This is a genomic window from Thermostichus sp. MS-CIW-38 (assembly GCF_054058415.1).
In genome coordinates this window covers 1-111345 of record NZ_JBSSAH010000004.1, presented here as the reverse complement: position 1 = coordinate 111345, position 111345 = coordinate 1, and the positions used below count along the sequence as shown (strand labels likewise).

Below are 111345 nucleotides of genomic sequence, written 5' to 3'. Positions count from 1 at the left end.
CCATTGGCTCAAAGGTGCCGGTGGTGATCACATCCACCTGCTCAAAGGCTTCCTGGATCCCCAAGGTGGCCAGCTTGGCTTTGGCTTCCAGGGCCGTCCACACCCGCACCTGGCCTTTGGCAATGCGTTGGTTAATCTGGTCTAGGGTTCTCTCCATGGGATGTAAAGATCGCAATGGTTGGTCGCGTTGGCGGTGTGGAGCACTAGGCAGTCTTGATCGCTTGATCGTCGAGGGATCCGCTCCCATCTTGAATTCTCTCGTGAGGCAGCTCTTGGGACTGGCTCAATGAATAGCTTAAATGGACGGGGATCTGGGCCGGTGGGGCTTAAGGGGATCCGGCAGTATGGGCCGCTTTTGCCGGCGTTGGGGTTGGTGGGCCTGCTCTACGGCGGGGGGCTGCTGCTGGCTCTGGCCCAGAGTGTGGGCCTCTACGGCCTGGGCGAGAGGGGGTTTACCCTGCAGGGGTATGGGGAGCTGCTGCGGGATGCGGAAGTCGGGGGATCCCTGTTGCTCAGCCTCAGAATCGCTCTGTTGGCAACGGGGTTGGCGCTGCTTTTGGGGCTGGGGCTGGCGCTGCTGTTGCGGGGGGTGGGGGGGTGGGCCATCTGGCTTGGCCAGTTGACGCTGCCGATTCCTCATTTGGTGGGGGTGGCGGGGATGCTGCTGCTGCTGGGGCCCAGCGGTTGGCTGGCGCGGCTGGCCTTCCAACTGGGCTGGATTGCCTCGGATCAGGATTTTCCCTTGTGGGTGAACGACCGCGGCTATGTGGGGGTGTTGCTCTATTGGCTTTGGAAGGAGATCCCGTTTGCCGCTCTGGTGGCGCTGACGCTGCTGCGCGGGATGGGATCCGAGCTGGAGCAACAGGCTCGTCTGTTGGGGGCTTCTGCCGCCCAGACGTTTTGGTATGTAACGCTGCCCTTGCTGAGGCCGGGGCTGCTGGCCACCGGGATTCTCATCTTCGGCTTTGTCTTCAGCGCCTTTGAGGTTCCCTTGCTCTTAGGGCCCACCTACCCGCGCACCTTGCCCGTTCTGATCTACCAGCGCTTCACCCACATCAACCTGGAGCAGCGGCAGCAGGCGGTGGCGCTGGGGATCATCCTGCTGGCTGTCTCGGCAGCGGTGGTCAGCCTAATCGGAGGGCTGTTTGCAGCCAGAGTATCCTTTCTGCAGCTGCCGTTTGGCTCAGCGGGACGGAGTCCTTGGAGAAAGCCGTGAAAGGACGCAGATGGATTGGGGGATCCCTGCTCCGCCTTGGGGTGGCCGGAGTGGCCCTCCTTTGGGCTTTGCCCTTTGGGGTGCTGGCCCTTTGGGCCTTCACGCGGGCCTGGTATTTTCCCGATGCCCTGCCCCGGGCATGGAGCATAGCCGGTTGGCAGCAACTGCTGAGCTGGGGATCCCAGTTCCGGGCAGCCTTCGGCCAGAGCTTGCAAATTGCCCTGTTCACCACCCTGCTGGCCCTGGGGGTGGGGATCCCGGCGGGACGAGTTTTGGGCACCCATCCTGTGCCCGCTTGGCTGCGCCTGCTGTTGCTGTTGCCCGTCATCACCTCTCCTCTGGCTGTGCTGATGGGGATCCAAGGGGTGCTGATTCGCCTGCGGCTAGACGGTGCCCTGCTGGGGGTGGTGCTGGTGCATCTGATCCCCACCATTCCCTACATGGCTCTGGTGATGGGCAGTGTGTTCGCCCGTTTCGACCGCGGCTACGAGGCGCAGGCCCGCTGTTTGGGGGCGGATCCCTGGCAGGTGTGGTGGCAGGTAACGTTGCCCCTCATTGCCCCTGGGGCAGCCATTGGGGCGGTATTTGCCTTTTTGATCTCCTGGAACGAATTTTTGCTCACCTTCTTTGTCGGCGGTGGGCGGGTTCTCACGCTGCCGATGCTGCTCTACAGCCTTTTGCAAGGGGGAAACAACACCTTGGTGGCCGTGGTGGCCCTCCTGTCAGTGGTGCCGGGGTGGTTGGCCTTGCTGGGGGCCAGCGTTTGCTTGGGGCAGGCCATCGGGCTACCCCCCGCAGAGGCTCAAGAGGAAGAGAGCTAATATCCCTTCAGGGCCAGGTTGGGCCGTTGCAGAGCAGCTCCCACCCGTTGAACCTGAGTTTTGAAGCTGCCATCTCGCTCCAGCCATATCTGCCTCAGGGCAGGGGGAATCACCTCCAGGCCAAACTGAGGGCTCTTGGGACGAAATTGCACACAGGTTGAGGGACAAGCCAGGTAATCAACCCCCTCCCGCCGGCGGTGCAGGTCTTGGTGAATATGGCCGAATACAACGAGGCGGATGTGGTCGAACTCGTCCAGAACCCCAAACAACCGCTCCGGCTGCTGCAGGGCACTTTGATCTAGCCAGGCAGAATCCACCGAAAAAGGGGGATGGTGCAGGGCCAACAAAACATGGTGTTGGGCAGCTTTGCTCCGCTGCAATTCCTGTCTCAGCCACAGCAGCGTGCGCTCCGTCAGGTAACCGCTATCTTTGCCGGGCACGAGGGAGTTCAACAAAATAAAGCTCCAATTTTCCCGGCTGAAGCTCTTGTCCCCAAATAGCCGCTCGGCGTGGAGCTCTTGGTTCATGGTGTGCAGGCGATCGTGGTTGCCTGCCAACCAGTAAGTATCGATGGGGAGAGCCTGCAAATGGGCTCTCAAACGGGCGTAAGATGCCGCACTGCCATCTTGAGAGAGATCTCCGGTAAGCAGCAGCAGATCCGGCAAGGGATCCAGAGCGGCAATGGCCTTTTGCACCTGCAGGAAAGAGGCTTCCGTGTCCACCCCCAGCAGCCGGTGATGGGGCTTGGCAAACAGATGCAGGTCGCTGATCTGAACCACGTATACGGTCATAGAGCAGGCCCAAGAGGGTGGGATCCCATCTCCGCAGGTTTAAAACACTACCGTTTTACGTTTTAACACCAGATGGCCCGGCTGGAACCCGTAGGTAGGGTCATTTCGATTCAAGCTAGGACACTGCACCCACACCCAAAACGTTGGTCGCGTCTTCGCGTCAGCGTTGCGGAGCAATAATCCCCAGAACCACAAGGCTTTTCTCAGTAGCCCAGGCGTCTCGCCCCCAACCTAAAATGACCATAACTCAGCCCTAAAGGGCTCAACCTTAACCTACCCAAGTCCGTCAACCCGGTTCAATCCCTTGAGAAAATCCTCTCAGGAAAAGCTTTAGGAAACATTCAGAGAGCGGCCCACGTTCCTAAAGGCAGCTTGCACCTGAGGCCAGCGGGATTCTTGGGTAGAGGCTGTCAGCGTGTAGAGGCGATGGTGCCGAACGGTTACCGTCACCACCTCATGACGAAGCTGGGATCCCATATCGGTTTGGTATTCCAGCAGGTAATAGGGGTGCTCCTGCCGCTCAAAGGCTTCGGCAGCCAACAGCTTGGCCGAGCGACCGGATCCCTCAGGAGCAATGATCTTCTCCGCCACCAACTGCCCCACCTCAGCCGGGCTGCCCAGATCGGCAATCGTCTCCCCTTTGTCAAATGGGGCGATCATCAAGCTGACGTTCTCGGTCTCGTACACCAGGTCGCGCAGGAGAACCACCGGCCCTTTCCCCGGCCCAAGATTGACCGCCACCATGCCGTTGGGGTAGGCAAAAGCAAAGGCTCCGCTGGGATCCCTGTAGGCCCGCAGGTTAGAGCCCGCGGAACAGGCACAAACCACCAAGCTGAGGCAAACACAGAGCAGCAACAACGCCCTAGACAGCCACAGGCTGGTTGCGTAAGTGGGCCACAGGCCTGATCGGGCAGAATGCGCGCCTCGTGCTGCTGACATTGCTGGGATCCTCTCCTCAGATGGGTTGCCTATTGTTCCTTTATCATCCTAGTACGAGCGCACTCCCTCTAGCCCGTTGACCGTCAATTCCCAACGGAAAACTCCCCCTGCAACTTAGCAGCGGGGTTGCCGACGTGGGTTGAAAAGCGAGGGATCCCCAAGCTTGGAAGCAACTGCCGCTATTGAGGGAGCCGCTTCTCGAAATCCAAATCCGGCATCGGCAAGTTGGCCTGGGCACCTCCTTGGCCGGTGAGCATTGCCAAGCGGCGGGAGATTTCGTCGTCCATGGCCATTTCATCCAGTTGGGCAGCAATCTGCTCGCTGCGATCTTCCGAGAGTTCGCTCATGGCTCGGGATTTGAGCTGGCGAGCCTGGATAGCATTCTTTGCCGCCTCAAATTGGGACTTGGCCGAGTCGATGTTGTAGGAGTTGTTGACGCGGGTCATCTGCTCCAGAGCTTGGTTCACCTCGTTGATGTCTTTGAGGTTGCTCAGCTCGCTCTTGTAAGCGGCCAGTCGTTCTTTCTCGCGGGCCAGCTTTTGCTTGGCGGCGTTGACGTAGCGCTCGGCAGTTTCCACGTTCTCCTTAAGGGGGCCGAGAATGGCCTCAATTTGCAGCGCTTGGGACATAGCCAGGCGGGCAGCCTCTTGATCGCCTCGTTGGGCGGCCAGGCGAGCCTTGTTCTCCAGGGCCTGGTACTCCCGCACCTTTTGCATGTACTTCTGCTCAGCCCGCTGATAGGCAGCCACTTGGGTGGCAACGGCTTCCGTGAGACGCTGAACCGTCTCCTGCATGGTGCGTAGGGATTCTTCCGCCACCATCACCGCTCCTGTGCCGCCTTTCTCCACCGGGATCCCCCACAGCCAGTTCCAAGTTCCGACGATGACGCTGCCGGCCCGTTGCCCAAAAATGCCGTAGATAATCTTGCGTGCGCCCATGGCCTGACCCTCCTGCTTGTGCGTGCCTCTACTGTATTTAATTTCTCCCCAACTGGAAAGATCTCAGGGATCCGGCAAGTGGACAAATTCAAATCCCCGCTTCTTCAAAGTTGGGATCAACTGCCGCGTCACCTCAGCCACTTGGGATCCCCCCTCTACCCCATCGTGCAGCACGATTAAGGAGCCAGGCCGCACCTGGGCCAGCACCCGCTCCACTACCACCGATACCGGTGGGATCAGCCAATCCTCAGGCACCACGCTCCACATCACCGGACAAAAGCCCCAACGGCGCAAATCCGCAAGCGTCTGCGGCCAAAACAAGCCATTGGGCGGGCGCACAGCCCGATAATCGTCAGGGATCCCGCCACAGGCAGCCACGAGGGTGGTTTGGCTGCGCTTCAGGCTCTGATAAAGCTCTCCAGGGGCAAGCTGGGTGAAGGAGCGATGCTGCCAGCCGTGAAGGCCAATGCGGTGGCCTTGTTGGCGGATCTGACGGGCCAGGTGGGGCCAGCGCTGCACCCGTTCTCCCAACACAAAAAACGTGGCCGGCACCTGAAAATCCATCAAAACCTGCAACAAAGCAGGGGTGTACTCAGGGTGAGGGCCATCGTCAAAGGTCAGAGCCACCCGCTGGGTATGGGGATCTGCCGGCAACTCCCACAGGCCGTCGGGAAAAAGGGTCTTGAGGCCCCAATGCAGGGGTGGGTAGAGAGATGGGGGCAGGATTTGCTGAGAAGAGAAGAGCATTGTGGTGGGCTGTATTTTGTCCAGAACCAGAGGGCAATGCTTTGGGTGATCAACTGGGTAACAAATTTAGGTATTGCCGATTGAGCCAACCAATTGAAAAAATGGGCATGAGCATTGTAGCCCGCAAAACGGAAATCAGGGTTGGCGGGCCCGTCGATGGGCTTTTGGATCTCGTCCTAGCCAGTTGTGATTACAGATTGTGCCTACAGATTGTGATTACAGAAGTTGCCATTGGGTGTCGGCAGCAGCCCGCCGCTCGAGTTCTTGAGACGGATGTGGGATCCCTTCTGCCCATAGCCCAGATCCGATAGGCTAGATTCACCCTCAAGGTATCAGCTGATGGCTTGGCAAACTCCAACACTGCTGCTGGTGGATGGTCACTCTCTGGCCTATCGCTCCTTCTACGCCTTTGCCTACAGCCGCGAGGGGGGGTTGCGCACTTCCACTGGGATCCCCACCAGCGTCAGCTTTGGCTTTTTGAAATCGCTGTTAGAAGTCTTGGACAAATACACCCCTACCCATGTAGCCGTTGCCTTTGATACACGGCAGCCCACTTTTCGCCACGAGGCCGACGAAACCTACAAATCAGGCCGCCCGGAAACGCCACCGGAGTTTATCGAAGATGTGGAGAACCTGAAGCAGGTGTTGACGGCACTACGCATCCCGATTTTGGTGGTGCCTGGTTTTGAAGCCGATGACATTTTGGGCACCCTCAGTAGGCTAGCCCCCCAAGATTACCGGGTGCAGATCTTAAGTGGCGATCAAGATCTGTTCCAGTTGATCGATACCGATGGAAGAGTTCGGGTTTTGCACCTCAACAGCAAAGATCGCATCAGCGAGTTTGGCCCCGAACAAGTGAAAGAAAAATTGGGCATCTGGCCTTGGCAGGTGGTGGATTATAAGGCCCTCTGTGGTGACCCTTCTGACAACATTCCCGGGGTGAAAGGGATCGGCCCCAAACGAGCTGTGGAGCTGCTGGAGCGCTACGGCAGTTTGGATGAAATTTTCGACCACCTGGACGAGATCCAAGGAAAAGTCCAGCAATACCTCAAAGAAGGGATCCCGGCGGCCCATCACTCGCAATTTATGGCTCGGATCAAATGCGACGTTCCTCTTTCTCCCGACTGGGAGAGCATGAAATTAACCGGGTTTGATCAAGCAGAATTGCTGCCGCTGCTGGAAAAATTGGAGTTTCACAGCTTCATCGCCCAAGTGCGCAAAATACAAACGGCTTTGGGGGGGATCCCAACCGAGGCAGAGGTGGTTGGCGCTTTTAATCCCACCGGGGATCCCGCAAACGCTCCTGACGAAGCCCTGTGGTTTGATTTTGCCCTCGATCCCGTCCCTTCTCTGCCGGCGGTGCGCATCATCGATACGCCGGAGCAACTGGAGCTTTTGCGGCAAGAGCTGCTGGCCTGCCCAGGGATTGTAGCTTGGGATACTGAAACCACCAGTCTAGATCCACGGGATGCCCAATTGGTGGGGATCGGCTGTTGTTGGTCAGAGGGAGATATCGCCTACTTGCCCATCGGCCACCGCCAGGGATCCAATCTGGATTGGGAGCTGGTGAAACAAAGCCTGCAGCCCCTCTGGGAAGATCCCAACCGACCCAAAAGCCTACAGAACTGTAAGTATGATCTGAGCATTTTCCGCGCCCACGGGATCCGCCTGCAAGGGATCCAGTTTGATCCCATGTTGGCCAGCTACGTTTTGGATCCAGAAGCCAGCCACAACTTGGCCGATTTGGCAGCCACCCATTTGAATTTGCCGACCACCAGCTACAAAAAGTTGCTGGGCAAGGAACAGTCCATCGCCGACATCCCAATTTCCAGAGTTGCAGAATACTGCGGAACTGATGCCTATTGTGCCTATCGTCTGGTGCCGATCCTCACCGAAAAGCTGCAGAAAACCGATCCACGCCTGTGGGATCTTTTTATTCAAGTCGAGCTGCCCTTGGCCCAAGTTTTGGAAGAGATGGAGTGGATCGGCATTCGCGTTGATACCGAGTTTCTGAGGCAATTTTCCCAAGAGCTGGAACAAGAGCTGCAAAGTTTGGAGCAGAAAGCTTATGCCCAGGCTGGAGAGACCTTCAACCTCAATTCTCCCAAGCAACTGGGATCCCTGCTTTTTGAAAAGCTGAAATTGGACATTCGCAAAACCCGCAAAACGGCTACTGGCTATTCCACTGATGCCTCAGTTTTAGAAAAGCTAGAGGGGGATCATCCTCTCATCGAAACCATTGTGCAATACCGCACCTTGGCCAAGCTAAAATCGACCTATGTGGATGCTCTGCCCGCCTTGGTGAGAAGGGATACCGGCAGAGTCCACACCGACTTTAACCAAACCGTTACTGCCACCGGCAGGCTCAGCTCCTCAAACCCCAACTTGCAAAATATTCCCATTCGCACCGAGTTCAGTCGCCGGATTCGACAGGCTTTTATTCCCCAAGAGGGATGGCTATTGGCGGCAGCAGATTACTCTCAAATTGAGCTGCGCATTTTGGCCCACCTCAGCCAAGAACCTGCCTTGCTGGAAGGCTTTCGCTCAGGGGAAGATGTGCATACCCTGACCGCCCGCCTGCTCCTGGAAAAACAGGAAATAACCAGCGAAGAACGCCGCCTGGCCAAAACGATCAACTATGGGGTGATCTATGGCATGGGAGCGCAGCGCTTTGCCCGCACTGCGGGGGTTTCTTTGTCGGAAGCCAAGCAATTTTTACAGCGATTTAACGAGCGCTACGCCGGCATTTTTGCCTATCTGCGCTCCACTGAAGCCTTTGTGGAAAAGCATGGCTATGTAGAAACGATCTTGGGTCGCCGTCGCTATTTTCCCAATTTGTCTCGTCTGACAGGCCATCGCAAACAAGCCGAATTGCGGGCGGCTGTGAATGCTCCCATCCAGGGATCCGCCTCGGACATTATCAAAGTAGCAATGGTGCGCCTGCGGCAAAAGCTGCAGAACTTTCGTTCCCGCTTGCTCCTGCAAGTGCATGATGAGCTGGTGTTTGAGGTGGATCCCTCGGAATGGCAGGCCCTAAAACCGCTGATCCAAACAGAAATGGAAGGAGCGGTGCCCCTCTCCATACCGCTGGTTGTGGATATCCAAATTGGCCACAACTGGAAGGAAGCCAACTAGACCATGGGAGGCAGAAAACCTCAGGTTTGCAAGGAAAGGGATCCCGGCTCCGTGAAAATGTTAAGCTATGTAAAAGCGTTTGTTGTTTTCTTATGACTGTTGAGATTTACACCTGGCGTTTTTGTCCCTTTTGCATCCGGGCTAAGCAACTGCTGGATCGCAAAGGCGTGAAGTATATCGAGTACGCCATCGATGGAGACGAGGCAGCACGGGCGGAAATGGCCAAGCGGGCCAACGGCCGCCGTTCGGTGCCGCAAATTTTCATCAACGACCAGCATATCGGCGGCTGCGACGATCTTTACGCGCTAGAGGCTCGCGGCCAGTTGGATCTGCTCCTACAGCAGGCCAGCTAAGCCTCAACTGTATCTCTCATCACTTTGTAGCCTGTTTAACTTGAGCGCGAGCCTGCTTCACCATGGCAATTAAGGTTTGATGGGCGTCCTCGGAGTCCCGCAGGGGGTGGTCGAAGCGGATCCGCAGCGTTTGTACGGCCCCGTCGACCTGCACCTGCAAGTCCATCCCTTCCGGGTCAATGGCCTGCATGCGGGCTTGGGTAACTCCTTCCACCTGGCCAAAGACCCTGGCGTAGAGGGCTATTGCATCGGCATGATCTTCGTTCATGTGCTTGCAGATGCGCTCGCTAACTTGGGGGGTGAGAGGATCGCCCATGGCAGTTGTTTTTAGCTTACAGCCCTCAGTTTAAAGCTCCCGCCAGTCCACAGTAAACTACCCAACCCTACCCCTGGCCAGTACAATAATGCGGCTAACCCAGCGTTAAAAGCGGCGCTCCCGGATAGGCAGCCGTTTAGGTTTCAGAATAAAAAGGCAGGGATCCCTTCCCCTCCATCCCAGAGAACACCAGGGATCCAGGGGATCAAGCTTGTCCTTGGGCCTGTAGCTCCAACAGCTCATCTGCCATATCCAAAAAAGCCTCCCGATCCAGATAGGAGACATCTCCCACCCACTCCCCCAGCTTGACCACATAGACCTCGCTCAAGGTGGGCCGGCGCTGCAAATCGCGGGAATAGGCTTTCACCAACCCGAGCACCGATTGCTTTTTGACAATTCGCCTGTAGCGGGGATCGTCCTTGGCCCGCACGCGATAGACGACTCCGGTCTCATCGCCAATTTCCATCTCAAACTGGCGCTCCCGCACCTCTTCAATGTAGAAGTTGCCATCTTCATCCAGCTTTTCTCGCTCTTCCACCACCACCTCGTAGCGGCGAGTGCGCAACACCTGCCCAAAAAACAATCCCCCGTAGGGAATCTCGCGAAAGGCTAGCTGACGGCGGGAGATGGTGTAGAGCGGCCCCCACAGGAAGGGATAGAGCAACGAGAGGATCCCGACCAGGAAGGCGATTGCCCCCAGAAAGGATCCCTCGCCGAAAGCGCGAGAGAGAACCAGCAACGCCACACCCACCAAAATGGCCGTGATGATGCGGCCCGTGCTCTTGAGGGCATCGCTCCAGTAAGCCGCATACTGAAGGCGCGTTGGCACCACCGGAATCACCGATTCGCATTCTTCTGGGGTTAGCTCCAACAACATGCTCCAAGGATCCTCACAATGCCACACTCCATCTGCAACGGGCCAGACCCTATCTTAAAATGAGGCAGGGGCGCTTTGCCGCCGGGCTTGTCTGCTGCCAGTCCTTGCGCACTTGCCACTTCCATGCCGACAGGATCCTATTGCTCCTCGACCAGCCAGGCCATCAGACAGCAGGTGGCCCAATTGGACGAGGGATCCCGTCGCGACAAGGCTTGGCTGGGGGATGCGGTGTTGAGCTTGTTTGCCCGGCAGTGGCTGCTTGGGCCACCTCAAGACTGGCAAGTGCCTTCCCCGCCCAGTTGTGACCTGAATCGCGCAGAACTCTTCACTTGGCTGACCTCCAATCAATTTTTGTCGGCCTTCAGGGATCCCACGCAGGTTGAGGCGGAAATCGGCCTGGTTTACGAAAAAGAAGGTCTACAAGCAGCGTTTGAATACATCCAGGCGCACCTGCTGCCGCTGTTTGTGAGGCAGGTGAACAACCGCGCCAAAGCTCTGCGTGGCAAACGCCGCTAGCCAGTTTCTCAGCGAAGCAAGAGCGCGGCAGGATGGCTGGGCAGGTCGCCTCTTGAGGGGGAAGCAGAGTTAATGGGAAGAAGGGGGATCCACCCAGCGCCCATCGGCTTTGATCAGATCGATCAGCGCCTGCACGCCTTCCGATTCCGGCACCCTTTTCACTTCCTCTTTGCCGCGGTAGAGAGAGATCACCCCCGGCGTCTTGCCTACGTAGCCGTAGTCGGCGTCGGCCATTTCTCCCGGCCCATTGACAATGCAGCCCATCACGGCAATGTCCAGCCCCACCAGGTGCTGGGTTGCGGCGCGCACCTTCTGCAGCACCTCCTCCAAATTGAAGAGGGTGCGGCCACAGGAAGGGCAGGCCACATACTCCACCATGGTTTTGCGCAGGTTCAGAGCTTGCAAAATGCCGTAGGCCACCGGGATCTCCTTCTCTGGGGCTTCCGTGAGAGAAACCCGAATCGTGTCGCCGATCCCTTCAGCCAAGAGGGTTCCGATCCCCACCGCCGACTTGATGCGCCCATATTCTCCATCGCCCGCCTCGGTGACACCTAAGTGGAAGGGATAGTTTAGGCCCAGGGCATCGAAGCGACGGGCTGCCAGCCGGTAGGCCGCCAACATGACCTGCGGGCGGGAGGCCTTGAAGGAAAGCACCACATTGTGAAAGTCTTGCTCGGCGCAGATTTGGGCAAATTCCAGGGCCGACTCCACCATGCCCTCAGGCGTATCCCCGTAGGTGAAGAGCATCCGCTCTGCCAGGGATCCATGATTGACCCCGATGCGCAGGGCTTTGTTCTGGGCTTTGAGGGTCTGGACAAGGGGGGTGAAAGTTTCCCGGATTTTGTTACGAATGGCCTCAAATTCGGCTTGGGTATATTCTGTGCGACCGGGCTGAGGTTTTTCAAAGACGAACAACCCTGGATTGATGCGCACCTTGTCCACGTATTTGGCTACTTCCAGGGCGATCTTGATGCCGTTGTGATGGACATCGGCTACCAAAGGCACCGGCTTGTAGGTTTGGATCAGCTTCTCCCGAATCGCCTCCATCGCCTTGGCATGGGCCATGCTGGGAACGGTAACCCGCACAATCTCTGAGCCTGCCTCGTGCAGACGGCGGATCCCGGCCACTGCCGCGTCGATGTCGAGGGTGTCCTCGTTAATCATGGACTGTACCACCACCGGGTGCTGGCTGCCGATCAACACATCAGCTACGGCCACCGTGCGGGTGGGGCGACGGGGATAGACCGGTTCTGGGTAGGGCTGCTGGGGGGGGGCGTTGGGCCGATCCAGGGTTTGCATAGCTTGGTCAAGCCAAAAGAGCTGCTCTAGCTTGATTGTAGGTCGGAAACTAACCTGGGATTCGACTCAGCTCAGGGTAGAGGCTGAGGGGTTCAACCCCGAGGATTTCGACGGGATCCCCAACCCTCAGGTGCTTGCCCGCCTCCGTTCTCGGGATCCACGTATTGATCCCAAGGCGATAGAAATGGTCAAAGCGGCTGGCTTCGGCCCAGGGTGGCAAGGTTTTCTGCCGTTGCGCCACGAAGTGCTTTTGAAAACCGGGATAGGCCTCTCCGCTCAGGGGATCCCGGGTGGGCACCACACAGCGGGTGCAGGGGTTGAGGCCCAGCAGCTCCACTTCCCCAATGCGAAAGCGCACCCCTTGATCTGCCTGGGCAAAGAGCCGATCCTCCCAAAAGGGCAGACATTCCGACAGCTCGATATTCATGCGAAAGCGTTGCCGCATCTCTTCGGGGGTGAGGCCGGGGAACCAATTGGCCACCGTCTCCAGAGTGGCTATGCTGATCAGGGTGGGGCCGTTGGCATAGGGATCATCCGGAAACCCTCTGAGAGGCTCCTCCAGCAGTTGCACCGGAAAACCGAACCAATCGCTGAGCCAAGTCTGCAAAGCATCCCGCTGCTGCTGCAGGTCAAACTGAGCCGCCTTGCCATCCCCCCACAACTGCACCCGGCACAACCGGGGATCAAACCGGGCCCGCAGGCGGTGGACTGCAGCATGGCGTTTGCCGTTTACCCGCTTCCCCTCCGCATCCACCAGGGCGTAGCACCGATCCCCCTCCAAAGTCCCCCCTGCCGTCAGCCTCACCTCAGACAGAGGGATCCCATCCAGGGACTTGATGGGATAGACCGTTAACCTGGCAACCTGGGGCATGGCCTGTCTGCCGGGATCCCTGGGGGTGGGATCCGCCTTAGCTGCTTAACTGTCGGCTTCGGTGGGATGGTCGGTCATGGGGTAGCTGCGGATAAAGTCTCTGGGGGTTACATTCTCTACAAACTTGCGAAAGGCCTCCCGCTCCGCCTCGTCGGCATCCTGGTTCATGGGGATCGAGGCTTCCGCAATGACCTCTTCCACCGTCCAGATGGGAACATGGGCCCGCAGGGCGAGGGCAATGGCGTCGCTGGGGCGGCAGTCGATCTCTTGTTTTTTGTCACCATTCACGGTGACAAGCACCGCGTAAAAGGTGTTATCTAGCAACGCGTGAATGATGACTCGCTCCAGCTTGATCCCCCACGTCTTCCAGGAATTGAGGATGAGATCATGGGTCATGGGGCGCAGTGGCTTTTGGTCGTCCAGGGCCTGCAAAATGGCGTTGGCCTCTGCTTTTCCCACCCAAATGGGCAGGGCACGACGCTCACTGCCATCGCGCAGGATGACAATGGGGTTTTGGTTGACGGCATCGACCGCAATCCCAGCCACATGCATCTCGATCATGAGCAATTGCCTCCAGCCGGTGATCTTGATCGTATCTACGGGCGTCAAAGTTTGGCAACACACCATGAGCTCAGTTGGTAGTCCAGTTGAAGTGGCTTTGATCGGGGGCACCAGCGAGAGCCGCAGCTTGGCCGACGCCCTCAGCCGGCAGGGGATCCCTTGGGTGGCAACCGTCACCACCGAAGGGGCCAGAAGGCTGTATCAGGATTTGCCCGGTCAGGTGGTGGTCACCCGATTTTCGCCGCCATCTCTGGAACAATTCCTGCAAGAACGCCGGATCCGCGTAGTGGTGGATGCCTCTCATCCTTTTGCCCAGCAAATCTCGCAACTGGCCATCCAGGTGACGGCTCAACTGAGGATCCCCTACCTGCGCTACGAACGCCCTCCTGTAGAGCTGGATCCCTGGGTCCAGGTGGTGCCGGACTGGCAGGGGGTGCTCACAGAGGCGGTGCTGGCGGGGCGGCGGGTGCTGCTGACGGTGGGAGTGAAGGCCCTGCCCCTGTTTGTACCTTGGCAAGATCGCTGCCAACTGTGGGCACGGGTGCTGCCGGAATCGGTTCCCCAAGCGGTGCAAGCCGGGATCCCTGCCGAGCGGGTGATCGGGATGCGCTTGCCCCTCAGCTTGGAGCAAGAACTGCAGCTTTGGCAGCGGTTCAGCCCTCAGGTGGTGATCAGCAAAGCTTCTGGGGAAGCAGGTGGGCTGGGGATCAAACAGGCAGTGGCCAAAACCCTGGGGATCCCTCTGTGGGTGATCCGGCGACCCCCGTTGGACTATCCCTGGTGCAGCCAGGATTTGACAGCAGTGGTGCAGGCCTGTAGGCGATGCTTGGAAGGAGCGGGACCTTGAGGTTGCCCAGCTCCAGTCCAACGGGTCAAAACGGCTCTTCGGGGGGTAGGTTGGAGTCGCGGTCTTGACGGGATCCCAGCAGTTCTAGGCGATCTACAGCGATGATGGGCCTCTGGCGCTCTTCTCCGGTGGATTTGTCTTTCCAGCGATCGAACTTGAGGCTGCCCGTTACCCCGATGAGGCTGCCTTTGCGCACATACTCTCCGGCCACCTCGGCAGTGCGGCCCCACAACTCTAGGCTGAACCAATCGGGCTTGTCTTCTCCTTTGCGGAATCGGTTGACCGCCAAGCTAAAAGTACAGACCACCTTGCCTGACTCAAAGTAGCGCACCTCCGGATCCATGCCGGCTCGCCCCACCAAGGTCACCAGGTTCAAGCTCATGGGTAGTTTCTCCAGACCGCCAGTAGATCTAGCCTTCGTTGTAGCGCTCGCAAGGGATCCCTGTCATCTTTTGGCCTGCGACCGTCGGCTTGGGCTCAGAGCCGATTCTTTAGGATATTTACAGATTCAACTGCGGGGATCCCGATTGATCTCTGGGAAAAGCCTCTGCTGTGATGGACTTGATGCTCGGGATCCGGATCCGCACTCTGTCGCAAAAGTTTACAATGGCAGAAGCAGTTGAGCAAATGCCAGCCCACCAGACACTCCCACCGGCCAATTGCAGGGCTAGCAGAGCAGGTTTGTTGCTGTGAGAGGACGCATTCGGAAGCATTTCCCATGGAATTCATCTACACATACGCCTGGTTGATCCCCGTCTATCCTTTGGTGGCAGCCTTTCTCCTCGGCTTAGGTATCCTGATGTTCAACGCCTGGACAAGGGCCAACCGCTCTTTGGCTGCCTTTTTGAGCGTGTTCGCGACCGGGACGGCGATGGTTCATGCCTTTGCCCTTTTGGTCAGCCAGGTGCAAGGGCACGAAACCGTCCTCAGAACCATCACCTGGGCCCAGGCGGGATCCTTCTCGGTGGACATGGGCTTTGTCGTGGATCACCTGAGCGCCATGATGCTGGTGGTGGTGACCACCGTGGCCTTTCTGGTGCAGATCTACTCCCATGGCTACATGGCCCACGATCCCGGCTATGTGCGTTTCTACGCCTACCTGAGCTTATTTAGCTCCTCGATGCTGGGCTTGGTGGTCAGCCCCAACCTGGTGCAGATCTATATCTTCTGGGAGCTGGTGGGGATGTGCTCCTACCTGCTCATTGGCTTTTGGCACGACCGGCAGGCAGCGGCAGAAGCAGCGCAAAAGGCGTTTGTGGTCAACCGGGTGGGAGATTTCGGCCTGCTGTTGGGCATTTTGGGCTTTTACTGGATTTCCGGCACCTTCGCGTTCAACGAGATCGGGCGCAACTTGCAGGAGATGTTGGCTGCCGGAGCGGTGAGCAGCAGCTTGATTGCCCTGTTTGCGGTGTTGGTGTTCTTGGGGCCGGTGGCCAAGTCGGCCCAGTTCCCGCTGCATGTGTGGTTGCCGGATGCCATGGAGGGCCCCACGCCCATTTCCGCTCTCATCCACGCGGCGACGATGGTGGCGGCTGGGGTATTCCTCTTGGCCCGCATGTTCCCGGTGCTGGAAGGGATCCCGGTGGCCATGGACATCATCGCCTGGACGGGGGCGGGCACAGCCTTCTTGGGGGCCACCATTGCCATCACCCAAAACGACATCAAAAAAGGCTTGGCCTACTCCACCATTTCCCAGCTGGGCTACATGGTCATGGCCATGGGGTGCGGCGCCTATGGGGCGGGCCTGTTTCACCTGATGACCCACGCCTACTTTAAGGCGATGCTCTTTTTGTGCTCTGGCTCAGTTATCCACGGCATGGAAGCGGTGGTCGGCCATGACCCGGTTTTGGACCAAGACATGCGCCTGATGGGGGGGCTGCGCAAATACATGCCGGTTACGGCCATCACGTTTTTGATCGGCACGTTGGCCATTTGTGGGATCCCGCCCTTCGCCGGCTTTTGGTCTAAGGATGAGATCTTGGGCGCTGTTTTCGAACGGAACCCAGCTTTGTGGGGGGTGGGCTTCCTCACCGCCGGCATCACTGCCTTCTACATGTTCCGCATCTACTTCCTCACCTTTGAAGGGGAGTTTCGCGGCACCAACCTGAGACTGCGGCAGGAGGTGGCTGTCAGCGCGGGTCGTCCTGTGCCGGCTTTTGCCTATGTTTTCGCGGGGAAACAGCCGGCCTTTGGCCCTGGAGCCATGAACATTCAAGAAAAACCCCAGCCCAGCAGCCATCCTGAAGCCCACGAAAACCTGCACGACGGAGATGCCCATGCCTCAGAGCCCCATGAGTCCCCTTGGTCGATGACCTTCCCGCTGTTGGCTCTGGCCGTCCCTTCTGTGCTGATTGGCCTGGTGGGTACCCCTTTTGCCAACTTCTTTGAAGCTTTCATCCACCCACCGACTGAGTCTGTGGCAGAGGCAGGCTCGATTTTACCGCTGGTGGCAGCAGAGTGGCAGGAGGTGCTGGCGGGCCATTTCGATTGGGCAGAGTTTCTGATCATGGCGGGTAGCTCCGTGGGCATTGGGCTGATCGGCATCACCTTGGCCAGCTTGATCTACTGGCAAAAGCGCATCGACCCGGGCACCTTCCCCCAAAGCCTGCAGCCGCTCTACTACTTCTCCCTCAACAAGTGGTACATTGACGACCTCTATGAGCGAGTCTTTGTGCAGGGCACCCGCTTCGTGGCACGGGAGGCGCTGGAGGTGGACAGCCGCATTGTGGATGGTGTGGTCAACCTGACGGGCTTGGTGACCATGGTGAGCGGCGAGGCGATGAAATACCTGGAGAGCGGCAAGGCCCAGCTTTACGCTTTGATTATCTTTGCAGCGGTGGTGGTGATGGTGGTGGCATCAGGGGTAGGGTTCTAGCTCGAAGGCGAGGATGGATCCGGCCCGCTTGGCCAAGGGATCCCTCAGCCTAGAACTGCTGCTATGCTACGGAGCAAGTTGAGCGGATCCCTTGTTGCAATGGCCCCGCGTCGTCTTACGTCGATTTCGGATCCCTTGTTGGCGGAAAGGCAAGGTCAGAGGGAGCGTGTCTTGGCCCTGAAAAATCAGATCGAAGCGATCCTCTACTTAAAAGGGCAGCCCCTGGAGCTATCCGCCCTGGCCCAGTTGGCCCATTGCAGTCGCGACGAAGCCTACGATGCGCTGCTGGAATTAATGGAAGACTATGCCCATCGAGATTCTGCCTTGGAGGTCTTACAGGTGGAGGAGGGGTTTGCCCTGCAGTTGCGGGAGCCGTTTTTGGAGCTGGCCAACCAGCTTTTACCCCCTGAAATTGGGGTGGGTGCTACCCGTACCCTGGCTACAATCATTCTGCGTGGCCCGCTCTCGCAGGCGGAGTTGGTGGAGTTGCGCGGCCAAGGTGCTTATCAGCACGTGGCAGAGCTGGTAGAAAAAGGCTTCGTTACCCGCTATCGCAAAGAAGGCTGCCGTTCCCCTTGGTTGCGGGTGACCGATAAGTTTCATCGCTACTTCATGGTAGATGAGCTGGCCAAAAAAGCAACAGAGGCGGCTTCTTTCCCCGAAGAATAAACTTTGAAGAATAAACTTTCCCCAACTGCAAAATGAGGGATCCCTAACTCCCCTCTCCCAAAGGGAAAGTGTCTCAATCTGGCTTGAAATAAAAAAGGATCCCCTGGTCGGGGATCCAAATCGAGGGGAGCGCAGCTTCGGCAGAGAAGGGATCAGCCGAAAGTAGGTTCGATTGCTGAGACTTCTACTTGTTGGGCTGAGGGGTGACCCGCAAATAGGGCTTAATTTCCTTGTAGCCTTTTGGGAACTTCTCTTTCAGCACTTCCGGATCTTTCAGCGAAGGCGGAATGATGACATCGTCACCGTCTTTCCAGTCGGCAGGGGTGACGACATTGTACTTATCCGTCAGCTGTAGGGCATCGATCACCCGTAGGAGCTCGTCGAAGTTGCGGCCCGTGCTGGCCGGGTAGGTGAGAATGAGGCGGATCTTCTTATTGGGATCAATAACGAACACCGAGCGCACCGTCAGGGGCAGCCCTTCTTGATTGAGGTTGGTTTGATCCAACATGCCGTAGAGCTGAGAGACCTTGCGGTCTGCATCTGCCAAAATGGGATAGGTCAAAGTGGCGTTCTGGGTTTCCTCGATGTCTTTTACCCAGCCGACGTGGGAGTCCACATCGTCCACACTGAGGGCGATCACCTTCACACCCCGCTTTTCAAATTCGGGCATCAGCTTCGCAACAGTGCCTAGCTCTGTGGTGCAGACCGGCGTGTAATCGGCGGGGTGAGAGAACAACACCACCCAGCTATCCCCGGCCCAAGAGTAGAAATCGATTTCGCCGTGGGTAGACTTTTGCGTGAAATTGGGAGCAGTATCGCCAAGTCGGAGAGACATACGCTCTTGATCCTCCGTAAAAGGGTTCAATCCGGTGAGACAGGGATCCGGATCCTTCGACCCGATCCCTCCCGATCTTGCCACATAACTCCACTTTTCCGAGCGGATTGCAGGTGATTTTAAGATTCTTGCTGGCGGGAGGGAGTGCTCCTCCTCTTCCCTGACGCCTTGCGCCCAGGCAGAACGTAAACAATTGCTGCGCGGATCTTAACGTTCCTTAAGTTCTTTGCTGCAGCGGTAGCCCCCTAGAAGTATGCTAGGTAGCACTAGATCCTCTGACGTAAGGTAGGCCATGGAAGAATTGAGGCAAGACGCAGAAACCGTTACACCTTGCAGCTTGGCCACCCTGTGGGCGCAAAAATATGTAGACAAGCTACGGGCACAGGCTGCCTTGGGCGAGCTGCCAGGCGCCCCTCTAGCTGACAAGGTGAAGGGATCTTTGCGCTTTGCCAGCTCCCAGGCCTGGGCGAAGACGGAGCGGCTCTTGGCTGCTGAAATACCGAGGCAGCGGCTGGATCCGGACTTGATTGATCCCTGGCAAATTGCCGAGGATTCCCAGGAGTTATTTGAAAAGGCAGCAGCAAGTTGTGGGGAGGGCCTCTCACCAGCCCGCTTTTCGGTAAAGATCGCGCCATCTTGTGGCCAGCTGCGGGCTCGCTACAGCAAGCCGGATCCGCGGGTACTTGGCTTTTTAAGCATGCAATTTCACTACACGGGGCAAATGGTCCTGCAGGCTCTGCTGCCCCAGGAGCGGGGTCTCTTCCACCCCTACTTGAAGGTTATGGATGACCACCTGTACATGCCTTTGCAGAGGATGTACGAGGCCGCTGCCGCCCAGGCAGGCGATCACTTTTCTGCGCCTTTGGCTGCTATTCAAGAGCTCTTGCCCCTGGTTACCAGCGTGGCAGAGTCCATTTGTGCCGAGGTAGCCCAACGTTTTCCGGACTATCACTGCGAAAGCGGTCCCTTGACAGATCTGAACGTGCGGATTTCCAGCATCCGCGATGTGGAGATGTTTCAGGTGTACTTGGGCCTCTGTGCCCTAGAAGGCAGCATGGCGGCTATCCAGCAGGAGCTGTTTCCCCTCTGTGTGATGCTCTACCCCCCTTTGAAAGTGAGCTGGGAGCTGGTACGGCAGATGCTCAAGCTCTTGGATAAGGTTCTGAGGTCTGGTCTCAGCCAGGCCAGCTATGCCATCCTGCTGCCCTACCTCCAGGCAGTGCAGGGTATGTTCTCGCTGGAGGTTTTTCCTGAAAATGACCCCATCTGGAGCCATCATCCCGATGTGATGCGCTTTATGGAGACGGCGCAGAATCTGTTGCAAGAATTGCTGGCTCAAAAAGCTTAAAGGCCAGTTAACGCCACCATTCCTATTCCCGCTCGCGACCTCCCAGTTACGCAAGGAAGGGAACATTGGCAGTTGCTGCTCAGCCTGCCTGCAGCTTGGGATCCACCAGCTCGGCCACGAATTGGTGCAGGATGGGGACATAGCGCTCTCCGGCCACTTCCAGCAAATTGTTGTGACCGGCCCCTTCGATAGGCACCAAGCGTTTGGGATCCCGTGCTGCTTGGTAAAGGGCTTCAGCGTGCCAAAAGGGGATCAAACGATCATGGGTACCGTGCAAAATTAGCAGCGGGCAATTGATCTTGGCCATGCGGCTGAGGTTGTCGAAGCGATCGAAAGGTAGCAGCGGGATGCGGGTTAAGACGCGGAAGGCTGTGACGAAGGTGGATTCCAGGATCACGCCCCCCACCGGCTTTTGGGCTGCCAAATAAACCGATGGCCCGCCCCCTACTGATCTTCCATAGACCAAGATCCGCTCCGGCGGGATCCCTTGGGCAACCAGGTGAGCGTAAGCGGCCTCGATGTCTTTGTAAGCGCCGGCCTCGGAAGGGATCCCTTCGCTGGTGCCGTAGCCGCGGTAGTCGTAGGCCAAGACGCCAAACCCGGCCTGCTGCAGGCCCACCAGGCGGGGCAGGATATCCCCCAAGTCTTCGGCGTTGCCATGGCTATAGAGGAGGGTATAAGCAGCAGCCGGATTGGGCAGATATACCGCTGAAATCTGCAGCCCATCAGAGGTCGTGAGCTTGAGAATGGCGTCCCCATCTCGATAGCTGGCGGGACGAGGCAAAAAGATCATTCGCTCCGATTGAAACCAGCCCAGCCAGAGCAGGTAGCCGTACACCACCAGCCCGACGAGCAGCAAAGATCGCCCCACGCGCAGCCACGAGAAGGATCCCAAAACTAGTTGTAGGAGATCTCGGTGGGGCATTGACAGGAAGGCATCGACAAGTAAGTTAAGCTCAATTTGCGGCACTTGCCCAAGGTTCTGCGCTGCTTACAGGCAACCCCTTTCCCATAAGTGAAGAGGGGAGCAGGAAAACTGCATCCTTCAGGGCTCCGCTTGAGAGAAAAAGCATTTCCAGGTGCAGACCCCAATCCAGTTGACAAGGGTGTGGGCGACAATGGTGACCAACAGGTTTCCCGACAGCCACAAGCCGATCCCCATGAGGATGCCGACCCCACCGGCCCAGACGGCATAAGGCCAGCCTTGCCATCCCAACCAATGCAAGACGCCAAACAAGAGGCCACTCAGGAGGATCCCGCCTGTCCACCCCAAGGGGCTGGCCACCAGCAGGGACATCAACACGCCGCGAAACAGCCATTCCTCGCTCCAGCCCGGCAGCAGGCCCACCCAAAAGACATCTCCCCACCGCAAGGGATCCGCCACCCAGTGTAAATAGGCAGTGGCTGCCCGACGATAGGCTGGCCAGAGCCGGTAAACCCCGCCGCTGAGCAGAGCCACCCCCAGTCCCAGCCCTGCCCCCCACGCCAAGGCTAGGGGATCCCAGCGAAACGGCACGGGAAAGGAGGATCCCAGCCAGATCCAGAGACCCACAATGAGAGCCGAAAACAGGGTGGTGATGCCCATTCCATTCAAGATCTGTTCGCGTGTGCAGGGCTGAATCTGGGAAGTCATGGAGGGGATCCCTAGGCTTCGAACTCCGGAGGGTTAACAGCAGCTGCTGTTTTTATCATCGTTTATCTCAGCGGTCCTAGGTTCACGGCAGGTTGACAGCAGCTACAGAGCGTCCCTCAAAACTGCCTCAGCTTGTAAGCCAGCATGGATATGAGCCTTGAGTGTGACCAAAGGGACTCAATCGCCCCCTTGCTCTGTCTTGTAAACTACCCGGCTCCGACCGCTAAGCGGTACGGAGCGGGCTTTCAGTAGCCCTGAGCCTGTTCTGCTCTACCAGAGAACAAAACAAGCCCGGACCTCTAGGCTGGTTTACGACAGCCCCCAAGAGCGCAATCACATTCGCACCATTCAAATCCGCATCCCCTTCCCATCCACAGTGTCCACACTTAAACTGCTTCCCAGTGCGATAGGATTGCGCAGGATCGGGATGGATATGCAAACACTTGTGGCAGGTCTGCGACGTGTAGGCGGGCGGCACAAGAATCAGAGAAACCCCTGCAACCCTCGCCTTGTATTCCAGAAACTGACGTAGTTGGTAGAACGCCCAACTGTTGGTCCTACGCCGCTCGGCTTTGCTGCGTGGCTGTTGATTGACCCTTTCCCGGATCCCTGTCAGGTCTTCCAGGGCGATAGCGCTGTTGGTAGCTTTTGCCCTAGAGACAATAGCTTTGGAGATGCGATGATTGACCCACACTTGAAAGCGTCTCTCCTTGCCAGCCAGCCGTTGCAACAGTTCTCTGCATCTGCGCCGCGAACTGCGTGTGCCCTTACTGGCTTTGCGTTGGAGTACCGCCCTCAACCGGGAGTAGTGGTCTCGGACTCTGTTCAACTGCTGTCCATTCCAGTTGTCCCCGTCTGACGTATGGGCAATATCTGTCCTTCCCAAGTCCACCCCGATCACCTTGTCGGTTTCTTGTTGCTTGGGTGGTTTTTTCTCTACGCAAATCTGGATGTAGTAGGAGCCATCCTTCCGCTGGACTAGGGTGGCCGATTTGGGGTTAGAGCCAGCCAGCATTCCCCTCTGGTAGTTACCAATGGCTAGCTCAAAGCGTTCTCTCCCTTCCACCGTGGTCAGCGACACCGTCCAGTCTTTCTCGCGGAATGAAAAGATACGTGCGTCGTAGGTAACGAACCTACGCTTGAACTCTTTAACCGGACGGTTGTGCTGTCTCGCCACTTTGCGAGCGCCTGCCACCCGTCTGCACACCTGTTGAGCCAAGTTACTGGACAAGCCGAACCGGGCTCGAATCTCGTAGTAGCAAAGGGATTGCAGTTTGACCGCGTTGACGATCTTCTCCGGCGTGTTCTGGTTGACCCAGTTCAAGGCTTGGCCAAAAGCCTCCATCGTCGCGTCCAATTTGGCGGCTTGCGACTGGGATGCCTTGAGCTTACAGGAGACGGTCAGGACTTGGCTCATAAGTTCATTGTACTTCATCAAAGCGCATTCCTCCCGGCACTGACCCTACGGGTACAGTGCGGGGCTCCTGCGATTTCTAGCTGAAGAAAAGCGAGCAGGAATGGCTCAGTCGCCTGGGAGCCTTGGGCAACCCAACCAACGGCGGATCTACTGCTGGCCAATTCAAATCTGCGGTGGGATTGTTTTCTGGAGAGTTGCCGCTACCATTACACTTTGAGCGTTGCCACCGGAAACTCCCCGGCGGGAAAAGAAGAGGGGGCTGCGTCCAAAGTGGGGGATTAAGGTCATGTTCCAGCGTATTGCTCTCGGCTCTGCTGCATTGGGATTGCTTCTGGCCATACCCGTCCTTCCCAGCCACGGGTTTGGAGAGCCCCGGGTCGTTCCCGATACCCCGTTCTACTTCGACAACCACCGCTTCGATCGCTACCCAGATGCGGTTGTGGTGCGGGTGGTCAACGGCGACACCCTAGTGGTGCAAATCGAAGGGGAACAGAAGATGCGCCTAATCCGGTTGGCCGGGATCGAGGGCCTCAGACCGGGAGAAAACCCCTTTTACCAGCAAGCTATTGAACTGATGCGAGAGCGCATCCTCTACCGCACCGTCAAGCTGGAAGGGGATAAGCTGCTGCGCAACGCAGATGCCACGGGCTTGGTGGAGGCTTATGTCTGGCTAGAAGGCCATCAGATGAACGCCATGTTGGTGCGCAATGGCCTGGCCCGCATCATCCCCTACAGCCACAACATCAAGTACGACAGCTACTACGGTGGCCTACAAGAAAAAGCCCAGCAGGAGCGCCTTGGCATTTGGAGCCGTCTCTGAGTTGGCTTTATACTGAACTTCAGTTCTTTAATCTTCAAGGGAGCAGAGAGGAAAGAGCTTCTCCCTTCTCTCCCGTTACTTCCTCTAGGTTATGCCTAGCCTGCCTTGACGGTTGAACCCACTCCAGCCCCCAGGGATCCCAATCGCTGGGTGAGGCGGCTGCCTCTGGTGACCGGCCTTTTGGGCAGCGTCCTTTTGGTTATTAATCGACTGGCCTTTACGCCGGAATTGCTTACCAGCCAGTCCCGTTCAGATGCCTTGGGGATCCTCCTCAGCGCCGTTTTGATCCTGACCGGCCTGCTGTGGCAGCAGATCCAGCCTCTTCCACCCCAAACGGCCCCCCTGCAGGGGATCCCCGGCTGCGATTGGCATCCCGATCTTTCCGAAAGCGAGAAACTGGAGCTGGCTTGGGCCTCCCATACCCTGCTCAGCACCACTGCCGCCCGCACTGTGGTGATCTGGGTGGGTGGGCGAACCCTCCTGCAACGGGGGATCCTGGCCAACCCCGGCCAGATGCCCTCCATTCAGCCCAAGAGCGTTTTACAGCGGGTCTTGCAGACGGGGCGGCCCGTGTATTTGGTGGATCTCAAGCTGTTCCCGGCCCGCGCCGAGTTCGATGGCCTGTTGCCCCCCGGATCCCAAGCCGTGCTGTGCCAGCCCATCGGCCAGAAAGGGTGCTTGATTTTGGGGAGCGATACCCCACGCAGCTTCAGCCGGCAGGAGCAAGCCTGGATTGCCGCCATTGCCGACAAGTTAGCGGCCCTATTTGGCTGAGGTTCGCCGCTCCCAACTTCCCTTCGCCGGGAGAGGGGCCGGGGGTGAGGGCTAGCAGCGCGGAGTGCTTGGGCTAGGCGGCGCTCTCTAGGCTCACCTGGAACACTTCGCTGAAGGCTTTTTCCACCTTGTAGCCGGAGTCGATGGTTTCCAAGGGATCCTTGCGCAGGCGGTGACGCAAACACAGGCTGATCACCCGACGGATATCGGCGACGGTGACCTCACTGCGCCCCTCTAGAGCTGCCAGGGCTTTGGCAGCCCGGTTGGTTACAATGTCTCCGCGCAGTCCATCCACCTCCAAAGCCGCACATACTCCGGAGATCTTCAAGCGCAAGTCGGGATCCACTGCCACGTTGGGCAAAAGATGTTGGGCTTTTTCGATGCGCTCCCGCAGGCGCTGCTGGGAATCGGCATACTTGGCCAAAAAAGCCTGGGGATCGGCGTCGAACTGGCTGCGCTCCTCCACGATCCGCACCCGCAGGGCAGCATCTCGCACCGTTTCGATCTGGACAAACATGCCAAAGCGATCCAGCAGTTGAGGCCGCAATTCCCCCTCTTCCGGGTTGCCGGATCCCACCAGCACAAACCGAGCCGGATGACGAATGGAAATGCCCTCCCGTTCCACGGTGTTCCAGCCTGAGGCCGCCGCATCCAGCAACACATCCACCAAGTGGTCATCCAGCAAATTGACTTCATCCACGTAAAGGATGCCTCGATTGGCCTTGGCCAACAGCCCCGGCTCAAAAGCCTTCACCCCCTGAGCCAAGGCCCGCTCAATGTCGAGAGTGCCACACACTCGGTCTTCTGTTGCCCCCAAGGGCAGATCCACCATCGGCACCTGGATCCAAGTGCTTTCCAGCGTTTCTCCCGCCTGCAGGCGCTCCCACACTTGATCGCTCATCAAGTCCCGCTGTCGCGGGTGGCTGTTGAAGGGATCCCCTTTCACCACCTCGATCTGGGGCAGCAGGTCGGCCAAAGCGCGGATGGTGGTGGATTTGCCCGTGCCGCGATCCCCCATGATCAGCACTCCGCCAATGCGCGGGTCGATCACGTTGAGGAGCAAGGCCAATTTCATCTCCTCTTGGCCGACGATGGCCGTAAACGGGAAAACCGGGCGACGTTCCAAATGCATAGGGGCAATAACCAACAATTCATCCCCATTATCCCAGAGGCCACTCCCTTCTGGGTGTCAGATAGGCTGGAAAGGGACTGGAACTGGAACCTAAAGACCAGTTTTCGGTCAAATGGAAAAGCAAGCTCAGTTGTCAGCGTGGACGACGCCCTGGGCTTTCACAGAGAGGAGCAGATAGGATCGAAGCCCGCGGGGTTCATCAGAGTGTTGAACCGGCGTGGGGCCGAAAGCTCACAAAAACCCTAGGCAACCTGAGCAACAGTTGGCGGGTGGGGAGACATCAGCGGTGTCAGGCAAAGCAAGTCGGAGATGGTGGACGGCATTTCCAATCCAAAGCGTGGTCCAAAAAGGGCTGGTGGGTTTGATCTGGGTTTGCACTTGGATCCCTGTGCTCACTGTCTCTCTGGCCGTGGCTCAAACCCCCACCACCTCTGTGGTGTTGAGCGATGAGCAGGTAACAATGTACGCCCGTATCGTCTTGGAGATGGAGCCCCACCGGCAAGAGGCCCAAAAGCGCTCCCAAGCCACGAACGACCCGGCCAGCAAAGATCAAATCCGGCGAGAATTCATCCGCACCGCGACCGAGATCATCACTCGCCACGGTATGACCGTGCCCGACTACAACCGCATTACGCTCTTGATCCGCTCCGAAGAGGGCAAAGCTTTGCAACAGCGCATTGAGGCCGAAATTCTCCGCCTACAAAGCGAGGATCCCCAACCGCCAGCCCGATAAAAGTGACTGGGGCCAGAGGATAAAGATAGGCTGGAAGCGGAAGTTGCTGTTCATCCAGGCGAGCGGGGGAAAAAGATGAACGAGCCCATGTCGCCGTCAGTGCGGGCGGCTATCGAGCGGATGAAGTCTCGCTTGCGCCTGACTCGTCGCTTCGGGTTTTGGTTCCAGGCGATCTTGGGGGCGACGGCGCTGCTGCTGTGGTTTGGCTTTTTAATCGGCCAAAATACCGTCTATCGAGATGACTCGCTGGGGGCTGTCATCGCCTTCTGGTTCACCTTGTTTACATTGCTCACCCTGGCAGCCGGTCTATTTTTCAACTGGCGCTACTTGCTCCACGCGGAGCGCCGCTCAGCTTCTGCCGATGCCCTAAGCCAATTGGATCTGCCCAAGCAGTTGCAGTTGGTCACCTATATCAGCCTCATTGGGGCCTTCCTCGCTCTGATTGGTATGGAAGCCCAAGTGGGCGAGCTGTTGGCGCGCATGTTTTCCCGCACCCAGGCCAACCAGGTGACAGGAGTGCTGCTGCTGGCCGCCAACATCAACGTGACGTTTGCCCACTTCGTCTGCTTGGCAGGGGTTCTCTGGATTACCGGTGTCCTCGACCGTGAGCCCTAGCGCCGGATCCCTGGCCCACCTTTGGGAGTCATGTGGACAGTGGCGAGACGGCTTGTTGTTTTTATAGTCGTTTACAGTCGTTCCAGTTCAGGGCAAGACACCTGAGCTACTGTTCGCGCTAGCGGGACGGAGTCTTTGAAAGGCCTTCTGGCACGGTGCATTTAACGTTTTAGGCGTGGGTGCAGTGTCCTAGTTTGAATCGAAATGACCATAAATGGGCAAAGCAAAGAGCCCCCAACTTGGGAGATAAGCTGGGGGAAGCCCTTTAGGTTTGCTTGAGTTTTCTCCAGACCACCCAGGCCTTTGAGACCTTTGCGACCTCAGTAAAAGCAATGGCTTTACTTAAAGCCCACTGCCGCTTGCCAGACAAAAGCCAGCAGGAAAAACAGAACAGGGATGATCGGCAAAATGTCGATCAGCGGGTCAAACAATTCATAGCCTTCCGGCAAACTGGCCAGGAGCACCATCGCTGACATAGCAACAAACCTCAGGGGAAAATGCGGCTGAAGAAACTGCTTCTTTCAGAATTAAAATAGAGCTTAACATCATCCAGCAGGGATCGGGACTAAGTTCAAGAAATGTAAAGGAAGTGGCGACCTAGAGAACGCCAATGTTAGAGAGGCCCAAAACGACCCCCACTCCCAACAAATGGCCAAAGCTGGCAACCCCGATGACTTCTGGCCAGGTCATTCCCAGTACCGGCCCAGTCTCTGAGGCCACTCCAGAGGAGGATTTGAAGCTCAAGTAAGCCAGCCCTGTGCAGAGCAGAATGATCACGGCGTTCAGGGGGGACCAGGGGCTGGTTTGAGCGGTCAGAGCCAACAGCGCAACAACAGGCATCATGGTTTCCATCCTCAGCTCAGGTTAACCGACCCTTAGATTACCCCTCCTGCTGGGATCCCCTCGCAATCTGCACATGAATTGCAACAAAACCTCACACTACGGCTTTTCTCTGGCTTCAGGGGCAGTTTGCCGTTGCCGGGATCCTTCAGGAATCCTTGGCCAGGAGAGGAAGGTGCCCCCATGGCTGGGGTTGTGAGGAAAATAAGGCTTGGGCTGAGAAGCTGGGCAGGTCTCTGCCGTATACTAACGAAAGTTAACAAACTTATCTCTTCGATCTCTTTTCGGTGTGATGACTGGGACGCGCTGCCTCGACCCATCCTCTCTGTCTGCACTGTGCGCACCTAAGGATGGCTGCCGATGACTGTTGCTGCTACTGCTGAACCAGCCCAAAAACCTTTCGCATTGCCTCGTGAGCTGTTGGGGCCACCCTCGGAATTTTGGAATCCCACCTTGCTGATGTTTTTGGCTGCGGTGGTGCTTTCGGCCTCTTGCTTTGGCGGGTACGCCTTTTGGCACTGGCCCAAATGGATGGTGTTCTGGCTCAATTTTGTGGCCCTCTATGTTCTGGGCACGGTGATTCACGATGCTTCCCATGGCTCGGCCCACCGCAACCGCTTTCTGAACGAGGCACTCGGACACGGCTCTGCCCTGTTGCAGGGTTTTGTCTATCCCGTCTTTAAGCGGGTACACATGCAGCACCACGCCCACGTCAACCATCCTGAAGACGATCCCGATCACTATGTCTCGACGGGAGGGCCGCTGTGGCTGATCGCGCCGCGGTTTTTCTACCATGAGGTGTTTTTCTTTAAGCGGCAGCTCTGGCGGAAAGGTCGCTGGGATCTGCTGGAGTGGGGCTTGAGTCGGCTGGTGGTTATCCTGACCTTTGGTCTGGCCAGCTACTTCGGCTACACCGACTACATCATGAACTATTGGCTACCCCCTGCCTTTATCATGGGGTTCTTGCTGGGCTTGTTTTTTGACTACCTGCCCCATCGCCCTTTTCAATCCCAAGAGCGGTGGTACAATGCCTGCGTCTATCCCGGATGGCTGACCAACATTCTGCTGTTGGGGCAAAACTATCACCTGATCCACCATCTCTGGCCTTCTGTTCCCTGGTACAAATACCAAGCAGCCTACTGGGCAGCCAAACCTGAGCTGGACGCGCGCAACTGCCAGCAAACGCTGGGGATCTGGGAGAAGGGAGAGTTTTGGGGCTTTTTGTACGATGCTCTGATCGGTCTGCACTGGCACAAGCCCACTTCAGCTCACCCCGCTGCGCCAGCCAATCCAGAATCGGAGGGATCCCCTGCGGATCCACAGCTTGGCTAGCATGGTTTGGCCAACGCTGCAAGTCCCGCAGGTGCTGCTGTTTGTGGAAGCGGCCAGCCTGTTGCAGGACTCTAGCCAGGTTTTGTTGCAGGCCGGTCGGGCAACGGCAGATTTGCCAGAGTTGATTGCAGAAGCGCAGGCGCGGGCCGAAGTCCAGGTGCAGCTCCTTGGGATCCCCGCAGACTTGCGGGCACAGGTGCGAGGGATCCTCAGGTTGACCTCGCCCCAAGAGGTGCTGGCCTACTTGCAGGACTTGCTGGACAGGGGATCCGGCCCGGATTTGGAAACCTTTTTGGAGCAGGCGGGATCTGCCTCTACGGTGCTGCGCTTTCCCCCCCTGTTGGTGGGGGCTGTGGCTCTGGAGGTGGTGCTGGAGCGGTTGGACTTTTCCCCAGAAGAGCGGGCTGTGGTGCAAGCCCAACGGGATCAATGGGAACAGGCTCTGGCGGAATTGGCCATCCACCACAGGGTTTCCCCAGAGCCGCTGCAGGCTGCTGCCGAGACGGTGCTGCGGGCGGCTTCAGCAGAGGAGCTGCTGCAACTGGGGCAGGATCTCCTTCAAGATCTCCAAGATCTCGCTGCTGCTGATTCTGAGCCAGAAGCCGAGCCCCAGGTGGAATTGGCGGGGCCTCTGCTGTTCATGATGGTGGCCGATCACCTGTTGGCCCAAACAGAGTATCCGCTGACCCCGGAGCAGCGGCTGGACTTGCAAACCAATCGCGCCGTGGCAGAAACCCGCTACTTGGCCATGCAAAAGTTGGGCCGCATTGAAAACTTGGCGGAGCAGCAGGCTTATATTCGATCCTGGATTGACCAAGCTTCCGTACCGGATTTGCTGCAGGCTTTGGATCGCTTTTTCGCGGCGTCTGAACCCAACTCGTGAGGCCCAGAGATCACCAAAGGTTTGCTATCCCCTATCCTGGAAGCAAAGGGATCCCACTTGAGGTGCGAAAGTGGACTGGGGCAGCCTGTTCTGGATTTTCCTGATCTTCAGCTCTTTGCAACCTCTGCTGAACCGTCGTGCCCAAGAGTTCCGGCGCTTGATGGCCATTCGGGAGTTGGAGCAAAAGCGGGGCAGCCGGGTGATTCTGCTCATTCACCGCCAGGAGTCGATTAGTTTTTTGGGGATCCCGGTTTCCCGCTACATCAGCATCGAGGACTCCGAACAGGTGTTGAGGGCAATTCGCCTTACCCCACCCAATACCCCGATTGATTTGATTTTGCATACCCCCGGTGGCCTGGTGCTGGCCACGGAGCAAATTGCCCGCGCCTTGATCCGCCATCCGGCCAAAGTGACAGTGTTTGTGCCCCACTACGCCATGTCGGGGGGGACAATGCTGGCCCTGGCCGCCGACGAAATCGTCATGGATGCCAATGCAGTCCTGGGGCCGGTGGATCCACAGTTGGGGGGGTATGCTGCCGCCAGTATTCTGCAGGTGGTGGCGGATAAACCCATTGCCGAAATCGATGACCAAACCTTGATCCTGGCAGATCTGGCCCGCAAAGCGATGCAACAGGTACAGAACTTCGTGCGGGATCTCCTGAAGGACGATGTGCCCAAGCGCAAAATTGCCCCCGAACGCATCGAGCCCCTCATCCAGTACCTAACCAGTGGACAAGTTACCCACGACTACCCCATCACCGCCGAAGAAGCCCAAAGGTTGGGCCTGCCCATTTCTACCGAGTTGCCACCCCAAATCTATGCCCTGATGGACTTGTACCCGCAGGCCACCATAGGCCGTCCTTCTGTACAGTACATCCCTATCCCCTATGATCCCCGCCCCGCTCTGCCCAGAGGGGGATCCCGCTCTGGCCTAGGGTGAACTCTTGGCGTAAGCTTCCATAGCTTCCAGGCGCAGCCCCCCTGCCCGGCGAAACAGCTCTTGTCCGGTGTGCAGATGGCGGTCGTCGAAGTTCAGGGGGAAATACTGCAGCTCCTCTAGAGCGTCCTCTAGGTGGTTGAGGGCGTAGTAGAGGCGAGAAGCCACTCCCCCCAGGCTGCTGGGATTGGGGAGGCGGCCAAAGATCTGCTGGGCTTGGGCCAGTTTCTGCGCACACTCTTCCAGATAGTCAGCAAAAGACTGCAACAGGTTGGGATCAAAGGGATCCGCCGCCAAAGCATGCAACTGAGGCTCTAGGGAAGACAGCAGGGGCCCCAAAACTCGGTTTAGGGGGGTGTAGACCTGTTGGATCCAGGCTGCGCGGGCGATGGCTTCGTGGCTGACGGTTTCATGGGGAGATCCCCTCGGCTGAGGGCAGGGTGAGGTGCGGCTGGAGTGCAATTGCCGGTCGTAGTCGCGGCGAGATTGCGGATCTTTGAGCACCGCGTAGGCAGCGTTGATCTGGCGGATGCGCTCAGCGGTGGCCCGATCTTTTTTGGCCAGCAGGCTATCGGGATGGTGGTACTTGACCAAACGACGGTAGGCGGACTTGATCTCCTCCGCCGTCGCCCCCACGGCAACGCCCAAAACTTCGTAATGGGATCCGCTCTCCATAACCCCTAGGCTTGCCGGAAAGAAAAGAAACTTCCACATTGTACCTGCAGCCTAGAATAAAGGTGAGTTTTCCGGTGCTGCCCCATGTCTTCTTCTCCACAGGGATCCCCCAACCCTTTCAGTGCCCTCTTGGGGGCCGCCATCGCCGTCAGTTTGGGCTACGGGTTCTTTCAACTGCTGCTCTCGATGTTGGCCAAGTTGCCGCCGATCGATGTGGAGATTGGATCGTTGGCCCGCGGAATCAGCATTCTGGTGCGCTACCTGCTGGTCGGTTCCGTTTCCCTGATTGCCTTCATGTTTGCCATGGTGGGGTTGGGGCTGGCGGCCTATTGTGTGCAATTGCTGGGAGAGCGGCTGACCTCCTCTCAGCGCTGAACCTAGGGGCACAACCTCTGGCCGACTCGTTGGGCGTTTATCATGATGAGCCAGCTTCTTCTCAGCGCAGCACCACCTTGGGGGAGAGCAACAAAGTCAGGGATCCCTGGCGGTAGTCAATCCGGCCTTCGGCAAAGCGCACTTGGGCTAGGCCCGCTTTTTTGAGGGTGATCGCGTCGGCATGGGCCGGGTTTAGACCAACAGCCGCTTGTACCCACAGGCTCAGATCCGGCTGGTGACCGACCAGAGCCAAAGACGCCAGAGGTTCCCGCTCTGCTTGCCAGCGCACCAGGTCAGCAAAACTGCCGCCCGGAGCCAGCGGTTCAAACACCTCCACAGCTTCGGCCAGGTTCTCGTCCAAAAAGATCTCAGCCGTCTGCCGAGCCCTCACCAGGGGACTGGTGAGCAGGAGATCCCACCTCCAGCCCATGTTCTTGAGCTGGCGGGCAATCTTGCGGCAGCGCTTGCGACCTTCGTCTGTAAGGGCCCGAAAGGCATCCTCGACTTCTGGCCGGGGTTCCTCGGCTATGCCATGGCGAATAAAATCCACGGCCAATTCCTGTCGGGCAGTCTGCTTTTCTGCCGCCCCCTGATGGTGCTCCGCGCTGCTAACGCGAACGCTCTCCTGTTGTTCAGACCCAGAGACCATAGAACCCCGTCCTGTCAGCGCGAACGGCACTGTCAAATCTTGACTGCCAAATCTTGGAATAACTGTAACTCTCCCAGAATACTGTGGGAAAAAAGCCCACTCCCTCTACGGCAGCACTCCCGCGACAAAACCGGAAGTCATGAAGAAGACGAGGGGTTATGCAGTCGCTGGCTGACCAGAGTGCGCCCCTCCTGGGTGTAGAGCTGCCAGTAGTTCCAGTAGTTGCCAAACACGGACTTCACATAGCCCCGGGTTTCGGGGAAGGGGATCTGCTCCACAAACACGTCCGGATCCCCGAAGCCAAAGCGGTTCAGCCATCTGGCCACGTTGCCGGGGCCACCATTGTAGCTGGCCAGGGCCAGCAAGGTGTTGTCTTGATAGGTGCGGTGGGTGTAGTCGAAGTACCAGGATCCCAGGTAGAGATTGTCGGCGGGGTTGGTGAGGCTGTACTGGGCCAGGCCGATCTGCTGGGCAATCCAGCGGCCAGTAGCGGGCATCACCTGCATCAAGCCCAAAGCCCCCGAGGCCGAGACGATCTCTGGCTCAAAGCGGGATTCCTGCCGGATCAAAGCCGCCACCATCAAAGGATTGAGGTTAAATTGCCGCGACCAGCGGGCCAAGCCGGGTTGGGCGTAGGGATCCCCGCTCCAGGAATTGTCTGGGCCCGCATAGTAGTGCAGCGGATAGATGGCCTGCCAGAAATCTTGGCGCTGCCTCAACGTCTCCAGCAAGGGATCCGGCTCTTCGCTAAAGCGCAAAGCAGCCACCTGGTTAATGCCCCGCAGGTGCTCTCCGGCGCTGTTGCGCAAAATGCCCGTGACAAAGCGCTCGGCAACGCTCATCTGGCGGGGATCCCGCTGCACGGGAGTTTCGCCCTGCCAGCGTTCCCAGGCCAGTTGGCTGGCTCCCATCAAATGCAGGGTTTGCGTAACTGCAGAGACCCCTGGCAACGGTTGGCGCACCGGCTGAAAATCCACCTCAACCCTTTTGCGCCCGCTGTAGAAATCCCCCACCGGCCAGCCCAGTTGCACTGCCGACCGCCAGCCGTAGTAGGTGTGGGGAAACTGCCGCAGCACCTGCCGATAGGTTTGCCGAGCTGCAGCCACATCCCCCTGCTGTTCCCGCCATTTGCCCGCCCAGTAGAGCAGTTGTGCCCCCATTTCCGTGTCCCGCTGGGCGGATCCAATCTGTTGAGCTAGGGCGATGGCTTGGCTGAGATTGCCTGCTTGCGCTTGGCTCCAGGCCACCGTCCAGGCGGCGTTGGCCGCAGCTTCGCTGGCTGGAAAGCGATCCCAAAGGGCTTGCCGGGTGGCTTGGGCCGATTGGGGGCTGGCGTTGCGATCATAGAGCTGGCTGAGGCTGAGCAACGCCTCTGGAGCTTCTTTATCTGAGCCGGCTCCCACCTGTCGAAGCAAGTCGATCGCCGTCGGCAGGTCGCTCAGTTCCGCCAAACGGCGGCGGGTGAGAGAAGCCTCTGGCCCATCGGGAAACTGTGCCAGCAGCGCTTGGTAAGCCGCTTTGGCCTGGGGAAACTCCCGCGAGATCTGGTGGCTGCGGCCCCAGCGGTAGAGGTTCTGAGAGGTGGCGGGGGCACGCCCATAGGCCCGGGCAGCTTTGCCGTACTCCCGTTGCTCCCAGTAGGCATCGGCGAGGATCTGCCAGTCGGAAGCCGTGAGGGATCCCTCCTGAGCCTGCCGCCAGCGATCCAGCAGCGGCGTTAGCCCAGGGGTTTGCGGGTGATGTTGGGCCAAATCCCGCAGCAGGTCATAGCGGTCGGGATCCAGCTCTAGCAAATGCTTGAGGGCACGTCCAGTCAGCGGGTGGGTGGGAAATTGCTGCCGCAGCCGATCCACCTGGCCCATCCCCCAGAGGGCGTAGGCGGCCACAGGACTGTGGGGATATTCCTGCAAAATCTGGGGCCACCAGATCCCTTGGGCTGTTTCCTTGTCCTGCAACTGTTCATAGGCTTGGGCCCTGAGCTTCCAAATCTCTTCCCTCAGAACCGGCAGGCTCTCTTCCAGCCCCTGCAAATGCTTCAAGGCAGATTGCGCTTGGCCGGCTTGCAGCGCTGCGTAGGCCCGCAGAAAGGCCGTTGTGGAAGTTTGGGGCAGTTGCGTCGGATCCCTGTCTTCTCGTGCAGAGGCCACTTCTACGGTTTCTGCCCAGGATGAGGTGTAGAAGCCCCAGACAGCTCCACCCAGAGCCGCTCCCGCTGCCAGCACACCGGCAGCCCATCTTGTCCAGCGTCGTTGGCTGCTTGTCAGGATCCCCATGCTTTACCTCCCCACCACCTCTGACCTACGATACTCAACCTGACTGCGTTGAGTCACCAGACAACTCGATACTTGCGAAACGGCTGGAAAGCTCACCTGGCAAGCGGTCACCGAGCATTGGGGCCAGGCGATAGGCAGGGAGAGATGCAACGATTTCTTCAAACTTCAAACGGCGGTGAAACGGCTCATTTCCCCAATTGCGTTGTCGGGCTTTCACTGCGGTACACCTTGGCCCCGACACTGCGCAGCTTTTCGTCAATGGCTTCATAGCCACGGTCGATGTAGTGCAATCCGTGGATCGTGGAGCAGCCTTCAGCCGCCAGACCGGCCAACACCAGGGCCGCACCCGCCCGCAGGTCGGTAGCCACCACCGGAGCGCCGGAAAGGGACGGCACCCCTCGGATCAGGGCCACTCGGTTCTTCAGGCGAATATCGGCTCCCATGCGATTCAGCTCGGGAATGTGGTGCATGCGGTTTTCAAACACCGTCTCCTCAATGGTGCAACTGCCCTCGCTCAAGGCGGCCAAGGCCATGATCGGCGCCTGCACATCGGTGGGGAAACCGGGATAGGGCAGCGTTTGAATATCGGTTGCCTGACACAGCCAGCCTGAGCTCAGTTGAGCCGGGGCAATGCGCAGCCGGTTTGGGCCTTCCTCTTCCACCCGCAGCCCCATCGCTTGCAACTTGGCGATCACCGCCCGCAGATGATCGGGAATAACAGGGCCAACCGTGAGGTGAGAGCGGGTAATGGCCCCGGCAATGAGATAGGTGCTGGCCTCGATGCGGTCGGGAATGACCGTGTACTCTGTTCCATGCAAGCGGGGCACCCCTACCACCACAACCGTATTGGTGCCGACACCGCGAATGCGGGCCCCCATGGCTTGACAAAAACGGGCTAGATCCGCCACCTCCGGCTCTTGGGCGGCGTTCTCGATCACCGTTTCTCCATCCGCCAGCGTAGCGGCCATCATCAAGGTCTCGGTGGCACCGACGCTGGGATAGTCCAGGTAAATACGGGTTCCCAACAATTTACGGGCATAGGCATGAACCACCCCATGCTCGATTTGTACCGTCGCCCCCAAGGCTTGTAGACCCCGCACATGCAGATCCACAGGACGAGACCCGATCGCACAGCCGCCGGGCAAGGGAACTCTGGCCACCCCCAGCCGCGCCAACAGAGGCCCTATGATGAAAAAGCTGGCCCGCAACTGGCTGACCAATTCATAGGGAGCTTGAGAGGTTTTCAGGGAGCTGGCATCCAGGTCGAGGGTATTGCCAACATGGGAAACCTTAACTCCCAGCGTGGCCAGGATCTGTCCCATGCGTTCAATGTCCAGCAGACGCGGCACGTTGTGAATTCGACAGGCCTCAGGAGCCAAGATGGCCCCGGCCATCAGCGCCAAGGCAGAGTTTTTTGCCCCGCCAATGGGGATGTGGCCACTCAGGGTCTGCTTGCCAATGATTTTCAGCACTGGCCCCATCATCTCTGGCGCGGTTGCCATGCCGGTCTGGGGCGGCGTCAGGCCAGGCTCTAGGGGATCCGCCCCGCTGACGCGATTGTCAAAACCTTTCAATCTCCCTCCTCACCCACAAAAAATAGGCGAACCCTTCTCAGAGAATACTCTGGGGATCACAGCAGCGGCTAAACTCGCAAGCCAAATTGGGTGTGAGGAAGAAGTTCCCATGGCTGTGCTTCTATCCTGCAGCAGCGGACAGGGGAGCGGCTAGGCCAGTTCACCAGATGCAGGTTCTCAGCGAAGGCAACTGGGGGGCAGCCCAACAGCAGGGGGCGGTATGATGGATGCTCAGGGGAAGTGCTTGCAAGGAAAACAGGAAGGAGACAGCCGATGATTGCCACTCAAGTCTCTGCCCAAGAGTTGTTTCGGGCCGCCTATGAAAACCGCTACACCTGGGATCCCGCTTTCCCAGGCTACAGCGCCGAGGTCAGCTATTGGGATGGGGAGCGCACATTCGTTGGGCAGGTGCGAGTGGGGGCAGACCTAAAGGCCACCGTTACGGGCGTAGAAGATGAGGAAGCTCGAAAAGCCATTCACAACCAACTTTGGGAGATTGCCATTCACCGAGTGCGCCGCAGCTTCGACGAGACCCATGGGAACAACACCTTCCGTTACGGCCAAACCCTGCCCGATGGCACAGTGGAGATCCTGGTGGGGGGCAAAGCCGAAGGGGATCGCTACCACGTGCGCGATAACCAGGTTACCATGGTGCATCGGCATATCCACGGAGTGGTGGTTACCATCCACACCTTCAGCAGCCACGATACCGGCGAAGGCTATCTTTCCCACCGCTACGATTCCGTCTATCACGATCCCCAAACGGGCCAGCAAAAGGGCGGGCGCAGCCAATTCGAGGATCTGTATACAAAAGTGGGCAAGTACTACATCCTCTCGGAGCGGTGTATCCAGACGGAGACGGAAACCGGCCCTGTGGAGAAGCGCTTCACCTTCAGCAACTTGACCTTGCTGGACACTGGGGCGTGAGCGACCCGGCATTGACCCCAGCAGGGTAGGGGGCCAGCTCTCCCGTTCGTCACTGTTGGGCAGCTACCGGGAGGCTGAGTTCACGCCCTTCTTGGCGGCCAAGCCTTTCTCGATAACGGGAAAGCCGATCTGTAGGCTTTCAAGCTTTGTTGCAGAACGATCCTCCCGGTTAGAAAAAGCAAGAGAGCCTGAGCTATGCTTTGAATATTCTCCCGCCTGCGATTGGCATGGACAACACCACAGCAAAACCTGACCCGGATGCCGAAGCCCCCATTGGTGCCCCTGAGCTGATCATTCGCCCCGCCCAACTGGGGGATCTGGAGGCTGTGGAAGAGATTTTGGCGCAAGCCTTTGATGAAGAGTACAGCAGCCGCTCGGTGGATATTCGTCGCCAAGTGCGGCGGTTGCGCCAGTGGTATGGGCCCCTGAAAACCCTGACCCTGTTTCCCAATCGCTTCCAGCACATGTTTACAGTGCATGTGGCGGAGCTGAAGGGCAAGATTCAGGGGGTGATTCAGGTTTCTCCCTTCAACCATTCCCGCAGCACCTGGCGGGTCGATCATATCGCAGTGGCGCCCTCTGCCCAGCGACAGGGGGTGGGATCCCGGCTGCTCAAGCACTGCATGGAGCACTTTCGGGAAGCTCGCACCTGGATCCTGGAGGTGAACATCCACAACAAAGGGGCAATGGCGCTCTACCGGCGCAACGGCTTCCAACCCTTGGCTCAGATCACCTACTGGTCGATTCCAGCCGATATTCTGGCAGCTCTCAGCCAGCACGAGCCCAAATTGCCCAACCTGGTGCCGGTGACCAACCGGGATGCCTATGCCATCTACCAACTGGATACGGGATCCATGCCGGCCACTGTGCGCCAGGTGTACGACCGTGAGGTGAACGATTTTCGCACTAGCCCACTGGATTGGCTTTTGGAGCAGGCCAAATGCGCCATTAGCCAGACGGAGCGGGTGGAAGTGTGTGTTTATGAGCCCGAACGCAAAACCGCCATCGGCTACTTCAACTTGAAGTTGGATCGCACCGGGCAGCAACCTCATGTGGCCAAGCTTACGGTTCACCCTGCCTACACTTGGCTTTACCCCGAACTCATGGCCAAGATGGCCCAGCTTACTCAGGCTCATCCGCCGCAATCTCTGGCCTTGGCCTCCACCGATTACCAGCCGGAACGGGAGGAGTTCTTGCTGAAGCTGGGAGCCCAGGATGTAGAGCGGACGTTGCTGATGTCGCGTTCGGTGTGGCACAAAATCCGCGAAAGCCGCCTCTTTACCTGGGATAGTGCTTATCTCAACGCGATGCTGCGGGGATTACAGGTGAAGCAGCCGGTGCCGGAGCGGTTTGAGGGGCCACCGGAAGGCTGGCTGGAGCACCACTTTCATCCCATCAGCCCAACTGAGCCGGATCCCAGCTCTGGTCGCGTCGGCGGTGCGGAGTCCTCACCAGGGCTCTCCAGAGACTCCCAATCTGAGGCTTCTCCACCCCCTAGCTAAGGGAGAGAGAGCCCCAATCCTGGCTTGCTTGCACCTTGCGAAAAACGGATGAAAGACCCGAAGGGCAATTCTACTGCGGATCCCTCTTGGCGGGCGCTGATTCAGGCGGCACTGCACCGGAACCGTAGCGATCCCGGTGTGCGGTATTTGCAATTGGCCACGGTGGATCCCCAGGGGCATCCGCGCAACCGCACGGTCGTTTTCCGGGGGTTTTTGGGCGATACCGACCGCATTCAATTGGCGGTGGATAGTCGCAGCGAGAAGATCCGACAAATTGCCCACTGCCCCCAAGCCCAGATCTGCTGGTATTTCTGCAAAACCCGCGAGCAATTCCGCATCGCTGGCACCCTTGAGGCCATCGCCGCCGATCATCCGGATCCCCAGGCCCAGCGCCAGCGGCAGCAGTTGTGGCAACAGATATCGGAAAAAGGACGGCTCCTCTGGTTTTGGCCGGAACCTAAGGGGCTGCTTGCCCCGCCAGAGGCTTTTATTCAAGAGTTGCCGAAAGAGAAAGATCTGCTGCCCCCGCAGACTTTTGTGGCATTACTGCTGGAGCCAACAGAGGTGGATCACTTGCAGCTTAAGGGGGATCAGATCTATCCCCAATTGCGGACAGTGTACGAACGTACCTCCCAAGGGTGGCAGCGTCGGGCCGTGAATCCCTGAAGGCGATCCAAACTGGTTTCAGCCTGGTCTGGAGTGGGGGATCCCTTATTCCTTGTTCCTCCAAAGCACAGGGAATAGAGGAATGGACGTGTTAACGTAGCTGAACGATCGTGTTCTGCACGGTGGGGGCGTTATCCTCTGATGGAACTCTGTACGCGTATGGCTGGTCTATCAGGGGTAGGGCAGCAGTTGATGCCTTTTGTCTAACTCGACACGTATCACTTTGGCTTGCAGTGGTCTCGATGTGCGTCTTGATCTGCTCATTCGCTCAGGCTGTTGCCTCTTTTTTCGCCGGCGGCCCATTGCTGAACAGAGCTTTGAGGGGCAAGGGATCCCTAGTGTTGTCTGTCGCTTTGGTTGGGGTAGGGGTTCTCGTGCAGGGATTGAGAGCACAGACTCTGGAGAAACCGACGCTGGAAGCCTTGGAAGATTCCGTTGAGGGGAATGTTGTCCCTGTTCTGCACTCAGAGCCTGCCTTGCCCCCCCAGGCTGCCCCCACCTCCGCCCGCACAGGATCCTTTCGGGTCGGCAATCGCACGCCCCATCCGGTTCGGCTGGTGATCTTGATGCGCAGCGGCGAACGGATGATCAATCCGGAAACGGCCCACTGGGACTTTGCCCCTGGAGAGGGGGGGAGCGAGGGATTGCTGCTGAGCTTGGGAGAAGAACCGCTGCAAATCGGCCCCGGAGACATTGTGGTGGCTTTCGCCTTGGATGGAACCCGCCGCTATTGGGGGCCAAATGTGGTGGGAGAGTCTCTGGCCCCGTTTTGGGATGGGGAGAGCGGCTCCTGGTCGATGATCTTGCAGCCTTAGGGTGCTCCGCGCGCAGCTTGGACATTTGCAGCGGTCACCTCAAACTCCTCTGGGGCAACTTCTCCATTCCTCACTCTTCTGGGCCGAAGGGGGAGGATCCAAGCAACAGAACATTTTGAGAACAGTCTCCAAACCATAGTCATTTCAAGCTAGATTGAGACACTCCCCAAGCGCTCTGTGCCGCTGCCGCGACCAACCCCAGCTCTTCTCCCAGAGAGAGAGGGAAGTTAGGGAACAATGCAACAGAAATGTTTCATTCCTGTTTAATAATGACTACACAAGTGGCTGCGCAGTTTATAGCTCTGTAGGGTGTTGGCCAGCAGCATCGTTACCGTCATCGGCCCTACGCCGCCCGGTACGGGCGTGATGGCAGCGGCCAACTCTTTGACCGCTTCATAGTCCACATCTCCCACCAGTTGCTCAGATCCGGCAGGGGTCTCGATGCGGTTGATGCCAACGTCGATGACCACCGCGCCGGGTTTCACCATGTCTGCCCTCAATAGGCGGGGGCGGCCCACGGCCATCACCACAATGTCGGCGGCGCGGGTCACTTCTGCCAAGTCGGGGGTGCGGGAGTGGGCTAGGGTGACCGTCGCATCGGCGGCCAACAACATCAAGCTCAAGGGCTTGCCCACCAAGATGCTGCGACCGACCACCACTGCCTTTCGGCCTGCAATCGGGATCCCTTCTGCCTGCAACAGGCGCATCACGCCCAAAGGGGTACAACTGCGTAGGCCGGGCTCGCCGCGCAACAGCCGGCCCAGGTTGAGGGGGTGAAGTCCATCCACATCTTTGTCGGGATTGATGGCCAGAAGGGGGGGGATGGGATCCCAGCCGGGGGGCAAGGGCAGTTGGACGAGGATGCCATCCACCCGCTCATCCTGATTGAGTTGGTCGATGGTGTCGAGCAAATGGGCAGGGGAGTCTTGGGCGGAAAAATGTCGGCCAAAAGAAGCAATGCCCAACCGCTCACAGGCCCGCTCTTTGCCACGCACGTAAGCCGCACTGGCGGGATCCTCTCCAACCCGCAGCACTGCCAATCCCGGTGGCCGCCCCACCTGGGGTATCCAAGCTTGCACTTGGGCGGCCATCTCCGCTTGCAAGCGGGCGGCTAAGGCTTTGCCATCGAGGATCTTTGCGGGCATGGGGGCGCAAGGATAAAGACAACCATCCAACGACCATCCATAGTGAAGCAGAATGGCGACAGCAGTGCAGGGGGAATGATCAGGTGGGATCCCTAGAACGCCTGCGAGTCTTCTTCCTCTTGGCCCAATTGCTCGATGATGATCTCCACCTGCTGCCGCTTTTGCTCTAAAAAGTCCGCGCAGGTTTTCAGGGTTTGGGCGGCCTGTTGAAAGCGCTCCACCACTTCCGCCAGATCCAGTTCCCCCGATTCAATCTGGGCAATCAAAGTTTCCACCTCGGCAATGGCCGCTTCATAGCGCCACGGCTCCTCACGTTTGCGGCGGCTCATGGCTCTCCTCTACTCGTACCCATAGGCTTCCCGAGGCCAGTTGTATCATCAGGCGGGTTTGGGGAGGCAGGCGATGGGTGCGGATCAGGGATCCCTCTTCATTTCGCACCAGGGCATAGCCCCGTTTCAGAATGGCTTCGGGATCGAGCGCTTGGAGGCGATCTTGCAGGGCCTGTTGGTGCTGTTGGCGTTGCTGGAAGCGATGGCGCACGGCTTGGAGCAGGCGATGTTGGTGTTGGGTCAAGCGATCCTGAGCCTGTTGCAACAGCCGCTCTGGATGCACGTAAGCCAGGTGGTGTTGGGCCTGCTGCAAACGCTGCTGGGCCCTTTCCAAAGCTTGGCGAGTGCGTTCGATCAACTTCTGGCGCAACTGGGATCCCTGACGCTGCAATTCCCCCAGATCCGGCACGATCCGCTCGGCAGCTGCCGTTGGGGTATGGGCGGCGTAGTCGGCAGCGTAGTCAGCCAGGGTTTCATCCCGCTGGTGGCCAATCCCGGTGACCACCGGGATCCGACATTCGGCAATGGCTCGCACCACCCGCTCATCGTTAAAACAGGCCAAATCTTCGCTGGCTCCACCGCCCCGCGCCAAAAGAAGCACTTCCGCCCGCCCATCCTGTTCCACCCGGCGAATGGCCCGCACAATTGATTCCGGGGCCGCCTCCCCTTGCACTTGAGCTGGGGAGAACAGCACCCGTAGCCCGGGGTAGCGCTGGTTGAGGGTGCGCCGAATATCTCCCCAGCCGGCAGCGTGGGGGGAACTAACGACGGCAATGCACTGGGGATGAACAGGCAGAGGTCGTTGATTATCGAACAAGCCCTCAGCACTGAGGCGGGCCTTGAGCTGTTGAAATCGCAACGCCAACAGCCCTTCCCCGGCAGGCAGCAATTGCCAGATGACGAGGCGATAATGGCTGCCGCCGCTATAGATGCCAAGTTGCCCAAGGGCAAGCACCTGTTGCCCCACTTCCGGCCAGAAGCTGAGCCGGGAAGTTTGGCCCTGCCAGACCACCCCCTTGAGAACGTCACCGGTTTCCGGATCGACTAGGGTCAAGAACAGGTGGCCATTGCGGTTGCGCTGGCAACTGGAGACTTCCCCGCTCACCCACAGCCTGACCAAGTAGGGATCCCCGGCCAGCAGCGATTTCAAATAACGGGACACTCCCCCCACTGAGAGCAGGGGAGCTTCATCCGTGAGCAAAAACTCCATCCCACTGCTGCGGGCGGCTAAAGTCACTTCTGAAGGGACAGGATCGCGCATCCAGGGTTCTCGAATAGCGATGGGACTTGTCGGGATCCCATCTAGAATAGGCGACAACCGGGCGAGAGAGGAGGTGAGCTGGCGGGTGACCTTCGCCCAGTGGCTGGGGCTAGGGGCGCTGTTGGGCCTGCTAGTTCTGCTTTGGCAGATCCGGCAGATCCTGCTGTTGGTGTTCGCGGCCATTGTGTTGGCAGTAGCATTGGATACCTTGGCCCAGATCCCACAGCGCTACGGCTTTCGGCGTGGCCCCTCAATTGTCATCACCAGTTTGACGGTTTTGGTGGCCGCGATCTTGGTGGGGCTAATCGTGGTGCCCCCCCTGGCGGAGCAGTTGCGGCGGCTGTTTACCGATGGGGTGCCCGCCGGGATCGTGCAAGCGCAGCGGCTGTTCGAGAGCTTGATTCTCTCTTTGCCGACGGATATTGAGCTGCCGACGCTGCGGGAATTGGCCAATAGCTTGGTGCCCCAGGCCACCGAGTTGGTGCGACAGGTGCGCGACTTTTTCTCCGAGTCCTTCACTGCCTTTTTTGGCACCCTGCTCAACCTATTGTTTGTAATCATCCTCACCATTTTGTTGTTGGCGGATCCCCAAGCCTACAGTCGCGCTTTTGTCTCGGTTTTCCCGGCCTTTTACCGTCCCCGCATTCGCTACATCCTCAAGCGCTGTGAGCTGGCGCTGCGAGGGTGGCTGATGGGGATCCTGTTTACCAGCACCTTGGTGATGCTGCTGAGTGGGATCGGGCTGTGGATTTTGGGGGTGCCCCTGATCTTGGCCAATGCGGTGCTGGCGGGATTGTTCAACTTCATCCCCAATATCGGCCCCACCTTAAGCGTGGTGGCCCCCATGCTGGTAGCCCTCACGGATGCCCCTTGGAAGTCCTTGGCAGTGCTGGGGCTGTATATCCTGATCCAGCAGTTGGAAAGCAGCGTCTTCACCCCCATCGTTATGTCCCGACAGGTGTCGCTCCTGCCCGCCCTAACCCTAGTAGCTCAAGTTACTTCAGCCTTTTTCTTTGGGGTGCTGGGCCTGTTCCTGGCCGTGCCTTTGGCGGCAATCCTGCAGGTGTGGATTCAGGAGGTGCTAATTCGGGATGTCCTGGATCCCTGGCAGGGATCCCGATTGCGGCCCTTGCTCAGGTTGGAAAGTGGAGAGAACGGGATCCAAAGCTCCACCCAGGCGGAAAACCAGGATCCCATTCCGCGACCGCAATCGGTGCGAGAAGGTTGAGGGGGCAATGCTCCTGACTTGGCTCAACCCCATCAGCTTAGCCACACGACCGGCCCTTCCATTGGGCAGGAATCGACGTTCTCCCCACGGCTAGAGTCGGGGGATTCTTTCCCGTCGCTCCACGCTCCTCGCGCTTGACCGGTGTGAGAACGCGACAACTGGCAACTGCGCACCCAGGCAGAGCGGCATCGGGGAAACAGTGAGGCCCACGGCCCGCTGTGCGAAGGGCATTCTGTCAACCAAGGATTCTGTCCCGCTATCGCTCACCTGGCAAGGTTGGACTGTGGAGTCCCGGCGGGAAAAGCCGCAACCCCTGCTGTCGCACCCGCCGCTCCTGGAAAGGGATAGGGGTCACGCGCGGCAAAGGCGTAGCCACAGGCTGGGGAGTTGAAGTGGGCACAGCTTGCGGAGAGGGCTCTGGGCTGGGCTCAGGCGTAAGCTCAGGTTCAGGAGTGGCCACCACGGGCGGTGGCGTTGGAACAGCCGGGATCCCCTCTGGTGTCGGACGGGGGCGGCCCAGTTGAAAGCGCGGCTGGCGACGAGGTGCAAGCGTGGGCGTCGCCTCTGGCGTTGGAGTCGGAGTGGGTGTGGGTGTGGGCGTCGGGCTGGGTGTTGGCGTCGGAGTAGGAGTGGGCGTGGGTGTCGGAGTTGGCGTTGGCGTCGGAGTAGGAGTGGGCGTGGGTGTCGGAGTTGGTGTTGGCGTCGGAGTAGGAGTGGGCGTGGGTGTCGGAGTTGGTGTTGGCGTCGGAGTAGGAGTGGGCGTGGGTGTCGGAGTTGGCGTTGGCGTCGGAGTAGGAGTGGGCGTGGGTTCCGGAGTCGGTGTAGGTGTGGGGGTCGGACTTGGTGTTGGAGTCGGGGTGGGCGTCAGCGTTGGGGTGGGCGTGGGTTCCGGAGTCGGCGTGGGTGTGGGCTGCGGCTGCACAATGGCGAGGGCCTCTTCGGCTTTTAGCTCCCCCCGAACCAGCTTGGAGAGGGTGTCTTGGCCGCCAGGGGTGTAGGTGATCTCGCGGGCGGCGCTGTTGAACACATTGCGGATGGGATCCCCTTTGCTGTCCACCAGTTCCAGCACCATCACATTGCGACCGGGCCTGAAGCCCTTCAGATAAAAAGACTCCCAGCGATCCAGCAGGCCGGATTGGCCGTTGAGGGTGTAGCGGATCCGCCAATCCCGTGGCAAGTCACTCAACAGGCTCTCCCGCACCGGGGCATTGGCCAGCCAGAAATCCACCAAGATTGGCTCGGCCCCGTAGCTGCCTGTGGGGCGGTTGTAGGTGAGCAGGGGCAGTTGCGGCTGTGGTACGTACTCAGGGGTGGGAGCTAACACGTGAAAGCTAACCTGGGCATAGGCTTCAGAGTTTTTGAAGCTCTCGTGCCAGGGTTTGCCGGCAAACACCCGCAGAGTATGGGATCCCGGCTCCAAATCCTTGAAAACGAGGGGAGCATCGGCATCGTAATGGGCGATGTAGGGCCGGTTGTCCAGCACCACGTGCAGATGAGGGCCGAGACCCAATTGCGGATCTTGGAAAAGCGGATACCCTTGCACCGCGAAGCGAACGGTTACCTGCCGCTCTGACAACACCTCACCTGGCTTGGGGCTGAGGATCTGAACTTGCGGGCGACAATACTGCAAATGGGCATCCAGCTTGGCAATCTCCGGGGGAACCGGCACGCGCTCTAGCTGGGGAAGCTGTTCCTGCGGGGGTTTAGGCGGGGATCCCCCACAAGAGGCCAAAACGAGGGCGGCCAACAGGGCCAACAGACAGATCCACCATCTCAACAACCCCCACCTTCTCAACCTGGCATTTCCGGCGTGTTCTTGCATGAGCCTTACATCCCAATGCTCTTTGTATCCTGCCGAGCCGCAGACAAGCCATCCCCACATTACCAGCATGTGTCCTTTGGGGAAGATCCCTTCCCCCGCCCTAGAATGGGATCAACTGGCCTGGCTCAAGCCGGGTCGGAGACACTTTTGAGGTCGTGTATGGCTCTGTTGGCGATAACAGCTCTTGCGGGCATGGATCTGGCCCAGTGGCAAGCTCTGCTCAACAACGTGGCGTTTGCCATTTCTCTGGGGGCCATGCTGTTTTACTGGGGTGGGGCAGCTTTTCCCCAGGTGCAGCTTTTGGCCGAATTGGGCCTAGCGGGGATGATCGGGGCAAACTTGACGATGGCCGCCCTGTTGACGGCCCGCTGGATCGATGCAGGCTACTTCCCCTTGAGTAATCTGTACGAGTCTTTGTTTTTCCTGGCCTGGGGGATCACCGCTTTGCATTTGGTGGCCCTCTACTGGAGCCGCAGCCGCTGGGTGGGGGTCATGACCGCCCCAGTTGTAACCGGGATCGTGGCCTTTGCTGCCTTGGTGCTGCCGGAAGATATGCAGGTGGCCCAGCCCCTCGTGCCGGCTTTGCAATCCAACTGGCTGATGATGCATGTGACTGTGATGTTGCTGGCCTACGCGGCGCTGTTGGTGGGATCCCTTCTCTCCATCAGCTTTCTCATCGTCACTCGCGGTCAGGAAGTGCATCTCAAGGGCAACTCCCTCGGCCTGCAATTTCGCCCTCCCCAACCCCAAACCCATCCCGAATGGGCGGAAGCCACCCTGCCTTCCCCGGCTTCAGAACTGGCCTACGCCGGCCTCCGCTCCCCCCGTCCTGCCCCCTCGTCCGCTGAACTCCCCCCCCAACCGGCCCCCGAAGGGATCCCCTGGCAACGGCTGAGCCTGGCAGAAATCTTGGACAACACCAGCTACCGGCTGATCGGGCTGGGGTTCCCCCTGCTCACCATCGGCATTATCGCCGGCGCCGTTTGGGCCAACGAAGCCTGGGGTACCTACTGGAGCTGGGATCCGAAAGAAACCTGGGCCTTGATTACCTGGTTGGTCTTTGCCGCCTATTTGCACGCCCGCATCACCAAAGGCTGGCAAGGCAGACGCCCCGCCCTCTTGGCCAGCTTGGGTTTTGGAGTGGTTTGGGTATGTTACCTGGGGGTCAACTTTCTGGGCAAAGGCTTACACAGCTATGGCTGGTTTTTCTGAGGGAATTTTTCTCAAAAACCGGCCCGAGTTTATGGGTATTCTGGTGCTGGCAAGCCGTAGTGGATCCCTTCGAGGAGAAAAACGATGCGACTGTTCAACTACCTGATCTTGTTTTCAGCCCTCCTGGCCATTGCCCTCTTTGCCATGCAAAACGCCACCCCGGTCACGGTTACTTTTGCCCCCGGCGTCAGCGTTGAAAGCCCTCTGGTGATGGAACTTCTGGCATCTGCCGGGATTGGGGCCGCCCTCGCCTGGCTGTATAGCCTCTGGATGCGCGTACAGTTCAGCATCGAAGCCCGGGAAAAAAATCGGCAACTGCAGGAGAAGGAGGTCACCATCACCGAACTCAAGGAAATGGTGGTGGAGCTGGAAGCCAAAGTGAAGCAACTGCCTCCCAGCAAGCGTGCCGAACCCCAAGAGGACATCCAGGATGTGAAAGAAGTGGCCACCGAGGGATCCCCTGCCTAAAATCCCCAGGTTGACCCACAGGCCGTTGAGGTAGAATTGAACTTCTACTTGCCCCTCTCCCTAGCTCATACTTCCTATGCAGGTTATCCAAGAAAAACGCCCTGGCAGCCGGGTTGGCCTCAAAATCGTGGTAGAAGCCGACCGGGTGAAGCGCTCCTACGAAAAAACCTTGCGTCAACTGGAGCAGAATATCCAAATTCCGGGATTCCGCAAGGGCAAGGCCCCCCGCAACCTCGTTGTGCGGCAGGTGGGCCGCGAGCGCATCCTGGCCAGTGCTGTGGATGACCTGATCAGCGAGGCCATTCAACAGGCTTTCAAGGAAGCTCAGCTCACCCCCATCAGTCGGTTCGAGCTGGATGATGAGGTGGGTCAGCTCTTGGCTCAGTTCAACCCCGAAGCAGACTTCAGCTTCTCAGGATATGTTGAGGTGTACCCCGAAGCCCGCGTTGGCCAATACAAAGGGCTGACCGTTACGGCAACCCGTGTTGACGTCAAGCCTGAGCAAATTGACCAGCTCATCGACCGATGGCGGGATCAGCGGGCCACCCTCTTGCCGGTAGAAGATCGGCCTGCTCAGTTGGGGGATGTGGTGGTGATCGATTTTGCAGCCCGCGATGCAGAAGGCAATCCCCTCGACGAGATGACCACCCAGGACTTCCAGCTGGAACTCAAGGAAGACAACTTCATCCCCGGTTTTGTGGCGGGCATCGTGGGCATGCAGCTCGACGAAACCAAGGAGATCGCAGCCACCTTCCCCGACGACTACTTCAGAAAAGAGTTGGCCGGGAAAACGGTTACCTTCACTGTCTGCCTGAGGGAGATCAAGGCCAAAGAGCTGCCCGAATTGGATGATGCCTTTGTGCAAGAGATCAGCAGCTTTCAAACAGTGGCCGAACTGCGGGAGCACTTGCAAAAGCGCCTTGAACAGGATGCCCTGACACAATCTGAGGAGAACCTCGAAACCGCCATCCTCAACGCCATCCTGGAAACCACCGAGGTGGATCTGCCCGAGACCCTAGTCGAGCAGGAAACGACGCAACTGCTATCCCAAAGCCTTCACTCGCTGCAACAGCAGCAAGGGGTCACGCCAGGCGAGATCCGCAAGCTCCTGTCCCAACTGCCGCCTGAAACCCTCAACCAGTTGATGGAGCGCCACCGACCCGAAGCCATCAACCGGCTGCGGCGCACCTTGGCCCTGAGTGCCATCGTTCGGCAAGAGCAAATTGCCGTAGGTTCCACGGAGTTGGACGTGGAGGTGGAAGAGGTGATGGCGGCCTATGCCCAGCAAGGCCAAAAGCTGGATCGGGAACGAGTACGCCGAGTACGCCAAGCCGTCTATGAAAGCTTGCTGACCAACAAGGTGATGGCTTGGCTGAAGTCTCAGACCACGGTCAACTGGGTCGATAGCGAGGGGAATCCAACCCAGGCGCCCACTTCTTTGGCAGGCTCGGAGGAGAAGGTTGAAGTGCCAGAGGCCGAGTTTGAGGCCGATGGGCCAGAAGCAGAGGTATCTGGGATCCCTGAGGCAATTGAATCCTCATCAGAGACGGCTACGGGGGCGGAAACGGATGGAGAAGCTGCAGCTGCGGAAGCCGAGCCAGCTACAGAAAAGGCTGTAGAAGCATCCCCTGCTGAAACCGTCTCAGCCTCTGCGGCAGAGGCAACGCTCCCAGTTGAGGAGAAAGCGGCAGAGACCGCTACAGAGATCCCAGCAGCAGAAAAGCCCAAGCCGAGCAAAAAGGACAAAAAAGGCAAGTGAATGCGCTGGGGATTTTCTGGCTGAGGGCATTTCCTTCAAAAGCAAGGGGGCGCAGCCCCTAGTGTTCCAAGTCGCAAAAAATAGATATCTACCACTGCTGGCAGTGGCAAAGGGGAGCGTTTAGGGTTTATCCTATTCGCAACATCTGCAAGAGGGCAGGCTGCCATGAAGGGATTTGCGCGCGTACTTGGGGCTTGGGGGATCCTCACCCTGATCGCCGGGATCTCGCCCGGCAGCGCTGTGGGCCAATCGGCCTTGCCTCCTGTGCCCATCATGCCCTCGGATCCCCAAGGTTCGTTTCCCGATCCAGGGATCCCGGCAGCCCCTTCGCCTCCCCGTGAGCCGGTCGGGCTGGATCTCCGCCATCTGGTGGGATTGTTCATCAACGAGTCCTTGGGTGCAGGCAACCAAGCTGCCGCAGTCAGTTACAACGACCTCTACACCCGCCTGTTGGCCCGAAGCTACGGGGATCCCCGCCCCCCCATTGAGGTGGAGTACGAGTTCATTCAAGAGATCCTGCGGGAGTATGGGGATCCCGCCGATCGCTTCTGGGATCCGCAAGCTTTCAAGGACTTGCTCAACCGTCCCCGTCCTCCCGTACAAGCCCGCGGGATCGGCCCGCGCCAGGTTTACTTGGCTGTGCCGGATCTCACCCCGGCCACAGCTCAGCAAATCCGCCAAACCCTCTACACCCAAGACTACAGCCAGGGCATTGTCCTCGACCTGCGCGGAGCTGTGGGCTACGACCCCCAAGTGGTGGCCGATGTGGCGCGCCTATTTCTGCCCCGCTCCGTCCAGCCGCTGCTGATTACCGAAGACCGATTTGGGCAGCCCACCCTCTGGAACAGCGAAAATCTGCCCATTGCCGCCGGGATCCCATTGGCCGTTCTGGTGGATGGCAACACCCGCCAGGGGGCCACCCTCCTGGCTGCCCAGTTGGGAGCCAGCGGCAGCACCCTCATTTTGGGGCAGCCCACCCAGGGCAGCGAACGACAAACCCGCTTCTTTGCCCTTCCCTCCGGCGCGGCGGTGGAACTGGCCGTGGCCACCTGGAAAACAGGGGATGGTCGCTCTTTGGAGCGGGGTCTGGTGCCCTTGCAGACCGTGGAAGGAGATGACAATGCTTGGCTGAATGCCGGCCTGCAAGCGCTGGCCTTGCCCCCCCGGCGACCTGCCCTGCCCCCACGGCCTACAGTGCTGGTGCAAGAGGGTCGAGTCGGTCGCTTTGAGCTGGGCATGGATACCCGCAACGTGGATACCCACCTGCTGGGCAATGTCGATCAGATCCCAGCGGCCTCTGGAGCCAATGTGTTTCAGCCCAACAGCGACTTGAAGATCTTTTACCTACAAGACTACATCCTCTTCACCTACCGTCATCCGGGCATTGTGGATAGCTTTTTCGCCAACCGCATCTACACCACCCACCCGGAAGCCATGACCGGCGAAGGGATCCGCATCGGCTCCACCTATTCGGAAGTGATCGCCGTTTACGGCGGGCCCGGCGAGAACGGCTACAACGAGGTGGTACCCTATCCCAAGGGAAGCCGAGAATATCTGCGCGACGACCGCTACTACGTCAACTACGATGCCCTGGGCCTGGCCTTTGCCTTTGAGGTGGGATCCAACCAGGTCACGGCCATTGGCCTGTTCAAGCCGGGGAGCTGAAGGCGAGGGCAACTGGGGAATCTCTGTTGGCTTGCCAGAGGGTTCGGGGATCCCGCCCATCTCCACGTTGTCCCCTGCCGGAGAAAAGTTAATCGATTGTTAATCTTTTTGTCCTGATCTCTCAACATCGCCCGGAGCGATGCGGTAGATTAGTGCAGCAACCCCCGCAAAGGGGATTTTTTGTGCCATCTACGGACTGTAGGAGAAGCTCTTGGCAAACGTCGTGGTTGTCGGTGCCCAGTGGGGCGATGAAGGAAAAGGGAAGATCACCGACCTCCTCAGTGAAAAGGCCCATGTGGTCGTCCGCTATCAAGGTGGGGTGAATGCAGGGCATACCCTGGTGGTGGGGGGCCAAACCTTCAAGCTACACTTGATCCCCTCTGGCATTCTCTACCCCGACAAACGCTGCATCATCGCCAGCGGCACGGTGATCGATCCCGAGGTTCTGCTGGCCGAGATCGACCAACTGCATCAATTGGGCATTTCCACCGACAACCTGTTCATTGCCGAAACGGCCCACGTCACCCTGCCCTACCACCGGGTCATTGACATCGCAGAAGAGGAGCGGCGTGGCATTTACCGGCTGGGCACCACCGGCCGGGGCATTGGCCCCACCTATGCCGACAAGGCCGAGCGCATGGGCATTCGCGTCGTGGACTTGATGTACACTGACCAGCTGCGGGAGCGCCTCAGTTGGGCCATTCCCTACAAAAATGTCTTGCTGGAAAAGATCTATAACTTGCCGCCCTTGGATCCCGAGCCAATTATCGAGCAATACCTGGCCTATGCCGAGCGGCTGCGCCCCTATGTTACCGACGCTGCTCTGCTTCTCACCCAAGCCATCGAAGATCGGGAGAACATCCTGTTTGAAGGGGCTCAAGGCACCCTGTTGGATCTCGACTACGGCACCTACCCCTACGTCACCTCCTCCCATCCCATTGCCGGTGGCGCTTGTATTGGCGCTGGGATCGGCCCCACCAGCATTGACCGGGTGATCGGGGTGGCCAAAGCCTACACCACCCGCGTTGGCGAAGGCCCTTTCCCCACCGAGCTCAAAGATGAGATCGGGGCGTACCTGGGGGCAACCGGTGCTGAATTTGGCACCACCACAGGGCGACAACGGCGCTGCGGCTGGTTTGACGGGGTAATTGGGCGCTACGCGGTGCGAATCAATGGCCTAGACTGCCTGGCCATCACCAAACTGGATGTGCTGGATGGCTTGGATGAGATCAAGGTGTGCGTGGCCTACGAGTACCAGGGGCGGGAAATTCGTCACTTTCCCAGCGATGCCCGGGTTTTCGCCCAGTGCAAACCCATCTACGAAACCCTGCCGGGCTGGAAATGTTCCACCAAAGATTGCCGCTCCATCCAAGACTTGCCCCCCGAAGCCCATGATTACCTGAAGTTTTTGGCGCAGTTGATGCAGGTGCCGATTGCCATTGTTTCTTTAGGGGCCAGCCGCGACCAGACGATCATTGTCGAAGATCCCATCCACGGCCCCAAGCGGGCCCTTCTCTACCCCAATGGTGGCAAGCGCGCCCACGCCCTCATGCCCGACTGAGTGGGCCTCAAGCACAATTGGGAACAAGGGCAATACTGTAGTGATCAGTAAGTTATAGTCATTTCAGTTTAGGGTGAGACGCCTGAGCCACTGAGAAAGTCTTCCGCCCGAGGGTGGTTGCAGAAGCAGCGTGGAGCATTTTGAAAGCGTCTTAATCTAACTTGAAATAACTGCAATGGGTCAGAAAATCAATGGTTTAGCTAGTCCGCTGGGAAGCCTCGCCCTCTATGCATCAGCATGAGGGTCGGGATGAAAGGCGGTCTTTGTGCTGTGGTCAACCTAGCTGTACAGAACAGCTTTGTTGGAATCTGGTGCAGCTACGCGGTGGGACATCCTGTGTCTGCTCGCTGAGGGTTCTTGCGATAGCTACCCGTTGAGGCGAGAAGCCTGCTCCGTACTACCTAGCAGTCGGAGTCGGGAGTACGTCACGGAAAACAATATTGCCGTAGCTGGGCCAGTTCTGCCTCGCTGAGATCTTGCCACTGGCCGGGAGCAAGCCCCACCAGAGAAAGAGGCCCCAGTCCAACCCGAACCAACCGCAAAGTTGGGATCCCAACGGCGGCAGTCATGCGGCGCACCTGGCGATTGCGACCCTCCCGCAGCGTCAGTTCCAGCCAGGTGGTGGGGATGGAGCGGCGAAAGCGGATGGGGGGATCCCGTGGCGGCAGGGTGGGTTCCTCAGCCAAGACTTTGACCTGGGCCGGGCGCGTTTTTCGCCCTTGGATGATCAGCCCCTGTTGCAGCTGTTGCAGGGCTTGGGGGGTGGGGATCCCTTCCACCTGAACCCAGTAGATGCGCTCATGGCCGAACTTGGGATCGATCAAGCGGGCATTGAGGCGACCATCATCGGTCAGCAGGAGCAGCCCTTCGCTGTCGCGATCCAGTCGCCCCACCGGATAAACCCTGGGCACCGGGATAAAAGACTGGAGGGTGGGCCGTCCCTCTCGGTCAGTGAATTGGGTGAGCACGCCATAGGGCTTGTAGAACTTGAGATAGCGCATGACACACAAAATGACAAAACTGGTGAACCCAATCTTTCCAATCTTTAAGATTTGGCAGAAAGATTTGGCAGAGCGGCTTCAACGGTAAGATCAAGCCTTAAGGAGCAACATCCCTCCACCGCCAGCAGCGTTTGACGGAGCTCACCCCATGACCATAGACAACAATTTACTTTGGGTTTTGGTTGGAACAGCAGGGCTCTCTCTCCTCAGCCTGGTGTACGTGCTGGTGGATGAGGGCAACAAACGTCGCCGCTACGAACAGCAAAAGGAAAAAGAAGCTGCTCAGCCACCTGCGGTTGTTCCTGCAGAAGAAGCCGGGATCCCAGCTGCACCTCCTCCTTCTGCTCCTGAACCTGTTGCTGCTCAGCCCGCTTCAGCGCCACACACTGCTGACGGGTTCCCAGAAGCGTCGCGTAGCGATGACGAGGAGCCAGAAACCTCCCCGGAAGCGGTTCGCGCCAGCAGGACAGAGTCCTTGCCCAGCCCTGAGGACTCTGCTCTCCCCAAGGAGCCGGATGCAGGGCCTGACCCCGCAGAGGAAATGCCGAAAGATACCCCATAACAGTTTTTTTCGGTTCTGGGGAAGTTCTGGGGATAGATGGGATCCCCATCCCGCAAGAGGGGAGCTTCATGCCCTCATCAGGGTTTGCTCTCCGTAGCGCAGCATCATCTCCAAAGCCGCGAGACGGTTGCCCCAAACTTGAACTCGATAGGGGTTGCGCAGAGATTCCAGCCGCATCCAAGTGGCAAGATTGGTTTTCAAGTTGCCCAGTTGCTGACGGGCTTGTTCCAGGGCTTCCGGGGTGGGATCCGCTGCCAAGGCCGCCAGGGATCCCTGCACCCGCTCTATTTGCTCCATCCATTGGCTGTGCTCCCACAACCCCAACCGTTTCTGCTCGAGCAAAAACATCCACTCCTGCCGCAGCGCCTGGAAGCGATCCCGAACAGCCCCAAAGGGATCCCGATAGGGAATGCGAGTCGAGGCAATGGCGGAGGACCTGAGGATGGCTTCCAGCTCTGGGGTAAGCTGCCGCACCGAGAATAAAGCAAACCCCCCGGTGGGCAAATCCCGCACCACCTGCAGTTGATCCAAGAACTCGACGGGCGGCAAGTTCAACAAATTAAGGCTGGGGACGAAGAGGGTGGAGAAGCGGCTGACAATTTCCAAATTGGGCTGCACCAGTTGCGCCAAACGCCGTGTATTGCCCGCATAGGTGAGGGGGATCAACAGATCCAGCTCCCCTGCCTGGATCCACTCTTCCCAGTTCTGCTGCAGCCTTTGCAGGCGCTCCTGCTTGGGCAGAGCATAGACAGCTGCCGAGAGGATCACGCGCGGGTTGAGGGAGCGGGCGGTGCGGGCAATGGCCTCCACCACCTCGTTCACCTGCTGGGTGCGGTAGCGGGTCCACAACTGCCAGAGGGAGCGATCCCTCAAGGGATCCAACTCCAGCGGATCGACGCCGGACAACTGCTGAAACCCCTGACGAGCGGCCCGACCGAAGCCAAACACCTGGCGGCTGGCAGCGTTTTGGAAGGGATAGCGGATGTAGTCCAGGTGGATTCCGTCTACCTGGTAGTCTTGCACTAGCTCGCGGGTAAGAGCCAGGAGATAGCTGCGCACCTGCGGATTGGCTGGGTCTAGCCAGGTTTCCGGCTGCCCGCGCGGGAACAGACGGCCACGATTGTCCAGATTGGCCCAATCGGGGTGAGCCGTCAGCACCGGGCCGATGTAGTCTTGGGGCAAGTTGATCTCCGGCAGCAGATTGTGGCGGGTGTTGCCCACCGCAAGAGTCCAAATCCAAGCGTGCAATTCGAGGCCCCGCTCATGAGCCAAGCGCACCGCCGCCCGCAAGGGATCCCAGCCACGGGTGAGGGGGTTCTGTTGGGGGGCGACGCGGCTGGGATGAATGGCAAAGCCAGCATTCATCGTCTCGAAAAAGACGGTGTTGAGGCCAGCCTGAGCCAGGCGATCGAAAATCTGAGCCAGCCCTGCCTCAGAGCCTGCCTCGACAATGGTGCTCCGATCCAGCCAAATGGCCCGTACCTCAGACAAAGCCGTCAACCGATCCACCGGGTAGTGGGCCCACAGATCCGCCCGTGCTTGTTCAAAAGCCTGCCGCGCCTGCTCGTATTGCCCTGCCTCCACCCAGGCCGGTAGCTGTTGCAACACGCTGCGGGCTTGCTCCAAAATGGGCTTGTACTCGGCTGCTTCTACCCCCCCTTGAGTGGCCCGAGCCAGCAACAGGGATCCCTCTACCCGACCCAGCAAGCTCCCCAGCTCTTGGCGCATGGCCAGCAACTCCAGGGTGTTGATGGTGCTCCGCACCGCTGGCAAAGGGGATGGGGTGGCAGCAGCCTGTCTGAGGGCAGCGAAACGGCCTTGGGCCCGGCGCAGAGCCGCTTGCAACCACTCCCGATCCAACTGCGCCGTCTCCTCGGGAAACTCCCCCCAACGCCAACCCAGGTACACACTCTGGCGGCTGGCAATCACCGCATAGGCATTGTCCCCCATGTCCACCTCTTCCCAGACGGCCACCAGACGACTTTCCGGGCCGGTGGGCAAGAGGGCTCCCCCGGCAACCACAAAGTGCTCCGCACCGCTGGCGCGATCGGCCGCCTGAACGCTGCGGGCCCATGCTTCAGCAAACTCTGTCAGGCGCACCGTACTGGCCAGAGGAATATCTCCGCTCCAGTAGGCGCCAATCAGGCTGCGTAAGGGATCCCGTGCCTCAGCAGGGATTTCCAGCGGGCCGCTGACGATCAACTGACCCCCTTCCTGTTGCATCCATTCGGCGAGAGCATGGGCTTGAGCAACGGTTAGGCGATTCACGTTTGGCAAAAAGACTGTGCTGCGCCCCCGCAAACCTGCTGGCTCGATCCCGTCGATCACCTGGTAGCTGAGGCCGCTCTGCTGCAGTTGCCGCTCGATATTGGCCCAGTTCTGCCCTGGCAAGCGTACCACCGTCAGAAAGTGCTCCGCAGCGGGGACAGCGCTTTGGCCGTGGGCAACCGGGGATCCCGTCCAAACCAGCAGACCCACCCAGAGGAAACCCAGACAAACTGCCAGGGGCTTGAAGGATCTTAAGATGAAGCCCCAGAAACGATCCCTCACCATCCCAGACCAGCCTGCTTGAGGACTCCGTCCCGCCAAAGGACTGGGGAACCGAACCGCCAACAGCATTGGATCTCCTTTCTTTGAAGACCATCCGTCAGGAGCGCGGATATGAACCTGCACCCGCCCAGACCATTCAACATTATTCAATTCAACAATGATGTTGGTGAGGATCCCTGCCAGTGGAAGGGGGAAATCCCCAGGCGGCGCTAGGGCAGGCGAGGGATCCCGTTGCTTGTCCAGGTTGAGAAATAGGGCTTATTTTGGAGTGTGACATACTCCCGCACTCATGCTGACGCAAAGCGCTCCGCGCCGCTAACGCGAAAAGGACGTTTCCTGCGCTTGAGGACTACGTCCCGCTGACGCGAAAAGAACGGGATGCCCCACCGCCCTGTGCTTGATGTTGATGGCCGCATGGTGGTCGCGCTCTAGTTCTAGCCCACAATGGGAACAAGAATGCCACCTGTCTTGAACCGCTTTCGGTACTCTTTGACCGCACCGAGAGCAGTTTTGACTGCTGCCGTTGGGATTCACTGCAATCGCCCTCAGCCCAGCTCTTTCAGCCTTGACTGCCAGCATTTGCAGAAATTGTCCCCACCCAGCATCATAGGTGGATTTTGCTAGCTTCGTCCTCGCAATACCTTTGATATTCAGGGCTTCGTACCCAATATGCTTGCCCTTGCTTACCAGCCAGTTCGCTGTTTTGTCATGAAAATCTTTGCGCTGAGATAGTGGTTAGTGGATAGTCACTATTCACTATCCACTGGTCACTATCTACTGGTCACTATCCACTAGTCACTAGCCATAGGCGGTTTGACCCCTTCTTCTCGCGAGACAAGGCTCGCTGCAACCTCTTGAGCCTGAGCTCTGCCTTGCGATAGTACTGGGGAACTGGAACAGACTCCCCCGCATCGGTCACCAAAAAGGAGTCCAGCCCCACGTCGATCCCCATCGTGTTCTCCAGTGTTGGCGGGTCAGGGGTAAATACGGGGACAGATGAATCTTGCAGGCTCAAGGTCACATACCACCCGTCTGCCTTGCGGCTGATGGCAGCGGTCTTAATCACAAAGCCCTCAGGCAAAGGACGGTGCTGAATTATCCGAACAGCACCGATTTTGGGCAGATGGATAAACTGCCCGCAAATGCAGTCTTGTTTCATCTGGGGGAAACTGAAGGAGCGATACCGCCCAACTCCCTTGAATCTGGGTTTCCCTGCCCGCTTGCCGCTACCGTCACCCTTCAGCCAGCGGTCGAATGCTTTGTGCACTCGCTCTATGCAGTTCTGGAGGACTTGCGAATGGACTGCTCTGTACTGCGGAAACAGGGCTTTCATCTTCACCAAATCCCGTTTCTGGGAGTAGAAATCGGGATTGTCTTTTAACTCAGGCAAGTGACAGATTAAGGGACAAGCATTGCTATCACAGCGATTGTGTTGCCACCACGCAAAGCGCTCTGCCAAGCGGTAGTTGTACTGCTTGCGTAACAAGTCTAGCCATTGGTCCATCAGAGCAACTTGGCTAGAAGTAGGGCGTAAGCGATACTGGTAAGCAGTTCTCATGATGAGGGTATAAAATCCTGCTACGCCGGTCATAGCACCAGTAAGGACGAAGCATCGTGTCCTCGCCTTTTATCCCGACCCTCACCCTGGATAGTGGTGAGTGGATAGTGACTAGCCACTAGTCACTAACAGAGGGTGGGGCTTCCCGGCGGTCTAGCTAACTGCGACCAGGGCTTGATTAGCGCTCCTCCGCCAACCGCACCTGTACCGACTGGCCGTGGGCGGGCAACCCTTCCGCTTGTGTGAGAGCCTGAATGGCGCTGGCCACCTCCCGCAAAGCCGCTGAGCTGTATTGAATCAGACTGGAATGCTTTAGGAAAGTTTCCACCCCCAAAGCCGAGGCATAGCGGGCCGCACCGGCGGTGGGCAAGGTATGGTTGGGGCCGGCCAGGTAATCTCCTACCGCCTCCGGAGTATGGTGGCCCAAGAAAATGGCCCCCGCATGGCGAATGGGATCCAGCAAAGCCCAGGGATCTGCCACCTGCAGTTCCAAATGCTCTGGCGCAAACAGGTTGGACAAAGCCACCGCCGCCGTCAGATCCGGCACCACCGCAATCAGCCCGTAATTCACCACCGACTTTTCCACCATCAGACGGTTGGGATGGGCCTCCATCTGGGTGGCCACCGCCTGCTGCACCTGCTGGGCCAGCTGGAGATCGGTGGTCAGAAGGATGGCCGCCGCCAAGGGATCGTGCTCGGCTTGGGCCAGCAAATCGGCAGCCACATAAAGGGGGTTGGCGCTCTCGTCGGCGATGATCAACACCTCCGATGGCCCGGCCAGCGAGTCGATCCCCACCGTGCCGTACACCAGCTTTTTGGCCAAAGTTACGTAGATGTTGCCGGGGCCGGTGATCACGTCCACCTTGGGGATGGTCTCGGTGCCGTAGGCCAAAGCCCCTATTGCCTGAGCCCCCCCAACGCGATAGATGGTGTGGATGCCTACTTCTTGGGCGGCCACCAAAATGGCCGGGCTAATCCCCTTGCCCCCCAACCCGTCAGATCCCGGTGGCGTCACCATCACAATCTCGGGCACCCCTGCCACCTGGGCCGGGATGGCGTTCATCAACACCGTGCTGGGATAGGCGGCTCGCCCTCCCGGAATGTAGAGGCCGGCGCGATCCACAGGGCGGTATTGCTTGCCCAAGACGATCTCAGGGCCGGGAAAGCTTACCCAACTGCTGGGCACCCGCTGCCGGTGAAAAGCTTCAATGCGCTGCTTGGCCAGCCGTAGGGCTGAAAGCAATTGCGGAGATACCGCCTGGTAAGCTGCCTCTAGCTCGGCCCCAGACACCTTCAGCTCGGCAACGCTCAGCTCCACCTGGTCGAACTCAGCCGTATAGGTCAGCAGGGCCCGATCCCCCTGACGGCGTACCGCTTGCAGGATCTCCCGCACAGTTGCTTCGCGGTGCAGGTTCTGGTCAGCCTGAGTGCGCTCCGAGATCCGTCTGAGCTCGGCTTCAGCCTCGGCTAGCTGGGTGACGATTCTCAGCATAGCGACTCCTTCGCGTAGAGTGCCGCAACCCCATAGTAACGAGGGATCCGGCGGCATCGCGGTAGCAAAGCGGATCTTTCGCTGGGTCGGCTTGCGGCGACAAGAAGGGACATCCCCAGGCAGGGATCTTGTCTGCACCTGGCGCGATCCGGGTTGATCATGGTCATAGCTTAGCCTGGATTTTCCTCGACCAAGAGCCGGGTAGAGTTCGCCGATAGCCCTACTTAGGAAAAAGCCTGCCCCTTTTTCATAGGCCCAGTTCTGTCGATTTGATCAAGTTGCGAAAATCGTGGATTACCTCTTCACAGCGACGGAAAAAAGCCAGCACCCAATCCCGTAGCACCCTTTGCTGAGATTCGTCCAGTTCCTTGAGGGATCCCCGGTAGTGGATCTGGCCACTGCGCTCGATCTCGAACTGGTTCAGCCATTCTGCTTTGGATCCCTGGCGTTCCACCACTTCCTGCCGTGCTGCCTTCCAATAGTTGACGATCACCGCCTTGCCCAAATAGCCGGTTGTAATCTGGCAGAGACGGTTCAGAGATTGCACGAAGACATCCATCTCCATGCGCGGGCCCGCCGCAGGAGCGGAACTGGGCTGGGTAGCGTTCCGGCCTGCCTCCGCCTGGCTGGTAAATAGACGAAAGGTGGCCAAGCCCTTTGGCGTATCCTGCTGCAGCTCGGCTCGCAGGCGGTTCACGGCCAAGGTGTAAACCGGCATCACCAGCTCGTCATTCACCGCCACCAGCAACGCCCATTCCGGCCCGAGGGGGTAAACGAAGACCCGCTGCTCGGCAAACTGAAAATCAAAATAGTCAAGTCCTGGGGGCATGGTCTGCAAAACTTGAAACAGCCCTTCGGTGAGGGCCTGTTGCTGTCGGCTATCCAAATCCTGAAAAGAGCGGTAGAAGAAAGGGCGACCTGCCCGACTCAAGAGCGCCACCCCCATCACCCCACGGATGGACAAAAAACTGTCGAGCGTTTCCTTCTCCATGCCCACTCAACTTGGATAACACTCTTACTCTTATCCTGACTTAGATTGCCCGACGGTGGGCGAGCACAACCAACCGAGAGCTGGATGCTCGATGTTTGGGATTGATGTTTGGGATTTAGGAAATGCACCGGGACAAAAACGCCTCGATCCGTCCCACCGCCTCCTCCAGACGGGATCCCTCGACCACCAAAGCAAAGCGGACATAGCCTTCCCCACTGGGGCCAAAGCCAGAACCCGGAGACAGGGCAACCCCTGTGGCTCTCACCAAGTCCAAACAAAACTGGGCAGAAGAGCCGCGATAAAACTCCGGCAAAGGCGCCCACAGATACATGGTGGCCTCCGGCAAAGGCACAGGCCAACCCATGCGGTGCAGAGCCGCCACGGCTATATCCCGTCGCTCGCGGTACACCTGCCGCCAGCGCTGCAAAAAGCTATCGGGAACTGTCAAAGCTGCTGCTGCCCCCCGCAGAATGCCCTGGTATTGGTGGAAGTCGATGGTGGATTTCACCCATCGCAGGGCTCGGATCAGCTCTCGGCTGCCAATGGCGTAGGCCACCCGGAACCCTCCCATGTGATAGGACTTGGAAAGAGAAAAAAACTCGATGGTGCGGGTTTTATCGGGATCCGCCTGCAGCGCGGAAGGGGCTACCTGGCCGTCGAAACGCCAGTCCACATAGGGAAAATCGTGGGCCAGAACGATGTCGTACTGCTGACAAAACTGCAGGGTTTCTTGCCAAAACTCCGGGGTGACGGTGGCAGTGGTGGGGTTGTGGGGGTAGTTCAACACCAGCAGCCGCGCCTGCCGGCAGATTGCCTCCGGGATCCGATCCCACTGGGGCAAGAAGCGGTTTTCCGCCCGCAGGGGCAGGTAGTAGGGGATCCCGCCCGCCAGATGGATCCCGCCCACGTGAGAGGGATAGGCCGGATCCGCAACCAAAGCAACATCGCCGGGGTTGAGCAGGGCCAGGGGCAAGAGGGCCGTTCCCTGCTGGGATCCGATCAACGGCAGCACCTCTGTTTCCGGATCGATCTCCAGGCCGAACTTGCCCCTGTACCACTTGGCGCAGGCAGAGCGAAAGTCCGCCGTGTCGTGAAACAGCGTGTAGCCATAGGTAGAGGGATCCGACAGAGCCGATTGGATGGCCGCCAAGGAGTCTGAAGGTGGGGGCAGATCGGAGGATCCCAGAGACAGATCGATCACATCCAGGCCAGAGCGACGAGCCTCTCGCTTGGCTTGATCCATTTGGTCAAACACATTGCCGCCGAGGGGCTGAAGTCGCTGGGCGAGGGGAATCGACATGCAACAACTCTTGCAAAGCAGGGGGGTCTATCCTAGCTTGAGGATCCCCTCAGGGATTGTCGCCAGAAGTGGGGGAAGAGAGTGAGGTTGGGCGCGTGCTGGCTGCCGGCCCCCGGTCGAAAATCTCGATGTGCCACTGCCCTTGGCCGTTGCTCTCGAAGGCGATAAACCGGCCATCGCCGCTGATGGTGGGGTTGCGCACATCTCCCGGCACCCGGCTGCTGATGTTTTCTATCCTGCGGGTTTCGCGGTCGTAGAGAAAAATCTCAGACTTGCCCAGAGCATTGGACACGTAGACGATGTAGCGACCATCGGCGCTGATGTCGGGCGAGGTGGCCGCCACGTCGCTGGAGTTGAGGCCGGGCAGATCCACCAAGCGACGTTCCACCGTGTCGTAGAGAAAAATATCCTGGCTGCCGCTGCGGGCCGAGGAAAACACCAGGTAGCGGCCATCTCCGTTGAAAGCAGGCTCCCCATCGGGGAAGATGCTGTTGAGGCCACTGTTGGTCAGGCTGGGACGCGGGGTGCGAAAACCTGCGGGGCTGCAGCCCAACAGCACCAAGCTCAATCCGGCCAGGCCCAGCTTTCTCGCCCACCGGGCCGCGCCAAACAGGATCCGGCCATTGGTCAGCATGGCATCGCCTCTCCAACCCACTCTTCCCATCATACCCGGTTGACAAACTCGGCTCCGGCTAGGGCTCCACCTTGACACCCTTCCAGAAGGCCACATAGCCCCGGATGTTGGCCGCAGCGGGTTTGGGATCCGGGTAGTACCAGGCGGCATCTTTGTTCTCCTGGCCGTTGACCACGAGGGTGTAGTAGCTGGCCTCCCCCTTCCAGGGGCAGGTGGTGTGGGTAGAGCTGGGCTGGAAGTATTCCCGGCGCAGAGATTCCGGCGGAAAATAGATGTTGCCTTCTACGGTTTCGTAGCGCTCTGTCTCCGCCACCACTACCCCATTCCAGATAGCCCTGGGCATGGAAAACCTCCTCTTGCCAAGTTTTGGATATCGGATTTTTGAGTTGCGGATCCCGGCGGCTGAGGCCGCCTTGCTTTGAGCTTAACTCTTCCCTTCCTCTTATGATCGTCTTGTATTGTCCCTTGTATTGTCCGATGAGAAGCTCTCTGTCCGGTGGGGAAGCCTGCCGATCCCGAGAGCAAAGTGGAGTCTTTTAAGGGCTGCTTCCTACCGCTATTGAGCGCTACGGCTATGGCTCGCCGCAACACCCTACAAGATGACCTCAACTACCAACAAGCCAAGCGCAGCCTGCGCCAGTGGGTGGCCCAACTGGATCTGCGCCCCCAAGAGGTCGCGGGCTTAGAAGGGGAGTTGGAGAGCTTGCAAGCGCTCTTGGACAAGCTGGAAACCGAGGTCATCCACATCGCCGCCTTTGGTCTGGTGGGGCGAGGCAAGTCTTCCCTGCTCAATGCCCTGCTGGGCGAGCCAGTCTTTGAGACGGGGCCCACCCATGGCATCACCCGTACCCAGCAAGCGGCAACTTGGAACATCAGCTGGGAAACCCGCCCCCAGTCCTCCTTCTCTGGCACATCCCTGCAGGGATCCCGCCTCCCCCCTTCCTCGGTGCAGTCGGTACAGGTCGCCCATTGGCAGGGATCCCGTCTGGAGCTGATCGACACTCCCGGCCTGGATGAAGTAGACGGCGAAGAGCGGGCGCGGCTGGCCCGAGAAGTGGCGCAGCGGGCGGATTTGATCCTGTTTGTCGTCTGCGGGGATCTGACGCGGGTGGAGTTTGAGGCTCTGGCCACCCTGCGGGAGGCGGGCAAGCCTATGCTGCTGGTGTTCAACAAGATCGACCAGTACCCAGAGGCAGATCGCCAGGCCATTTACGACAAGATCCGCAACGAACGGGTGCGGCAGCTCCTTTCTCCCAACGAGATCGTCATGGTGGCGGCCTCCCCTCGCGTACCCCGCCTGGTGCAAAGGCCGGATGGGAGCTTTGCTGCCCAGATGGAAGTGGGATCCCCGCAGGTGGACGAGCTGCGCCTGAAAATCCTGGAAGTCCTGCATCGGGAGGGGCGTTCGCTGCTGGCCTTGAATGCCCTCCTGTTTGCCGATCGGGTTAACCAGCAGGTAATTGAGCGCAAGCTGCAAACCCGTGCCCAGCAAGCCCAAGACCTCATCGCCTCAGCCGCCCGCACCAAAGCGCTGGCGGTTGCCCTCAACCCCATCACCCTGCTCGATACCTTGGGAGGGCTGGCCATCGATGTCACCCTGATCCTGCGCCTGGCCCGCCTGTACGGCTGGCCCATGAGCACTGCAGGAGCCACACAACTGCTGCAGAAGATCATCCTCAGCATGCTCAGCCTGGGCGCCGGCGAGTGGGTGGCGCTGTTGGGCCTGGGATCCCTGAAAACCTTGCTGGGGGGATTCTCTCTGGGAGCCTACGGTTCCGTGGCCCTGACGCAGGCGGTGTTGGCCGGGTTTTCCTGCTATGCCATCGGCGAGTCCGCCCGCCGCTACCTGGCCCAGGGAGCCAGTTGGGGGCCAGAGGGCCCCAAAGCCGCCATAGCCCAGATTTTGGCCGATTTGGACGAAGCCTCGATCACCGCCCGCCTGCGGGAGGAAATCCGCCACAAAATCGGATTTGCTTTCCCCTGAACCTCTACAATCGCCTCTACAATCAGAGAGCCGAGCCGCATCGTTCGCATGACCTACTGCCTTGGCGTCATCACCCGCTTTGGCTTGGTGATGGCGGCAGATTCCCGCACCAACGCCGGGGTGGACTACGTCTCCACCTATCAAAAGCTGTTCGATTTTTCCGTGCCCGAAGAGCGGGTGATCTTGATCTGCACCTCCGGCAACCTGTCCATCACCCAGGGCGTTTTGACCGAAGTGCAGCGGGATCTGCGCCAACAGGAAAGTTCCAATCTCCACACCTTCCCCCATCTCTACGACGTGGCCCGCTACCTGGGATCCAAAATTCGTTACATCCAGGAGCAAGACCGACCCTGGCTGGAAAAGGACGGTATCGACGCCCAGTGCAGCCTGTTGTTGGGGGGACAGATCCGAGGCGAGGAGCCGGCCCTCTTTTTGATCTACAGCCAGGGCAACTGCATCCAGGCCACCCCGGAAACCCCTTTTTTGCAGGTGGGGGAAACCAAATACGGCAAGCCAATCTTGGATCGCACCCTCTCCTACGAAACCTCGCTAGCAGATGCGGCCAAATGCGCTCTCCTCTCCATCGACTCCACCATGAAATCCAACATCTCCGTCGGCCCCCCCATCGATTTGGTGATGGTGCAAGCGGATCAGTTCAAGGTCACCCACCGTCTGCGCCTGCGCACCGGGGATCCCTACCTGGCCAAGATGCGCAAACTGTGGGAGAGCGCCCTCAAACAAGCCTTCGACCAAATGCCCCCCATCGAGTGGGACTACTCGGATCCAGCTGATCGGGAAGAGCTGCTCGACTGAGAGGAGGAGATTGGTAGGATAGGGGTTAATCCATCTCTGCCCAACCCCTGCCATGTCAGCCCACACCTTTCAAGACTTGATCTTTCGCCTGCAACAGTTTTGGGGGGAGCAGGGCTGCTTGATCCTACAACCCTACGACCTGGAAAAAGGCGCCGGCACCATGAGCCCCCACACGTTTTTGCGCGCCTTGGGGCCGGATCCCTGGCGAGTGGCCTATGTCGAACCCTGTCGCCGCCCCACCGATGGACGCTACGGTCAAAACCCCAATCGCCTGCAGCACTATTTTCAATACCAAGTGTTGATCAAGCCCTCCCCCGATGACATTCAAGATGTGTACCTAAATAGCCTGCAAGCTTTGGGCGTGAACCCGGCAGAACACGATGTTCGCTTTGTGGAAGATGACTGGGAATCTCCCACCTTGGGGGCTTGGGGCGTGGGCTGGGAAGTGTGGCTGGACGGCATGGAAGTAACCCAGTTCACCTACTTTCAGCAGGTGGGCGGACAAGATTGTCGCCCGGTTTCTGTAGAAATTACCTATGGGCTAGAGCGCCTGGCCATGTATCTGCAGGGGGTGGATTCGGTTTTCGATCTCTGCTGGAATGAGCATCCTTCTCTGGGACGGATTACCTATGGACAAATCTATTTCCAAAATGAGGTCGAGCAATCTTATTACAACTTCGAGTATTCCGATCCGGAGATGCTACTGGAATTGTTCCGGCTCTACGAAGCCGAGGCCAAGCGTTTGATCGAAACCACCCAACAGAAACTGCAGAAACAGGTGTTGCCGGATCGGTTGGCCGTGTCTCTGCTCCTGCCCGCCTACGACTATGTGCTCAAGTGCTCCCACACCTTTAACCTGCTCGACGCTCGTGGTGTCATTGCTGTAGCCGAGCGCACCCTCTACATTGGGCGCATCCGTAACCTGGCTCGACAATTGGCGGAGCTGTACGTTAGCCAAGCCGATCGACCGGGATCCAGCTATGCCCTGCGGCAACCGGAACCCGCTTTGGTTTACAGGGGTGCCTCTCCCCAGAGTTAATTCTTGAGAAAGGGATCCCACCTTTGGCTATGATGAGAGATTGGTGTCAGCAAGGTGCTGGCTGCCCAAATGGCTCTTGTGGAAAGTCAGTGACCTCGTTTTCATCCTCTTTTTCTGACCAGTTCACCTTACTTTTTTCGGAAAAGCTTTATGTTTTACCATCATCCCGTCACTCGGGTTTCCATCTTTATTGATGGCAACAATATGTTTTATGCCCAACAAAAAAATGGCTGGTTTTTCGACCCACGCAGGGTGTTGGATTATTTTGTTAGATCACAGCCAAATGTTGAATTGGTCAACGCATTTTGGTACACCGGCATCAAGGATCCCCATGATCAGAGGGCCTTTCGAGACGCTCTGATCAGCATGGGCTTCACTGTGCGCACCAAGATCCTCAAAGAATATCGAGATGAAGACTCCGGTCGGTACTCCCAAAAAGCAAATCTGGATATCGAAATAGTAATCGATATGTTCAACACCGTTGGCCAGTACGATAGGATCATTCTATTTAGCGGCGATGGAGATTTTGAGCGGGCCGTCGAGCTGTTGCGTTCCAAAAACACGCTGATTACAGTTGTCTCCACCGAAGGGATGATCGCCCGCGAGCTGCGCAACGCCACCGACCGCTACATCGACCTCAATGACATTCGCCCCTACATTGAGAAGTTAGACAAGTAGTGCTTTGGGCAGGGTTCTGGACTGCTTCCTCTGCCGTCGGGTCAGACCCATAGCCTCCTGGCGAGCTGGCGACAACACCGCCTAAGTTCGTTCTGGCTTTTTCCATCTTCACGGATCCCATCCCTGCCACACAAGCGGCACGTCTGTTGTACCGGCTCTAGTCAGCGCTGCCGGAAAGGAGCTGTCCCGGCCAATGCGGAGGACGCTCCGGTGCCCGACAGAAGAGCTGTATCTTCTCCCCTCAGCAGCCAACTTCTGGGCAGCCTTGGCTTAGGCAGAGGGCCAGACAGGCTAGCATTGTAAAAAATCTTTGCCCTGATCAGGTTTTTATGACCGGCGTTCCTGTCTCCCGTATTCGCAACTTTTCCATCATCGCCCACATCGACCACGGCAAATCCACCCTCGCCGATCGCCTCCTGCAGGAAACGGGCACCGTTTCAGCTCGCGAGATGAAGCCGCAACTGCTGGACAGCATGGAACTGGAGCGGGAACGGGGCATTACCATCAAGCTGCAAGCGGCCCGCATGAACTACCGTGCCCAAGACGGCCAAGACTACGTTTTGAACCTGATCGATACGCCGGGGCATGTGGACTTCACCTACGAAGTCTCCCGCTCCCTGGCCGCCTGTGAAGGGGCGCTGCTGGTGGTGGATGCCTCTCAAGGCGTGGAAGCCCAAACCTTGGCCAATGTGTACCTGGCCCTGGAGAACAACCTGGAAATTATTCCGGTGATCAACAAAATCGACCTGCCGGGCGCCGAGCCGGAGCGGGTGATTGCGGAGATTGAGCAGGTAATCGGCCTCGACTGCAGCGGGGCAATCCTCGCCTCTGCCAAGGTGGGTATTGGCATTCAAGAGATTCTGGAGGCCATTGTGCAGCGGGTGCCCCCCCCACGGGATACGGTGGCGGATCCCTTGCGGGCCTTGATTTTCGATAGCTACTACGACGCCTATCGCGGCGTGATCGTCTATGTGCGCATCATGGACGGGGAGGTGAAAACGGGGGACAAGATTTGCTTTATGGCCTCTGGCCGAGAATACGAGATTACCGAGCTGGGGGTGATGCGTCCCAACCAAGAGCCGGTGGATGCCCTACATGCGGGCGAGGTGGGCTACATGGCCGCTGCCATCAAGAGCGTGGAACACGCCCGGGTTGGGGACACCATCACCCTGGTGAATCGCAAAGCTCCTGAGCCCCTGCCCGGCTACAAAGAAGCCAAGCCGATGGTGTTTTGTGGCCTGTTCCCCAGCAGCTCCGATCAGTACGCCGAACTCAAAGAGGCTCTGGAAAAGCTCAAGCTCAACGATGCTGCCCTGTACTTTGAGCCAGAAATTTCCAGCGCCATGGGCTTCGGCTTCCGCTGTGGTTTTCTGGGCCTGCTGCACATGGAGGTGGTGCAGGAACGCCTAGAGCGGGAGTACAATCTCGATCTGGTGATCACAGCTCCGACGGTGGTGTACCAAGTTACCCTCAACAACGGCTCTGTGATTCGGGTGGACAATCCCAGCAAGCTGCCTCCCCCCAACGAGCGCACCAGCATTGAGGAGCCGATTGTCAGGGTAGAGGTGATTCTTCCTGAGGAATTTGTCGGTACCGTGATGGAGCTGTGTGAAACCAAACGCGGCACTTTTAAAGACATGAAATATCTGGCGCAGGGTCGGACTACGCTGGTGTATGAGCTGCCTCTGGCGGAAGTGGTCACCGACTTTTTCGACCAATTGAAATCACGCACCCGTGGCTATGCCAGTATGGATTATCAAATGATTGGCTATCGCGCCGATGATTTGGTGCGTTTGGACATTTTGATCAACGGCGATGTGGTGGATTCTCTATCCACGATTGTGCATCGGGATAAAGCTTTTTATGTAGGCCGTTCCCTAGTTGCCAAGTTACGGGAGCTGATCCCACGCCATCAATTTGAAGTGCCCATTCAGGCGGCAATTGGCTCTAAGGTGATTGCTCGTGAAACCATACCAGCCCTGCGCAAAAACGTCTTGGCCAAATGCTACGGAGGAGATGTGACCCGCAAACGCAAGCTTTTGGAAAAACAAAAAGAGGGGAAAAAACGCATGAAGGCGGTGGGAACGGTGGATGTGCCCCAAGAAGCGTTTATGGCCGTGCTGAAGCTGCAGAATGACTAGGGCCATGGGCACTCAACTGGGGCGGGAAGAGGTGTTGGCCTGGCTACAGGAGCGGGTGTCTCCTCCTCGCCTCCGCCATATCTTGGGGGTAGAGGGGATGGCCCGACAGCTGGCGGCCCACTACGGGCTGGATGAGCAGAAAGCTGCTTGGGCAGGGCTGATGCACGACTTGGCCAAGGCTTTCCCGCCGGAGCAACTGTTGCAAAGGGTGGCTCAGGAACGGGAGCTGGATGAAATTGAGCGGGCCGAACCTCACATCCTGCACGCTGAGGTGGGATCCCTGGTGGCGCGGGAGCAGTTTCAGGTACAGGACCCGGAGATTTTGGCGGCCATTGCCAACCACACGCTAGGGCAGCCCGGCATGGATCCGCTCAGTTGCGTGGTTTTCGTGGCCGATGCCCTGGAGCCGAATCGGGGCAGCAACCCAGAATTGGAGCGGTTGCGGCAGATGGCTTTTGTAGATTTGTCTAAAACCGTAGTGGGAGTATGTGACTTGAGCCTAAAATTTTTGCTAGACCGGAATCAGGTGGTTCATCCGCGCACACTCATGACTCGGAATCATTTTTTGTTACATCCTTTAGAAAAAGCGGTGTCCTAGGTTAACTCAGTCGTTTTAGGAGGGTTTTAGTTGCTACATCTCATGCCTGCCCCTGCTGGGGATCCCATCTATTGCATGGCGCTGAGTGCAGCTCGCGCGGCAGAAGAGAAAAAAGGTGGCGATATCGTTCTGCTGGATGTATCCCAAGTCTCCACTTTGGCAGATTACTTTCTTCTGGTCAGCGGCTACTCGCTTACGCAAGTCCGCGCCATTGCCCGAGCAATTGAGGAAAAGGTTTGGGACGAGTGGAAACAAACTCCGCGCCGCATCGAAGGGCAGGAATCGGCCTCTTGGATACTGATCGACTATGCCGATCTCATTGTCCATGTGATTATGCAACAGGAAAGGGACTACTATGACCTAGAGTCTTTCTGGATCCAGGCTCAGCGAGTCGATCTGCCCATAGCAGGCTAAATCTATTTGTTTTGGATCCCTGGATTTGGCAGTTCTTCAGGTCTTGGAGCCAAGGGAAGAGTTGCTCTTTACAACTCTTTAACTGCCTTCCAGGGCCTCCTTGACAGACAGAAGTTTTAGTCAATTGTCAAGAAATATGTAAGTTTCTTAATATTCCCGCAATTTCTTACACAGTCACGTGTTAGGGTAGTGAATGACAAATAGCTGAGTAAGATCTTCCTGCCTTTTGCAGTCGAGTTTCTATAGTCTTTGTTAAACGCTCTACCTTGTTTCTCTTGAACGCTGATAATTCTTCGTTGGTACTGAATACCAGCAAAAAGATTTTCCAGCTGCTGATGGCTCCTATTGGCTGCTTTCAGCGGCAAGTGGAAAGGCAAACGAGGCGAATAGAGGAGGCAAGGATTGGCTGCACAAGAGGATCTTACGAACGAAACCGCAACTTCTTCCCGACGGCAGACTTAACTGCAACCGGCTTAAATGGTCGGCCTGTAGGCAAAATCCGGTGCCAAAAGCAGCGGAGGAAGATGGGGAAGCAGCGTTTTTTGTTTAATGTCTGTTTTTAAGAGCGACAGGGATTTTTAGGAGGGACATTCATCATGGAAAAGATGTTGGTTAATATCGTCGAGTACCTGGCATTGGGAGAACTGGAAACTATCCTCTCCACTGAGCACCCCCATCAACAGGTGTTTTATGACGCTAGGGAGCGGGAAGCGATGATGCAGCAGATCCTAAACCGGGTCCCCGCCATCTACATGTGGCTGGCTGCCGATGAGTGTCCCAGCCGCGATCAACTCAATTCCTCTGAGCTGGAATTGCTGCGGTCGGTAGTGCGGGATGTGGTCAATCAAAAACTCCAACAAGCCTCTTTTGGCCTTGACCCCTATGCGGGATCCATGTCAGAGGTCTTCTACGGATAGAGGGGGCGGGCTTAAGCTACACTGCAAAGGCGTTGCCTTAGCTTGTTGCCTCTGCCCATGTTGCCTGTTTACTATTCCGATATTTTCCTCAGCCACGATACTGGGCCATTTCACCCCGAGCGTCCGGCTCGCTTGCAGTCCATTGTTAAGGCGCTGCGTGGTGCCCCTTTTGCCAACCAGTTGGAATGGCGGGATCCCCCCTTGGCGGAGCTGGCAGAGCTGGAGCGAGTACACTCGCGTCGGCACATTCAACAGGTGGCTGAGTTGGCAGCAGCAGGTGGGGGACACATTGATGCCGACACTGCTCTCTCGGGGAGAAGTTTTGAGGCAGCGCGCCTGGCTGTGGGAGCTTGGATTGCCGGCTCTGCTTCGGTTTTGGCCACCGCTCAGCCGGCTTTGGTGCTGTGTCGTCCGCCTGGGCATCACGCGGAGCCGGAACGGGCAATGGGATTTTGCCTCTTCAGCAACGCGGCCATTGCGGCGCTGTGGGCGCTGGATCAGCCGGGGGTAAAGCGGGTGGCGATTTTCGATTGGGATGTTCACCACGGCAACGGCACGCAGGCGGTGGTGGAGCGCTATCCCCAACTGGCTTATGCCTCTATCCACCAGTTTCCCCTCTATCCCGGCACGGGATTGGCCCAGGAAACCGGGATCCACGGCAACCTCTGCAACGTGCCTTTGCCTGCCGGCTCGGATTGGTTGGCCTACAAAAAGGCCCTCGACGAGAAGATCTTGCCGTTCTTGCAAGCGTTCCAGCCGGATTTGCTGCTGGTGAGCGCCGGCTTCGACTGTGCCAAAGGGGATCCCTTGGCCGGTATGCGGCTAGAGCCGGAAGACTTTGGCCGCATGGCCCGCCTTTGCCTGGAGCAGGTGACCTGCAAAACCCTCTTCGGCTTGGAAGGCGGCTATAACCTGGACAACCTGGCGCGCGGCTGGCTGAGCCTGGCCCAAGCTTGCCTGGAGAGTTAACCTTTCCACTTCACCTTGGGTAAAATCTGCCGCACATCCACCCGATCCTTGTACTTGAGAGCAAAGTTGAGCAGCGAATCCAAGAGGGAATCGGACAGATAGTGGGGCTGGAGGCCCAGGTCTAGGAGCTTGGTGTTTTTGGCGTTGTAGTAGTGCTCTTCCAGCTCGACGCGGGGGTTCTCCAGGTGGTTGATTTCCACCTTCAGGCCCATGGTGGCTCCCGCCTTTTGCACCAGCAACGCCAGTTGCTCAACACTAAATTGCTCTGTGAACTGGTTCATCACCCGGAATTGGCCCGGCTCGGCAGGGTGAGCAATGGCCAGCTCCACGCAGCGCACCGTGTCGCGGATATCCAGGAAACCGCGGGTCTGGCCGCCCTTGCCATACACTGTCAGCGGATGGCCCACGGCCGCTTGAATGCAGAAGCGGTTCAGAGCTGTGCCGAATACGCCATCGTAATCGAGACGGTTGATCAGCACCTCGTCCATGCCGGTTTCTTCTGTGAGCACGCCGTATACCACCCCTTGGTTGAGGTCGGTGGCCCGCAGGCCCCAGACGCGGCAGGCGAAGTGGATGTTGTGGCTGTCGTGTACTTTGGAGAGGTGATACATGGATCCCGGCTGCTTGGGGTAGGGCAGGGTATCCTTGCGGCCATTGTGCTCGATGGTGATGTACCCCTCCTCGATGTCGATGTTGGGGGTGCCGTACTCGCCCATGGTGCCCAGCTTCACCAGGTGGCAATCGGGAAATTCCTCCTTGATGGCGTAGAGGATGTTCAAGGTGCCCACCACGTTGTTCACCTGGGTCATCACCGCATGCTCGCGGCTGATCATCGAGTAAGGGGCAGAGCGCTGCTCGCCAAAGTGAACAATGGCCTCCGGCGGGAAGCGGCGCATGCAGGAGATCAGGGCTTCGTAGTTGGTAACGTCGCAGACAAAGATGGGAATGTCCTTGCCGGTTAGCCCCTTCCAGCAATCCACCCGTTGCTCTAGCTGGGCAATTGGGGTCAGGGTAGAAACCCCCAGTTGCAGATCCCAGAGGCGGCGGACGTAGGAATCGAGAATGGCCACCTCATAACCCCTGTTGGATAGGTATAGGGCCGTCGCCCAGCCACAGTATCCGTCACCACCAATAACCAGGACTTTCATCAGGGAAGCAAAATTCGGCTGCTCACGAATCTACCAAGTTATGGCACCAAAGACAAACTCTCCTGGGATCCCTTCGGGGTGCTGGATAGCCCCTTATTCGATGCGAGGCGGGTTGTCCAGGGTATAAACCGTGGTCTCGGCGGCAATGGCACGGCGCAGGTGAGCTGGGACTTGGTAGAGGCCCAGAAGGGTGATGCCATCGATGAATTGCAGTGCCCCTCGCTCGGGATCCAACTGTTGGCTCAGAATCTGGTCGATCTGCTCCGGTTCTGGCCTGGGGGAGATGGGATCCTGAGCTGCCAGGGCAAAACCCAGTGGGCCACCGTAGGTGGGGGCATAGATGGCGTAGGGCTGCACGGCGGCAAACACCGTTTTCAGGGTGCGAACAATGCGGGTGTGTTGATGAAGCTCAACCGGCCCCGTCGGCCCGGCTTGGATGGTGAAAGCCCCATCTGGCTGCAACTTGGAGCGGATCTGGCGGAAAAACTCCTGGGTGAAGAGGCGGTAGGCAGGGCCGGACTCAATGGGATCGGAAAGATCGGAAAGGATCACATCCCAAATGGGGCCTGTTTCCTGGAGAAAATCCAAGGCATCGGCAATCACCACCTCCACCCGCGGATCTTCAAAGGATCCCTGGTGCATTTCCGGCAGGTGCTCTCGGCAGGCTGCCACCACCTCCCCATCGATGTCCACCATCACCACCTGCTCCACCGAGCGCCAACGCAGCACCTCCCGCAGCGTTGCCCCTTCTGCCCCCCCCAACACCAGTACCCGCCGGGGGATCCCGCCCGCTTGGACAACCTGCACCATAGCCGGATGAACCAAAGCCTCGTGGTACAGAAACTCATCCACGGTAGTGGATTGCCAATGCCCATCCAGCATCAGACCCTTGCCGAAGGCCCCCGTCTCGGCGATCAGCATCTCCTGGAAAGGGGTTTTTCGGTAGGCCAAGATGCGCGTGACGGCACGGGCGGTGTAGTCCCAAGGGGTAAAGTACTCCTGAACCCAGAAGAAACTTCTCGGGCTGCTCATAAGCACCTCGCTACAGCTTTTTCCAGCAACATAGACTGACCTCTGGGGTGAATCGGATCCCACCCAGCCTACAGATGGCCCCCATGACAGTCTGGAAAAAGCTGCGATTGGCGAAGATCTCAGCGCCTTCGTCGGGTCGCTTCACAGGTGAGCACCTCAGCCGAGTCTGGGGCCTCTTCCAGGAGTGTCGGTTGCGCGGTGCGGCGGGGCACCTTGCGCAGGGAATATCGTCGCGCTTGAAACACGTCGATCAGATATTCACAGGCCGCTTCCGGTCGGGTGTGGCGACCACAGGTGAACACATCCACCGCCGCGTAGCCCGCTTCGGGCCAGGTGTGAATGGAGATGTGGGATTCCCCCAAAAGAGCGAGGGCTGTAATCCCCTGTGGCTCAAATGGATGGCACAGCTCTCCCAAAAAGGTGGAGTTGGAGCGTCTCGCTGCCTCCCGCAAAGCCTGTTGCACCAGAGAGGCATCATCCAAAAGTTTGGCCGGGCAGTCGTAAAGCTCCAGGATACAGTGGATCCCGATCAGAGCTGGAGACCTATCCCCTAATTGGCCAGATAGTGTGTGCAGCATACTATCCCCTAATTGGCCAGATAGAACTGATTAGAACCAGAGGCTGCACAGAAAGCGCAGCTTTACCATTATCTCACAATTGACATACTCCCCTGCCTAAAGGCAGGGGATTCTGGTTCCTGGTTCTGCGACAGCACTTACCGTGTCAGGTTGCCCCTCCACAGCAGCGGTGCTCATCGCGGCAGCGGGCCGTAGGCCTTTCTCCCCAGGCGTTCCCCCTTTCGGGGCGGTTCCCTTTTGCCCAAAGGTACCGTTGTTCCACTCCTCACCCAACAACTCCAACCCTTTGCGCAGGATGTTGATGGCCGCATTCTCATCCCGGCAAAGTACCACCCCACACTGCGGGCATTGATGGGTGCGAGTGGACAGCGTCTTCTTCACCCAGTGGCCACAATGAGAACAGTCCTGACTGGTGTACTGGGGCGGCACGGCCACCACCACCTTGTTGAAGACCTTCCCGTAGGAGTCCAGCCACCCGGTGAATAAACTCCAGCTCGCATCGTGAATCGACTTAGCCAAGTGGTGATTCCGCACCAAGTTCCGCACCTGCAAGTCCTCGTACACCACGACAAAGCGCTCCGCGCCGCTGCAAGCGAACGTTAGATGTCACCACGCACCGGGCCAGCTTCACAGCCCAGTCTCTACGCTGGCGTTGAACCTTCAGGTGTACCTTGCCTAGTCGCTTCCTCTGCTTGTGGTAGTTCTTGGATTGGGGTTTGGCCCCTCTCCGAAACTTCCGACTTAACCTGCGTTGCTCTCGCTTCAACCTTTTTTCGGCACGACGCAAGAATTTGGGGCACTCTACCTTGTTTCCGTGGCTGTCGGTGTAGAAGTGCATCAAGCCCACATCCAGCCCCACCGCCTTGCCGGTGTAGCCCACCTTCTCCCGACGCTCCACGTCCAGGCAGAACTGGGCGTAGTAGCCATCGGCTCTCCGCACTACCCGCACCCGATTGATTTTCAGGGTGAGGATGTCCCGCCGCGCCTCGCCGTTGCAGTACAGGGCAAAGGTGCCCGCCTGGAAGCCGTCCGTGAAGGTGATGGACATGCCGTCAGGAGACAGCTTCCAGCCGGATAGCTTGTACTCCACGGAGCGGCAATGTTTCTGGAACTTGGGATAGCCCTTCCGGGCTGCCTTCTCCTTGCAGCGGCGGTAGAAGTTGGAGATGGCAAACCAGGCTCGCTCCGCACTGGCTTGCCGGGCAGAGGAGTTCAGCTTCTGGGCGAAGGGGAACTCTCTGGCCAAGTCCTTGCAGAGGGAGTACAACGTGGCCCTGTTCACCCCCTGATGATCCATCCAGTGGCGCAGGCACTTGTTGCGCACGAACTGGGCAGTCCGAATGGCCTCATCCAGGGCTTGGTACTGCTGGGCTGTGCCGTTGAGGAGCTTGGCTTCGAGGACGCGCATGGGCCTATTTTATCAAAGGTCTAGCAAGATAAAAGCCGCCCTGGTCGCGTCAGCGGGCCGTAGGCCTTAGGGCGGGGCTTCAGACCCAGTTTTTTGGTAAAGCCAAACTACCCTCCCCAGCAGCTTTTTTCTTAACCGAAAGTTAACCCTAGGCCCAATCTGGAGCCACTGCACCACCGACACCAGCGTTCCGGGAAGGGGCTGGAGAAGCTAGGGCTGCTGCTCCTTTGAAGAGGGAGAGGGGGGATAGAGCAGGGCTTCCAGCTCCTGCAGCGCTTGCTCCAGGTTGTCGTTGACAATCACGTAGTCAAATTCGTCTTGGGCATCCAATTCCTTGCGGGCCTGTTCCAGGCGGCGCTCGATGCTGGCCTCCGAGTCTTGTCCGCGCTCGCGGATGCGACGTTCCAGCTCTTCCAGAGAAGGGGGACAGAGAAAGATGCGAATGGCATCTGGGTACTGTTGCCTCACCTGACGGGCCCCCGCCAGCTCAATTTCCAGCAGCACATCCTGACCCTGGTTAAGTTTTTGGAACACGATCTCGCGGGGAGTGCCGTAAAAGTTGCCCGCATACTGTGCCCATTCCAACAGCTCGTTGGCTTCAATCAAGTTGAGAAATTCCTCCCGGCTGCGAAAGTAGTAGTTGACACCTTCCTGTTCGCTGGGGCGGGGGGGGCGGGTGGTGACCGAAACCGAGAGATACAGCTCGGGGTGGCGCTGGCGCAACTGGTTGACCAGCGTACCCTTACCCACTCCGCTGGGCCCTGTCAAAACCACCAAGCGACCGCGCGGGGTAGGAGCCGGAAGGGATCCCTGCTGCTGCGTACACTCAGAGGAAACCGGGGTAGGAGAGGTTGGCATAGACAGAGACCGACGCAAGACGGCTGGGCAATTGACTTGTTTGGGTTTGTTTTAGGATATCTCACTTCTGGTTTCTCAAACGGCTTACAGCGATGGGCTTTCACTCGGTCTCCTCTGACAAACCGGGCTTGGCCGTGAGGAAGCGGTTGGCAACGGTTTCGGGTTGGATGGCGGAGAGGATAACGTGCCCGGAATCGGTGATAATGACAGCGCGGGTACGACGACCATAGGTGGCATCTATCAACTGGCCCCTCTCGCGGGCATCGCTGATGATGCGTTTGATGGGAGCTGACTCGGGACTGACAATGGCGACCACACGCCCAGCGGCGACGATGTTGCCAAAGCCAATGTTGATTAGGCGGGTATCCATGGGGTGATGAGGGAACCTAACGGTTGTCCGGCCAGCAACCTTCATTAAGGTAGCAAATGGGGCTCTTTCGCGGGTTTGCCACAACGACACCTGAGTTCTCGGCCAATTGGGCAGTGAGTTCTGGCGACAAGTCCCGTTCGGGTGAGCCGCAAAAAGGCTGTGGTTGCATAACAAGCTGCACCCTCCCAAACAACTTGCCCTGTTTATCGAGGACGGTAAAATCGTCAACATGAAGCCACTTCAATGGAACTTGAACTGTAAGCCTCAAAGGCCGCCGCTGTGGTAAGCAGTTTGAGGCAGCTCTGAAAACGAAAAGATCGACCCAGCACCCCAAGCTTGAATAGATTTCTTCCTTGCCTATGCTTGACCTGACTTGGCTGGATCCCCTTGTCCAGCACTTTCAACTGGGGGATCCAGAGCCACCCGAAGCCATCCGAGTGGGCCTCATTCACCAAACTTGGAAACTCAACACCTCTGAGGGATCCTTCATCGTCCAGCGCCTTCACCCCCGATTTGATCCTGCTGTCACTGAAGATGGTCAAGCCATCGGCCAATGGCTGAGACAACACGGCTTCCCTGTGCCCCGATTCCGTCGCGCTCGCGATGGATCCCTGCACTTGTCCTGGGCAGAAGGGCTGTGGCGGGTCATGGATTGTCTGCCGGGATCCTGTCACCCAACTCCTCCCAATTGGGGCTATCTGGAAGAGGCGGGGGCAGCCGTTGGACGCCTGCATCGACTCTTGGCCCAGATGGACTATCGTTTTCGCTTCCAGATCCCGCATTTTCACGATACGGCTCACCTTTGGCAACAGCTACGCCAGTATGAGCCGGCCCTAGAAGTGCAGGCAGAATGGCAGTTTTTAATCGAAACTGTGCCCAATCTTCTGCTGCCCTCGGGGATCCCAACTCAAATCATCCATGCCGATCTCAAGTTCAACAACTTTTTGTTCGATGAGCAGGGGCGATTTGTGGGCCTGGTGGATCTGGACACCTTTATGTATCACAATCTCTATGTTGAATTGGGGGATGCCCTGCGCTCCTGGGGCAAACGAGGAAATACCCTTCAGCCAGAGGCGATCCTGGCCGGGTTGCGGGGCTATGCCCAAACCGGGAACTTGCACGCCTTACAACCGGAACTCCTTCTCCAAGGGATCCAACTGATTACCCTGGAATTGGGGATGCGCTTTTTGCAGGATTGGTTTGAAGACGCTTACTGGAATTGGGATCCCCAACGCTACCCCAGCCGCAAGGCCCATAACCTGGCCCGCTGCCAACAGCAAATTTGCCTCTATCAAGACCTAACCCAGAGGGCACCCCAACTGTTGGAGTCCATGCGCGCCCTTTTGTCTTGTGAGCAGCGGAAAGAGGGAAGGTAGCCAACAGGTTTGCCCAGCTTTTGACAGCTCGTTTTGGGATCTGCTACCGCGGCATAGGAATGAAACATTTCTAAATATTTCTGTGGCATTGCTTCCCGACTCTCCTCCCCCAGAGGGAGAGGGGCTGGGGGCGGTCGCGAAACGCCTAGGAAGTGTCTCAATCTAGTTTCAAATGACGATAACGCTCAATCTCGACTTTGACTTGGATCGCAATGGTCGGGAACACGCTCCAGCCTGGGCCTCCCCTAGGCAGTTTGCACTTGGCGCACCAACCCAGTCGTTTTCAGAGCAGCCAAAGCCCGATCCCGGTAACGGCCATAGCGCTCCTGCTTGTTGCGAAGCTGGCGCCCCTCCAAATCCGGCAACAGCCCAAAGTTGGCCGGCATCGGCTGAAAGTGCCTGGGATCGGCGCTGCTGATGAACTGAAACAGGGATCCCATCATTGTTTCGGGGGGCAGCGTGATCAAGGGCAACCCCAGAGCCAGGCGGGCGGCGTTCTGTCCGGCCAACCATCCCCCTGCCACCGCGCAGGCATAGCCCTCGGTGCCCACCAACTGGCCGGCGGCAAACAGCGTGGGTCGGCGACGAAATTGCAAGGTCGGCCACAGAAGCTGGGGCGAATTCAAAAATGTATTGCGGTGCATCACCCCAAAGCGGACAAACTCCGCCTGTTCCAGGCCGGGGATGAGGCGAAAGACCCGCTGCTGTTCTCCCCATTTCAAGTTGGTTTGAAAGCCCACCAAGTTCCACAGCTGCCCTGCTTTGTCCTCTTGCCGCAACTGCACCACCGCGTAAGGACGGGATCCCGTGCGCGGATCCACCAGCCCCACCGGCTTCAAGGGGCCGAAACAGAGGGTGTCTTTGCCCCGGCGCGCCATTTCTTCAATCGGCAAGCAGCCCTCGAAAAACTTGCGCTCCTCCCGTTCAAAATCCTTGAGGGGCGCCTGCTCTGCCTCCACCAGCGCCCGCCAAAACCGTTCGTACTCCGCTTCCGTCATGGGGCAGTTGAGATAGGCTGCTTCCCCCTTGTCGTAGCGGGAAGCCTGAAACACCACCGCTCGGTTCAACGAATCCCCGGTAACAATGGGGCTAGAAGCATCGAAAAAGCTCAGGTACTCCAGGCCCGTAAAGGCTTGCAGTGCCTTGGCCAGGGGATCGCTGGTCAGAGGGCCGGTACAGAGGACGGCAATGCCCTCCGGGATCTCCGTCACCTCCTCCCGACGCAGGGTGATGCGGGGATGGTTTTGAATGGCTTCCGTGAGAGCCTGGCTGAAGCGGGCCCGATCCACTGCCAATGCCCCTCCTGCCGGCACTGCATGGCAATCCGCCGTCGCGATCACCAGGGATCCCAGTTGTCGCAGTTCTTCCTTGAGCAGCCCTGCCGCCCGATCGCTGGCCGCAGCCCCAAAGGAGTTGCTGCACACCAGCTCCCCCAACTGATCGGTGTGATGGGCCGGGCTCTGACGCACGGGGCGCATCTCCGAAAGGATGACAGGCAACCCTGCCTGGGCAATTTGCCAAGCAGCTTCTGTCCCCGCCAACCCCCCGCCCACAACATGGATGGGGGGAAAGGCTCCCGCTCGTGCAAGCGGGCTGCAAGCCCTTGGGTTAGTTGGAGGGTTCATCACAACCTCCGGGAGGGAAGAGAAGAATGGAGCGCACCCTGCTAGGGCCGGAAACGGCTCAGGTCAAACCCACTATACCAACCATCAGCATGGCCCGACCTGCACGAGGCAAGTGACCCAGAGGCGGGATACGCTACTATAAGTACCCGCTGACACCCAGGATCCCGACCCATGACGGAAACGGCTGACCTTTGGCCACAGCTTTTGGGGCAGTTGCTGGATCGGCAATCTCTCAGCGAAGCCCAAGCTGAACAGTTGATGAACGGTTGGCTCCAGAACCAAGTGCCAGATGTGGTGTCGGGGGCGATTCTGGCGGCCCTGCAAGCCAAGGGTGTGAGCGCCGGTGAACTGGCCGGCATGGCACGAGTGCTACAGCGGGCTTCGCTGGGATCCCCGCTGGACTTGCCTCTCCTGGTGGATACCTGTGGCACCGGCGGCGATGGGGCCGGCACTTTTAACATTTCCACGGCGGTGGCCTTTGTGGTCAGTGCAGCCGGGATCCCGGTGGTTAAACATGGCAACCGTTCCGCCTCTGGCAAGGTCGGCTCGGCGGATGTGCTGGAGGCCCTGGGGGTGAACTTGGGGGCTGAGCCAGAGCGGGTGCGGGCGGCTGTGGCGGAAGTGGGCATCACCTTTTTGTTTGCTCCCCAGTGGCACCCGGCCATGCGGGCGGTGATCCCCTATCGGCGGGCCCTCAAGGTTCGCACCATTTTCAACCTGTTGGGGCCCTTGGTCAACCCCCTCTATCCCAACCGCCAGGTGATCGGGGTTTACGCCCAGGAGCTGGTGCCGGTAATGGCAGAGGCCCTGCGCCTGTTGGGACGGGAAGGGGCCATTGTGTTGCACAGCCGCGAAGGTCTCGACGAGGCCGGTCTGGATCAACCCACCGATCTGGGCATCCTGTCCGGTGGGCTGGTACGGACGGAAGTCTTGAACCCTGCAGATTACGAGCTGACCCTGGCACCCACCCAAGCTCTCAAGGGGGGGGATGTGGCGGAAAATGCCGCCATCCTCGCCCAAGTCCTTCAGGGATCCGGGACGCCTGCCCAGCAGGATGTGGTGGCCTTGAATGCTGCTTTGGCCCTGCAGGTGGCCGGAGTGGCCCCTGATTGGAGAACCGGGATCGCCCAAGCTCGCGAGATTCTCGCCAGGGGTGCCGCTTGGGATCGCTTGCAACAGCTGGTTCATTTTCTCAAGGCTTGATGCCGGTAGGAGCCCAGGAGAGGGCGACAGGGATCCCACCTGAGCCTAGGGCTAAAACTCCCGCCCTCGCCCAAAGGCCAGAACTTCATCCACCCCCAAGCGAGGCTTGCGCGGCAGGTTACCCGCTGCCGCATATCCAACCGCCAGCAGCATCACCGGCACGTAGCGGTCGGCAATGCCGAACTCCCGCTTTACCCCTTCCGGATCAAAGCCGATCATCGGCCCGCTCACCAAACCCTTGGCCTGAGCCGCGATCATCAGCGCCATGGCAGCCATCGCCCCAGAGCGAATCGCTTCATCCCGCGCCAAGGTGGGATTGTGGAGCATGCCTCTAACCCCCAAAACCCTGAACTTTGCTGAATTTACTGAGCTTTAGGCGGTTTGGCAAAAGTCATTGAGAGGGATATAGTAGACCAAGTTTCCCCCTGATCCTTGAGTCCACCGCAACGGTTGCCGGGAAGTGAAGGGGGAAAGCGCTCGGGGGGTATTCCTCAGGGCTTTGCGGGATACCGCCTTCCTGCTTGGACTCCGTCCCGCTGACGCGAACAGAGATAGGCAGGATGCGATCGCTTCTTTCCTGAACCATGTTCAGGAGAGTTCAGCGTGAATGTATCAGATAGGTTGCCTGGGCCATGTTCACCCAGCCTTCCGCTTTTTCGGGCGAGAGGATCCCGGCAGCAACGCTTCTTTGCACAATTTCAGGCAGTTTCTCATACCCCCGCAGATCCCCCAGGATGATAAACACCACCGATGCATCCGCCACCTTCTGTTGGTTGTAGGCCAGAGATTTGAGGCGCTCTTTGTCTTCCGGGTCGGTGACCGCAACAAACCGCCAGTGCTGAATGTTGAAGGAAGAAGGAGCTTCCGTAGCATAAGCCACCAGCTCTCGGATCTCCGCTTCCGATAAACGGCGGCTGGGATCCAATTTGTCGGCGGAAATGCGCTCTTTCAGGGCAGTTAGGGCGTCCATAGGGATCCTCAAGTGTCGGTAGAAAGGCTGCTCCCCCCAAAGGTAGGGGCAGGATTGGCAAATGGCTATACATTCCGTGTTCAAACGGTCTGTCTTCTTTGTTATCTCCCTTTTATCCAGCCTGTGGCAACCGGGTGAGGCACAAACTGGGCCTTGGCAGGGCAGGCAAGCGGGATCCCTAACGCAAAGGCAGGTATGATGGAAAAACAAACTGGTCTCATCTGGGTCGCCCGGTTAATCGTCGGATTGGTGTGGTTGATGGGGAGAAGCAATCGGTGAACTTCGGTCGAGTGCTGACGGCCATGGTTACCCCCTTTACTGATGAGGGGGAGCTTAACTACGATGAGGCCGCTCGTTTGGCCGATTACTTGGCAACCCACGGCAGTGACGGCTTGGTGGTCTGTGGCACCACAGGCGAATCTCCCACCCTAACCTGGCAAGAGGAGTATGAGCTGTTCCGCGTGGTGCGAGATGCCGTAGCCGGTCGGGCTAAGGTGATCGCCGGGACGGGATCCAACTCCACCCGTGAGGCCATTGAAGCCACAAAAAAGGCCGCTCAACTCGGTTTGGATGGCTCTCTGCAGGTGGTGCCCTACTACAACAAGCCTACCCAGGCCGGCCTTTATGAGCACTTCAAGGCCATCGCCCAAGCCAGTGACCTGCCCATCTTGCTCTACAACATTCCCAGTCGGACAGGGGCCAGTTTACAGCCGGAGACTGTAGCCCAATTAGCAGAATTGGAAACGGTTGTCGCCATCAAAGAAGCCAGTGGTATGATGGATGTAGCTTCGGAAATTCGGCGACTCACTCCCTCGCGTTTCGCCATTTATTCGGGAGATGACTCTCTGACGTTGCCACTCCTATCTTTGGGAGGCAGCGGTGTGGTCAGTGTAGCCAGCCACCTAGTTGGGTTGCAGTTGCAGGAGTTGATCCAGAGCTACATCAGGGGGCAACACGATCAAGCTTTGGCCCACCACCTGCGCCTGTTTCCGTTGTTCAAGGTTTTATTCATCGAGACCAACCCAGTTCCGATTAAGGCCGCATTGGAGATGCAGGGTTGGCGAGTGGGTCGGGCGCGCCTTCCCCTAGCGCCTCTACAGCCCAGTTCTCTGCAGGTTTTGCGACAGGTGCTTGAAGAGATGGGCCTACTGGCTGAATCGAAGGGATCCGAACAAATGGCGACGAAAGTTTCATGATTGCATTTTTAGGCTTTGCTTCTGCCATGACCACGGTTTTCAGGGGTTTGCAAGGGGCTCTTTTGTGGCGTTTGACCTGTGGGTAAGTGGCTTTTTCCCCGAAAAGCTCTTTCCCAGCTTGGGAAGCAAATAAGTTGCGGCGGCTGAGTTCAGCTTTCACCCACAGCCTTGTTGGGGATAGCTTGTGCCCATTTCTGTTTTTGTTTTTTTACTGTTGAGGATCTAAACCCATATGCCAACACCACGTTCTTCAGTTGCTTCTCGTTCTGTGATCCCACAATCCACCTCTTCCGTTCAGATGATTCCGCTGGGCGGCGAGCGGGAGATCGGCAAAAACACATGGGCCTTCCGCTACGAGGACGACATTATCCTCTTGGATGCCGGTTTGGCTTTTCCCGATGAGAGCATGCACGGCGTGAACATCGTGCTGCCGGACATGACCTACATCAAGCAAAACCGCGACAAAGTGCGGGGGATGGTGATTACCCACGGCCATGAAGATCACATCGGCGGGATCCCGTATCACTTGCGGGAGTTCGATATTCCGGTCATCTACGGCCCCAGATTGGCGCTGGCGCTGCTGGAAGAGAAATTGCGGGAAGTGGGCCTGCTCAACCGCACAGAGCTGCGTCCTGTTGGCCCCCGTGAAATCGTTCCCTTGAGTAAGCACTTTTTTGCCGAATTCATTCGCAACACCCACTCTTTTGCCGATAGCTTTACGGTGGCTCTGCACACGCCTGTGGGCGTCATTATTCAGACCGGCGACTTTAAGATCGACCATACCCCCGTGGATGGGGAGTACTTCGACCTGCAGCGGTTGGCCGAACATGGGGAAAAGGGAGTGCTCTGCCTGATCAGCGACTCCACCAACGCGGAAGTGCCGGGGTTTACCCCTTCCGAAGCCTCTGTGGTGCCGGGTCTCACCAAGGCCATTGCCGGAGCCAAAGGGCGGGTGATCATCACTACCTTTGCTTCTTCGGTGCATCGTCTCAACTTGGTGCTGCAGATCGCCGAACAGCAGGGTCGGGTGGTGTCTCTGCTGGGCCGCTCCATGCTGAATGTGGTGGCTCACGCGCGGCGTTTGGGCTACATCCGCTGCAAGGACGAAACGCTGCAGCCGATGCATGTGATCAACAGCCTGCCGGATGACCGGGTGATCATCCTCACCACCGGATCCCAGGGAGAACCTCTAGCTGCTCTCACCCGCATTGCCAACGGTGAGCACCCGCAGTTGCAAATCAAGCCAGGAGACACGGTGGTGTGGTCGGCCAACCCGATCCCTGGCAACACCATCGCGGTCTCGCGGGTCATCGACAAGCTGATGGAGCTGGGAGCCAATGTCATTTACGGCAAAGACAAGGGCCTGCACGTTTCCGGCCACGGCTGCCAGGAAGACCAGAAGCTGATGATTGCCCTCACCCGCCCCAAGTTCTTCGTTCCCACCCACGGGGAATACCGCATGCTGGTCAAGCACGCCGAAACCGCCATGAGCATGGGGATCCCGCGGGAAAACATTGTAATCATCGACAACGGCGATGTGGTGGAGGTGAACCGGGAGCGCATTGCCATCACGGGCCGCGTCCCCTCTGGCCTGCAGATGATCGCCGCTTCCCACGATGGAGTGGTGATGGATGAGATGCTGCAGGAGCGGCAGCAGATCGCCAAAGATGGCATGGTGACGGTGGTGATCAGCCTGGACGGCAGCGGCCAGTTGCTCTGCACCCCGCAGGTGCAAACCTTTGGCTTGGCGGGGGAAGGGAACCAACTCAAGGGATCCGACCTGAAACCCCTTCTGGAGAACACCCTTCGGCAAGCGTGGCCCCAATTTGCTCGCTCGCTGGAGCGGGGCAGCCTGGACATCGACTGGGCCGGCCTTAAGGGCGAAGTGGAGCGGGTGGTGCGCCGTTTCTTGCGAGAACAATTGCCCGGCAAGCCCACGGTGGCGGTTTTTGTGCAATCCCCTGAAGAGGAGTCTGTGTCTTCCTTGAGTGTGGAAACCCAACCGGAGCCGGTAGCGGGTGCTCTGGGCCGGCGGCGGCGTTCCTCGGCAGCGGTAGCTGCTTCCTAAAACTGGCCCGTTCTCCGTGGCTGGATCGTCTAAGCGCCTTTGGGATCCCTTGCCGAGCGCAGGGATCCTTCCTATTGTGCCGGCTTGTATCCATCCGTGAGAAAACTGCGGAGGGCAGACTCTGCCGCCGCATCTGGTTGCAGGGATCCCACCTCGCTAAAGGGAGGGCAGCGGGTTTGGGGAGGGAGCGGTTGCCGAAGGGCGCTCAAGAAGGCATCGGCCAAATCGGCGTAGCCCCGGTCGTTGGGGTGAAAGCCGTCGGCCAGCGGGCCGGGAAAGAAGGACTCGCGTCGGTAGGAGCGGGGATCGCAGAGCAAGTCCACCACCGGGATCCCCTGTTGGCTTAAGGGGTTGATGGCCCGTTGCGTGAGGCCAACCGAGATCAGGGAGAGCAGTTGGCGCACGCTGCTGGGTTGCTGCTGACCCAGAGGAATCAGGGCGAAGTTGGGCAGGTTGGCCACCGCCAGGCGAGCTTGAGGGGCACGGGCACGCACCGCTTGCAGCAGGGTTTGGTAATCGGCGGCGAATTGTCGGATCTGCTGATCGACGAAGGGCAAGGGATCCTCACCTTGGAGAGCCCGTTGAGCCGCCGCCAGAGCGATGGCGTTGGTATCGTTTCCGCCCACCCAAATGGTGATCAGGGTGGCATCGGGGGGAAGGCGCGGCACTTGATCCTGCAGCAAATTGGCCGGGATCCCCTGCCTCAGGGCTTGCATGGCGGGGCTGAGCACCGCTCCCGAACGGCCCAGGTTGATAAGCTCCACTGGGCCGGGCAGCAAGCGAGCCAGGCGGGGCACATAGCCCGTTCCATTGGGGCAGTCCAGGGGCTCTGAGCGCTGGGGTCGAGTGCCGGCGGCGTTGGCTGGGCCATCACAGGAAATGGAGGCGTTGTAGCCAACGGCATCGCTGGCTCCCAGGGCAACGTAGCGGGTGAGGGTGGGTGGGCTGGGCACAACAGGGGATCCAGAACTGGCAGAGCAGCCGGTTAGCCCCAAACTGAGTATCAAAATCAGCAGGGAGAGGAGGAACACCCAGCTGTCTTGTTGTCTTGGAGTCGAGTTTTCTGGGGTTCGGGTGCTGGCATCCTTTGCAGAGAGAGGCATGGGAAAGCGGGCATAGATAGGGCGAGGCGGGAAGCACCCCCAGACAGGCTAGCCAAGGATCCCAAAATTGGCGAGGTATGGTGGGAGTATGCCGCTACGGTTTTGCAAGTCCCGCACCTACCACGATCCCCTGCATGGCGCCATCAGCCTGAATGGAGGGGACGCGGTTGAGGCTCTGCTCATTCGCCTGATCGATACACCGGCCTTTCAGCGGCTGCGCCGCATTCGCCAGTTGGACACGGCCTTTTTTACCTTCCACGGGGCAGAGGGATCCCGCTTTACCCATTCGGTGGGGGTGCTGCAGGTAACGCGGCGGCTGTTCGACAAATTGGCCCATCGCCACCCGGAGCTGCGTCCCTATCGGGCGGTAACCTTGGCCTCGGCTCTGCTGCACGACATTGGCCATGCCCCTTTTAGCCATGCCGGGGAAGAGATCTTCGGCTGCCGACACGAGGTTTGGACGGCCCGCATTCTCCGGGAGGATCCCCAGGTGAGGACGCTGCTGGCGGAGTTTGATTCCCAACTGCCGGCCCAGATGCAGCAACTGCTGCAGAAGCAGTTTCCCCTGCCGCTGGTGGGGCAACTCATCTCCAGCCAACTGGACTGCGACCGCTTCGATTACCTGATGCGGGATAGCCTGCTCACGGGTGCCCAATACGGCCACCTGGACTTGGATCGCATCCTAACGGTGCTGGATTATGACCCGGAGACGGGATCCCTGTCCATCCCCGCCCGCAAAGGCCTGGGGGCCATCGAGCACTACCTGGTGGTGCGCTATTTCATGTACACCCAGGTGTACCAGCACCCCAAGAGCCTCTGTGCCCGTTTTATCTTGGAGCGGCTATTCAGGCGGGCAGAGGCGCTCCTGCAAAGGGGGGAGATTGAGCTGGATCCCATCCTCAGCGCCTGGTGCTGGGCCTCGCTGGCGGCCCAAAAAGGGGATCCCTTCGAGTTGCCGCTCCCCCTCTACTTGGCTGCCGACGATATCATCTTCAGCTACCCCATGCGCCTCTGGGCCATGTCGGGGAAGGATCCCATCTTGGCGGATCTGTCGCGGCGCTACTTGGAGCGGGATTTGTTCAAGGCCCGCAACATTACCCGGTTATCTGAGGAACAACGGCAAACCCTGGTGGCTGCCGTGCAAGCCAAAATGGTGCGGGATGGGCTAGATCCGGAAAGTTACTTGGGCATTCGCTCCGCCCATGTCCAGGGCTACAGCTTCTATGACCAAGGGATCCAGCTCAAAACCGAGCGTGGCTATGAAGAAATTGCCCATCTTTCCCCTTTGGTGCGTGCCTTGGTGGAAACCCAGCGCCAGGTCTGGCTAATCTTTCCCCGGCCCTATGGCGATATCGTAGAGGGGGTTTTGTCTGCCTAGAAAATCATTGGGCCATCCCAGAGCTAGAGCATTAGAGGTGGGAATCTGTTCCTGAGCACATCTAAACAACGAGGGAAGCAGGAGTGGGGATCCGAGAAATCCTAACGGGGGTATTGTCCTTAACAGCTTTGGCGATTGCCCTGGTGGCTCTGCAACTGAGGCGAGCGTTGCGGGCTTCCCCCTGGCTGAGGGATCCCCCGGCGGAACAGGCAGGGGAAATCGCGGCCGGGATGGAGCGGCTGGCGGTGATCGTGCCCGCCTACAACGAGGCCGAGAACGTGGTGGGCTGCCTGAGCAGCATTCTGGACAGCACCTCTGCCCCTTTACAGGTGTGGTTGGTGGACGATGAATCCACGGATGCCACCTGGGAGCTGGCCCAAGCCCTGGCTGCCGAACGGCAAGATCCGCGCCTACACCTGCTCAAGGGGGATCCCCGTCCCAAAGGCCAAAGGTGGGTGGGCAAAAACTGGGCCTGTGCCCAAGCCGTCGCCCGCGTAGAAGCCGACTACTTGCTGTTTCTGGATTGCGACGTGCGGCTGGGATCCGGTGCCATTGAAGCGGCCTTAGGACATTTGCTGGCAAGCGGCAGCGGCTTGGTGAGTGTAGGGCCGCAATTGGTGTGCGGTTGCCTGGCGGAGTGGCTGGTGCAACCCATCATGATGACCATCCTGGCGGTGGGTTACAACTTTGCCGCCGTGAACGATCCCGACAACCCCAAAGCCTTTGCCTTTGGCCCTTTCATGCTGTTTCGGCGCTCTGCCTACGAGCAAGTTGGCGGGCACGCCGGAGTGGCCGATGTGGTGATCGAGGATGTGGCCCTGGGGCAACGGATCAAAGCCCAGGGGTTGGGCCTGCGGATTTGCCTGGGAGGGCCGCGGGTGCGCAGCCGCATGTATGCCAACGGGGCTGCCCTTTGGGAAGGGTGGACCAAAAACTGGTTCCTGGGCCTGGAGCGCAACTGGGCCTTGGCGGTGTTGGCAATGGGTACGGTCTTGGGGATCTGCAGCTTGCCCTGGTTGGGGGTGATCCTGGCTGGGGCTACGGGATCCCTGGAGGTGCTGTTGGCCAGCTTGGCAGGGATCCTGGCCCAATTGGCCATCCGGCTTCTGCTCCGGCATTGGGCGCATCTGCCCCTCTGCTACTGGTGGCTAACGGCAGTGGGGGGTTGGGCGACAGCGGCCATCATCTTGGCTTCGGCCATCCGCACCACCACCGGCCGCAACTGGACTTGGCGGGGCCGTTCTCTCGCCGTCCACTGACCGGAGTGCGCCAACACCCCAGAAATGGTACAAGAACATGGTCTAATGGGGGATGTTCGGAAAACAGGCAAGCTGGGTTTAGAAACAGCGGAATAGCACACCATGCAGGCTCTGGTCATCGGATCTGGGGGGCGAGAACACGCTCTGGCCTGGAAGCTGTTGCAGTCTCCCCAGGTTACTCGGATCTACTGTGCCCCCGGCAACGGCGGCATGCAGCAGCTGCCCCGCTGTCAATCCGTGGCTTTGGCGGCTACCGACATTGAAGGCCTGGTGCGGTTTGCTACCGTACAAGGGATCCGCCTGACGGTGGTAGGGCCAGAGCTGCCCTTGGTGCAGGGGATCGTGGACGCCTTCCAGGCAGCAGGGTTGCCCATTTTCGGGCCTAGCCGCGCCGCTGCCCAACTGGAAGGAAGCAAACTCTGGGCTAAGCAATTGATGCAAGAGGCGGGGATCCCGACTGCTCGCGCTACCGGCTTTGCTGAGCTATCTGCCGCTGTGGCCTATCTCGACTCCCAGAGTTTCCCAGTGGTCATCAAAAAAGACGGACTGGCTGCCGGCAAGGGGGTAACCGTTGCCCAAAACCGGGAAGAAGCCGTGCAAGCCCTGGAAGCAGCCCTGGCCAAGCCGGGCGATCAGGTGCTGATCGAGGAGTTTATCCCCGGCCAGGAGGTGTCGGTTTTGGCTCTAACCGATGGCCAGATCTGTGTGCCGCTGCCACCTGCCCAGGACTACAAGCGCCTTGGCGAGGGCGATACTGGCCCCAACACCGGCGGCATGGGAGCTCATGCCCCTGCGGATCACCTGGTCACTCCAGAAGGGTTGGCCCGCATCCAAACCCAGATCCTGGATCCCACCCTGGAGGCTTTGCAACGGCGGGGCATCCGCTACCAGGGGGTGATCTATGCCGGTTTGATGATCACGCCCAGTGGGGATCCCTACGTGTTGGAGTACAACTGCCGCTTCGGGGATCCCGAAGCTCAGGTCATCCTGCCCTTGCTGGAAAACCCTTTGGACGAGGTGCTGCTGGCCTGTATAGAAGGACGGCTGGCCCAAATCCAGCTCAAATGGAAACCCGGCTATGCCGCCTGCGTGGTGATGGCAGCCCCAGGCTATCCCGATGCCTACGAGCGAGGGATCCCCATCTCCGGCTTGGATGCAGCTGCCACCACGGGGGCGTTGGTGTTTCATGCGGGTACCCGCCAGGCAGGCAAGCAGCTCCTGAGCGATGGCGGGCGCGTTCTCTGTCTTACCGGCCAAGGGGCAACCCTATCCGAGGCCCTGCGCCAAGCCTACGCAGCTGTGGAGCAAGTGCAGTTTCCCAAGGCCTACTATCGTTCTGACATCGGCAGCCACGCTCTGGGGCCTGCCGTCCGCCGAGGAGTGATCCCTACCCCATAAAGCCATCCCTTGCCCTCTCAGCTGCAGCCGGATGGAAGAAGCCCCAGAGGGGTCGCTCCTCCAGGGCCCATAAAGCAGCTTTGAAAAAAGCTTTGATGCTTAGACGATAGCGCTTTCGGTAACAAGACGGCAACAGTGATATCAAAAGCTCAACTTTACTTTAGATTCCTTAACAATAGCCCTCCGCTTTGACTAGGCACGGATATTGCTGAGCTGAGTCTCTCCCCTCTCGAGGGGGATCCCCCATTAGCCCACTTGAACTGTTGCGGACCCGGATCCCCTAGAGCAGGCATTTCCTCTCCCAGGGTGGAAGAGGGGTTGGGGGTGGTCGTCTGGGGCAGCGCATGGCAGAGGAGCATGACTCTAGTCAATAATAAGCTCAACTATACTGAAAATAATGTATAATATGTTCAGTACGGATTACTACCAGTTGATCTTTCTGTTTACTTTCGAGTCTGCCAACATGGTAGCCAAAGCAAAGCAGAAAATTGGTAGTAAGACGACACGGAAACTGCGCTTTGGGTATTCTACTCAAAGCTTTGCGGGATACCGCCATTCTGGTTGGAAACAAACAGAATGCTATCGCTGCATAGTTGAACAGTGATGTTCAGCAGTGTTCAGCGTAAATGTATCAGACTATCTCTCTCAAATAGATTCAGAGTAACTGCAATCACCATCCCTCGCCATCTTCAGGCCAAACTCTCGCAGAGCGGGCAAGAAATTTTTGTTTTCGTGATGGGATCGGCTCAACTTCAGCAAGGCAAATCTCTGGATATCGTGCAAGTTTCTCCAGAAATCGAGGGCAAGCCGGATCCCCAGGTCTTGAGCTTTTTGTTGGACAGCCATTGGGATCTGGTTGGGATTTTGCCATTCAGGCTGGGGGTCAATGGGAATCTCTTGCGCCTCTTCGTGGCAGATGGAGCGAACCAAATGGCGCAGATGGTTGCGGAGTTCTTCTAGATCCTGTGGAGATTCAGAGGGCCAATCAACACACTTCCGCCGCTCTTCTAAGGAAAACTTGGCCCATTGATGGAGCTTGAGCTTGATCCCGCACAAATCCAGCTTTAGGCGCAAGGTCATGGGGATGCATCGCAGAGAGTCGGCAAAATCTTGCTCAAACTGAAACAGAGTCATGGGAACCTCGATTAGGAACCAAATCTAGAGTTGAGGGGATTGCTTGAGCGATGGATCGGCTTTCTCAAGAGCAACGGCGCAGGCTTTTAATTCCGGCTGTCCGGAATCGGGACAACTGATGTCATGGGTGAGGGCATTACACTCAGCTTGTTCTGCCCAGAGGGATCCCCAGTGCATGGGTACAAATAGCGTACCGGGAGCAATGTTGGCAGTTATCTTGGCCGGGAAATAGGCCCGCCCGCGGGCAGAACGCACCTGAACCCAATCCCCATCTTGGAGGCCCAGCTTTTCCGCATCGCGAGGATGGATTTCAATAAAGGGTTGGGGGTGCATGTGCTTGATTTTTTCAATCCTGCCGGTGCGGGTTTGGGTGTGCCAATGGCCGTAAAGCCTGCCCGTGGTTAATACGTAGGGAAACTGGGGATCCGGCGGCTCTGCTAGGCCACGGGAATGGTGGGGGATAAAGCGGGCGCGGCCATCGGGGGTCGGGAAACGCCAATCTGTGTAGAGGCGAGTGGACTTAGGGGCCGAGGTTCTTTCTTTGGGATAAGGCCATTGCTGAGGGCCTTGTTCTGCCAAAAGGGCATGGCTGAGGCCGGAGTGATCGCAGAGGCGATTTGCGGTAAGGGCGGCAAATTCTGCATAAACCTCTGCCGCGGTTTGGAAGGAAAATTGCGCTTCAAAGCCCAACCTGCGCCCCACTTCAGCAAAGATCTCCCAATCGGGTCGGGCTTCGCCAGGGGGGTCTCGAAAGGCTTGACAAAGGGTAACCCTGCGCTCGGAGTTGGTCATCACCCCGGTTTTCTCGCTCCACTGGCAGGCGGGCAAAAGCAAATGGGCATATTCTGCCGTTTCTGTAGGGTAATAAGCCTCTTGATAAACAGTAAAGGGAGACTTTTTCAGGGCTTTTTTGACCCGTTCCAGATCCGGAAAGCTCACCAAAGGATTAGTGGCCACAATCCAAAAGAACTGCAGGGATCCGGTTTCCAGAGCGGCAATCATCTCGGTAGCCCTCAGCCCTGGGTGGGGGGAGATGGAGCCGCTGGGCAAACCCCAAGCCTGCTCCACCTCTGCTCGATGCTGGGGATGGCTCACCAGCCGATATCCCGGCAGCAGATGAGATAACCCCCCCGCCTCTCGACCACCCATGGCATTGGGCTGGCCGGTCAAGGAAAAGGGGCCCGTCCCCGGTCGGCCAATTTGCCCGGTCAGGAGATGCAGGTTGATTAAGCTGGTGATCTTGGCGGTGCCCTCACTGGACTGGTTTAGGCCCATCGACCAAAGGGAGAGAACCCTTTGGGATCCCTGCCAAAGCTTGGCTGCTTCGATCAAATCCTCGGTGGCAATTCCGCAGCGCTGGGCCACAATCTGCGGCTCATAATCGGCCAGCAAAGCTGCATATTCGGCAAAACCTTGGGTGCAGCCCTCGATAAAATCGGTAGCCATTGATCCCCACTTCAACAGCAAATGGGCAATCCCATTGAAAAGATCGATATCCGTACCGGGGCGAATTTTTAAGTGGAGATCGGCAGCTTCTGCTGTCTGAGTGCGCCGGGGATCCACGACCACCATTTTGAGGGGGGATCCGGGCTTGTGCCGCTTCTTCAAGCGATTAAAAAGAATGGGGTGGCACTCGGCGGTGTTGGTGCCCACCAGAAAAGCCAGATTGCAGAGATCGAGATCCTCATAGCAGCAGGGGGGGCCATCGGATCCCAGGGATTGGGTGTAGGCCGAGACGGCTGAGGACATGCACAGGCGCGAGTTGGTGTCGAAATTGTTGGTTCCCAGACAGCCTTTCATCAGCTTTTGAGCAACGTAATAGTCTTCAGTGAGCAACTGCCCCGATCCATACATAGCCATGGAGTGGGGGTTGTCTTTGAGGCGGCGCAGCCGAGAAACCATCTCCTCAAAAGCCTGATCCCAAGAAATGCGGCGAAAGGGCTGGCCCAAGCTCTCCCGAAACAGGGGAGAGAGCAGCCGATCTCGACCAACTGCCTCCAGGATCGTGGCCCCCTTTACACAGACCATCCCCAAGCTGGAAGGATGCTCCCGGTCGCCTCTCATTTTCCAGTCACCTGAGGCTGTCGAAACCGCCTCCAATCCACATCCCACACCGCAATAGGGACATAGGGTTTTGATGACAGCTTTTTCCGACTCCATCGCGGTCACCATGAGTTGGGATCCCTATTAAACGCCCAATTCTCTCGCATTTTGGATCCCTTAGCTGAGAAGAGCGGCAACTTGGATCTCCAAGCCAGGTAATACAACCTAGCTCTTGTCAGTGTCCTGTTCAGCTAGCCAAAGATGGCCATCTTGAGTTTGGATAAAAACGTATTTGCTTCTGGGAAAAATCAGCCAGACTTCCAGTACATCGGAGCTGAGATACTCTTGGGCTTTCAAGAAAATGTCCTCTCCAGAGTCGGTTGGGGAGAGGATCTCTCCAGTGAGGGGATAGCTCTGCAGCAGCGCGGCAATATCTTCTCCAAATTGCTGGATTAAATCTGGAGACAGGTAGGCAACATCAGGTCTTCTGACTTTGCCTGTCGTTTGGCAGGGAGCCTCCACCAAAACCATGCCTCCCAATTGCTGATGTTCGACATAACCGGCCCAACGGAAGAGAAGTCGGGTTTGGAGCTTTGCATACCCTAAGGTTTGCCCCACTTTCTCCACAATGTAGCCATCTACCCATTTGGTTTGGGCAACTGGATTGGCCAGATAGTCGGCAAGGGTTTTGGACAGGGTAGAGACCCGCTTCTCCATTGGGAGATCGGTTGGAGCTACCTGAACCGGAGCAGCGGCCATCAACTTCCCTCCCCAAGCGTTTTGATTCCTAGCTTAATCCTCCCTATGGGCAAAGCGACGATAGAGGAAGTCAAGGGCGCGGTTGCGCAATTCGTAGAACTCGGGCATTTCCATAATGCGGGAGCGGATGCGCGGCCGCTCGAAGGGAATGGTCAAGATCTCGCCGATATGGGCAGCGGGGCCGTTGGTCATCATCACCACACGGTCTGACAAGTAGAGAGCCTCGTCGATGTCGTGGGTAATCATCAAAACTGTGCAGCGGTGATCCCGCCAAATGGCCAGCAGCTCATCTTGTAGATCTTCCTTGGTAATGGCATCCAAGGCCCCAAAAGGCTCATCCAAGAGCAAAACTTCTGGACGAACGGCAAGAGCACGGGCAATGGCAACCCTTTGCTTCATGCCTCCAGAAAGCTGCTTGGGCCGCTTGTGGGCTGCCTCTGCTAAACCTACCAATTCCAGATGTTCTTGAACAATTTCCCTTTTTTCCCGCCGGGATTTGTTTGGGTAAACCTGATCCACCACCAGATAAACATTTTCAAAAGCCGTCAGCCAGGGCAAAAGGGAATAATGTTGAAACACCATCATTCGATCTGGCCCTGGGGAAGTGATGGGCTGGCCCTTGAGGGTAATGGATCCCGAAGTGGGAGTCGAAAAACCCGCCACCATGTTGATCAAGGTGGATTTGCCACAACCGGAGTGGCCGATAATGCAAACAAACTCACCGGCGGCCACTTCCAGATTGATATTTTCCAGCGCAACGAAGGGCCCTGCTGAGGTGAAGTAGGTCTTGCCCACATTCTGAAGACAAAGAAGGGGCAGTCCTGCAACCGGAGAAGCAGAAGATAGCGGTGAGGAGAACGTGCGGGAGCTGGTCATCATGGTGTTTTCCAATCGAGAGTTTAAGGTAACAAAAGCTAAACTTCGCTGAGCCGGTACTCCTGCAGCTTCAGATCCTGCCGGATGGCCACCGACTCCAGGTAAGCAACGGGATCCTCTCCGTCAAAGCGGGATCCATCGCCAAAGAGTAAAGCTCCGCGGTCGTGGGCCCGATCCGGAAGGCCCAGTTCTCTGGCGGCTAGGGCGTAGGTTTCGCTGTCCAGAACTTGGTCGAGAACCGAAACCCAATTGCGGGGAAAAGCGCAGAGTCCCCAGCGAGCCATTTGCGTCAGGATCCAGAGGTGTTCCAACCTTTCCGGACAGGTGTTGCGCCCGTTGGCAAACTGGTGAAAACCGGTGAGGGCTTGGGATTCATCGGCAATTCCCCGCTGCAGGATGCCCGTCCACCCCGGCTGCAGATCCTCCAGGGCCACGCCCACATACTGGGGCTGAGCCAGCCACTCCAAGATCTCAGAACGGTGCTGCGGCTGATCGCAGTAGTGACAAGCCTCCAGTAGTGCCTTGACCAGAGCTACATGGGTGCGGGGGTAGTTTTGCGCCCAATCCTGGCGCACTGTCAGCACTTTTTCAATGTGGCTGGGCAAGATTTCGGGAGTGGTGGTGACGATAAATCCCAACTGTTCCCGCACGGCGCGGGAGTTCCAGGGCTCGCCCACGCAGTAGCCATCGATGTTGCCGGCCTTGAGGTGGGCCACCATCTGCGGCGGCGGGATCACCGTCAACGTAACGTCCCGATCCGGATCCACCCCCCCACCGGCCAGCCAGTGCCGCAACAGGAAGTTTTGCATGGAAGCCGGATGAACCACTCCCAGGGTGTGGACTGTGTCGGGGGTGTGGTTGAGGTATTGGCGAAAATCCGCCAGGCTTTGAACGCCTCGCTCCAAAAGTCTGCGCCCGAAGGTAATGGCGTTGCCGCCGCGGGAGAGGGTTAGCGCGGTAATCAAAGGCACCGGAACTCCCCCTACTCCCAAGGTGGAAGCCAACGGGATCCCGGCCACCACCATGGCCGCATCCAGCCGACCGGAGCGGATCCCTTCCCAGATGGTCTTCCAGCCTGGCTCTCGCACCAGGGTGACCTGCTCCAGGCCGTACTTTTGAAACAGGCCCTTTTGCTGGGCCACCACCAGCGGGGCGCAGTCGTTGAGGGGCACAAAGCCAACCTCCAAATTGACCTTCTCCAGGCCGTGTTTGGCAATGGCCACGCGAACAGGCGTTTTTTGGCGAGCCCGCTTTTGCTGGTTGAGAAAGTAGATCATCTCTCCCCGCAGGCTGTAGTAGTCGGGGTGACGCACCACTTCCAAACGATGGCGGGGTCGAGGAAAAGGGATCCGCAAAATCTGGCCAATGCGGGCCTCCGGGCCATTGGTCATCATTACCACCCGATCCGAAAGCAGCAGCGCCTCATCCACATCGTGGGTAACCATGACACAGGTGAGCTGCTCCGCCTGGGCAATCTCCATCAGTTGCTCCTGCAGGTTGCCGCGCGTCAAGGCATCCAGAGCGCCAAAGGGCTCATCCAACAGCAGCACCCGCGGACGGATGGCCAAAGCCCGGGCAATGGCTACCCGCTGTTTCATCCCTCCTGACAGATGGGCCGGTCGCTTGTCGGCTGCCCCCTGCAACCCCACCTGGCGGATGTGCTCTTCCACAATCCGGCTTCGCTCTGCTTTGGGAAGGGATCCCAGCACCTCGTCCACAGCCAGGGCAACGTTCTCCCGCACGGTCAGCCAGGGCAGCAGGGAATAGTTCTGAAACACCACCATGCGATCCGGGCCGGGATCCGTAACCTGTCGGCCCTCCAGGAGAATGCCCCCTCGGGAAGGCTTTTCCAGGCCGGCGATGATGTTGAGTAGGGTCGATTTGCCACAGCCAGAGTGGCCGATCAACGAGACAAATTCCCCTTTTTGGATCTCCAGGTGGATGTCTTTCAGGACAGGGTAGATCTCTCCGTTGTCGAGGAGAAATTCCTTGTCGACATGATCCACTTCAATGTAAGGCTGGGTCTTCATGATTCCCCTGAGATGATTTCTGAGAGCATGGAGAAATTGTCAGCAACCAATCTAAAACTCGGCCAAGCTCATTTAGCGATCCTCAGCCACCACCAGCGAGCCAATCCAAGCTGTGATGCGATCCAGCAGAAGACCCACCATCCCGACATAGATCAAAGCCAGAATGATTTCGCTGATGCGGGAGCTATTCCAGGCATCCCAGATGAAAAATCCAATGCCCACACCGCCAATCAACATTTCCGCTGCCACAATGGCCAGCCAAGACAAGCCCACCCCAATGCGCAAGCCGGTAAAAATATAGGGCACAGTTGCCGGGAAAACGATTTTGAAAAAGTACTTCCAGCCGGACATGCGCACAATTCTGGCCACGTTGCGGTAGTCCTGAGGGATCTGCTGTACGCCGACAACAGTGTTGATCAAAATGGGCCAGAGGGCCGTAATGAAGATTACAAAAATGGCGGAAGGGTTGGCATCTCGAAAGGCAGCCAAAGAAATCGGCAGCCAGGCCAAAGGCGGCACCGTGCGCAGCACCTGAAAAATGGGATCCAAAGCCTCGTACAGCCAGCGATTGACCCCGATGATCATGCCGCCCACAACCCCCACCAAGCCGGCCAGGGCAAACCCAATGAACACCCGCCGCAAGCTGGCCCAAATTTGCCAGAACAGCCCTTTGGCATTGCCGCCATAGTCAAAAAAGGGATCTTTAATGAGGGGATCCCAGGTGTCCTGCCAAACTTGGAGAGGCGTGGGCAAATTGGCTCCGGGACGGCTGTAGGCAATTTGCCAGAGAACAAGCACTATTAAAATGGCCGTGGTGGGCAAAAGAACGCGGCGCAGCACTTGGTGGATTTGGACTCGCTGCCTCCAAGCAGAAGAAGATGCAGAGCTGGCCGGGGAGTGGAGCCCGGCATTGGACTGAAGAACAAAGCCTGGGCTGGTTTTCAGCAGCCAGTGGCCTAGGCCAACCAGTAGGGGAAGCAGGATCCGAAAGAGGTGGTAGCCCAACTGTAGGGCAGAGTGGAAAATCCTCATGGCTTGCTGGGAGTAAGGTTGAAGTCAACTTAAGAGGATCCCAAGAGAGAAGGGGTTTCAGGTGAACACTCTTTGTGGGGATTCGGGGATCCCTTCTCTCCTGGACAGAGGGTTTGCAGCTAACTTGCTGGGGAAAGTTGGGAAATTAGGCCAGCTTCTTAATCGCCAATTTCTCCAGGTAGGCGGCAGGATTTTCGGGATCGAACTGCACCCCGTCGAAGAAGGTTTCCACTCCTCGAGAGGTGCTGGGGGGAATGGCTGCCCCCTGACCAATGGCTTTGGCAGCTTCTCGCCAGAGTTCTTCCCGATTCACCCGCTCCACCAAGGCTTTGGTATCGGTGTCGGCAGGTAGGTAACCCCAGCGAATGTTTTCGGTCAAAAACCAGAGATCGTGGCTCTTGAAGGGGTAGGAAGCGTAGTTCTGCCAGAACTTCATCAGGTGGGGGCTGTTTTCAACGACCTTGCCGGTGCCGTAGTCAAAAGTGCCCCGAGAACGGCCCAAGATATCGGGCACAGGCACCCCCAGCCAGCGGCGGTCGCCGATGATGCGACACATCTCCTCTTTGTTTTCCATCTGGTCGCACCAGATCTGGGCTTCTAGCACCGCTTTCAACAGGGCAAGGGTGGCTTTCGGGTGCGCATCCACCCAGTCGGCCCGCAGGGCAAAGGCCTTTTCCGGGTGGCCGTTCCACAGCTCGCCGGTGGTGAGGGCACTATACCCCTCTTTTTGGTTCACCAGCTGGGCATTCCAAGGCTCGCCCACACAGAAGGCTTCCATGGTTCTGGATTTCATATTGGCCACCATCTGCGGCGGCGGCACCACAATGATGGAGACGTCGCTAGTGGGATCGATCCCGCCTGCGGCCAGCCAGTAGCGCATCCATAGGTCGTGGGTGCCACCAGGGAAGGTCATCGCACATTTGGGATCCCCGCCGGCAGCTCGGACCTCGGCAAACTTGGCCTTGAGGGGGGAACTATCCAGGCCGATTTGCAAATCCCGATATTGGTTGGAAATGCTAATGCCCTGACCGTCCAGATTGAGACGGGCCAAAATGTACATAGGCACCGGCTTGCCATCGGTAACTTTGCCGGTGGTGATGAGGTAGGGCATGGGGGTGAGGATGTGTGCCCCATCGATGCCGCCGGCGGCGGATCCCAGCACCAAATTGTCGCGGGTGGTGCCCCAAGAGGCCTGCTTGACCACCTCCACGTCCTTCATGCCGTACTTGTCAAAGAACCCCTTTTCTTTGGCGATGATCAGGGGGGCCGCGTCGGTTAGAGCGATGAACCCCAGCTTGGCGCTGGTGGTTTCGGGAGTATCGGCCTGCGCCACCCAGTAGCCTTTGCCCAAGGATTGCGATTGGGCGCGCGGGATCCCAGCCGTGGCCGCCCCAGCCGTGAGAGCAGCCACCCCGGCCAAAAATTGCCGACGGGAGACGGGAGAGGAAGTGCTGAACAGCTTAGACATCGAAACCTCCAAGATTTACAACGACGAAGAAAGAAAAACTTTCAGGACGGCAACAGAACCGCTAGCGGGTTACCAAAACAGAAGCCTGGGCGGCGGACGGATGCTGACGTGGCTTGGCCCCAAAGTGTTCAATGAGCAGCTCCACCAAGACCGGCTTGAGGTCTTCGCAAGGGATCCCTTTGCGCACGCATTCGCCCAGCTTGGCGTCTTTGCCCACCTCTCCCCCCATGTAGATGTCCACGGCCTCCACCACCCTGCCGTCCTTGCGAGCAGTGGTGCCCATAAGGCCGATATCGGCTACTTGGGGTTGGCCGCAGGAGTTGGGGCAGCCCGTCCAGTGGATGCGCACCGTTTGGGGGATCTCCAGCTCCGCCTCCAGCTCCTCCATCAAGGCCACAGCCCGGTTTTTGGTCTCGATAAGGGCAAAGTTGCAGAACTGGTTGCCCGTACAGGACACCAACCCCCGCTGCAAGGGCCCTGGGTTGGGGGAGAACTTCTTCAAGAGCGGCTCTTTGAGGAGCGGGGCCACTCGGGAGTCGGGCACATTGGGGATGAGCACGTTCTGCTCCACCGTCAGCCGCAGCTCTCCGGAGCCGTACACCTCTGCCAAGCGGGCCAGCTCCATCATCTCCAGGGCGTTGAGCCGCCCCACCGGCACATGCAGGCCGACAAAGTTGAGGCCCGGCTGCTTCTGGGCATGCACCCCCAGCAGATCCCGCTTGTGCCAGACCACCTCATCTTTTTCCGCTGCCCTGAGCAGAGGGTGGCCTATCTGGCGCTCCACAGCCGCCCGGAACTTCTCTAGGCCCCACTCGTCAATGAGCCACATCAACCGCGCCTTTTGCCGGTTGGCCCGCAGGCCGTGATCCCGGTAGACCAGCAGCACCGCCTCACACAGGGGAACTACATCCCGGGGATCCACCCAGACATCTAGGCCAATTGCCTCGGCGCAGCGGCGAGCAGAGAAAAAGCCGCCCACCAGGACGTTGAAGCCCAGGCGGCCATTTTTGAAGGCGGGCACAAAGGCCAGGTCGTTGATCTCCGCATGCACGGAGTTGTCGCGACAACCGCAGATGGCGATGTTGAACTTGCGCGGCAGGTTGCTGAAGGAAGGGTTGCCCTCGCCGTTGTTGGTGATCATGTCCTGCACCTTGCGGGTGAGACCGCGCACATCGATCAGCTCATCCGGGTCAATACCAGCCAGAGGGGATCCCGTGATGTTGCGCACGTTGTCCATGCCCGACTGGATGCTGGTCAGGCCTACCTCCTTCAAGTAGCCCAGGATCTGGGGCATTTCCTCGATGGGGATGCCCCGCAGTTGCAGGTTCTGCCGGGTGGTGATGTCGGCTACGCCCTGTTCTCCATAGGGGTGGATGATTGCGCCCAACATGCGCATTTGGCCGCTGGTTAGGATCCCATTGGGCAGGCGCAGCCGCAGCATGAACTGACCTGGGGTGCGCTTGCGAAAGAAGATCCCCAGCCACTTGAGGCGGTGATCCCGGTCGTCTTCAGGAATGTTCTCCCAACCCATCCGGGCAAACGCCTCCAGCTCGGCCTTGACCGCCAGCCCATCCTTTTCGCTTTTGAGGCGTTCAAATTGGTTCGCCATGATCGCTGCTGTGGGGTGAACACTGGCTACTCTAGCGATGACGAACTGTTAACTTTGGTATTGGCAGTTACACTCTGTAACAGGTTATGCAGTTTTGTCATTCTCGAATTGCGCTTTATGCATAAAGTCAGGCTTCCAGGAGCAGCAGACCCCTCTTTCCCCTTTGGGAAAGGGGCTGGGAGTGAGGAAAAGCTAGTTGAGAGGGTTGAAAGAGTTGAAAGGCTCCATCTGCCAGAGCAGACGGGGCGGGATCCCCAGCCCTTCGGTGAGGGGTGCGGGCCGTTGGGAAGTTTGGGGATCGCAGTCGTAGAGAGCGGTGGTGTAGCGGTAGCTGCGGGGGGGGCCGCCGTTGAGGCGAATGCCGCTAATTTCAAAGGTGTAGTTGCGATTGGGCTGGATCGAACCCACGGAGTAGGTCAAAGTTTCCAGGCCAAAGGCGGGATCCCCCACGCGGAGATCTCCAACAGGCACCGGCTCGCCGCTGAGGGCATCGGTGATGCGGACTTGGGCTTGGCTGAGATCAGCCTTGCCGCCACGGCTGGGCACCGAGAAAGACCAGCGGTAGGCAGACAGGGGCTGGCCGGAAAACCCTTCTAGGCGGTAGAGGTAGCCGTCTTTCTCCGGGAAGGCGATGAACTCTGGATCTGGCACCGACTCGTCAAAACCGAAGATCCAGTTGGCGTTGGCCTGGGTCACCCGTCCAGCCCGTGGGTCAAAGACAATGCCGTAGGCCCCCTGGGCGTACTGAGGATACAGGTTCCAGCGGCGATGCCCCACATCCACAAAGTTTTCTCGACCTGGCTCGGCAAAATAGATGTCCACCTGCCGCGCCAACACCCGGCCTGGATCGGGGCCGTTCAGCTCTAGGATGGGCCCAACCGCCAGGTTGCTGAAGCGGGATCCCGCCTCCCCAGCAGGGGTAAAGCAGCGCCAAGAAGGGGGCGGCTGGTGGCTGAGAGTACCATTGGCTACCTGCATCAAGGCCGCTTGCTGGGCGGCTTCTAGGAACTGAGGATTGAGCTTCACCGGCGGTAACTGGTGCAACAGCCGTAGAAAATTCAGCCGATCCATCATCTTTTGGGCTGCTGCAGGCGTAAGGCGACCGGGGTTGCAGGTAGCAACCTGGGGCTGTTCGGCGTAAATAGGCCCCGTGAAGCTGCGGGTCTGGCGATCCAACCGGCACAGGAAGCTGGCAATCGGCACTTCCCCTGCCCGCGGTGGCTCCATCGAGGTAGGGGATCCTCCACAGGCCGCCAGCAGACAAAGACAAAAGATCCCCGCGATCCTCAAAGCCCAAAGCTGAACCAACTTGGGCAACCGCTGCAAGGGCATGCAAAAACCAGCCGAATTATGAGCCGGTGGGGGTGGGGGTGATGCTGGGGGGGCTGACGGTGCTGCTGCTGCTCTCGCCACAAGCAGGCAACAAGCCCAGACAGGCAAACAGGGCTAAGGCCGCCAAAAGCTGGTGGGTCACTTTGGGTTGCAACGTAGCCATGACAACAAACCTCCCAAATGCTGTTGGGTTTGACCCTGTTCTATCACCTGGCCAGGTGGGTTACAGCACCAAGATCCATGGCGACAAGGGTATAACTTAAGCCCAAGTCAAGGAACGCTCACCCAAGTCGGCTACATCCACTAGGGATGACATCGAAGCCCACTTTTTCTCTCCACCCATAGTGGAGTACGGATCCCCACAACTCTTCTTGCGCTCAAGCGAAAGATTGCTGTGATCAATGATCAATGCTGCTTTTTGCCCGATTGATAAGGGATCCCCAAAAGCTTGTCAGGGGGTGATCTGGAACTCCAGGTTGTAGGTTTGGAGTAAGTTTATGGTTTCGTGATCGGTGATGTTGGTGTCGGCCAGCTCCAAGTTGTAGAAATCGATGAACTCTTCGTGGTCAAAATAGGGGCCGGCATGCCAAGTGCCCATCTCCAGCTTGATAAAGCGATCCCCAGGCACCCGAAAGGCTTGAATCTGATCGACGTGCAGCTCATCGGCAGGGGGTGCAACACCAATAAACCACTCCTTGCCATTGAGGGATCCCAGGCACTGGGTGCAGCGGATGTGGTGGGTGATCTGAGTAAACTTGAGGCCGCGGCGAGGCAAGCGCATGATGTAAAAGCGGGGCTGCCCTTGATTCAAGAACAACTGAGCATCTTGACTGTCGAAGGGTTTGTGATCGGGAGTGGGGCAAATGACCTGTCCATAGGGGGCAAAGTTTTCCGGTTCAGCGAGATGGGCCTTCAGTTGGCGCAATTGGCTGGTCACCCTGCTCTTCTCCTTTGCGTTTGACGAGCTGTCTTGTGTCTCACTGTTGCCCTACAACGTGAGCACGAGGGCGTGAAGACGCAAACAGCCCAGCGAACCCCATTCTATCGAGACTTGGCCAGGCAGCTTCCCTTCTGGGAAGGGATCCCTGAACAAGCCCAAGCTGCTCAAGGTCGCAAGTACAATGGGAAAACTTCCCAGCCTCAGCAGAGCAAATGGCGATGCAGCGGGACTTACAAGAGCTGATCATCTCCCCAGCTCAAGTTGAAAGCCTCTCTCAAGTGCCGGTGGCTTGGTTGTATCGGCCTCAGCCCGTTCGTCGCTTTAAGGATCGCCTGCGCCAGTTCTCCGCTTTCTGGGATCTCCTACGCTTGCTGGTGACGCTGGACTTGTTCTTGCGTTTCTTGACCTTCTGGACAGGGGGATCCCTACTTACCCTGGTGGGGCGGATTTGGATCCCTGGCCTACAGGCCACTTGGGGCACTTGGCTGGTGGAATGGGGGATCCTGGCGGCTATTGCCGCCCTGGGCCAAGCCTATTGGATTTTCCGCAGCCGTCGCATGCCGCTGCTGTTGAACTTGCTGGGGGAAGTGGATCGCTACAACCGAATCATCCAGGCCATCCACGTCAACGACCAGTTGGTGGAAGCGGGCAACCCCGAGGTGAAGCTGGCCCAGAGGGCTGAGGTGATCGAAGCCCTGAAACTGACCCGGGCCGATCTCATCCGTGCCTTGAAAACCGAACGGATCTTGCGGCAAAACGAAGACCTGATCGAGCAGCAGAGCGAGTTCTTCGGCGATAACTTGGCAGCGTTGACGGCCCTACAGGTGAGCGAGCAGGCCAGCGAACAGGGGCGAATCCTGGAGACTGCTTTACAGATTGCTCTGCAGGTGCGCTCGCAAATCCGCCGCTTACAAGAGCGAGAAGCCAACCACCCCCCAAACAGGGATCCAGACAAGATTGAGAAAGATCAGCAGGATAGAGATGGCAACTCAGATGGGCAGTGACTGCGTCTCCTTGCATCCTGGGGTTCTAAAGAAACAATTTTTTTCTGGGGTTTTATGACGCTCTGCACTGTCAAGAAAGGACTCCGTCCCGCTGGCGCGAACGGCTGAAGGCGCTACACTGGGGCTTGTCTTGGATCCCTCGGTCATCTGCGCACCTTTGATGAGCCTTTTGGCCCGCTCCCTGGCCTACGCCCAGAACCACAGCGACACGCTGTTTCAAGCCTTCGTCCAACACCTGCAACTGGTGGCGGTGCCTTTGGGAATGGGGCTGCTGTTGGGTTTGCCGCTGGGTTTTTTCAGCTCCCGCTCCCAGATGCTTTCTCTGGTGGTGATCAATGCGTTTAGCAGCCTGCGGGTGATCCCCAGCTTGGCCATTTTGTTTTTGGCTATCCCCTATTTCGGCCTCAGCTTCCGTTCGGCAGTTGTCGCCCTAACCCTTCTGGCGTTGCCCCCCATTCTGATCAGCACGGATGTGGCCTTCCGCAGCCTTGAGCCGGCCCTGCGGGAAGCTGCCCTGAGCATGGGCATGACCCCTGCCCAGGTGTTGCGACATGTGGAGATCCCCTTGGCTTTGCCGGTGATCCTGGCCGGTGTTAAAACGGCTACCATTGAGGTGATTGCCAGTGCTACGCTAGCAGCGTTTATCGGCGCGGGAGGGCTGGGTACTTTTATCACCCTGGGGTTTGCTCTCTATGACAACGCTATCTTGCTGGTGGGGGCGGTTCCAGTGGCCCTTCTGGCTATTGCGGCCGAGATCGGCCTTGGCACTCTGCAGCGGGCTTTGGAACCTCCCCAAGCCTGAGGTTCTGTGAGGGATCCCATGCCGTCTTCCTCTAGTTCTTCTGAAGTGCGATCCCGTTGGCCTGGCCGCTCCATTCCTTTGCGGGTGGCGCTGCTGCTGCCCCTAGTGCTCTCAGTAGCAGGGGGAGTGGGGGGAGTGGCCTATCTCTCCTGGCAGGGCGGGCGACACCTGGCGCTGCGCTTGACGGAGCAACTGAGGCGGGAAGTTACCGACCGCACCGAAGAGCATCTTGCCAGATATTTGCAAATTCCCCTTCAGATCAATGCCCTCAATCAAGGGGCAGTGAGGGGGGGGCTGCTGCCCGATTTGACAACCCCCAGCCCAGCCGATCTAGAGGTGCTGGAAGCTCACTTTGCCCGCCAGTTGCAGCCATTTCCTGAGCTCAGCTATGTCGGCTTTGTCTCGGCTCAAGGGGGGTTTGTGATCGCCCGCCGCCACGCCGACGGATCAATTTGGACTTACCATACACCCGGCCTCTTGCCGGGATCCGCCCAGGGCTGCCAACGGGATCCAGAGACAGGGGATCCCACAGGGTTCACTCGCCGGTTGGGCTTTGTGGATCTGAGGCAGTTGTTCTGGTTTCCCCAGCTCCCGCAGCCGGAAGGGATCCGCGACACTTGGGTGGTAACCCGATTTTTTGCGGAGCTTCCTGCCCAGGATCCAGAGCGGCTGATCCTGACGTCCCTATCCCTGACCGACTCGGGGGGGCGGGTTTACGGCAGCTTATTGGCTTCCCTGTCCATTCAGCAGCTTCAGGCTTTTCTGGAACGAGTACAAGGCAGCTCTGCTGTGGGGGTGAGCTTTCTGCTGGACGAAGAGGGGCAAGTGGTGGCCAGTACGGCGGGGCCTGCTCCCCACCCGCTGCTGGTGGCCGTGCAAGAGCAGGTGGGCTCCTGGGGGACGGCCTCTTCCCAAGATTCGCTGCGCCTCAAGGTCGGAGGGATCCCTTACTGGGTGGAGGTGGAGTCCGTTCAGAGTGAAGGGAGGCTGGGCTTTTATTTTGTGCATGGGATCCCAGAGGCAACCCTTCTGGCCGAAGTCCGTCGGAGCGCCCAACAGGCTGCGCTGCTGGGGGGTGGGCTATTGCTGAGCATGCTGGGGACAGGGATCCTCCTCGGCGAAGCCCTCTTGCGTCCCCTGCGCCGCCTCACCCAAGTAGCCGAGCAATTTATACACAGCGGTTTCCAGCCCTGGCCTCCTTTGGATCCCGGCCCCATCCAGGAGGTGCAGACGCTAACCAAAGCCTGGCAGCAGGCGGCAGCAGCTCAGCAGGCCCTGCTGGATCGTCTCTGGCAGCAGCAGCAAGAATACCGCGCCGTGGTGGAACAGCAGACGGAGCTCATTTGCCGCTTTCGGCCCAATGGGCACATCACCTACGTCAACTCTGCTTTATTGCGTTTCTTCGATCATCGGGTAGAAGAAGTGGTGGGCCGAGCTTTGTGGGATCTGCTGCTGGAAGAAGAGCGGGAGGTGGTGCTGCAGGCTTTTGCCGCCCTCACTCCCGAAAGCCCTTGCTACAGCAACGAGCGGGAGTATCCCGGAGAAAACGGCCAGTCCCGCTGGATTAGCTGGGTGGATCAGGGCATTTTCGACAGCCAAGGCCGCCTGGTGGAGATCCTGTCGGTGGGGCGGGAGATCACCGAGCAGAAACGGGCAGAACAACAGTTGCAAGCCCTCAACCGGGAGCTAGAAGCCCAGGTGGAGCTGCGCACGGCCAAGCTGCAGCAAGCCTTGCATTTTGAGGGGGTGCTGCGCGCCATCAGCAGCCGGATGGTGGTCAGCCTAAACGAGGGGGAAATTCTTGAAGAAGTGGTCAGAGCCCTTGCCGAGGCACTAGGCCTAACCTGCTGCCAAATCCTGCTGCTTTTAGAAGATGGGTCAACCTGGATCCCTGGCTACTGCTACTCCCCCCTTCTCTCTTCTGATGCAGCTCAGGGCGACAGGGCGGATCCCTTGCATGGCCGAGACTACGCCAGCGACCCGGAGTTCCTGCGCCTGCTGCAGTCCCATTCTTCCTCACAGCAGAAATGGAAAATCCACTGCTGTTGTCGGAAGGAAGGACGCTGGGTGCGGCTGCTGGCCTGCACCCTTTGGGACAAAGAGAAGCGGCTGGGAGCTTTGCTGTTGGAGCGGCTGCCGGAGCAAGAGTTTTCCGAAGACGAGATTCAACTGGCCTATCAGGTGGCCAACCTATGTGCCCTGGCCATTCGCCAAGCCCGTTTGTACCAAGCAGCCCAAGCGCAGGTGAAGGAATTGGAGCGGCTGAATCTGCTGAAGGATGATTTCCTCAGCACCGTCTCCCACGAGCTGCGCACCCCCATGACCAATGTGCGCATGGCCTTGCAAATGCTGCAAATGACCCGCGATAACCCCGAGAAACAGCGGCACTACTTCACCATTGCCCTGAAAGAGTGCAACCGGCAAATCGAGCTCATTAACGACCTGCTGGATATGCGACGGCTGGGAGCCGGGACGTATCTGCTGCAACCAGAGAATATTTTTCTGCCGCGGTATTTACAAGATTTGCTGGACGGGGCTCAGCCTTTGGCCCAAGCCAAACATCAACACCTGCAACTGCACCTGGAGGCAGGGATCCCCTCGCTTTGGGCCGACCCCACCTGCTTGGGGCGCATTCTGCGCGAGCTGCTGCACAACGCCATCAAGTACACGGCCCCCGAGGGATCCATCCACCTGCGGGTTGTCTCAGAAGGAGAGGGGATCCTCTTCGTCTGCAGCAACAGCAGCGAGATCCCAGAGCCAGAGCTGCCCCGCATCTTTGAAAAGTTTTACCGGATCCCGCAATCGGATCGCTGGAAGCACGGCGGCACCGGCCTGGGGCTGGCTTTGGTGAAGCAACTGGTGGAGCATATGGGGGGGAATATCTCCGTCAACAGCTCGGATGGATGGACGCATTTCCAAGTTTGGTTGCCCCAAGGTGAGGATCCTGCTCCGCCATTGCCCGGCCCACCCCCAATGTCAGAAGACCTCCCCTTTTGGAAAGAGGCTGGGGGTGAGGGGCATACCTGACCCCTATCCCGGCAAGACTTGTTGCTGCCAGAGGGCCTCCAGTTGCACCGTGTATTCGGAGTTCACGATGGGCACTGCCCCGGCAATGGCCTCTTGAATGGGGATCCCGGCGGCAGCCTCCAGTTGGGCAAAAGCTGTTTGGTAGTCGGCAGACAACCGGCTGACATCAATGAGCGGCAGATCCCCCCAGACCTCCGGCTTGAACTTTTCCAGCTGCCCCTCCGGGCTGGCCAAAACCTCCGCCAAGACCATCGCCCCCCAAGGATTGGCCGCATTGATGGGAATGGCCGTGAACGAGGGATCGATCAAGCTGGTGCCCGGGATCCCATAGGGGGTGGTGCTGGGGGGAAATTGGCCGTTGCCCTTGCGTAAGATCACCTGATCGATAAAGGTGGGGATGAGCCACACTTCGCCGTTGGCAAAAAGCTCCGCCAGGCGGGCAAAGGTGGGCGGGTAGGTTTGGCCCTGTCTCCACAGGAAGGGATCCAGCTTTCTCAGGTATTCCACCAGGGCAGGGGATTGTCGCGCCCAGAGATCGGCATCGAAGTCCGGCCCGCTGTACTGAGCATAGCCCCCGGTCACGCCGTAGAAGGCGCTCAACAAAAAGCGGCTGCCATGAAAATCCGGCGGGGCCACGTAGGTAAATCGCCCTGGGTTGGCCTCTGCCCAAGCCAACAGTTCGGCGTAGCTCTGGGGGGGATTGGGTACCCGTTCGGCATCATAGGCCATCAAAAAGTAGTTGCCGGTGTAAGGTGCAGAATAGCCCTCGGTGGGCAGGCCAAAATCCGTTGCAATATCGGCGGGATCATAGAAGGTCAAGCTGGGCAATTTCTCAGCAAAGGGGCCGAAGAGCAAATTCCCCTGCTTGAGGGTGCGGAAGTTGTTGCCATTGATCCAGATGAGATCGATGCTGCCGCCGCTGCGCAGCCCGGCCTGTACCTCCCCAATCACCTTGTTGACTGCTTCAACGGTATCCGTGAGCGGGATCCGGTTCAAGCGAATGCCATAACGCTCCTGCAACTGGCTTCTCACCCAGCCATCCACAAACCCATTGATGGCCTCACTGCCGCTCCACATGGCCCAGTTGACAGAGCTGCCCCGCGCCCGCTCCAGAATGTCTGCCCAGCTCAGGGATCCCAGATCCACCGTGTTCTGGGAGGTGTTCTGGGCAAACGGAGAGCTTTGACTCAACGCCCAAGCCCCCAGGGATCCCAGGCCAGCCAACACCTGCCGCCGCTTCCAGAAAACGCTTTTGGGTTGCATAGCCTTGCCACCATCCCCATCAAACTTTCAGGTTCCAGATTCAACTTAAACTGATACATTTACGCTGAACACTGCTGAGCATTACTGCTCAACGGTGAAGCGATAGCATTCTGTCCGTTTCCGAACAGAAAGGCGGTATCCCGCAAAGCTCTGAGCATAACACCCAGAGCGCCTTGCCAATCTCGCGGTAGCCTATGGTTGCACTTTGGGCATCTAAACACCTTTGCGCCACCTAACCTCGTGTGGATGTGCCCGCACTTGGTACAGGTTTTGCTGGTGTACGCTTCCGATACTTCCACGACGACCACGTTTTTCTTCTTGGCTTGAAACTTCAGGAACTGCTTGAACCGATAGTGCGCCCAGGTGAGCATCGCCCTTGCTGTCTTGCTACCAAACTTCCTCCCTGCCTTGGCAACCATCTTGGCTGACTCGAAAGTGG

General features: G+C 58.4%; 103 protein-coding genes and 4 pseudogenes (1 of these 107 only partly in view). 49 read left to right on the top strand and 58 right to left on the bottom strand.

Annotation, left to right across the window (positions count from 1 at the left end; translation table 11 throughout):
- Positions 1-157, bottom strand: the 5' portion of a protein-coding gene (locus ACVWXZ_RS02800) for a homocysteine biosynthesis protein (protein WP_414329883.1). The gene continues 998 nt to the left of window position 1, outside the view; 157 of the gene's 1155 nt are visible here — the first part of the coding sequence; it begins with the start codon at positions 155-157; its stop codon lies off the left edge, out of view.
- Between the two features lie 129 nt (positions 158-286).
- On the opposite strand from ACVWXZ_RS02800, the gene ACVWXZ_RS02795 reads away from it, so the two are divergent.
- Both ACVWXZ_RS02795 and ACVWXZ_RS02790 read left to right on the top strand, forming a co-directional pair.
- Positions 287-1216 carry an ABC transporter permease gene (locus tag ACVWXZ_RS02795; protein WP_011431804.1) on the top strand — a complete coding sequence of 310 codons (930 nt, stop codon included), beginning with the start codon at positions 287-289 and terminating at the stop codon, positions 1214-1216.
- A complete protein-coding gene (locus ACVWXZ_RS02790; RefSeq protein WP_457402765.1) occupies positions 1213-2037 on the top strand; it encodes an ABC transporter permease in 825 nt (274 codons plus the stop codon). Before ACVWXZ_RS02795 ends, ACVWXZ_RS02790 begins: the two co-directional genes overlap by 4 nt.
- Here the strand turns inward: ACVWXZ_RS02790 and cpdA are convergent.
- From cpdA to ACVWXZ_RS02770, 4 genes are all read right to left on the bottom strand, one after another.
- On the bottom strand, positions 2034-2828 hold the full coding sequence (cpdA, locus tag ACVWXZ_RS02785; RefSeq protein WP_011431802.1) for a 3',5'-cyclic-AMP phosphodiesterase: 795 nt from the start codon (positions 2826-2828) through the stop codon (positions 2034-2036). The two genes, ACVWXZ_RS02790 and cpdA, sit on opposite strands and share 4 nt — an antisense overlap.
- 330 nt (positions 2829-3158) lie before the next feature.
- Positions 3159-3683: a photosystem II reaction center PsbP gene (gene psbP / locus ACVWXZ_RS02780; protein WP_414355432.1), complete on the bottom strand. Its 525-nt coding sequence runs from the start codon at positions 3681-3683 to the stop codon at positions 3159-3161.
- A 263-nt stretch (positions 3684-3946) separates the two neighbouring features.
- Positions 3947-4705: a PspA/IM30 family protein gene (locus tag ACVWXZ_RS02775; RefSeq protein WP_011431800.1), complete on the bottom strand. Its 759-nt coding sequence runs from the start codon at positions 4703-4705 to the stop codon at positions 3947-3949.
- Between the two features lie 63 nt (positions 4706-4768).
- Positions 4769-5452 (bottom strand): polysaccharide deacetylase family protein, encoded by a 684-nt coding sequence (locus tag ACVWXZ_RS02770; RefSeq protein ID WP_457394860.1) that lies wholly within the window; start codon positions 5450-5452, stop codon positions 4769-4771.
- Positions 5453-5532: 80 nt separating this feature from the next.
- On the opposite strand from ACVWXZ_RS02770, the gene ACVWXZ_RS02765 reads away from it, so the two are divergent.
- From ACVWXZ_RS02765 to grxC, 3 genes are all read left to right on the top strand, one after another.
- Positions 5533-5763 (top strand): hypothetical protein, encoded by a 231-nt coding sequence (locus tag ACVWXZ_RS02765; protein WP_414355428.1) that lies wholly within the window; start codon positions 5533-5535, stop codon positions 5761-5763.
- Between the two features lie 28 nt (positions 5764-5791).
- Positions 5792-8587, top strand: a complete 2796-nt coding sequence (gene polA / locus ACVWXZ_RS02760; RefSeq protein WP_457482115.1) for a DNA polymerase I — start codon at positions 5792-5794, stop codon at positions 8585-8587.
- A 92-nt stretch (positions 8588-8679) separates the two neighbouring features.
- The gene (gene grxC, locus ACVWXZ_RS02755; RefSeq protein WP_011431797.1) at positions 8680-8940 is read left to right on the top strand and encodes a glutaredoxin 3; all 261 of its coding nucleotides are present in this window, start codon (positions 8680-8682) and stop codon (positions 8938-8940) included.
- A 19-nt stretch (positions 8941-8959) separates the two neighbouring features.
- Here the strand turns inward: grxC and ACVWXZ_RS02750 are convergent, their stop codons facing one another.
- Positions 8960-9256, bottom strand: coding sequence for a DUF2470 domain-containing protein (locus ACVWXZ_RS02750; RefSeq protein ID WP_414422424.1), 297 nt, complete (start codon positions 9254-9256; stop codon positions 8960-8962).
- A 205-nt stretch (positions 9257-9461) separates the two neighbouring features.
- Positions 9462-10133: a hypothetical protein gene (locus tag ACVWXZ_RS02745; RefSeq protein ID WP_414355425.1), complete on the bottom strand. Its 672-nt coding sequence runs from the start codon at positions 10131-10133 to the stop codon at positions 9462-9464.
- 123 nt (positions 10134-10256) lie between these two features.
- Here ACVWXZ_RS02745 and ACVWXZ_RS02740 point away from each other — a divergent pair, with 123 nt between their 5' ends.
- Entirely contained in the window at positions 10257-10649 is a 393-nt protein-coding gene (locus ACVWXZ_RS02740) for a hypothetical protein (protein ID WP_457482114.1), read from the top strand.
- 69 nt (positions 10650-10718) lie between these two features.
- Here ACVWXZ_RS02740 and ispG read toward each other — a convergent pair whose 3' ends face one another.
- The 3 genes from ispG to ACVWXZ_RS02725 are packed head-to-tail and all read right to left on the bottom strand — an operon-like array spanning position 10719 to position 13380.
- Positions 10719-11948, bottom strand: coding sequence for a (E)-4-hydroxy-3-methylbut-2-enyl-diphosphate synthase (gene ispG / locus ACVWXZ_RS02735; RefSeq protein ID WP_457482113.1), 1230 nt, complete (start codon positions 11946-11948; stop codon positions 10719-10721).
- 49 nt (positions 11949-11997) lie between these two features.
- A complete protein-coding gene (locus ACVWXZ_RS02730) occupies positions 11998-12819 on the bottom strand; it encodes an MOSC domain-containing protein (RefSeq protein ID WP_457482112.1) in 822 nt (273 codons plus the stop codon).
- A gap of 45 nt (positions 12820-12864) precedes the next feature.
- A complete protein-coding gene (locus ACVWXZ_RS02725; RefSeq protein WP_011431791.1) occupies positions 12865-13380 on the bottom strand; it encodes a bifunctional nuclease family protein in 516 nt (171 codons plus the stop codon).
- On the opposite strand from ACVWXZ_RS02725, the gene ACVWXZ_RS02720 reads away from it, so the two are divergent.
- A complete protein-coding gene (locus ACVWXZ_RS02720) occupies positions 13379-14227 on the top strand; it encodes a cobalt-precorrin-6A reductase (protein ID WP_457482111.1) in 849 nt (282 codons plus the stop codon). The two genes, ACVWXZ_RS02725 and ACVWXZ_RS02720, sit on opposite strands and share 2 nt — an antisense overlap.
- Before the next feature lie 25 nt (positions 14228-14252).
- Here the strand turns inward: ACVWXZ_RS02720 and ACVWXZ_RS02715 are convergent, their stop codons facing one another.
- Positions 14253-14609 (bottom strand): single-stranded DNA-binding protein, encoded by a 357-nt coding sequence (locus ACVWXZ_RS02715; RefSeq protein WP_414350270.1) that lies wholly within the window; start codon positions 14607-14609, stop codon positions 14253-14255.
- A 336-nt stretch (positions 14610-14945) separates the two neighbouring features.
- Here ACVWXZ_RS02715 and ACVWXZ_RS02710 point away from each other — a divergent pair, with 336 nt between their 5' ends.
- Positions 14946-17102, top strand: coding sequence for an NAD(P)H-quinone oxidoreductase subunit 5 (locus tag ACVWXZ_RS02710; protein WP_457482110.1), 2157 nt, complete (start codon positions 14946-14948; stop codon positions 17100-17102).
- Positions 17103-17201: 99 nt separating this feature from the next.
- Positions 17202-17771, top strand: a complete 570-nt coding sequence (gene scpB, locus ACVWXZ_RS02705; protein WP_457482125.1) for an SMC-Scp complex subunit ScpB — start codon at positions 17202-17204, stop codon at positions 17769-17771.
- A gap of 184 nt (positions 17772-17955) precedes the next feature.
- On the opposite strand, the gene ACVWXZ_RS02700 is transcribed toward scpB, so the two are convergent.
- Positions 17956-18606: a peroxiredoxin gene (locus ACVWXZ_RS02700; RefSeq protein ID WP_414399269.1), complete on the bottom strand. Its 651-nt coding sequence runs from the start codon at positions 18604-18606 to the stop codon at positions 17956-17958.
- Between the two features lie 292 nt (positions 18607-18898).
- Between ACVWXZ_RS02700 and ACVWXZ_RS02695 the strand changes: the two genes are divergently transcribed.
- Positions 18899-19954 carry a hypothetical protein gene (locus ACVWXZ_RS02695; RefSeq protein WP_414381674.1) on the top strand — a complete coding sequence of 352 codons (1056 nt, stop codon included), beginning with the start codon at positions 18899-18901 and terminating at the stop codon, positions 19952-19954.
- Between the two features lie 79 nt (positions 19955-20033).
- On the opposite strand, the gene ACVWXZ_RS02690 is transcribed toward ACVWXZ_RS02695, so the two are convergent.
- The 3 genes from ACVWXZ_RS02690 to ACVWXZ_RS02680 all read right to left on the bottom strand — a co-directional run bounded on the left by ACVWXZ_RS02690 (position 20034) and on the right by ACVWXZ_RS02680 (position 23004).
- Positions 20034-20879 (bottom strand): alpha/beta hydrolase, encoded by an 846-nt coding sequence (locus ACVWXZ_RS02690; protein ID WP_457482109.1) that lies wholly within the window; start codon positions 20877-20879, stop codon positions 20034-20036.
- A gap of 120 nt (positions 20880-20999) precedes the next feature.
- Positions 21000-21587 carry a CPBP family intramembrane glutamic endopeptidase gene (locus ACVWXZ_RS02685; protein ID WP_457482108.1) on the bottom strand — a complete coding sequence of 196 codons (588 nt, stop codon included), beginning with the start codon at positions 21585-21587 and terminating at the stop codon, positions 21000-21002.
- 223 nt (positions 21588-21810) lie between these two features.
- Positions 21811-23004, bottom strand: coding sequence for an RNA-guided endonuclease InsQ/TnpB family protein (locus ACVWXZ_RS02680; protein WP_457482107.1), 1194 nt, complete (start codon positions 23002-23004; stop codon positions 21811-21813).
- 286 nt (positions 23005-23290) lie between these two features.
- Between ACVWXZ_RS02680 and ACVWXZ_RS02675 the strand changes: the two genes are divergently transcribed.
- Both ACVWXZ_RS02675 and ACVWXZ_RS02670 read left to right on the top strand, forming a co-directional pair.
- On the top strand, positions 23291-23824 hold the full coding sequence (locus ACVWXZ_RS02675) for a thermonuclease family protein (protein ID WP_457402780.1): 534 nt from the start codon (positions 23291-23293) through the stop codon (positions 23822-23824).
- A 105-nt stretch (positions 23825-23929) separates the two neighbouring features.
- The gene (locus tag ACVWXZ_RS02670) at positions 23930-24598 is read left to right on the top strand and encodes a cofactor assembly of complex C subunit B (protein WP_414389825.1); all 669 of its coding nucleotides are present in this window, start codon (positions 23930-23932) and stop codon (positions 24596-24598) included.
- 73 nt (positions 24599-24671) lie between these two features.
- On the opposite strand, the gene bchI is transcribed toward ACVWXZ_RS02670, so the two are convergent.
- The gene (gene bchI, locus ACVWXZ_RS02665) at positions 24672-25730 is read right to left on the bottom strand and encodes a magnesium chelatase ATPase subunit I (RefSeq protein WP_011431779.1); all 1059 of its coding nucleotides are present in this window, start codon (positions 25728-25730) and stop codon (positions 24672-24674) included.
- 388 nt (positions 25731-26118) lie between these two features.
- On the opposite strand from bchI, the gene ACVWXZ_RS02660 reads away from it, so the two are divergent.
- On the top strand, positions 26119-26463 hold the full coding sequence (locus ACVWXZ_RS02660; RefSeq protein ID WP_238376835.1) for a DUF4168 domain-containing protein: 345 nt from the start codon (positions 26119-26121) through the stop codon (positions 26461-26463).
- 75 nt (positions 26464-26538) lie between these two features.
- Complete coding sequence (locus ACVWXZ_RS02655) at positions 26539-27078, top strand: DUF3611 family protein (protein ID WP_457388750.1); 540 nt, start codon at positions 26539-26541, stop codon at positions 27076-27078.
- Positions 27079-27416: 338 nt separating this feature from the next.
- Here ACVWXZ_RS02655 and ACVWXZ_RS02650 read toward each other — a convergent pair whose 3' ends face one another.
- Both ACVWXZ_RS02650 and psaK read right to left on the bottom strand, forming a co-directional pair.
- On the bottom strand, positions 27417-27554 hold the full coding sequence (locus ACVWXZ_RS02650; RefSeq protein ID WP_414332566.1) for a photosystem II reaction center protein K: 138 nt from the start codon (positions 27552-27554) through the stop codon (positions 27417-27419).
- A gap of 121 nt (positions 27555-27675) precedes the next feature.
- Complete coding sequence (gene psaK / locus ACVWXZ_RS02645) at positions 27676-27921, bottom strand: photosystem I reaction center subunit PsaK (protein WP_011431775.1); 246 nt, start codon at positions 27919-27921, stop codon at positions 27676-27678.
- A 357-nt stretch (positions 27922-28278) separates the two neighbouring features.
- On the opposite strand from psaK, the gene ACVWXZ_RS02640 reads away from it, so the two are divergent.
- From ACVWXZ_RS02640 to ACVWXZ_RS02630, 3 genes are all read left to right on the top strand, one after another.
- On the top strand, positions 28279-29250 hold the full coding sequence (locus ACVWXZ_RS02640; RefSeq protein WP_457482106.1) for a fatty acid desaturase: 972 nt from the start codon (positions 28279-28281) through the stop codon (positions 29248-29250).
- Between the two features lies 1 nt (position 29251).
- Positions 29252-30133, top strand: coding sequence for a hypothetical protein (locus ACVWXZ_RS02635; RefSeq protein WP_457482124.1), 882 nt, complete (start codon positions 29252-29254; stop codon positions 30131-30133).
- Positions 30134-30203: 70 nt separating this feature from the next.
- On the top strand, positions 30204-31073 hold the full coding sequence (locus ACVWXZ_RS02630) for an SDH family Clp fold serine proteinase (protein ID WP_414342647.1): 870 nt from the start codon (positions 30204-30206) through the stop codon (positions 31071-31073).
- On the opposite strand, the gene ACVWXZ_RS02625 is transcribed toward ACVWXZ_RS02630, so the two are convergent.
- Positions 31065-31784 carry a J domain-containing protein gene (locus tag ACVWXZ_RS02625; protein WP_457482105.1) on the bottom strand — a complete coding sequence of 240 codons (720 nt, stop codon included), beginning with the start codon at positions 31782-31784 and terminating at the stop codon, positions 31065-31067. The two genes, ACVWXZ_RS02630 and ACVWXZ_RS02625, sit on opposite strands and share 9 nt — an antisense overlap.
- A gap of 45 nt (positions 31785-31829) precedes the next feature.
- On the opposite strand from ACVWXZ_RS02625, the gene ACVWXZ_RS02620 reads away from it, so the two are divergent.
- Positions 31830-32120 (top strand): DUF3082 domain-containing protein, encoded by a 291-nt coding sequence (locus ACVWXZ_RS02620; RefSeq protein WP_457439415.1) that lies wholly within the window; start codon positions 31830-31832, stop codon positions 32118-32120.
- A 61-nt stretch (positions 32121-32181) separates the two neighbouring features.
- Here the strand turns inward: ACVWXZ_RS02620 and sixA are convergent, their stop codons facing one another.
- The 3 genes from sixA to murA all read right to left on the bottom strand — a co-directional run bounded on the left by sixA (position 32182) and on the right by murA (position 36544).
- Entirely contained in the window at positions 32182-32769 is a 588-nt protein-coding gene (gene sixA / locus ACVWXZ_RS02615; RefSeq protein WP_457441526.1) for a phosphohistidine phosphatase SixA, read from the bottom strand.
- Between the two features lie 137 nt (positions 32770-32906).
- The gene (locus tag ACVWXZ_RS02610) at positions 32907-35042 is read right to left on the bottom strand and encodes a lytic transglycosylase domain-containing protein (protein ID WP_457439419.1); all 2136 of its coding nucleotides are present in this window, start codon (positions 35040-35042) and stop codon (positions 32907-32909) included.
- A gap of 185 nt (positions 35043-35227) precedes the next feature.
- On the bottom strand, positions 35228-36544 hold the full coding sequence (murA, locus tag ACVWXZ_RS02605; protein WP_457402852.1) for a UDP-N-acetylglucosamine 1-carboxyvinyltransferase: 1317 nt from the start codon (positions 36542-36544) through the stop codon (positions 35228-35230).
- A 345-nt stretch (positions 36545-36889) separates the two neighbouring features.
- Here murA and ACVWXZ_RS02600 point away from each other — a divergent pair, with 345 nt between their 5' ends.
- The 4 genes from ACVWXZ_RS02600 (at position 36890) to ACVWXZ_RS02585 (ending at position 40526) form a co-directional block, all read left to right on the top strand.
- Entirely contained in the window at positions 36890-37543 is a 654-nt protein-coding gene (locus ACVWXZ_RS02600; RefSeq protein WP_457402791.1) for a DUF3386 domain-containing protein, read from the top strand.
- A gap of 200 nt (positions 37544-37743) precedes the next feature.
- Positions 37744-39045: a GNAT family N-acetyltransferase gene (locus ACVWXZ_RS02595; protein WP_457402793.1), complete on the top strand. Its 1302-nt coding sequence runs from the start codon at positions 37744-37746 to the stop codon at positions 39043-39045.
- A 48-nt stretch (positions 39046-39093) separates the two neighbouring features.
- Positions 39094-39711: an Npun_F5749 family FMN-dependent PPOX-type flavoprotein gene (locus ACVWXZ_RS02590; protein WP_414388683.1), complete on the top strand. Its 618-nt coding sequence runs from the start codon at positions 39094-39096 to the stop codon at positions 39709-39711.
- 338 nt (positions 39712-40049) lie between these two features.
- Positions 40050-40526, top strand: a complete 477-nt coding sequence (locus ACVWXZ_RS02585; RefSeq protein WP_457402795.1) for a hypothetical protein — start codon at positions 40050-40052, stop codon at positions 40524-40526.
- 263 nt (positions 40527-40789) lie between these two features.
- Here the strand turns inward: ACVWXZ_RS02585 and folD are convergent, their stop codons facing one another.
- From folD to xseA, 3 genes are all read right to left on the bottom strand, one after another.
- Complete coding sequence (gene folD / locus ACVWXZ_RS02580; protein WP_414381700.1) at positions 40790-41671, bottom strand: bifunctional methylenetetrahydrofolate dehydrogenase/methenyltetrahydrofolate cyclohydrolase FolD; 882 nt, start codon at positions 41669-41671, stop codon at positions 40790-40792.
- A gap of 92 nt (positions 41672-41763) precedes the next feature.
- Positions 41764-42000, bottom strand: coding sequence for an exodeoxyribonuclease VII small subunit (gene xseB, locus ACVWXZ_RS02575; RefSeq protein WP_414357481.1), 237 nt, complete (start codon positions 41998-42000; stop codon positions 41764-41766).
- A complete protein-coding gene (gene xseA / locus ACVWXZ_RS02570; RefSeq protein ID WP_457402854.1) occupies positions 41981-43210 on the bottom strand; it encodes an exodeoxyribonuclease VII large subunit in 1230 nt (409 codons plus the stop codon). The genes xseB and xseA overlap by 20 nt, the downstream gene beginning before the upstream one ends.
- Before the next feature lie 124 nt (positions 43211-43334).
- On the opposite strand from xseA, the gene ACVWXZ_RS02565 reads away from it, so the two are divergent.
- Positions 43335-44489 (top strand): AI-2E family transporter, encoded by a 1155-nt coding sequence (locus ACVWXZ_RS02565; protein WP_457388773.1) that lies wholly within the window; start codon positions 43335-43337, stop codon positions 44487-44489.
- Positions 44490-44745: 256 nt separating this feature from the next.
- Here the strand turns inward: ACVWXZ_RS02565 and ACVWXZ_RS02560 are convergent, their stop codons facing one another.
- A complete protein-coding gene (locus ACVWXZ_RS02560; RefSeq protein WP_457439423.1) occupies positions 44746-46266 on the bottom strand; it encodes a hypothetical protein in 1521 nt (506 codons plus the stop codon).
- A gap of 204 nt (positions 46267-46470) precedes the next feature.
- On the opposite strand from ACVWXZ_RS02560, the gene ccsB reads away from it, so the two are divergent.
- From ccsB to ACVWXZ_RS02535, 5 genes are all read left to right on the top strand, one after another.
- On the top strand, positions 46471-47523 hold the full coding sequence (gene ccsB / locus ACVWXZ_RS02555) for a c-type cytochrome biogenesis protein CcsB (RefSeq protein WP_457402799.1): 1053 nt from the start codon (positions 46471-46473) through the stop codon (positions 47521-47523).
- A gap of 84 nt (positions 47524-47607) precedes the next feature.
- Positions 47608-47991, top strand: coding sequence for a LapA family protein (locus ACVWXZ_RS02550; RefSeq protein WP_011431755.1), 384 nt, complete (start codon positions 47608-47610; stop codon positions 47989-47991).
- A 76-nt stretch (positions 47992-48067) separates the two neighbouring features.
- On the top strand, positions 48068-49750 hold the full coding sequence (gene tig / locus ACVWXZ_RS02545; protein WP_457402802.1) for a trigger factor: 1683 nt from the start codon (positions 48068-48070) through the stop codon (positions 49748-49750).
- A gap of 165 nt (positions 49751-49915) precedes the next feature.
- Entirely contained in the window at positions 49916-51415 is a 1500-nt protein-coding gene (locus ACVWXZ_RS02540) for a S41 family peptidase (protein WP_414522847.1), read from the top strand.
- A 211-nt stretch (positions 51416-51626) separates the two neighbouring features.
- A complete protein-coding gene (locus ACVWXZ_RS02535) occupies positions 51627-52976 on the top strand; it encodes an adenylosuccinate synthase (RefSeq protein WP_457482104.1) in 1350 nt (449 codons plus the stop codon).
- A 425-nt stretch (positions 52977-53401) separates the two neighbouring features.
- On the opposite strand, the gene ACVWXZ_RS02530 is transcribed toward ACVWXZ_RS02535, so the two are convergent.
- A complete protein-coding gene (locus tag ACVWXZ_RS02530) occupies positions 53402-53977 on the bottom strand; it encodes a pseudouridine synthase (protein ID WP_457388783.1) in 576 nt (191 codons plus the stop codon).
- Positions 53978-54125: 148 nt separating this feature from the next.
- On the opposite strand from ACVWXZ_RS02530, the gene ACVWXZ_RS02525 reads away from it, so the two are divergent.
- On the top strand, positions 54126-54539 hold the full coding sequence (locus tag ACVWXZ_RS02525; protein ID WP_414422448.1) for a hypothetical protein: 414 nt from the start codon (positions 54126-54128) through the stop codon (positions 54537-54539).
- 66 nt (positions 54540-54605) lie between these two features.
- Here the strand turns inward: ACVWXZ_RS02525 and ACVWXZ_RS02520 are convergent, their stop codons facing one another.
- From ACVWXZ_RS02520 to ACVWXZ_RS02485, 8 genes and pseudogenes are all read right to left on the bottom strand, one after another.
- Positions 54606-57017 carry a glycoside hydrolase family 10 protein gene (locus tag ACVWXZ_RS02520; protein WP_457482103.1) on the bottom strand — a complete coding sequence of 804 codons (2412 nt, stop codon included), beginning with the start codon at positions 57015-57017 and terminating at the stop codon, positions 54606-54608.
- A gap of 387 nt (positions 57018-57404) precedes the next feature.
- Positions 57405-57818, bottom strand: a pseudogene (locus ACVWXZ_RS02515) (RNA-guided endonuclease InsQ/TnpB family protein); the annotation flags it as partial.
- A gap of 75 nt (positions 57819-57893) precedes the next feature.
- A pseudogene (locus ACVWXZ_RS02510) lies at positions 57894-58647 on the bottom strand (RNA-guided endonuclease InsQ/TnpB family protein); the annotation flags it as partial.
- Between the two features lie 178 nt (positions 58648-58825).
- On the bottom strand, positions 58826-60139 hold the full coding sequence (hisD, locus tag ACVWXZ_RS02505) for a histidinol dehydrogenase (protein WP_011431745.1): 1314 nt from the start codon (positions 60137-60139) through the stop codon (positions 58826-58828).
- Positions 60140-60386: 247 nt separating this feature from the next.
- Positions 60387-61130 (bottom strand): hypothetical protein, encoded by a 744-nt coding sequence (locus tag ACVWXZ_RS02500; protein ID WP_238376831.1) that lies wholly within the window; start codon positions 61128-61130, stop codon positions 60387-60389.
- A 115-nt stretch (positions 61131-61245) separates the two neighbouring features.
- The gene (locus ACVWXZ_RS02495; protein ID WP_011431743.1) at positions 61246-62430 is read right to left on the bottom strand and encodes an LL-diaminopimelate aminotransferase; all 1185 of its coding nucleotides are present in this window, start codon (positions 62428-62430) and stop codon (positions 61246-61248) included.
- Between the two features lie 49 nt (positions 62431-62479).
- A complete protein-coding gene (locus ACVWXZ_RS02490) occupies positions 62480-63064 on the bottom strand; it encodes a TolB family protein (RefSeq protein WP_011431742.1) in 585 nt (194 codons plus the stop codon).
- Positions 63065-63122: 58 nt separating this feature from the next.
- Positions 63123-63407, bottom strand: coding sequence for a DUF427 domain-containing protein (locus tag ACVWXZ_RS02485; protein WP_011431741.1), 285 nt, complete (start codon positions 63405-63407; stop codon positions 63123-63125).
- A gap of 231 nt (positions 63408-63638) precedes the next feature.
- On the opposite strand from ACVWXZ_RS02485, the gene ACVWXZ_RS02480 reads away from it, so the two are divergent.
- From ACVWXZ_RS02480 to ACVWXZ_RS02440, 9 genes are all read left to right on the top strand, one after another.
- Entirely contained in the window at positions 63639-65048 is a 1410-nt protein-coding gene (locus ACVWXZ_RS02480; protein ID WP_414328677.1) for a DUF697 domain-containing protein, read from the top strand.
- A gap of 48 nt (positions 65049-65096) precedes the next feature.
- Entirely contained in the window at positions 65097-65861 is a 765-nt protein-coding gene (locus ACVWXZ_RS02475; RefSeq protein ID WP_457482102.1) for a peptidase, read from the top strand.
- Positions 65862-65913: 52 nt separating this feature from the next.
- Complete coding sequence (gene glyQ, locus ACVWXZ_RS02470) at positions 65914-66900, top strand: glycine--tRNA ligase subunit alpha (protein WP_414328660.1); 987 nt, start codon at positions 65914-65916, stop codon at positions 66898-66900.
- Positions 66901-67050: 150 nt separating this feature from the next.
- Positions 67051-67578, top strand: coding sequence for a low amplitude/bright protein LabA (locus tag ACVWXZ_RS02465; protein ID WP_011431737.1), 528 nt, complete (start codon positions 67051-67053; stop codon positions 67576-67578).
- Between the two features lie 329 nt (positions 67579-67907).
- The gene (lepA, locus tag ACVWXZ_RS02460; protein WP_414328663.1) at positions 67908-69719 is read left to right on the top strand and encodes a translation elongation factor 4; all 1812 of its coding nucleotides are present in this window, start codon (positions 67908-67910) and stop codon (positions 69717-69719) included.
- Positions 69712-70317: a bis(5'-nucleosyl)-tetraphosphatase (symmetrical) YqeK gene (yqeK, locus tag ACVWXZ_RS02455; protein WP_238376830.1), complete on the top strand. Its 606-nt coding sequence runs from the start codon at positions 69712-69714 to the stop codon at positions 70315-70317. Before lepA ends, yqeK begins: the two co-directional genes overlap by 8 nt.
- Before the next feature lie 42 nt (positions 70318-70359).
- The gene (rsfS, locus tag ACVWXZ_RS02450; protein ID WP_011431734.1) at positions 70360-70731 is read left to right on the top strand and encodes a ribosome silencing factor; all 372 of its coding nucleotides are present in this window, start codon (positions 70360-70362) and stop codon (positions 70729-70731) included.
- Positions 70732-71327: 596 nt separating this feature from the next.
- Positions 71328-71648 (top strand): hypothetical protein, encoded by a 321-nt coding sequence (locus ACVWXZ_RS02445; protein ID WP_011431733.1) that lies wholly within the window; start codon positions 71328-71330, stop codon positions 71646-71648.
- Between the two features lie 57 nt (positions 71649-71705).
- Positions 71706-72617 carry a histone deacetylase family protein gene (locus ACVWXZ_RS02440; protein ID WP_457482101.1) on the top strand — a complete coding sequence of 304 codons (912 nt, stop codon included), beginning with the start codon at positions 71706-71708 and terminating at the stop codon, positions 72615-72617.
- Here ACVWXZ_RS02440 and ACVWXZ_RS02435 read toward each other — a convergent pair.
- From ACVWXZ_RS02435 to remA, 6 genes and pseudogenes are all read right to left on the bottom strand, one after another.
- Positions 72614-73765: an NAD-dependent epimerase/dehydratase family protein gene (locus ACVWXZ_RS02435; protein WP_457384670.1), complete on the bottom strand. Its 1152-nt coding sequence runs from the start codon at positions 73763-73765 to the stop codon at positions 72614-72616. The two genes, ACVWXZ_RS02440 and ACVWXZ_RS02435, sit on opposite strands and share 4 nt — an antisense overlap.
- A 93-nt stretch (positions 73766-73858) precedes the next feature.
- Entirely contained in the window at positions 73859-74797 is a 939-nt protein-coding gene (locus ACVWXZ_RS02430; RefSeq protein ID WP_414356308.1) for a fused MFS/spermidine synthase, read from the bottom strand.
- 119 nt (positions 74798-74916) lie between these two features.
- Positions 74917-75375, bottom strand: coding sequence for an adenosylmethionine decarboxylase (gene speD, locus ACVWXZ_RS02425; protein WP_414328672.1), 459 nt, complete (start codon positions 75373-75375; stop codon positions 74917-74919).
- 96 nt (positions 75376-75471) lie between these two features.
- A pseudogene (locus ACVWXZ_RS02420) lies at positions 75472-76783 on the bottom strand (RNA-guided endonuclease InsQ/TnpB family protein).
- A 210-nt stretch (positions 76784-76993) separates the two neighbouring features.
- Entirely contained in the window at positions 76994-77641 is a 648-nt protein-coding gene (gene gmk / locus ACVWXZ_RS02415; protein WP_369791759.1) for a guanylate kinase, read from the bottom strand.
- Between the two features lie 100 nt (positions 77642-77741).
- A complete protein-coding gene (gene remA, locus ACVWXZ_RS02410) occupies positions 77742-78011 on the bottom strand; it encodes an extracellular matrix/biofilm regulator RemA (RefSeq protein ID WP_011431727.1) in 270 nt (89 codons plus the stop codon).
- Between the two features lie 359 nt (positions 78012-78370).
- Here remA and ACVWXZ_RS02405 point away from each other — a divergent pair, with 359 nt between their 5' ends.
- Positions 78371-79387: a phosphotransferase enzyme family protein gene (locus ACVWXZ_RS02405; RefSeq protein WP_457402817.1), complete on the top strand. Its 1017-nt coding sequence runs from the start codon at positions 78371-78373 to the stop codon at positions 79385-79387.
- 245 nt (positions 79388-79632) lie between these two features.
- Here ACVWXZ_RS02405 and trmFO read toward each other — a convergent pair whose 3' ends face one another.
- Positions 79633-81012 (bottom strand): FADH(2)-oxidizing methylenetetrahydrofolate--tRNA-(uracil(54)-C(5))-methyltransferase TrmFO, encoded by a 1380-nt coding sequence (gene trmFO / locus ACVWXZ_RS02400; RefSeq protein ID WP_457402819.1) that lies wholly within the window; start codon positions 81010-81012, stop codon positions 79633-79635.
- Between the two features lie 171 nt (positions 81013-81183).
- On the opposite strand from trmFO, the gene trpD reads away from it, so the two are divergent.
- A complete protein-coding gene (gene trpD, locus ACVWXZ_RS02395) occupies positions 81184-82215 on the top strand; it encodes an anthranilate phosphoribosyltransferase (protein ID WP_457402820.1) in 1032 nt (343 codons plus the stop codon).
- Between the two features lie 51 nt (positions 82216-82266).
- Here the strand turns inward: trpD and ACVWXZ_RS02390 are convergent, their stop codons facing one another.
- Entirely contained in the window at positions 82267-82542 is a 276-nt protein-coding gene (locus ACVWXZ_RS02390; protein WP_457388120.1) for a nitroreductase family protein, read from the bottom strand.
- A gap of 271 nt (positions 82543-82813) precedes the next feature.
- On the bottom strand, positions 82814-83185 hold the full coding sequence (locus ACVWXZ_RS02385; RefSeq protein WP_457384674.1) for a nitroreductase family protein: 372 nt from the start codon (positions 83183-83185) through the stop codon (positions 82814-82816).
- Positions 83186-83460: 275 nt separating this feature from the next.
- Here ACVWXZ_RS02385 and dapA point away from each other — a divergent pair, with 275 nt between their 5' ends.
- Positions 83461-84381 (top strand): 4-hydroxy-tetrahydrodipicolinate synthase, encoded by a 921-nt coding sequence (dapA, locus tag ACVWXZ_RS02380; RefSeq protein ID WP_011431720.1) that lies wholly within the window; start codon positions 83461-83463, stop codon positions 84379-84381.
- A gap of 232 nt (positions 84382-84613) precedes the next feature.
- The gene (locus ACVWXZ_RS02375; protein ID WP_457402822.1) at positions 84614-86449 is read left to right on the top strand and encodes a ribonuclease J; all 1836 of its coding nucleotides are present in this window, start codon (positions 84614-84616) and stop codon (positions 86447-86449) included.
- Between the two features lie 71 nt (positions 86450-86520).
- Here the strand turns inward: ACVWXZ_RS02375 and ACVWXZ_RS02370 are convergent, their stop codons facing one another.
- Entirely contained in the window at positions 86521-87480 is a 960-nt protein-coding gene (locus ACVWXZ_RS02370; protein WP_414390498.1) for an SGNH/GDSL hydrolase family protein, read from the bottom strand.
- Positions 87481-87640: 160 nt separating this feature from the next.
- Between ACVWXZ_RS02370 and ACVWXZ_RS02365 the strand changes: the two genes are divergently transcribed.
- From ACVWXZ_RS02365 to ACVWXZ_RS02350, 4 genes and pseudogenes are all read left to right on the top strand, one after another.
- Positions 87641-88930 carry an HD domain-containing protein gene (locus ACVWXZ_RS02365; RefSeq protein ID WP_457482100.1) on the top strand — a complete coding sequence of 430 codons (1290 nt, stop codon included), beginning with the start codon at positions 87641-87643 and terminating at the stop codon, positions 88928-88930.
- Between the two features lie 83 nt (positions 88931-89013).
- Positions 89014-90189 carry a glycosyltransferase gene (locus ACVWXZ_RS02360; protein WP_457482099.1) on the top strand — a complete coding sequence of 392 codons (1176 nt, stop codon included), beginning with the start codon at positions 89014-89016 and terminating at the stop codon, positions 90187-90189.
- Positions 90190-90291: 102 nt separating this feature from the next.
- A complete protein-coding gene (purD, locus tag ACVWXZ_RS02355; RefSeq protein ID WP_414332286.1) occupies positions 90292-91587 on the top strand; it encodes a phosphoribosylamine--glycine ligase in 1296 nt (431 codons plus the stop codon).
- A gap of 409 nt (positions 91588-91996) precedes the next feature.
- Positions 91997-92180, top strand: a pseudogene (locus ACVWXZ_RS02350) (hypothetical protein); the annotation flags it as partial.
- Positions 92181-92232: 52 nt separating this feature from the next.
- On the opposite strand, the gene ACVWXZ_RS02345 reads toward ACVWXZ_RS02350, so the two are convergent.
- The 11 genes from ACVWXZ_RS02345 to ACVWXZ_RS02295 form a co-directional block, all read right to left on the bottom strand.
- Entirely contained in the window at positions 92233-92721 is a 489-nt protein-coding gene (locus ACVWXZ_RS02345; RefSeq protein ID WP_414357823.1) for a nitrate reductase associated protein, read from the bottom strand.
- Positions 92722-92745: 24 nt separating this feature from the next.
- Complete coding sequence (locus tag ACVWXZ_RS02340) at positions 92746-94881, bottom strand: molybdopterin oxidoreductase family protein (RefSeq protein ID WP_457482123.1); 2136 nt, start codon at positions 94879-94881, stop codon at positions 92746-92748.
- Between the two features lie 108 nt (positions 94882-94989).
- On the bottom strand, positions 94990-95523 hold the full coding sequence (locus ACVWXZ_RS02335; protein WP_457482098.1) for a Uma2 family endonuclease: 534 nt from the start codon (positions 95521-95523) through the stop codon (positions 94990-94992).
- A gap of 33 nt (positions 95524-95556) precedes the next feature.
- Entirely contained in the window at positions 95557-96399 is an 843-nt protein-coding gene (locus ACVWXZ_RS02330) for an ABC transporter ATP-binding protein (RefSeq protein WP_457482122.1), read from the bottom strand.
- 38 nt (positions 96400-96437) lie between these two features.
- Entirely contained in the window at positions 96438-98429 is a 1992-nt protein-coding gene (locus ACVWXZ_RS02325) for a nitrate ABC transporter ATP-binding protein (RefSeq protein WP_457482097.1), read from the bottom strand.
- A gap of 72 nt (positions 98430-98501) precedes the next feature.
- Positions 98502-99461 (bottom strand): nitrate ABC transporter permease, encoded by a 960-nt coding sequence (gene ntrB / locus ACVWXZ_RS02320; RefSeq protein ID WP_099834651.1) that lies wholly within the window; start codon positions 99459-99461, stop codon positions 98502-98504.
- A 145-nt stretch (positions 99462-99606) separates the two neighbouring features.
- The gene (locus ACVWXZ_RS02315) at positions 99607-100929 is read right to left on the bottom strand and encodes a CmpA/NrtA family ABC transporter substrate-binding protein (protein WP_457388132.1); all 1323 of its coding nucleotides are present in this window, start codon (positions 100927-100929) and stop codon (positions 99607-99609) included.
- Positions 100930-100990: 61 nt separating this feature from the next.
- The gene (locus ACVWXZ_RS02310; protein WP_414357818.1) at positions 100991-102538 is read right to left on the bottom strand and encodes a ferredoxin--nitrite reductase; all 1548 of its coding nucleotides are present in this window, start codon (positions 102536-102538) and stop codon (positions 100991-100993) included.
- Between the two features lie 192 nt (positions 102539-102730).
- Positions 102731-103870, bottom strand: coding sequence for a CAP domain-containing protein (locus tag ACVWXZ_RS02305; protein WP_414330507.1), 1140 nt, complete (start codon positions 103868-103870; stop codon positions 102731-102733).
- A 16-nt stretch (positions 103871-103886) separates the two neighbouring features.
- The gene (locus tag ACVWXZ_RS02300) at positions 103887-104033 is read right to left on the bottom strand and encodes a hypothetical protein (RefSeq protein WP_187147246.1); all 147 of its coding nucleotides are present in this window, start codon (positions 104031-104033) and stop codon (positions 103887-103889) included.
- 288 nt (positions 104034-104321) lie between these two features.
- Positions 104322-104807 carry an ureidoglycolate lyase gene (locus tag ACVWXZ_RS02295; protein ID WP_011431703.1) on the bottom strand — a complete coding sequence of 162 codons (486 nt, stop codon included), beginning with the start codon at positions 104805-104807 and terminating at the stop codon, positions 104322-104324.
- A 215-nt stretch (positions 104808-105022) separates the two neighbouring features.
- Here ACVWXZ_RS02295 and ACVWXZ_RS02290 point away from each other — a divergent pair, with 215 nt between their 5' ends.
- From ACVWXZ_RS02290 to ACVWXZ_RS02280, 3 genes are all read left to right on the top strand, one after another.
- On the top strand, positions 105023-105814 hold the full coding sequence (locus ACVWXZ_RS02290) for a hypothetical protein (RefSeq protein WP_457482096.1): 792 nt from the start codon (positions 105023-105025) through the stop codon (positions 105812-105814).
- 160 nt (positions 105815-105974) lie between these two features.
- Positions 105975-106616 (top strand): ABC transporter permease, encoded by a 642-nt coding sequence (locus tag ACVWXZ_RS02285; RefSeq protein WP_414331778.1) that lies wholly within the window; start codon positions 105975-105977, stop codon positions 106614-106616.
- Positions 106617-106634: 18 nt separating this feature from the next.
- Entirely contained in the window at positions 106635-109643 is a 3009-nt protein-coding gene (locus ACVWXZ_RS02280) for an ATP-binding protein (protein WP_457482095.1), read from the top strand.
- A 3-nt stretch (positions 109644-109646) separates the two neighbouring features.
- Here ACVWXZ_RS02280 and ACVWXZ_RS02275 read toward each other — a convergent pair whose 3' ends face one another.
- Entirely contained in the window at positions 109647-110906 is a 1260-nt protein-coding gene (locus tag ACVWXZ_RS02275; protein WP_457482094.1) for an ABC transporter substrate-binding protein, read from the bottom strand.
- 59 nt (positions 110907-110965) lie between these two features.
- A partial coding sequence (locus tag ACVWXZ_RS02270) for a zinc ribbon domain-containing protein (RefSeq protein ID WP_457482093.1) occupies positions 110966-111345 on the bottom strand: 380 nt, incomplete at its 5' end.

What these genes read in the sequence shown, in the direction of transcription:
- ACVWXZ_RS02795 (WP_011431804.1), top strand. Translation starts at nt 287, where the DNA reads ATGAATAGCTTAAATGGACGGGGATCTGGGCCGGTGGGGCTTAAGGGG.
- cpdA (WP_011431802.1), bottom strand. Translation starts at nt 2,828, where the DNA reads ATGACCGTATACGTGGTTCAGATCAGCGACCTGCATCTGTTTGCCAAG.
- ACVWXZ_RS02775 (WP_011431800.1), bottom strand. Translation starts at nt 4,705, where the DNA reads ATGGGCGCACGCAAGATTATCTACGGCATTTTTGGGCAACGGGCCGGC.
- ACVWXZ_RS02770 (WP_457394860.1), bottom strand. Translation starts at nt 5,452, where the DNA reads ATGCTCTTCTCTTCTCAGCAAATCCTGCCCCCATCTCTCTACCCACCC.
- polA (WP_457482115.1), top strand. Translation starts at nt 5,792, where the DNA reads ATGGCTTGGCAAACTCCAACACTGCTGCTGGTGGATGGTCACTCTCTG.
- grxC (WP_011431797.1), top strand. Translation starts at nt 8,680, where the DNA reads ATGACTGTTGAGATTTACACCTGGCGTTTTTGTCCCTTTTGCATCCGG.
- ACVWXZ_RS02750 (WP_414422424.1), bottom strand. Translation starts at nt 9,256, where the DNA reads ATGGGCGATCCTCTCACCCCCCAAGTTAGCGAGCGCATCTGCAAGCAC.
- ACVWXZ_RS02745 (WP_414355425.1), bottom strand. Translation starts at nt 10,133, where the DNA reads ATGTTGTTGGAGCTAACCCCAGAAGAATGCGAATCGGTGATTCCGGTG.
- ACVWXZ_RS02740 (WP_457482114.1), top strand. Translation starts at nt 10,257, where the DNA reads ATGCCGACAGGATCCTATTGCTCCTCGACCAGCCAGGCCATCAGACAG.
- ispG (WP_457482113.1), bottom strand. Translation starts at nt 11,948, where the DNA reads ATGCAAACCCTGGATCGGCCCAACGCCCCCCCCCAGCAGCCCTACCCA.
- ACVWXZ_RS02730 (WP_457482112.1), bottom strand. Translation starts at nt 12,819, where the DNA reads ATGCCCCAGGTTGCCAGGTTAACGGTCTATCCCATCAAGTCCCTGGAT.
- ACVWXZ_RS02720 (WP_457482111.1), top strand. Translation starts at nt 13,379, where the DNA reads ATGAGCAATTGCCTCCAGCCGGTGATCTTGATCGTATCTACGGGCGTC.
- ACVWXZ_RS02725 (WP_011431791.1), bottom strand. Translation starts at nt 13,380, where the DNA reads ATGATCGAGATGCATGTGGCTGGGATTGCGGTCGATGCCGTCAACCAA.
- ACVWXZ_RS02715 (WP_414350270.1), bottom strand. Translation starts at nt 14,609, where the DNA reads ATGAGCTTGAACCTGGTGACCTTGGTGGGGCGAGCCGGCATGGATCCG.
- ACVWXZ_RS02710 (WP_457482110.1), top strand. Translation starts at nt 14,946, where the DNA reads ATGGAATTCATCTACACATACGCCTGGTTGATCCCCGTCTATCCTTTG.
- scpB (WP_457482125.1), top strand. Translation starts at nt 17,202, where the DNA reads ATGGCCCCGCGTCGTCTTACGTCGATTTCGGATCCCTTGTTGGCGGAA.
- ACVWXZ_RS02700 (WP_414399269.1), bottom strand. Translation starts at nt 18,606, where the DNA reads ATGTCTCTCCGACTTGGCGATACTGCTCCCAATTTCACGCAAAAGTCT.
- ACVWXZ_RS02695 (WP_414381674.1), top strand. Translation starts at nt 18,899, where the DNA reads ATGGAAGAATTGAGGCAAGACGCAGAAACCGTTACACCTTGCAGCTTG.
- ACVWXZ_RS02690 (WP_457482109.1), bottom strand. Translation starts at nt 20,879, where the DNA reads ATGCCCCACCGAGATCTCCTACAACTAGTTTTGGGATCCTTCTCGTGG.
- ACVWXZ_RS02685 (WP_457482108.1), bottom strand. Translation starts at nt 21,587, where the DNA reads ATGACTTCCCAGATTCAGCCCTGCACACGCGAACAGATCTTGAATGGA.
- ACVWXZ_RS02680 (WP_457482107.1), bottom strand. Translation starts at nt 23,004, where the DNA reads ATGAGCCAAGTCCTGACCGTCTCCTGTAAGCTCAAGGCATCCCAGTCG.
- ACVWXZ_RS02675 (WP_457402780.1), top strand. Translation starts at nt 23,291, where the DNA reads ATGTTCCAGCGTATTGCTCTCGGCTCTGCTGCATTGGGATTGCTTCTG.
- bchI (WP_011431779.1), bottom strand. Translation starts at nt 25,730, where the DNA reads ATGCATTTGGAACGTCGCCCGGTTTTCCCGTTTACGGCCATCGTCGGC.
- ACVWXZ_RS02655 (WP_457388750.1), top strand. Translation starts at nt 26,539, where the DNA reads ATGAACGAGCCCATGTCGCCGTCAGTGCGGGCGGCTATCGAGCGGATG.
- ACVWXZ_RS02650 (WP_414332566.1), bottom strand. Translation starts at nt 27,554, where the DNA reads ATGTCAGCGATGGTGCTCCTGGCCAGTTTGCCGGAAGGCTATGAATTG.
- psaK (WP_011431775.1), bottom strand. Translation starts at nt 27,921, where the DNA reads ATGATGCCTGTTGTTGCGCTGTTGGCTCTGACCGCTCAAACCAGCCCC.
- ACVWXZ_RS02640 (WP_457482106.1), top strand. Translation starts at nt 28,279, where the DNA reads ATGACTGTTGCTGCTACTGCTGAACCAGCCCAAAAACCTTTCGCATTG.
- ACVWXZ_RS02635 (WP_457482124.1), top strand. Translation starts at nt 29,252, where the DNA reads ATGGTTTGGCCAACGCTGCAAGTCCCGCAGGTGCTGCTGTTTGTGGAA.
- ACVWXZ_RS02625 (WP_457482105.1), bottom strand. Translation starts at nt 31,784, where the DNA reads ATGTGGAAGTTTCTTTTCTTTCCGGCAAGCCTAGGGGTTATGGAGAGC.
- ACVWXZ_RS02620 (WP_457439415.1), top strand. Translation starts at nt 31,830, where the DNA reads ATGTCTTCTTCTCCACAGGGATCCCCCAACCCTTTCAGTGCCCTCTTG.
- sixA (WP_457441526.1), bottom strand. Translation starts at nt 32,769, where the DNA reads ATGGTCTCTGGGTCTGAACAACAGGAGAGCGTTCGCGTTAGCAGCGCG.
- ACVWXZ_RS02610 (WP_457439419.1), bottom strand. Translation starts at nt 35,042, where the DNA reads ATGGGGATCCTGACAAGCAGCCAACGACGCTGGACAAGATGGGCTGCC.
- murA (WP_457402852.1), bottom strand. Translation starts at nt 36,544, where the DNA reads ATGGCAACCGCGCCAGAGATGATGGGGCCAGTGCTGAAAATCATTGGC.
- ACVWXZ_RS02600 (WP_457402791.1), top strand. Translation starts at nt 36,890, where the DNA reads ATGATTGCCACTCAAGTCTCTGCCCAAGAGTTGTTTCGGGCCGCCTAT.
- ACVWXZ_RS02590 (WP_414388683.1), top strand. Translation starts at nt 39,094, where the DNA reads ATGAAAGACCCGAAGGGCAATTCTACTGCGGATCCCTCTTGGCGGGCG.
- folD (WP_414381700.1), bottom strand. Translation starts at nt 41,671, where the DNA reads ATGCCCGCAAAGATCCTCGATGGCAAAGCCTTAGCCGCCCGCTTGCAA.
- xseB (WP_414357481.1), bottom strand. Translation starts at nt 42,000, where the DNA reads ATGAGCCGCCGCAAACGTGAGGAGCCGTGGCGCTATGAAGCGGCCATT.
- xseA (WP_457402854.1), bottom strand. Translation starts at nt 43,210, where the DNA reads ATGGAGTTTTTGCTCACGGATGAAGCTCCCCTGCTCTCAGTGGGGGGA.
- ccsB (WP_457402799.1), top strand. Translation starts at nt 46,471, where the DNA reads ATGGCTCTGTTGGCGATAACAGCTCTTGCGGGCATGGATCTGGCCCAG.
- ACVWXZ_RS02550 (WP_011431755.1), top strand. Translation starts at nt 47,608, where the DNA reads ATGCGACTGTTCAACTACCTGATCTTGTTTTCAGCCCTCCTGGCCATT.
- tig (WP_457402802.1), top strand. Translation starts at nt 48,068, where the DNA reads ATGCAGGTTATCCAAGAAAAACGCCCTGGCAGCCGGGTTGGCCTCAAA.
- ACVWXZ_RS02540 (WP_414522847.1), top strand. Translation starts at nt 49,916, where the DNA reads ATGAAGGGATTTGCGCGCGTACTTGGGGCTTGGGGGATCCTCACCCTG.
- ACVWXZ_RS02530 (WP_457388783.1), bottom strand. Translation starts at nt 53,977, where the DNA reads ATGCGCTATCTCAAGTTCTACAAGCCCTATGGCGTGCTCACCCAATTC.
- ACVWXZ_RS02525 (WP_414422448.1), top strand. Translation starts at nt 54,126, where the DNA reads ATGACCATAGACAACAATTTACTTTGGGTTTTGGTTGGAACAGCAGGG.
- hisD (WP_011431745.1), bottom strand. Translation starts at nt 60,139, where the DNA reads ATGCTGAGAATCGTCACCCAGCTAGCCGAGGCTGAAGCCGAGCTCAGA.
- ACVWXZ_RS02500 (WP_238376831.1), bottom strand. Translation starts at nt 61,130, where the DNA reads ATGGAGAAGGAAACGCTCGACAGTTTTTTGTCCATCCGTGGGGTGATG.
- ACVWXZ_RS02495 (WP_011431743.1), bottom strand. Translation starts at nt 62,430, where the DNA reads ATGTCGATTCCCCTCGCCCAGCGACTTCAGCCCCTCGGCGGCAATGTG.
- ACVWXZ_RS02490 (WP_011431742.1), bottom strand. Translation starts at nt 63,064, where the DNA reads ATGCTGACCAATGGCCGGATCCTGTTTGGCGCGGCCCGGTGGGCGAGA.
- ACVWXZ_RS02485 (WP_011431741.1), bottom strand. Translation starts at nt 63,407, where the DNA reads ATGCCCAGGGCTATCTGGAATGGGGTAGTGGTGGCGGAGACAGAGCGC.
- ACVWXZ_RS02480 (WP_414328677.1), top strand. Translation starts at nt 63,639, where the DNA reads ATGGCTCGCCGCAACACCCTACAAGATGACCTCAACTACCAACAAGCC.
- ACVWXZ_RS02475 (WP_457482102.1), top strand. Translation starts at nt 65,097, where the DNA reads ATGACCTACTGCCTTGGCGTCATCACCCGCTTTGGCTTGGTGATGGCG.
- glyQ (WP_414328660.1), top strand. Translation starts at nt 65,914, where the DNA reads ATGTCAGCCCACACCTTTCAAGACTTGATCTTTCGCCTGCAACAGTTT.
- ACVWXZ_RS02465 (WP_011431737.1), top strand. Translation starts at nt 67,051, where the DNA reads ATGTTTTACCATCATCCCGTCACTCGGGTTTCCATCTTTATTGATGGC.
- lepA (WP_414328663.1), top strand. Translation starts at nt 67,908, where the DNA reads ATGACCGGCGTTCCTGTCTCCCGTATTCGCAACTTTTCCATCATCGCC.
- yqeK (WP_238376830.1), top strand. Translation starts at nt 69,712, where the DNA reads ATGACTAGGGCCATGGGCACTCAACTGGGGCGGGAAGAGGTGTTGGCC.
- rsfS (WP_011431734.1), top strand. Translation starts at nt 70,360, where the DNA reads ATGCCTGCCCCTGCTGGGGATCCCATCTATTGCATGGCGCTGAGTGCA.
- ACVWXZ_RS02445 (WP_011431733.1), top strand. Translation starts at nt 71,328, where the DNA reads ATGGAAAAGATGTTGGTTAATATCGTCGAGTACCTGGCATTGGGAGAA.
- ACVWXZ_RS02440 (WP_457482101.1), top strand. Translation starts at nt 71,706, where the DNA reads ATGTTGCCTGTTTACTATTCCGATATTTTCCTCAGCCACGATACTGGG.
- ACVWXZ_RS02435 (WP_457384670.1), bottom strand. Translation starts at nt 73,765, where the DNA reads ATGAAAGTCCTGGTTATTGGTGGTGACGGATACTGTGGCTGGGCGACG.
- ACVWXZ_RS02430 (WP_414356308.1), bottom strand. Translation starts at nt 74,797, where the DNA reads ATGAGCAGCCCGAGAAGTTTCTTCTGGGTTCAGGAGTACTTTACCCCT.
- speD (WP_414328672.1), bottom strand. Translation starts at nt 75,375, where the DNA reads ATGCTGCACACACTATCTGGCCAATTAGGGGATAGGTCTCCAGCTCTG.
- gmk (WP_369791759.1), bottom strand. Translation starts at nt 77,641, where the DNA reads ATGCCAACCTCTCCTACCCCGGTTTCCTCTGAGTGTACGCAGCAGCAG.
- remA (WP_011431727.1), bottom strand. Translation starts at nt 78,011, where the DNA reads ATGGATACCCGCCTAATCAACATTGGCTTTGGCAACATCGTCGCCGCT.
- ACVWXZ_RS02405 (WP_457402817.1), top strand. Translation starts at nt 78,371, where the DNA reads ATGCTTGACCTGACTTGGCTGGATCCCCTTGTCCAGCACTTTCAACTG.
- trmFO (WP_457402819.1), bottom strand. Translation starts at nt 81,012, where the DNA reads ATGAACCCTCCAACTAACCCAAGGGCTTGCAGCCCGCTTGCACGAGCG.
- trpD (WP_457402820.1), top strand. Translation starts at nt 81,184, where the DNA reads ATGACGGAAACGGCTGACCTTTGGCCACAGCTTTTGGGGCAGTTGCTG.
- ACVWXZ_RS02390 (WP_457388120.1), bottom strand. Translation starts at nt 82,542, where the DNA reads ATGCTCCACAATCCCACCTTGGCGCGGGATGAAGCGATTCGCTCTGGG.
- ACVWXZ_RS02385 (WP_457384674.1), bottom strand. Translation starts at nt 83,185, where the DNA reads ATGGACGCCCTAACTGCCCTGAAAGAGCGCATTTCCGCCGACAAATTG.
- ACVWXZ_RS02375 (WP_457402822.1), top strand. Translation starts at nt 84,614, where the DNA reads ATGCCAACACCACGTTCTTCAGTTGCTTCTCGTTCTGTGATCCCACAA.
- ACVWXZ_RS02365 (WP_457482100.1), top strand. Translation starts at nt 87,641, where the DNA reads ATGCCGCTACGGTTTTGCAAGTCCCGCACCTACCACGATCCCCTGCAT.
- purD (WP_414332286.1), top strand. Translation starts at nt 90,292, where the DNA reads ATGCAGGCTCTGGTCATCGGATCTGGGGGGCGAGAACACGCTCTGGCC.
- ACVWXZ_RS02345 (WP_414357823.1), bottom strand. Translation starts at nt 92,721, where the DNA reads ATGACTCTGTTTCAGTTTGAGCAAGATTTTGCCGACTCTCTGCGATGC.
- ACVWXZ_RS02340 (WP_457482123.1), bottom strand. Translation starts at nt 94,881, where the DNA reads ATGGAGTCGGAAAAAGCTGTCATCAAAACCCTATGTCCCTATTGCGGT.
- ACVWXZ_RS02335 (WP_457482098.1), bottom strand. Translation starts at nt 95,523, where the DNA reads ATGGCCGCTGCTCCGGTTCAGGTAGCTCCAACCGATCTCCCAATGGAG.
- ACVWXZ_RS02330 (WP_457482122.1), bottom strand. Translation starts at nt 96,399, where the DNA reads ATGACCAGCTCCCGCACGTTCTCCTCACCGCTATCTTCTGCTTCTCCG.
- ACVWXZ_RS02325 (WP_457482097.1), bottom strand. Translation starts at nt 98,429, where the DNA reads ATGAAGACCCAGCCTTACATTGAAGTGGATCATGTCGACAAGGAATTT.
- ntrB (WP_099834651.1), bottom strand. Translation starts at nt 99,461, where the DNA reads ATGAGGATTTTCCACTCTGCCCTACAGTTGGGCTACCACCTCTTTCGG.
- ACVWXZ_RS02315 (WP_457388132.1), bottom strand. Translation starts at nt 100,929, where the DNA reads ATGTCTAAGCTGTTCAGCACTTCCTCTCCCGTCTCCCGTCGGCAATTT.
- ACVWXZ_RS02310 (WP_414357818.1), bottom strand. Translation starts at nt 102,538, where the DNA reads ATGGCGAACCAATTTGAACGCCTCAAAAGCGAAAAGGATGGGCTGGCG.
- ACVWXZ_RS02305 (WP_414330507.1), bottom strand. Translation starts at nt 103,870, where the DNA reads ATGCCCTTGCAGCGGTTGCCCAAGTTGGTTCAGCTTTGGGCTTTGAGG.
- ACVWXZ_RS02300 (WP_187147246.1), bottom strand. Translation starts at nt 104,033, where the DNA reads ATGGCTACGTTGCAACCCAAAGTGACCCACCAGCTTTTGGCGGCCTTA.
- ACVWXZ_RS02290 (WP_457482096.1), top strand. Translation starts at nt 105,023, where the DNA reads ATGGCGATGCAGCGGGACTTACAAGAGCTGATCATCTCCCCAGCTCAA.
- ACVWXZ_RS02285 (WP_414331778.1), top strand. Translation starts at nt 105,975, where the DNA reads ATGAGCCTTTTGGCCCGCTCCCTGGCCTACGCCCAGAACCACAGCGAC.
- ACVWXZ_RS02280 (WP_457482095.1), top strand. Translation starts at nt 106,635, where the DNA reads ATGCCGTCTTCCTCTAGTTCTTCTGAAGTGCGATCCCGTTGGCCTGGC.
- ACVWXZ_RS02275 (WP_457482094.1), bottom strand. Translation starts at nt 110,906, where the DNA reads ATGCAACCCAAAAGCGTTTTCTGGAAGCGGCGGCAGGTGTTGGCTGGC.